Source organism: Chelatococcus asaccharovorans (genome assembly GCF_003201475.1).
GTDB classification, from domain to species: Bacteria; Pseudomonadota; Alphaproteobacteria; order Rhizobiales; family Beijerinckiaceae; genus Chelatococcus; species Chelatococcus asaccharovorans.
This window is the reverse complement of record NZ_QJJK01000010.1, coordinates 56,505-171,847: the sequence shown is the minus strand read 5'-3', so window position 1 is coordinate 171,847 and position 115,343 is coordinate 56,505. Positions and strand designations below refer to the sequence as shown.

95 protein-coding genes and 5 pseudogenes (1 of these 100 only partly in view) are annotated in these 115,343 nt (G+C 65.1%); 43 read left to right on the top strand and 57 right to left on the bottom strand.

Translation table 11 applies throughout. From position 1 onward, the window contains the following. The first annotated feature begins 238 nt into the window (after window positions 1-238). From C7450_RS23045 to cysG, 9 genes are all read left to right on the top strand, one after another. Entirely contained in the window at window positions 239-838 is a 600-nt protein-coding gene (locus C7450_RS23045; RefSeq protein ID WP_110376814.1) for an ANTAR domain-containing response regulator, read from the top strand. A 2-nt stretch (window positions 839-840) separates the two neighbouring features. Further along, window positions 841-2,079: a CmpA/NrtA family ABC transporter substrate-binding protein gene (locus tag C7450_RS23040; protein WP_110376813.1), complete on the top strand. Its 1,239-nt coding sequence runs from the start codon at window positions 841-843 to the stop codon at window positions 2,077-2,079. 343 nt (window positions 2,080-2,422) lie between these two features. Continuing rightward, window positions 2,423-3,730, top strand: a complete 1,308-nt coding sequence (locus C7450_RS23035) for a CmpA/NrtA family ABC transporter substrate-binding protein (RefSeq protein WP_110376812.1) — start codon at window positions 2,423-2,425, stop codon at window positions 3,728-3,730. Between the two features lie 49 nt (window positions 3,731-3,779). Continuing rightward, complete coding sequence (ntrB, locus tag C7450_RS23030) at window positions 3,780-4,676, top strand: nitrate ABC transporter permease (protein ID WP_110376811.1); 897 nt, start codon at window positions 3,780-3,782, stop codon at window positions 4,674-4,676. A gap of 11 nt (window positions 4,677-4,687) precedes the next feature. Then, on the top strand, window positions 4,688-5,485 hold the full coding sequence (locus tag C7450_RS23025) for an ABC transporter ATP-binding protein (RefSeq protein WP_110376810.1): 798 nt from the start codon (window positions 4,688-4,690) through the stop codon (window positions 5,483-5,485). An 8-nt stretch (window positions 5,486-5,493) separates the two neighbouring features. Continuing rightward, window positions 5,494-7,944, top strand: a complete 2,451-nt coding sequence (gene nirB / locus C7450_RS23020) for a nitrite reductase large subunit NirB (RefSeq protein ID WP_110376809.1) — start codon at window positions 5,494-5,496, stop codon at window positions 7,942-7,944. A gap of 5 nt (window positions 7,945-7,949) precedes the next feature. Beyond that, the gene (gene nirD / locus C7450_RS23015; RefSeq protein WP_110376808.1) at window positions 7,950-8,279 is read left to right on the top strand and encodes a nitrite reductase small subunit NirD; all 330 of its coding nucleotides are present in this window, start codon (window positions 7,950-7,952) and stop codon (window positions 8,277-8,279) included. Between the two features lie 6 nt (window positions 8,280-8,285). Next, window positions 8,286-10,979, top strand: a complete 2,694-nt coding sequence (locus tag C7450_RS23010; RefSeq protein ID WP_110376807.1) for a nitrate reductase — start codon at window positions 8,286-8,288, stop codon at window positions 10,977-10,979. Beyond that, window positions 10,951-12,450 (top strand): siroheme synthase CysG, encoded by a 1,500-nt coding sequence (gene cysG / locus C7450_RS23005; RefSeq protein WP_110376806.1) that lies wholly within the window; start codon window positions 10,951-10,953, stop codon window positions 12,448-12,450. Before C7450_RS23010 ends, cysG begins: the two co-directional genes overlap by 29 nt. A 77-nt stretch (window positions 12,451-12,527) precedes the next feature. Here cysG and C7450_RS23000 read toward each other — a convergent pair whose 3' ends face one another. Both C7450_RS23000 and C7450_RS22995 read right to left on the bottom strand, forming a co-directional pair. Next, entirely contained in the window at window positions 12,528-13,550 is a 1,023-nt protein-coding gene (locus tag C7450_RS23000) for an NADP-dependent oxidoreductase (protein ID WP_110376805.1), read from the bottom strand. Between the two features lie 165 nt (window positions 13,551-13,715). Then, on the bottom strand, window positions 13,716-15,305 hold the full coding sequence (locus C7450_RS22995) for an ABC transporter substrate-binding protein (protein WP_110376804.1): 1,590 nt from the start codon (window positions 15,303-15,305) through the stop codon (window positions 13,716-13,718). Between the two features lie 193 nt (window positions 15,306-15,498). On the opposite strand from C7450_RS22995, the gene C7450_RS22990 reads away from it, so the two are divergent. The 5 genes from C7450_RS22990 (at window position 15,499) to C7450_RS22970 (ending at window position 21,062) form a co-directional block, all read left to right on the top strand. Next, on the top strand, window positions 15,499-16,275 hold the full coding sequence (locus C7450_RS22990; RefSeq protein ID WP_110376803.1) for an SDR family NAD(P)-dependent oxidoreductase: 777 nt from the start codon (window positions 15,499-15,501) through the stop codon (window positions 16,273-16,275). Between the two features lie 67 nt (window positions 16,276-16,342). Next, complete coding sequence (locus C7450_RS22985) at window positions 16,343-17,284, top strand: ABC transporter permease (RefSeq protein ID WP_110376802.1); 942 nt, start codon at window positions 16,343-16,345, stop codon at window positions 17,282-17,284. Window positions 17,285-17,293: 9 nt separating this feature from the next. Next, complete coding sequence (locus C7450_RS22980) at window positions 17,294-18,172, top strand: ABC transporter permease (RefSeq protein WP_110376801.1); 879 nt, start codon at window positions 17,294-17,296, stop codon at window positions 18,170-18,172. A gap of 207 nt (window positions 18,173-18,379) precedes the next feature. After that, on the top strand, window positions 18,380-19,213 hold the full coding sequence (locus C7450_RS22975) for a GntR family transcriptional regulator (protein ID WP_110376800.1): 834 nt from the start codon (window positions 18,380-18,382) through the stop codon (window positions 19,211-19,213). Between the two features lie 283 nt (window positions 19,214-19,496). Then, entirely contained in the window at window positions 19,497-21,062 is a 1,566-nt protein-coding gene (locus C7450_RS22970) for a class I adenylate-forming enzyme family protein (protein WP_110376799.1), read from the top strand. A gap of 56 nt (window positions 21,063-21,118) precedes the next feature. On the opposite strand, the gene C7450_RS22965 is transcribed toward C7450_RS22970, so the two are convergent. From C7450_RS22965 to C7450_RS22940, 6 genes are all read right to left on the bottom strand, one after another. After that, window positions 21,119-21,865: an ABC transporter ATP-binding protein gene (locus tag C7450_RS22965; protein WP_245450066.1), complete on the bottom strand. Its 747-nt coding sequence runs from the start codon at window positions 21,863-21,865 to the stop codon at window positions 21,119-21,121. Window positions 21,866-21,873: 8 nt separating this feature from the next. Next, entirely contained in the window at window positions 21,874-22,623 is a 750-nt protein-coding gene (locus tag C7450_RS22960) for an ABC transporter ATP-binding protein (RefSeq protein ID WP_110376798.1), read from the bottom strand. A gap of 4 nt (window positions 22,624-22,627) precedes the next feature. After that, the gene (locus C7450_RS22955) at window positions 22,628-23,641 is read right to left on the bottom strand and encodes a branched-chain amino acid ABC transporter permease (RefSeq protein WP_110376797.1); all 1,014 of its coding nucleotides are present in this window, start codon (window positions 23,639-23,641) and stop codon (window positions 22,628-22,630) included. Further along, window positions 23,638-24,510 (bottom strand): branched-chain amino acid ABC transporter permease, encoded by an 873-nt coding sequence (locus tag C7450_RS22950; protein WP_110376796.1) that lies wholly within the window; start codon window positions 24,508-24,510, stop codon window positions 23,638-23,640. The genes C7450_RS22955 and C7450_RS22950 overlap by 4 nt, the downstream gene beginning before the upstream one ends. Before the next feature lie 32 nt (window positions 24,511-24,542). Beyond that, window positions 24,543-24,878: a hypothetical protein gene (locus C7450_RS22945; RefSeq protein WP_146227466.1), complete on the bottom strand. Its 336-nt coding sequence runs from the start codon at window positions 24,876-24,878 to the stop codon at window positions 24,543-24,545. A 66-nt stretch (window positions 24,879-24,944) separates the two neighbouring features. Continuing rightward, window positions 24,945-26,126, bottom strand: coding sequence for an LLM class flavin-dependent oxidoreductase (locus tag C7450_RS22940; protein WP_170147381.1), 1,182 nt, complete (start codon window positions 26,124-26,126; stop codon window positions 24,945-24,947). Window positions 26,127-26,778: 652 nt separating this feature from the next. Between C7450_RS22940 and C7450_RS22935 the strand changes: the two genes are divergently transcribed. Next, window positions 26,779-27,672: an isocitrate lyase/PEP mutase family protein gene (locus tag C7450_RS22935; RefSeq protein ID WP_110376794.1), complete on the top strand. Its 894-nt coding sequence runs from the start codon at window positions 26,779-26,781 to the stop codon at window positions 27,670-27,672. 183 nt (window positions 27,673-27,855) lie between these two features. On the opposite strand, the gene C7450_RS22930 is transcribed toward C7450_RS22935, so the two are convergent. The 5 genes from C7450_RS22930 to C7450_RS34090 form a co-directional block, all read right to left on the bottom strand. Continuing rightward, a complete protein-coding gene (locus C7450_RS22930; protein ID WP_110376793.1) occupies window positions 27,856-29,022 on the bottom strand; it encodes an ABC transporter substrate-binding protein in 1,167 nt (388 codons plus the stop codon). Between the two features lie 37 nt (window positions 29,023-29,059). Then, window positions 29,060-29,917 carry an amidohydrolase family protein gene (locus C7450_RS22925; RefSeq protein ID WP_110376792.1) on the bottom strand — a complete coding sequence of 286 codons (858 nt, stop codon included), beginning with the start codon at window positions 29,915-29,917 and terminating at the stop codon, window positions 29,060-29,062. 95 nt (window positions 29,918-30,012) lie between these two features. Beyond that, a complete protein-coding gene (locus C7450_RS22920; protein WP_170147380.1) occupies window positions 30,013-30,621 on the bottom strand; it encodes a cysteine hydrolase family protein in 609 nt (202 codons plus the stop codon). A gap of 133 nt (window positions 30,622-30,754) precedes the next feature. Beyond that, a complete protein-coding gene (locus C7450_RS22915; protein WP_110376790.1) occupies window positions 30,755-32,365 on the bottom strand; it encodes a GMC family oxidoreductase in 1,611 nt (536 codons plus the stop codon). 149 nt (window positions 32,366-32,514) lie between these two features. After that, on the bottom strand, window positions 32,515-32,652 hold the full coding sequence (locus C7450_RS34090; protein ID WP_170147379.1) for a hypothetical protein: 138 nt from the start codon (window positions 32,650-32,652) through the stop codon (window positions 32,515-32,517). 392 nt (window positions 32,653-33,044) lie between these two features. On the opposite strand from C7450_RS34090, the gene C7450_RS22905 reads away from it, so the two are divergent. Together C7450_RS22905 and C7450_RS22900 are read left to right on the top strand one after the other, a co-directional pair. Beyond that, the gene (locus tag C7450_RS22905; protein WP_110376788.1) at window positions 33,045-33,638 is read left to right on the top strand and encodes a hypothetical protein; all 594 of its coding nucleotides are present in this window, start codon (window positions 33,045-33,047) and stop codon (window positions 33,636-33,638) included. Between the two features lie 211 nt (window positions 33,639-33,849). Next, window positions 33,850-35,331 (top strand): alpha/beta hydrolase, encoded by a 1,482-nt coding sequence (locus C7450_RS22900; protein WP_110376787.1) that lies wholly within the window; start codon window positions 33,850-33,852, stop codon window positions 35,329-35,331. A 14-nt stretch (window positions 35,332-35,345) separates the two neighbouring features. Here the strand turns inward: C7450_RS22900 and C7450_RS22895 are convergent, their stop codons facing one another. Genes C7450_RS22895 through C7450_RS22860 form a run of 8 tightly spaced genes read right to left on the bottom strand, consistent with a single transcriptional unit; the run spans window position 35,346 to window position 42,737 of the window. Next, entirely contained in the window at window positions 35,346-37,151 is a 1,806-nt protein-coding gene (locus tag C7450_RS22895) for an SLC13 family permease (protein WP_110376786.1), read from the bottom strand. Between the two features lie 34 nt (window positions 37,152-37,185). Next, entirely contained in the window at window positions 37,186-38,817 is a 1,632-nt protein-coding gene (locus C7450_RS22890) for a complex I subunit 5 family protein (RefSeq protein WP_110376785.1), read from the bottom strand. After that, window positions 38,814-40,349, bottom strand: coding sequence for a complex I subunit 5 family protein (locus C7450_RS22885; RefSeq protein WP_110376784.1), 1,536 nt, complete (start codon window positions 40,347-40,349; stop codon window positions 38,814-38,816). Before C7450_RS22885 ends, C7450_RS22890 begins: the two co-directional genes overlap by 4 nt. Then, entirely contained in the window at window positions 40,346-40,696 is a 351-nt protein-coding gene (locus C7450_RS22880) for an NADH-quinone oxidoreductase subunit K (RefSeq protein ID WP_245450065.1), read from the bottom strand. The genes C7450_RS22885 and C7450_RS22880 overlap by 4 nt, the downstream gene beginning before the upstream one ends. Continuing rightward, window positions 40,693-41,655 (bottom strand): hydrogenase subunit MbhD domain-containing protein, encoded by a 963-nt coding sequence (locus C7450_RS22875; RefSeq protein ID WP_110376783.1) that lies wholly within the window; start codon window positions 41,653-41,655, stop codon window positions 40,693-40,695. Before C7450_RS22875 ends, C7450_RS22880 begins: the two co-directional genes overlap by 4 nt. After that, window positions 41,652-41,945, bottom strand: a complete 294-nt coding sequence (locus C7450_RS22870; protein WP_110376782.1) for a cation:proton antiporter — start codon at window positions 41,943-41,945, stop codon at window positions 41,652-41,654. Before C7450_RS22870 ends, C7450_RS22875 begins: the two co-directional genes overlap by 4 nt. Beyond that, the gene (locus C7450_RS22865) at window positions 41,942-42,232 is read right to left on the bottom strand and encodes a monovalent cation/H+ antiporter complex subunit F (RefSeq protein ID WP_110376781.1); all 291 of its coding nucleotides are present in this window, start codon (window positions 42,230-42,232) and stop codon (window positions 41,942-41,944) included. Before C7450_RS22865 ends, C7450_RS22870 begins: the two co-directional genes overlap by 4 nt. Continuing rightward, on the bottom strand, window positions 42,225-42,737 hold the full coding sequence (locus C7450_RS22860) for a Na+/H+ antiporter subunit E (RefSeq protein WP_110376780.1): 513 nt from the start codon (window positions 42,735-42,737) through the stop codon (window positions 42,225-42,227). Before C7450_RS22860 ends, C7450_RS22865 begins: the two co-directional genes overlap by 8 nt. A gap of 563 nt (window positions 42,738-43,300) precedes the next feature. Here C7450_RS22860 and C7450_RS22855 point away from each other — a divergent pair. Next, window positions 43,301-45,055 carry a metallophosphoesterase family protein gene (locus C7450_RS22855; RefSeq protein WP_110376779.1) on the top strand — a complete coding sequence of 585 codons (1,755 nt, stop codon included), beginning with the start codon at window positions 43,301-43,303 and terminating at the stop codon, window positions 45,053-45,055. Here the strand turns inward: C7450_RS22855 and C7450_RS22850 are convergent. From C7450_RS22850 to C7450_RS22800, 10 genes are all read right to left on the bottom strand, one after another. Further along, window positions 45,045-46,106 (bottom strand): AI-2E family transporter, encoded by a 1,062-nt coding sequence (locus tag C7450_RS22850; RefSeq protein WP_110376778.1) that lies wholly within the window; start codon window positions 46,104-46,106, stop codon window positions 45,045-45,047. The two genes, C7450_RS22855 and C7450_RS22850, sit on opposite strands and share 11 nt — an antisense overlap. Window positions 46,107-46,170: 64 nt before the next feature. After that, window positions 46,171-47,238 (bottom strand): patatin-like phospholipase family protein, encoded by a 1,068-nt coding sequence (locus tag C7450_RS22845; RefSeq protein WP_110376777.1) that lies wholly within the window; start codon window positions 47,236-47,238, stop codon window positions 46,171-46,173. 36 nt (window positions 47,239-47,274) lie between these two features. Then, window positions 47,275-49,011, bottom strand: a complete 1,737-nt coding sequence (locus C7450_RS22840; RefSeq protein WP_110376776.1) for a hypothetical protein — start codon at window positions 49,009-49,011, stop codon at window positions 47,275-47,277. 76 nt (window positions 49,012-49,087) lie between these two features. Next, complete coding sequence (locus C7450_RS22835; RefSeq protein WP_170147378.1) at window positions 49,088-50,659, bottom strand: leucyl aminopeptidase; 1,572 nt, start codon at window positions 50,657-50,659, stop codon at window positions 49,088-49,090. A 127-nt stretch (window positions 50,660-50,786) separates the two neighbouring features. Continuing rightward, window positions 50,787-51,887: an efflux RND transporter periplasmic adaptor subunit gene (locus C7450_RS22830; protein ID WP_245450064.1), complete on the bottom strand. Its 1,101-nt coding sequence runs from the start codon at window positions 51,885-51,887 to the stop codon at window positions 50,787-50,789. Window positions 51,888-51,952: 65 nt separating this feature from the next. Next, a complete protein-coding gene (locus C7450_RS22825; RefSeq protein WP_110376773.1) occupies window positions 51,953-55,042 on the bottom strand; it encodes an efflux RND transporter permease subunit in 3,090 nt (1,029 codons plus the stop codon). Beyond that, window positions 55,039-56,136, bottom strand: a complete 1,098-nt coding sequence (locus C7450_RS22820; RefSeq protein WP_110376772.1) for an efflux RND transporter periplasmic adaptor subunit — start codon at window positions 56,134-56,136, stop codon at window positions 55,039-55,041. Before C7450_RS22820 ends, C7450_RS22825 begins: the two co-directional genes overlap by 4 nt. A 364-nt stretch (window positions 56,137-56,500) precedes the next feature. Beyond that, window positions 56,501-57,700 (bottom strand): MFS transporter, encoded by a 1,200-nt coding sequence (locus tag C7450_RS22810; RefSeq protein ID WP_170147377.1) that lies wholly within the window; start codon window positions 57,698-57,700, stop codon window positions 56,501-56,503. Window positions 57,701-57,719: 19 nt separating this feature from the next. Next, window positions 57,720-58,826: a helix-turn-helix transcriptional regulator gene (locus tag C7450_RS22805; protein ID WP_170147376.1), complete on the bottom strand. Its 1,107-nt coding sequence runs from the start codon at window positions 58,824-58,826 to the stop codon at window positions 57,720-57,722. Window positions 58,827-59,011: 185 nt separating this feature from the next. After that, window positions 59,012-60,160, bottom strand: a complete 1,149-nt coding sequence (locus C7450_RS22800) for an alpha/beta hydrolase (protein ID WP_110376768.1) — start codon at window positions 60,158-60,160, stop codon at window positions 59,012-59,014. A 390-nt stretch (window positions 60,161-60,550) separates the two neighbouring features. Between C7450_RS22800 and C7450_RS22795 the strand changes: the two genes are divergently transcribed. The 4 genes from C7450_RS22795 (at window position 60,551) to C7450_RS22780 (ending at window position 65,557) form a co-directional block, all read left to right on the top strand. After that, window positions 60,551-62,101 carry an AbgT family transporter gene (locus tag C7450_RS22795; RefSeq protein WP_110376767.1) on the top strand — a complete coding sequence of 517 codons (1,551 nt, stop codon included), beginning with the start codon at window positions 60,551-60,553 and terminating at the stop codon, window positions 62,099-62,101. 45 nt (window positions 62,102-62,146) lie between these two features. After that, window positions 62,147-63,358, top strand: a complete 1,212-nt coding sequence (locus C7450_RS22790) for a M20/M25/M40 family metallo-hydrolase (RefSeq protein WP_110376766.1) — start codon at window positions 62,147-62,149, stop codon at window positions 63,356-63,358. 76 nt (window positions 63,359-63,434) lie between these two features. After that, a complete protein-coding gene (locus C7450_RS22785) occupies window positions 63,435-65,270 on the top strand; it encodes an SLC13 family permease (protein ID WP_110376765.1) in 1,836 nt (611 codons plus the stop codon). Window positions 65,271-65,302: 32 nt separating this feature from the next. Then, entirely contained in the window at window positions 65,303-65,557 is a 255-nt protein-coding gene (locus tag C7450_RS22780) for a hypothetical protein (protein WP_110376764.1), read from the top strand. Between the two features lie 115 nt (window positions 65,558-65,672). On the opposite strand, the gene C7450_RS22775 is transcribed toward C7450_RS22780, so the two are convergent. Genes C7450_RS22775 through C7450_RS22755 form a run of 5 tightly spaced genes read right to left on the bottom strand, consistent with a single transcriptional unit; the run spans window position 65,673 to window position 71,230 of the window. Further along, window positions 65,673-66,263, bottom strand: coding sequence for a dual specificity protein phosphatase family protein (locus C7450_RS22775; protein ID WP_210206510.1), 591 nt, complete (start codon window positions 66,261-66,263; stop codon window positions 65,673-65,675). 22 nt (window positions 66,264-66,285) lie between these two features. Beyond that, entirely contained in the window at window positions 66,286-67,428 is a 1,143-nt protein-coding gene (locus tag C7450_RS22770) for an MBL fold metallo-hydrolase (protein WP_110376762.1), read from the bottom strand. Beyond that, window positions 67,416-69,149 carry an ABC transporter permease gene (locus tag C7450_RS22765; protein WP_110376761.1) on the bottom strand — a complete coding sequence of 578 codons (1,734 nt, stop codon included), beginning with the start codon at window positions 69,147-69,149 and terminating at the stop codon, window positions 67,416-67,418. Before C7450_RS22765 ends, C7450_RS22770 begins: the two co-directional genes overlap by 13 nt. 4 nt (window positions 69,150-69,153) lie before the next feature. Continuing rightward, window positions 69,154-70,116, bottom strand: coding sequence for an ABC transporter substrate-binding protein (locus tag C7450_RS22760; protein WP_110376760.1), 963 nt, complete (start codon window positions 70,114-70,116; stop codon window positions 69,154-69,156). Window positions 70,117-70,153: 37 nt separating this feature from the next. After that, entirely contained in the window at window positions 70,154-71,230 is a 1,077-nt protein-coding gene (locus C7450_RS22755) for an ABC transporter ATP-binding protein (protein WP_110376759.1), read from the bottom strand. A 164-nt stretch (window positions 71,231-71,394) separates the two neighbouring features. Between C7450_RS22755 and C7450_RS22750 the strand changes: the two genes are divergently transcribed. The 10 genes from C7450_RS22750 to C7450_RS22705 all read left to right on the top strand — a co-directional run bounded on the left by C7450_RS22750 (window position 71,395) and on the right by C7450_RS22705 (window position 82,668). Next, on the top strand, window positions 71,395-72,381 hold the full coding sequence (locus tag C7450_RS22750; RefSeq protein WP_245450063.1) for a LacI family DNA-binding transcriptional regulator: 987 nt from the start codon (window positions 71,395-71,397) through the stop codon (window positions 72,379-72,381). Between the two features lie 205 nt (window positions 72,382-72,586). After that, complete coding sequence (locus C7450_RS22745) at window positions 72,587-73,585, top strand: DUF808 domain-containing protein (RefSeq protein ID WP_110376758.1); 999 nt, start codon at window positions 72,587-72,589, stop codon at window positions 73,583-73,585. Window positions 73,586-73,850: 265 nt separating this feature from the next. Further along, window positions 73,851-74,549, top strand: a complete 699-nt coding sequence (locus tag C7450_RS22740; protein ID WP_110376757.1) for a GntR family transcriptional regulator — start codon at window positions 73,851-73,853, stop codon at window positions 74,547-74,549. A gap of 9 nt (window positions 74,550-74,558) precedes the next feature. After that, window positions 74,559-75,266, top strand: a complete 708-nt coding sequence (locus C7450_RS22735; protein ID WP_110376756.1) for a type 1 glutamine amidotransferase — start codon at window positions 74,559-74,561, stop codon at window positions 75,264-75,266. Window positions 75,267-75,301: 35 nt separating this feature from the next. Then, the gene (locus C7450_RS22730; protein ID WP_110376755.1) at window positions 75,302-76,345 is read left to right on the top strand and encodes an ABC transporter substrate-binding protein; all 1,044 of its coding nucleotides are present in this window, start codon (window positions 75,302-75,304) and stop codon (window positions 76,343-76,345) included. Window positions 76,346-76,347: 2 nt separating this feature from the next. After that, window positions 76,348-77,478, top strand: a complete 1,131-nt coding sequence (locus C7450_RS22725; protein ID WP_110376754.1) for a M24 family metallopeptidase — start codon at window positions 76,348-76,350, stop codon at window positions 77,476-77,478. 45 nt (window positions 77,479-77,523) lie between these two features. Then, a complete protein-coding gene (locus tag C7450_RS22720; RefSeq protein WP_170147375.1) occupies window positions 77,524-79,182 on the top strand; it encodes an ABC transporter permease subunit in 1,659 nt (552 codons plus the stop codon). Window position 79,183: 1 nt separating this feature from the next. Continuing rightward, window positions 79,184-80,188, top strand: coding sequence for an ABC transporter ATP-binding protein (locus tag C7450_RS22715; RefSeq protein WP_110376752.1), 1,005 nt, complete (start codon window positions 79,184-79,186; stop codon window positions 80,186-80,188). A 34-nt stretch (window positions 80,189-80,222) separates the two neighbouring features. Beyond that, complete coding sequence (locus C7450_RS22710; RefSeq protein WP_110376751.1) at window positions 80,223-81,146, top strand: dihydrodipicolinate synthase family protein; 924 nt, start codon at window positions 80,223-80,225, stop codon at window positions 81,144-81,146. A 160-nt stretch (window positions 81,147-81,306) separates the two neighbouring features. After that, window positions 81,307-82,668, top strand: a complete 1,362-nt coding sequence (locus tag C7450_RS22705; RefSeq protein WP_110376750.1) for an amidase — start codon at window positions 81,307-81,309, stop codon at window positions 82,666-82,668. Window positions 82,669-82,812: 144 nt separating this feature from the next. Here C7450_RS22705 and C7450_RS22700 read toward each other — a convergent pair whose 3' ends face one another. From C7450_RS22700 to C7450_RS22660, 9 genes are all read right to left on the bottom strand, one after another. Next, window positions 82,813-84,291, bottom strand: a complete 1,479-nt coding sequence (locus C7450_RS22700; protein ID WP_110376749.1) for an aldehyde dehydrogenase family protein — start codon at window positions 84,289-84,291, stop codon at window positions 82,813-82,815. A 150-nt stretch (window positions 84,292-84,441) separates the two neighbouring features. Beyond that, window positions 84,442-86,007 (bottom strand): ABC transporter substrate-binding protein, encoded by a 1,566-nt coding sequence (locus tag C7450_RS22695; protein ID WP_170147374.1) that lies wholly within the window; start codon window positions 86,005-86,007, stop codon window positions 84,442-84,444. A 107-nt stretch (window positions 86,008-86,114) separates the two neighbouring features. Then, window positions 86,115-88,106, bottom strand: a complete 1,992-nt coding sequence (locus C7450_RS22690; RefSeq protein ID WP_110376747.1) for a hydantoinase B/oxoprolinase family protein — start codon at window positions 88,104-88,106, stop codon at window positions 86,115-86,117. An 11-nt stretch (window positions 88,107-88,117) separates the two neighbouring features. Further along, a complete protein-coding gene (locus C7450_RS22685; RefSeq protein WP_110376746.1) occupies window positions 88,118-90,163 on the bottom strand; it encodes a hydantoinase/oxoprolinase family protein in 2,046 nt (681 codons plus the stop codon). A gap of 7 nt (window positions 90,164-90,170) precedes the next feature. Further along, the gene (locus C7450_RS22680; RefSeq protein ID WP_110376745.1) at window positions 90,171-90,665 is read right to left on the bottom strand and encodes a GNAT family N-acetyltransferase; all 495 of its coding nucleotides are present in this window, start codon (window positions 90,663-90,665) and stop codon (window positions 90,171-90,173) included. A gap of 95 nt (window positions 90,666-90,760) precedes the next feature. Further along, complete coding sequence (locus tag C7450_RS22675) at window positions 90,761-91,768, bottom strand: ABC transporter ATP-binding protein (RefSeq protein WP_210206509.1); 1,008 nt, start codon at window positions 91,766-91,768, stop codon at window positions 90,761-90,763. Then, the gene (locus C7450_RS22670; RefSeq protein ID WP_110376744.1) at window positions 91,761-92,780 is read right to left on the bottom strand and encodes an ABC transporter ATP-binding protein; all 1,020 of its coding nucleotides are present in this window, start codon (window positions 92,778-92,780) and stop codon (window positions 91,761-91,763) included. Before C7450_RS22670 ends, C7450_RS22675 begins: the two co-directional genes overlap by 8 nt. Before the next feature lie 3 nt (window positions 92,781-92,783). After that, window positions 92,784-93,638, bottom strand: coding sequence for an ABC transporter permease (locus C7450_RS22665; protein WP_110376743.1), 855 nt, complete (start codon window positions 93,636-93,638; stop codon window positions 92,784-92,786). Then, window positions 93,639-94,613 carry an ABC transporter permease gene (locus C7450_RS22660; protein ID WP_110376742.1) on the bottom strand — a complete coding sequence of 325 codons (975 nt, stop codon included), beginning with the start codon at window positions 94,611-94,613 and terminating at the stop codon, window positions 93,639-93,641. Window positions 94,614-94,983: 370 nt separating this feature from the next. Here C7450_RS22660 and C7450_RS22655 point away from each other — a divergent pair, with 370 nt between their 5' ends. The 3 genes from C7450_RS22655 to argE all read left to right on the top strand — a co-directional run bounded on the left by C7450_RS22655 (window position 94,984) and on the right by argE (window position 98,172). Next, window positions 94,984-95,568: a helix-turn-helix domain-containing protein gene (locus C7450_RS22655; RefSeq protein WP_210206508.1), complete on the top strand. Its 585-nt coding sequence runs from the start codon at window positions 94,984-94,986 to the stop codon at window positions 95,566-95,568. Window positions 95,569-95,609: 41 nt separating this feature from the next. Then, entirely contained in the window at window positions 95,610-96,938 is a 1,329-nt protein-coding gene (locus C7450_RS22650) for an NAD(P)/FAD-dependent oxidoreductase (protein ID WP_110376740.1), read from the top strand. Between the two features lie 109 nt (window positions 96,939-97,047). After that, on the top strand, window positions 97,048-98,172 hold the full coding sequence (gene argE / locus C7450_RS22645) for an acetylornithine deacetylase (protein ID WP_110376932.1): 1,125 nt from the start codon (window positions 97,048-97,050) through the stop codon (window positions 98,170-98,172). 474 nt (window positions 98,173-98,646) lie between these two features. Here argE and C7450_RS22640 read toward each other — a convergent pair. The 3 pseudogenes from C7450_RS22640 to ftrA form a co-directional block, all read right to left on the bottom strand. After that, window positions 98,647-99,402: pseudogene (locus C7450_RS22640) on the bottom strand (IS5 family transposase). Window positions 99,403-99,462: 60 nt separating this feature from the next. Further along, window positions 99,463-99,769 (bottom strand): annotated as a pseudogene (locus C7450_RS22635) (3-methyl-2-oxobutanoate hydroxymethyltransferase); the annotation flags it as partial. Between the two features lie 52 nt (window positions 99,770-99,821). Further along, window positions 99,822-100,067, bottom strand: a pseudogene (gene ftrA / locus C7450_RS35195) (transcriptional regulator FtrA); the annotation flags it as partial. 132 nt (window positions 100,068-100,199) lie between these two features. Here ftrA and C7450_RS22625 point away from each other — a divergent pair. The 7 genes and pseudogenes from C7450_RS22625 (at window position 100,200) to C7450_RS34080 (ending at window position 103,593) form a co-directional block, all read left to right on the top strand. Next, window positions 100,200-100,697, top strand: coding sequence for a cysteine hydrolase family protein (locus tag C7450_RS22625; RefSeq protein ID WP_110376737.1), 498 nt, complete (start codon window positions 100,200-100,202; stop codon window positions 100,695-100,697). A gap of 26 nt (window positions 100,698-100,723) precedes the next feature. Then, window positions 100,724-100,897: pseudogene (locus C7450_RS22620) on the top strand (hydrolase); the annotation flags it as partial. 85 nt (window positions 100,898-100,982) lie between these two features. After that, window positions 100,983-102,113 carry an RHS repeat-associated core domain-containing protein gene (locus C7450_RS22615; RefSeq protein WP_170147373.1) on the top strand — a complete coding sequence of 377 codons (1,131 nt, stop codon included), beginning with the start codon at window positions 100,983-100,985 and terminating at the stop codon, window positions 102,111-102,113. Between the two features lie 9 nt (window positions 102,114-102,122). Further along, complete coding sequence (locus tag C7450_RS22610; RefSeq protein WP_146227464.1) at window positions 102,123-102,638, top strand: hypothetical protein; 516 nt, start codon at window positions 102,123-102,125, stop codon at window positions 102,636-102,638. Window position 102,639: 1 nt separating this feature from the next. Then, window positions 102,640-103,287 carry a DUF4214 domain-containing protein gene (locus C7450_RS22605; RefSeq protein ID WP_110376734.1) on the top strand — a complete coding sequence of 216 codons (648 nt, stop codon included), beginning with the start codon at window positions 102,640-102,642 and terminating at the stop codon, window positions 103,285-103,287. Further along, window positions 103,248-103,412 (top strand): annotated as a pseudogene (locus C7450_RS22600) (IS110 family transposase); the annotation flags it as partial. The gene C7450_RS22605 and the pseudogene C7450_RS22600, both read left to right, overlap by 40 nt. 28 nt (window positions 103,413-103,440) lie before the next feature. Further along, window positions 103,441-103,593, top strand: a complete 153-nt coding sequence (locus C7450_RS34080; RefSeq protein WP_170147372.1) for a hypothetical protein — start codon at window positions 103,441-103,443, stop codon at window positions 103,591-103,593. Window positions 103,594-103,775: 182 nt separating this feature from the next. On the opposite strand, the gene C7450_RS22595 is transcribed toward C7450_RS34080, so the two are convergent. The 6 genes from C7450_RS22595 to C7450_RS22570 all read right to left on the bottom strand — a co-directional run bounded on the left by C7450_RS22595 (window position 103,776) and on the right by C7450_RS22570 (window position 111,695). Beyond that, a complete protein-coding gene (locus tag C7450_RS22595; protein ID WP_110376733.1) occupies window positions 103,776-105,083 on the bottom strand; it encodes a TRAP transporter large permease in 1,308 nt (435 codons plus the stop codon). Beyond that, window positions 105,080-105,637 carry a TRAP transporter small permease gene (locus C7450_RS22590; protein WP_110376732.1) on the bottom strand — a complete coding sequence of 186 codons (558 nt, stop codon included), beginning with the start codon at window positions 105,635-105,637 and terminating at the stop codon, window positions 105,080-105,082. The genes C7450_RS22595 and C7450_RS22590 overlap by 4 nt, the downstream gene beginning before the upstream one ends. Beyond that, window positions 105,634-107,286: a hydantoinase B/oxoprolinase family protein gene (locus tag C7450_RS22585; RefSeq protein ID WP_110376731.1), complete on the bottom strand. Its 1,653-nt coding sequence runs from the start codon at window positions 107,284-107,286 to the stop codon at window positions 105,634-105,636. The genes C7450_RS22590 and C7450_RS22585 overlap by 4 nt, the downstream gene beginning before the upstream one ends. A 3-nt stretch (window positions 107,287-107,289) precedes the next feature. Continuing rightward, window positions 107,290-109,377, bottom strand: a complete 2,088-nt coding sequence (locus C7450_RS22580) for a hydantoinase/oxoprolinase family protein (RefSeq protein WP_110376730.1) — start codon at window positions 109,375-109,377, stop codon at window positions 107,290-107,292. Beyond that, window positions 109,374-110,435 carry a threonine aldolase family protein gene (locus tag C7450_RS22575; RefSeq protein ID WP_110376729.1) on the bottom strand — a complete coding sequence of 354 codons (1,062 nt, stop codon included), beginning with the start codon at window positions 110,433-110,435 and terminating at the stop codon, window positions 109,374-109,376. Before C7450_RS22575 ends, C7450_RS22580 begins: the two co-directional genes overlap by 4 nt. 141 nt (window positions 110,436-110,576) lie before the next feature. Then, the gene (locus tag C7450_RS22570) at window positions 110,577-111,695 is read right to left on the bottom strand and encodes a TRAP transporter substrate-binding protein (protein WP_110376728.1); all 1,119 of its coding nucleotides are present in this window, start codon (window positions 111,693-111,695) and stop codon (window positions 110,577-110,579) included. 124 nt (window positions 111,696-111,819) lie between these two features. Here C7450_RS22570 and C7450_RS22565 point away from each other — a divergent pair, with 124 nt between their 5' ends. Then, a complete protein-coding gene (locus C7450_RS22565; RefSeq protein WP_110376727.1) occupies window positions 111,820-112,371 on the top strand; it encodes a winged helix DNA-binding protein in 552 nt (183 codons plus the stop codon). A 682-nt stretch (window positions 112,372-113,053) separates the two neighbouring features. Here C7450_RS22565 and C7450_RS22560 read toward each other — a convergent pair. From C7450_RS22560 to C7450_RS22550, 3 genes are all read right to left on the bottom strand, one after another. Further along, on the bottom strand, window positions 113,054-114,004 hold the full coding sequence (locus C7450_RS22560; RefSeq protein ID WP_110376726.1) for a LysR substrate-binding domain-containing protein: 951 nt from the start codon (window positions 114,002-114,004) through the stop codon (window positions 113,054-113,056). Window positions 114,005-114,112: 108 nt separating this feature from the next. After that, on the bottom strand, window positions 114,113-115,096 hold the full coding sequence (locus C7450_RS22555; protein ID WP_110376725.1) for a Bug family tripartite tricarboxylate transporter substrate binding protein: 984 nt from the start codon (window positions 115,094-115,096) through the stop codon (window positions 114,113-114,115). Further along, a protein-coding gene (locus C7450_RS22550) for a glutamate cyclase domain-containing protein (RefSeq protein WP_110376724.1) crosses the window boundary here: on the bottom strand, window positions 115,093-115,343 show its 3' end. It continues 793 nt past the right edge of the window; 251 of the gene's 1,044 nt are visible here — the last part of the coding sequence; its start codon lies off the right edge, out of view; the stop codon is at window positions 115,093-115,095. The genes C7450_RS22555 and C7450_RS22550 overlap by 4 nt, the downstream gene beginning before the upstream one ends.

Below are 115,343 nucleotides of genomic sequence, written 5' to 3'. Positions count from 1 at the left end.
ACGGGCCCGGGATCCATGAACACGCGGCCCGAGAAAAGACGCATCGGACTGTGCCTCTCTGGTAGACCATGGTGTTAATCGGTTCCGGGCTCGGGCCTTGCGGCCCTTGGCCGGGAATGACACCGTCGCAAAATGACATCCGTCGGACAGGCGATCCAAGCCGGATGAAAGGCGGGGACGTGATGTGGCTCCCGCATTTGCCGCATTGCACAATTATTTCGCTTGCGCAATATGAGGCATGGCAACCCCGTCCCTTTCAGTCCTTGTCATCGATGAGAATCGTATTCGCGCCGCGATCATCGAGGCGGGGCTGCGGGAGGCTGGCCATAGCCATGTGACGCTCGTGCACGACGTCACGGGCATTGCGATGCGCATTGCCGAGATCGTGCCGGACGTCATCGTCATCGATCTGGAAAATCCCAATCGCGACATGCTGGAAAACATGTTCCAGCTGTCCCGCGCGGTGAAGCGCCCGATTGCCATGTTCGTCGATCGCTCGGACAAGGCCTCGATCGAGGCAGCGGTCGAGGCTGGCGTTTCCGCCTATGTCGTCGACGGCCTCAAGCAGGAACGCGTCAAGCCCATTCTCGATATGGCGATCAGCCGTTTCAATGCCTTCTCCCGGATGGCCCGCGAGCTCGAGGAGGCGCGCAGCGAGCTCGAAGGGCGCAAAGTGATCGATCGGGCGAAGGGCATTCTCATGAAGTTGCGGGGGCTCTCCGAAGAGGAGGCCTATACGCTCCTGCGCAAGACGGCGATGAACCAGAACCGCAAGCTGGCCGACGTGGCGCAGGGCCTCGTCACAGCGGCCGACCTGCTCGGGCCGGAGGGCCGTTAGGAATGGCAGACCACGAGATCAATGCCGGCTTCATGCCACTGTTCGACAGCGCGGTGCTGATCGCCGCCCGCGAGATCGGCTTTGCCGCTCGGGAGGGCATCGAACTCAAGCTGTCCCGCGAGACCTCATGGGCAAACATCCGCGACCGCATCGCGATCGGCCATTTCGACGTGGCGCATATGCTTGGCCCCATGCCGCTCGCCTGCAATCTCGGCCTCACCCCGCTCGCCTCCGACACGATCGTGCCCTTCTCGCTGGGGCTCGGCGGCAATTGCGTGACCGTGTCGAACACCGTCTGGGAGGGAATGGCGGCCCATGGCGCCAGGCCCGACCTCGATCCGCTGCGGAACGGGGCCGCCCTTCGCGAGCTGATCCGCGCGCGCGCCGCCATCGAAGCGACGCCCCTGCGTTTTGCCGTCACTCACCCGCATTCGGGGCACAATTATGAGCTGCGCTACTGGCTCGCGGGCTGCGGTATCGATCCCTCGCGGGAAGTCGAGATTGTCATTGTCCCACCGCCCTTCATGGCCGATGCGCTGGCGGCGGGGCGCATCGATGGCTACTGTGTCGGTGAGCCGTGGAACAGCGTCTCGGTCGTCGCCGGGAAGGGGCACATCGCCACGGTGAAGGCGGCCATCTGGCGTGCCAGCCCCGAGAAGGTGCTCGGCGTGCGCAAGTCGTGGGCCCGGGATCATCCGGACGCCCTGTCAGCCCTGTTGCGCGCGCTCCATCATGCGGCGCGCTGGTGCCAGGATCCCAGCAATCACCATGAACTGACCGCGCTGATGGTGCAGCCGGGCTTCCTCGGCCAGCCCGCCGAGATCCAGATGCGCGCGCTGACCGGCTTGCTCGACGTCGGCGGCGGCGTGCTGCGGCAGGTCGACGATTTCTTCCTGCCCTTCGACAAGGCCGCGAACTTCCCCTGGAAGAGCCACGCGCTCTGGTTCTACACCCAGATGGTGCGCTGGGGCGAGATCCGGCACACGCCGACGAATGCCGCGATCGCGCGTGACTGCTACCGTCCCGACCTCTACCGCGCGGCGCTGAAGCCCTTGGGCGTCGCCCTGCCTGGCGCCAATGCCAAGGTGGAGGGCGCCTTGACCTCCGCAACCCCCGTCGGCTCGAGCGGCGCGGGCCTCGTGCTTGGCCCGGACGGCTTCTTCGACGGGCGCATTTTCGATCCGGACCAGATCGACACCTATATCGCGGCCCAGGCCGGCGGCCTATCCCCGCTGCCGTGATCGGGCGCTCGCCTGCACCGAAGCTGTGCAGCCGATCCGAGCAGGTGACTAGCTTTTGGTCGGTTCCGCTCTGATAGATCCGCGCGCCGACGGCGCCTCCACCCCTGGATTCCTTGAAATCTTTCCAATTCGAGTTGTTGGCACGGTTCCTGCTTTATTGATTGCGGGCCAGTAGGCCACCCCATTCGACGTCCAACGCCGGGCGTCCTCCAAGGCAAAGCCGCCGATCAGGACAACGCGATTCCATCATGGGAAGCGCGTTTGGACCTGGCCGGCGGCTTTTCTTTTTTTTCGCACCTTGCACCCTGCATTGCCTCCGAGACAGCACGACCAGGAGATCGAAATGACAGCAAGCCGGACCCTGAAGAGCACTTTCGCGCCGAACCGCCGCCGGTTTCTGAAGGACGTCGCCGCGACGACCGCCCTGTTGGCCGCTGGGCGCCAGTTGCTGCCCCAGGGTGCCTATGCCGCTGCTTCCGGCCCTGAGGTGTCCGGGGCCAAACTCGGCTTCATCGCATTGACCGACGCCGGACCGCTGTTCGTGGCAAAGGAGAAGGGGTTTTTCGCCAAGCACGGCATGCCGGATGTTGAAGTGCTCAAGCAGTCGTCGTGGGGAACGACACGTGACAACCTCGTGCTCGGCGCGGCGGGAAACGGCATAGACGGTGCCCATATCCTGACGCCCATGCCTTACTTGATCACATCCGGCGCTGTCACACAGAACAACCAGCCGACGCCCCTCTCCATCCTCGCGCGCCTCAATGTCGCCGGCCAATGCATCTCGGTGGGCCAGGAATATGCCGGTCTGAAGCTCGGCGTGGACGCCACGCCGTTCAAGGCAGCCCTGGCGGCCAAGAAGGGCACGGGCAAAGAAGTGAAGGCCGCCAACACTTTCCCGGGCGGCACCCATGACTTGTGGATCCGCTATTGGCTCGCGGCAGGCGGTATCGACCCGAATAGCGACATCCAGACGATCACCGTGCCTCCGGCCCAGATGGTGGCCAATATGAAGGTCGGCACGATGGATTGCTTTTGTGTCTGCGAGCCGTGGAACCACCAGCTGGTGAACCAGGGGATCGGTTACACCGCCCTCACGACCGGCGAACTCTGGGACAAGCATCCGGAGAAGTCATTCACGCTGCGCACGGATTTCGTCGAGAAATATCCGAAAGCCACCAAGGCGCTGCTCATGGCGATCATGGAAGCCCAGATGTGGTGCGAAGACATGGCGAATAAGGAAGAACTCGCGCAAATCTGCGCAAAGCGGAACTGGATCAACGCGCCGTTCAAGGACGTGGTCGATCGCATGAAAGGCAACTTCGACTACGGCAACGGCAAGGTCGTCGAGAACAGTCCCTTCATCATGCACTACTGGGCGGATAACGCCTCGTATCCCTTCCGCAGCCATGACCTGTGGTTCCTGACCGAGGACATCCGCTGGGGATATCTGCCGAAGAATACCGATACGAAAGCGCTCTTGGACCGGGTGAATCGCGAGGACCTGTGGCGCGAGACCGCCAAGGAACTGGGGGTGTCCGCCATTCCGGACTCAACATCGCGGGGCGTCGAGACATTCTTCGACGGCAAAGTATTCGATCCAGCCAATCCGTCCGCTTATCTCGAAAGCCTCGCCATCAAGCGCATGGTCTGACGCGTCGCAGCGACGCCCGCTCCGCGAACCAGCCTGGAAGGAACCCGCAATGACAGCCACGGCGGCAAAGACGCTCCCCGCTGCAGCCCCGTCGCCCCGCCCGGGCGCGACGATCCATACGCTTCCGCTACCCCGGAAGAACCTCGCCCAAACCATCCAGCGCCAAATCGGCAAGGTCGCGGCACATCTTCTGCCGCCGCTCATGACACTGGCGGTGATCGTTCTTGTGTGGGAGTTGCTCTGCTCCCGCCCGACATCTTCGCTACCGCCTCCCTCGCAGGTGCTCACCGACACCTGGAACCTGATCGTGAACCCGTTCTACGACAATGGCGGCAACGACAAGGGCATGGGCTGGCAGCTCTATGCGAGCCTGAAGCGCGTGGCTCTCGGTTACGCGCTTGCCTCTTTCGCAGGCATCGCGCTCGGCGTCCTTATCGGGCAATCGAGCCTCGCCATGCGCGGACTGGACCCGATCTTCCAGGTGCTACGCACCGTGCCACCCCTGGCATGGCTGCCGCTGTCCCTCGCCGCATTCCGCGACGGGGAGCCGTCAGCCATCTTCGTCATTTTCATCACCGCCATATGGCCAATAATCATCAACACGGCCGTGGGTATTCGTAACATTCCAGCCGATTACGTCAACGTAGCCCGCGTGTTGCGGCTCAATGGAATAGAGTATTTCCGCAAGATCATGCTTCCGGCCGCCGCGCCTTACATCTTTACGGGGCTGCGGATCGGTATTGGTCTGTCCTGGCTTGCTATTGTGGCAGCCGAAATGCTGATCGGCGGTGTCGGCATCGGCTTCTTTATCTGGGATGCCTGGAACTCCTCGCTCATCAGCGACATCATTCTCGCCCTGATTTATGTCGGTCTGGTCGGCTTCGTGCTCGACCGGATCGTCGCCTTCATCGGCAACCGCGTCACGCGCGGCACCAGCGCAGCCTGAGGAGCACGATCATGGCCCATCATTATCTCTCCATCGAGGGGATCGGAAAGATCTATCAGCGCGACCGTTCGAAGACCGAAGTCCTTCGCGATGTCACGCTCGGCGTCGAGAAGGGCGAGTACATCTCGATCATCGGTCATTCGGGCTGCGGAAAGTCGACGCTGCTCAACATCGTCGCCGGCCTGACGCCGTCCAGCGTGGGCGCGGTTCTCCTGGACGGAAAGGTGGTGGATGACCCGGGACCGGATCGGGCCGTCGTTTTCCAGAACCATTCCCTGCTTCCCTGGCTCACCGTCTACGAGAACGTCGCACTTGCGGTCGACAAGCTGTTCAGCCGCAGCAAGTCCCGTGAAGAGCGACGGGAATGGACGATGCGCAATCTCGAACTGGTGCAGATGACGCATGCGGCGGACAAGCGTCCAGGCGAAATCTCCGGCGGCATGAAGCAGCGCGTCGGCATCGCCCGCGCGCTCGCCATGGAGCCGAAGCTCCTGCTGCTCGACGAGCCGTTCGGCGCGCTGGATGCCCTGACACGCGCGCATCTGCAGGACCAGATCATGCAGATCCACCAGACGCTCGGCAATACGGTGATCATGATCACCCACGATGTGGACGAAGCCGTCCTCCTCTCCGATCGCATCGTGATGATGACCAACGGTCCCGCTGCCACCATCGGCGACGTGCTGGAGGTTCCGCTTGAGCGCCCGCGCAGCCGCATCGCGCTCGCTTCCGACCGAACCTACCTCAAATGCCGCGAGGCGGTGCTCAAGTTTCTCTACGAGCGTCACCGCTTCGTGGAAGCCGCGTGAGGGCCGCCATGACCGAGAAACTCGTCATCATCGGCAACGGCATGGCGCCGGGGCGCATGCTGGAACATCTCTTCGAGCAGGCGCCCGGCCGCTATGCGGTCACCATCTTCAACGCCGAACCGCGCGTGAACTACGACCGCATCATGCTGTCGCCCGTGCTGTCGGGAGAGAAGAGCTACGAAGAGATCGTCATCCACGGCGATCGCTGGTACGTCGACAACGCCGTCACCCTCTACAAGGGCCACAGGATCATCGCCATCGACCCGGTGGCGAAAACCGTGACCTCCGACCACGGCGTGACGGAGGGCTATGACCGACTGGTGATTGCCACCGGGTCCGTCCCCTTCATCATCCCGGTTCCCGGCAACAACCTGCCGGGGGTCCTCACCTACCGCGATCTCGACGACGTCCATGCGATGCTGCTCGCCGCGCAGTCGCGGGCGAAGGCGGTCGTCATCGGCGGGGGCCTGCTGGGGCTCGAAGCCGCGGCCGGCCTCAACGCGCGCGGCATGGACGTCACCGTGCTGCACGTCATGCCGACCCTGATGGAGCGGCAGCTGGATCCGGCAGCCGGCTACCTCCTGCAGAAGGCGGTCGAGGAGCGCGGCATCAAGGTGATCACCAAGGCCAATACGCAGGCGATCATCGGTGATCCCCGCGTCGAGGGGGTGGCGTTGGCCGACGGCTCGGTCGTCCCCGCGAGCCTTGTGGTCATGGCCGTCGGCATCAGGCCGAATGCCGCCCTCGCCAGGGATGCCGGCCTTGCCGTCAACCGCGGCATCGTCGTCGACGACGCCATGCGCACGTCCGATCCGGACATTCTCGCGATCGGCGAATGCGCCGAGGTGGGTGGGCAGGTCTACGGGCTCGTCGCGCCCCTCTATGAGATGGCGCGGGTCGCCGCGTCCCGGCTGGCCGGCGACGACACCGCCGCCTTCGTCCATGCGGATACCCCCACCAAGCTCAAGGTCACGGGTATCGACCTGTTCTCGCTGGGCGATTTCGCCGATGGCGACGACCGCCAGGAGATCGTGCTGCGCGACGCATCCGCCGGGGTCTACAAGCGCCTCGTCCTGAAGGACAACCGGATCATCGGCACGGTGCTCTACGGCGAGACGGCCGATGGGGCCTGGTTCAACGACCTGAAGAAGAAGCAGACGGACATCTCCGAAATGCGCGACACGCTCATCTTCGGACAGGCCTACCAGGGAGGGGCCCCCCTGGACCCTATGGCGGCCGTTGCAGCCTTGCCGGATGATGCGGAGATCTGCGGCTGCAACGGCGTGTGCAAGGGCAAGATCACGGGCGCGATCGCAGGCAAGGGGTTGACCTCGCTCGACGACGTCCGCGCCCATACCAAGGCGTCGGCCTCCTGCGGCTCGTGCACGGGGCTCGTCGAGCAGTTGATGGTGCTGACGCTCGGCGACAGCTACAACCCCGCCGCCGTTCAGCCGATGTGTTCCTGCACGAGCCTCGGGCACGACGACGTGCGCCGGCTCATCAAGGCCAAGGGTCTGAAGACCATCCCGGCGGTCATGCAGGAGCTGGAATGGAAGACCTCCTGCGGCTGCGCCAAATGCCGGCCGGCGCTCAACTACTATCTCGTCTGTGATTGGCCGGATGAATATGCCGACGACTACCAGTCGCGTTTCGTCAACGAGCGCGTCCACGCCAATATCCAGAAGGACGGCACCTATTCTGTGGTGCCCCGCATGTGGGGCGGCATGACCTCGGCCCGAGAACTGCGCGCCATCGCCGATGTCGTCGACAAATTCGCCATCCCGGCCGTCAAAGTCACCGGCGGCCAGCGCATCGACATGCTCGGCATCCGGAAGGAGGATCTCCCGGCCGTCTGGGCGGACCTCGGCGCGGCCGGCTTCGTCTCGGGCCACGCCTATGCCAAGGGCCTGAGGACAGTGAAGACCTGCGTCGGCTCCGACTGGTGCCGCTTCGGCACCCAGGATTCGACCGGGCTCGGCATCCGCATCGAGAAATTCATGTGGGGCTCGTGGACACCGGCCAAGGTGAAGATGGCGGTCTCCGGCTGCCCGCGCAACTGCGCGGAGGCAACCTGCAAGGACGTCGGCGTGATCTGCGTCGATTCCGGTTTCGAGATCCATTTCGCCGGTGCCGCGGGCCTCGACATCAAGGGCACGGAGGTCCTCGGCCTCGTCAGAACCGAGGACGAGGCGCTCGAGGTGATCGTCGCGCTCACCCAGATGTATCGCGAGCAGGCGCGCTATCACGAGCGCATCTACAAATGGGCAAAGCGCGTCGGCATCGCCGAGATCAAACGCCAGACCCTCGACGATCGGGAGAGGCGCAGGGGCTATTTCGACCGCTTCGTCTTTTCGCAGCGTTTCGCGCAGGTCGATCCCTGGTCCGAGCGGGTTTCCGGCAAGGACAAGCATGAGTTCAAGCCGATGGCGACCGTCGGATACGCGGCAGCAGCGGAGTAAACGCCATGACATGGTTCGCTATCGGTTCGATGAAGGACATCCCGCGCCGCGGCGCCCGCTGCGTTCAGACCCCGCAGGGCAGGATCGCCGTCTTCCGGACGGCGGATGATCAGATTTTCGCCATCGAGGACCAATGTCCGCACAAGGGCGGCCCCCTGAGCCAGGGACTAGTCCATGGCGCCGCCGTCACCTGCCCGCTGCACAACTGGGTCATCTCGCTCGAGACCGGCAAGGCGCTCGGCGCCGATGAAGGCGCGGTAAGGACCATTCCTGTGAACGTCGAGGGCGAGCGTCTATTCATCGCGCTCGATGCGATCGCGGACAAGGCGGCATAACCGGCCATGGCGATCGCGGACGCGAGCCCGGTGAAAACGACCTGCCCCTATTGCGGGGTGGGATGCGGCGTTCTGGCGAAGGCCGATGCGGGCGGCGTCGTGGAGGTCCGGGGTGATCCCGACCATCCCGCCAATTTCGGCCGCCTCTGCTCGAAAGGCTCTGCCCTCGCGGAGACCACGGGGCTCGACGGGCGGTTGCTCTATCCCGAAATCGACGGCCGGCGGGCGCCGTGGGATGAGGCGCTGGATCTCGTCGCCGGGCGGTTCAGCGAGACGGTCCGGATCCATGGGCCGGATTCGGTTGCTCTCTACGTGTCCGGCCAGCTCCTCACCGAGGACTATTACGTCGCCAACAAGCTGATGAAGGGCTTTATCGGTTCGGCCAATATCGACACGAATTCGCGGCTCTGCATGGCGTCATCGGTCGCCGGGCACCGCCGCGCCTTCGGGGCGGATACGGTTCCCGGCACCTACGCGGATCTCGAACAGGCCGATCTTATCGTCCTGGTCGGGAGCAATCTCGCCTGGTGCCATCCCGTCCTCTACCAGCGCATCGCCGCTGCCAGGGAGAAGCGGCCGGACATGCGGGTCGTGGTGATCGATCCGCGCCGCACCATGACTGCCGATAGCGCCGATCTGCATCTGCCTGTCCGCGCGGACGGCGATGTCGCGCTCTTCGCCGGGCTCCTCGCCTATCTCGCCGATCAGGGAGCGTTGGATGCGGCCTATATCGAGCGCCACACGACGGGGTTCGACGCCGCGCTCGCGGCCGCACGCGCGTTCGGCCGGATGGAGATCGCCAACCGCACGGGGATACGACCGGCCGACCTCGACCGCTTCTACCGGCTGTTCGCCCAAACCCCGAAGGTGGTGACGGTCTATAGCCAGGGCGTCAACCAGTCGGCCGCGGGCACCGACAAGGTCAATGCCATCATCAACTGTCACCTCGCGACAGGGCGCATCGGCAAGCCCGGCGCCGGGCCGTTCTCGGTGACGGGCCAGCCCAATGCAATGGGCGGCCGCGAGGTCGGCGGCATGGCCAATATGCTGGCCGCCCATATGGAGCTCGGCAATCCCCTGCATCGCGAGCGGGTGCAACGCTTCTGGAAGGCCCCGGCGATTGCGGACAAGCCGGGGCTGAAGGCGGTCGACCTGTTCCGGGCGGTGGCCGACGGGCGCGTCAAGGCGCTGTGGATCATGGCCACCAATCCGGTCGATTCCATGCCCGATGCCGATCAGGTGCGCGCCGCCCTCGCGGACTGTCCCTTCGTCGTCGTCTCGGATGTCCTGGCGGCGACCGACACGGGACATTACGCGGATGTCAGGCTGCCGGCCGCTGCCTGGGGCGAAAAAGACGGCACGGTGACGAATTCGGAGCGGCGCATCTCGCGCCAGCGCCCCTTCCTGCCCTTGCCGGGGGAAGCAAGGCCGGATTGGTGGATCGTCGCCGAGGTCGCCAGGAGAATGGGCTTCCGATCCGCCTTTTCCTATGCCGGCCCGGCTGCGATCTTCGCCGAACACGCGGCTTTGTCCGCCTACGACAATAACGGCGCGCGCGATTTCGACATCGGCGCCCATGCCGCTATCGGTACGGCAGAATACGATGCGCTGACGCCGTTCCAGTGGCCGGCGCCAGCGGCGCGGGAGACGAAAACGGCGCAGCAGGCGAAGGCGCCCGGCGACATCCGCTTCTTCGCCGGGGGCGGCTTCTTCACGCCGGATCGCAAGGCCCGCTTCATCGCCATCGCCGCTCAAGCCGAGACGTGGCCGCAGGACGCGTCCGCGCTCATCCTCAATACCGGACGCGTACGCGACCACTGGCACACGATGACGCGGACGGGCAAAAGCCCGCGGCTCTCGCAGCACCTCGCCGAGCCATTCGTCGAGATCCATCCCCACGATGCCGCTCGGCATGGCATCGGCGATGCGGACATCGTGCGGGTCGCGACGCCGCGTGGCGCTATCCTTGTCCGGGCGCTCGTGACCCGGCGGCAGGCGCCCGGATCGATCTTCGTGCCGATCCACTGGACAGACCAGTTCGCCTCCAACGCGCGCGTCGGCGTTCTCGTCGCGCCCGCGACCGATCCGCATTCGGGGCAGCCGGCGCTGAAGCATTCCAGGGCCACCGTCACCCGCTTTCCGGCGCAGTGGTACGGATTTGCCGTCCTGCGCCACAAGCCGGACGGGATCCCGGCGGATTACTGGAGCCTCGCCCGGTGCGAGGCCGGCTGGCGCGTCGAACTCGCCTTCGCCGGCGACAGGGATTGGGCCGGTCTCGCGCGGGGGCTGTTCGCGGCCTCGCCGGAGGCCGAGACGCTCGTCTACCACGATGAGGCCTTGGGCCGGCATCGCTTCGCCTGCTTCGAAGGGCGCCGTCTCGCGGCGGCACTCTATCTGGCACGCGACGCTGTCGCTGTCTCCCGCAGTTGGGCGGTCGAGCAACTCGCCGCCGATTGTCCCGACCAGCCCACACGCTTCTCCGTCATCGCCGGGCGTCCGGTGGCCGGTGCCTCCGACCGCGGCGCGACGGTCTGCTCCTGTTTCGGTGTCGGCGTCAATCAGATCGCCGCGGCCGTCGGGGCGGGCTGCACGACCGTCGCGGCGGTCGGCGAAAGGCTGCAGGCGGGCACCAATTGCGGCTCCTGCCGCGCCGAAATCAGGGGGATTATCGATGCACATCGTCTCCAGGCAGCCGAGTGAACGCACCCCCGTCGCGCGGGCGCCCGCGCGCATGGCGCCGCTCGCGGTCCTGCCGATCTTTCTCGCGCTCAGGGGCAAGCGGGCGATCGTTGCCGGTGGCACGGAGGCGGCCGCATGGAAGGCGGAGCTTCTGGCCGCTGCCGGGGCTTGCGTCCATGTCTATGCGCGGCACGGGGATCTGGCCCGGGTCTTCGTCGAGCGCTTGGAGGACCCTGACTGCCACAGCTACGTCCATCACGACCGGCCCTGGGGCGCCGACATCTTCGCGGATGGCGCCATCGCCGTCATCGACGCGGCGAGCGACGCCGAGGCGGAGGCGTTCTCGCGAGCGGCGCGGGCGGCCGGCGTACCGGTCAATGTCATCGATCGGCCAGCCTTCTGTCAGTTCAGCTTCGGCACGATCGTCAACCGCTCGCCTGTCGTCGTGGGCATCTCCACCGATGGCGCAGCCCCGGTCCTCGGCCAGGCACTGCGGCGGAAGATCGAGACCCTGCTGCCCGCATCGCTCGCCGATTGGGCGGCCCTGGCGCAGGCCATGCGGGCAACCATCGCGGAGAGGCTGCGGCCGGGCCGAGGACGGCGCGATTTCTGGGAGCGCTTCAGCGACCGAGCCTTCGGTCCGGCTCCACGCGCGGAGGACGCCCAGGACCTTGTCGCCGCGATCGACCAGATCGCCGCGAATGCGGATATCGGCCGTGGGCGCGTCACGCTCGTCGGCGCGGGTCCCGGCGATCCCGAACTGCTGACGCTGAAGGCCGTTCGCGCGCTGCAGGGCGCGGATGTCATCCTGTTCGACGATCTCGTCTCAGACGAGGTGCTCGAGCTTGCGCGGCGGGAGGCCAAGCGCATCCTGGTGGGCAAGCGCGGCGGTCGCGAGAGCTGCCGCCAGGATGACATCAACGACCTGATGGTGCGGCTCGCCGGCGCGGGCAGACGGGTCGTGCGCCTGAAATCCGGCGATCCCACCCTCTTCGGCCGCGCCGGTGAGGAAATTGCACAGCTGCAGGCGGCAGGCATACCGGTGGACATCGTCCCCGGCATCACCGCGGGCATCGCCATGGCTGCGGCGCTTGGCATTTCGCTGACGCACCGCGACCATGCCAAATCCGTGCGATTCGTGACCGGGCACTCCCGCCGCGGCGGCCTGCCGGAGGACGTCGACTGGCGGGCCATCGCCGATCCCTCGGCAACGACGATCTTTTACATGAGCGGCCGGACGGCGGGCGCGATCGCAGACCGCCTCGTCGCGCATGGCCTGTCCGCCGACACGCCCGCCGCCGTCGCATCCGCACTCAGTCGCCCCGAACAGACGCTCGTCTCCACGCGCCTGAAGGACCTGGCGGCTGTGGTCGCCTCGATCGGTCTCTCGCAACCTGTGGCGATCGGCATCGGCCAGGCTTTCGGCGCGACGGGCGCCTTGACGCGCAATCAGGAACAACCTTCACAGACTGCGGCAGTGCGGCGCGCGTGATTGCAGCGCCGGCGATCCCTTGCGCTCTCGCTCGAACATGCTCGTGCTTGCAATGCCGGGCGCGGCTGGCCCGCCTGTCAGGGGGCGACCCGGATGATCAGCTTGCCGAAATTCCGCCCCTCGAGCAGCCCGATGAAGGCTTCTGGCGCGTTGGCGAGACCTTCGACGATATCCTCCTTGTAGCGCAGCTGTCCGGATCCAACCCATGCGCCGGCCTCGCGCAGGAACTGCGCCTCATGGGCGGCGGCGAATTCGGTCTGGATAAAGCCGCGGATCAAGAGGCTCCTGCTCAGGATCTCGCGCATGAGCACGGGAAGCCGGTCCGGGCCGCTCCCGCTCGGTGACGTGGCGTTGTAGCCGGCGATGAGACCGCACACCGGCACGCGCGCATGTTTGTTGAGCAGCGGAAAGACGGCCTCCCAGACCGCGCCGCCGACATTCTCGAAATAGACGTCGATGCCGTTGGGGCAGGCCGCGGCCAGTTGCGCGGGGAAGTCGACGGCGTGATGATCGATGGCCGCATCGAAGCCGAGGGCGTCGCGAACATAGGCGCATTTCTCCGGCCCGCCGGCGATGCCGACGGCGCGTGCGCCCTTGATTCGCGCGATCTGTCCGACGGCTGAACCGACTGCGCCGCTTGCCGCCGCCACGACGACGGTCTCTCCCGGTTTGGGCTCGCCGATCAGCAGCAGGCCGGACCAGGCGGTAAAGCCCGGCATCCCGAGCACTCCGAGCGCCGTGCTGACAGGCGCAACCGCCGGGTCCAGCTTGCGCAGCCCCGCGCCTTTGGACAGCGCATAGCTCTGCCAACCCGAATAGGAGAGCACGATATCGCCCTCCACGAAGTCCGGATGACGCGATGTCTCCACGCGCGCCACCGTGCCGCCCGGCATGACGTCGCCGATCGCCGCCGGGGCTGCGTAGGATTTGGCCGTGCTCATCCGGCCGCGCATGTAAGGATCGAGCGAAAGATAAAGAATCTTGAGCAACACGTCTCCGTCCCGAGGCTCGGGCACGGGGATATCTTCGATCCTGAAATCGCTCGGCTTCGGCGCGCCTTCCGGCCGGGCGGCGAGCAGAATGCGTGTGTTGACCGCCATAGGGGCCTCCTCCAGGTCCTTGATGGCTCATCATCGCACGGATCGGGACAATTGCCTCACCCCCACCGTCATTCCGGGGCCTCGCACCAGCGAGGAGCCCGGGTTCGGGCCTGTCGGCCCGCCCCGGGATGACAGTGGTTCGTTCGTAAAATCAGCCGCGCACATCTAGCCGCGCTTGACGTTCCAGAAGGCCGGCAGGCCGTTGAGCATGCCGGTCAGATCGGCGCGATGGGCGGTGGCAAAGAAATACTGCCCCAGCGGTGCATAGGGCACGTCTTCGAAGGCTTGCAACTGCATATCGGCGGCGATTTTTTTGCGCGTGGCTTCGTCGGAAGCCGCGAGCCAGGCATCGCGCAGCGCCTCGATCTTCGGGGCGGTTGGCCAGCCCGGTCCGGTCGGCTTGCCATTGCCGCGAATGAAGGCGTGGCCGGCCGGCGTCGACTGGTCCATACCGCTCCAGAATGTGCTGAAGATGTTCCAGCCACCCTGTTCAACCGGATCTTCCTTGAAGCGGCGCTGGACCAGCGCCCCCCATCCCATGGCCTGATAGTCGACATTGAAGCCGATCTTCGTCAGCATGTCGGCTGTCATGTCGGCCAGCGCTTTCAGATTGGGAATATCCGCCGGGGCGAGCACGACGACCTTCTCGCCGTTATAGCCGGCTGCCTTCACGGCCGCCTTGCTCTTCTCGAGATCGCGCGGCCCGGTCAGCGCCGCCATGCCCGCATCGCTCGCATAGGGCGTGCCGGGGCAGAAATAGCCGACGCCATCATGCCACAGGGTCTTGTCGTCGCCGACGATGGCCGTCATGAAGTCGCGCTGGTCGATGGCGCCGAGAACCGCACGCCGGAGTGCCGCATTGTTGAACGGCGCGATGAGATGGTTGAAGCGCAGCGTGCCGATCTGCCCCGTCGGGTCGGCGACGCGCACATTGACGCTCTTGTCGCCGCGCAGTGCCGGCAGGAGATCGGCGTCGGGCGTCCACCACCAGTCGATCTCGCCCGACTTCAGGGCGGAGAACGCGGTCGAAGGGTCGGGAATGATCGTCCATTCGACGCGGTCGAAATGGACGACCTTGGGACCGGATGTCCATTGCGCCGTGCCGTTCGGGCGCGGCACATAACCGTCGAAGCGCTCGTAGACGAGACGCGCGCCCGCCACCCGTTCATTGGCGACGAACTTGAACGGCCCGCTGCCGACCATTTCCGTGATCTGGGTGAAGGCGTCCGTCTTCGCCAGCCGCTCGGGCATCATGGGGCATATGCGCGGGTATGACTTGCCGAGCGCATCCGGCAGGAGGGGGAACGGACGTTTCAGGCTAAAGACGATCGTCTTGTCGTCGGCGGCGGACAGCTCGTTGGTGGCAGCCATCAGCGCGCCGCCGAAGGAATCCCGTTTCGCCCAGCGCTGGATGCTCGCGACGCAATCGCGAGCGAGCACGGGCGACCCGTCGTGAAAGACGAGCCCGGGGCGCAGTGTCAGTTTCCAGGTGAGGCCGTCGTTCTCCGTGACGACGCCGTCGACCATCTGCGGCACGGCGCGATAACTGTCGTCCTGTGCAAACAAGGTATCAAAGACCATCAGCGAATGGTCCCGCGCGGGGTAGGTTGGCGTCCAGACGGGATCGAGACCTGCGACGTCCGTCTGCGGCACGAATTTGAGCACGCGCTGCCGCTCCGCCGCGATGACGGCTGGTGCCGCGATGGCCGCTACGCCGAGCGCAGCACTCCCCTTCAAGAATTCCCGTCTACGCATCGCCCCACTCCTCTGGTTTTCGTTTTTCATGGTTATTCCGGCGCGCGGCCGGCGCCGCACGCGGCGCTTAGCGACGGCCCCTGTTCGCACTTTGGCGTTGTCGCTCGGATGACCCGCTGCTAATGTTATATTTACAATACAAACAAACACTAACCGCAAGAGCCATTTAAGGCCGAGTTCGAGGGGGTTTTTCTTGCAATCGGATGAGACGGATCATTTTCGCCTGTCCGGCGACATCGCCCTTGTTACCGGCGCCTCGCGCGGTATCGGGCAAGCCATCGCCTTTGCTCTGGCGAAGGCGGGCGCGCATGTCGTTCTCAACGCGCGCGACCCCGGACAGCTCGAGGCAAGCCGGTCGGAGCTGGCCGCGCAGGGCCTTTCCGTTTCTGCGATTGCATTCGACGTGACCGATCCCAGCGCGGTCGCAGCCGCTGTCGCCGAGATCGTCGAGCGCCATGGCGGCCTCGACATCGCTGTCGGCAATGCCGGGCAATCGTTGCGCAAGCCAGTCGGCCAGTTCGACAGGGCCGAGATCAGCCGCCTGATGGACGTCAACCTCGGCGCGGCGCTCGTTCTGGCGCAGGCGGTTGCGCCCGTGATGGAGGCGCGCGGCGGCGGGCGCATCCTGCTCACAGGGTCCATGCTCGGCCAGATCGCGCGGCCGAACAATGCGCTCTATTCCGCGACGAAGGCCGGTCTTGCCGGCCTCGCCCGGGCCCTGGCCGTCGATCTCGGCCCGCGCGGCATTCGCTGCAATGTGGTTGCGCCGGGCGCCGTGCGGACAGCGATGACGGAAACGGCGGCGCTCGATCCGGCCGTCGATGCCTTCGTGAAGCAGCGGACGCCGCTCGGCCGCTGGGCGACGCCGCAGGATGTCGCGGCTGCCGCGCTCTTCCTGGTGTCACCGGCGAGCGCTTTCGTCACCGGGCAAGTGTTGTTCGTCGACGGCGGGATGTCGGCCCAGGCCTGATCATGGAGGCCTGATCATGGAGCGGGTTGCATAGCCCGGGTGCGCGAATGCCAGGATCGTATGCGCAATGGTGAACTACTGTATTCGCCGGATCTTATCGACCATTCCGGTCATGCTGTTCGTCGCGTTCTTCGTTTTCAGCCTGCTCTATCTGGCGCCGGGTGATCCGGCGCTCATCATTGCCGGGGATCACGCCAGCGCGGACGATGTCGCCCGCATTCGCCAAGCGCTGGGGCTGGACCAGCCTTTTCTCATCCGCTTCTGGGATTGGCTCGTGCGGGTCGCGCAGGGGGATCTGGGCCATTCCATTTTCACCAGCCTGCCGGTCGCGCATATGATCGGCCAGCGGGTTGGTCCAACCTTGTCGCTGATGGTTCTCACCATCGCTTTTTCCGTCACCATCGCCGTTCCTGTCGGCGTTCTCGCCGCCTGGCGGCGCGGCTCATGGGTCGATCACGTCGTCACGGCAGGCGCCGTTCTCAGCTTCTCGGTTCCGGTCTTCGTTGTCGGCTATCTGCTCGCCTATGTCTTCGCGGTCGAGCTCGGATGGTTGCCCGTTCAAGGTTATACGCCGCTCGACGCAGGCCTCCTCCCGTTTCTCGGCAATCTGATCTTGCCGGTCCTGGCCCTGTCGGGCGTCTATATTGCGCTTATCGCGCGTATAGCGCGCGCCGCGATGATCGAGGTCCTGACACAGGACTATGTACGCACCGCCCGTGCCAAAGGCCTCGGCCATCGGGCCGTCCTGTTCGTGCACGCCTTGAAGAATGCCGCCGTGCCGATCATCACCGTCATCGGGATCGGGGTGGCGCTGCTGATCGGCGGCACCGTCGTGACCGAGAGCGTATTCGCCATTCCGGGCCTTGGACGTCTCACGGTTGATGCGATCCTGAGGCGAGACTACCCGGTTATTCAGGGTATCGTATTGGTTTTCAGCATCACCTATGTACTGATCAACCTTGCGGTTGATGTTCTTTACACCGTCTTTGATCCCCGCATCCGGTATTAGGGGGGCGCCATGACTGTTGAAGGAGCGGCTATGCGCCCGGAAACTGCATCCGACGGCTGGGTTAAGACATTGCGGCGTCTGGCAAGCCACCGCGCGCTGCTCGTGGGAACCGTGATTCTCGCCATCCTTGTGATCGTCGCGATTGCAGCGCCGCTGCTTGGAACGGTCGATCCCGCGGCCCTGTCGCCCGCGCGTCGCAACCGCGCGCCGTCGGCGCTTTATTGGTTCGGCACCGACCAACTTGGTCGCGACATCTACTCGCGCGTCCTTTACGGTACGCGCGTCTCCCTGATCGTCGGGCTGGCCGTCGCCATGCTCTCGGCCGTCGCCGGAATCGTCGTCGGGATCATCGCGGGCTACGTCCGTTGGACCGACGGCCTTATCATGCGCATGATGGACGGGTTGATGTCGATCCCGCCCATCCTGCTCGCGATCGCCCTGATGACGCTCACCCGCGGATCACTGGGCAACGTCATCCTGGCCATCACCATATCCGAGATCCCGCGCGTCGCCCGGGTGGTGCGCGGGGCCCTCTTGAGCCTGCGCGAGCAGCCCTTCGTTCTAGCCGCCGTGGCCACCGGCGTCAGCGTGCCACGGATCATGCTGCGCCATATTCTTCCAAACATCATGGCGCCGGTTATCATCCAGGCCACCTATATTTGCGGCGCGGCCATGTTGACCGAGGCCATTCTCTCCTTCATCGGGGCCGGCTTGCCGCCCACCATCCCGTCCTGGGGCAACATCATGGCCGAAGGCCGCGCCTTGTGGCAGGTGAAGCCCTATATGATCGCCTTTCCCGCGATGTTCCTGTCGATCGCCATCCTTGCTGTGAACCTTGTCGGCGATGGGCTCCGCGACGCACTCGATCCGCGGCTGCTGGAAAGGTGACGAATGCCGGCCCACCGCTGACCCGGGGGGAATTGTTTCCGCGCGCTTTCAGCGGGGAGCTTGCACCGGATGTTTCCAGCGTGGCGCCGTAGGCCTTTTGGCTAGTTGAAATCCGGCCGCAGTCGCTACTATTGGGCATCGTTATGTGATTCTGCTGTTGATTGATTCAATGTTCACGGCGAATAGTCTGGGCAAAAGGGGAATGAGATGACGCGGGTTAGCGCCAAGGAAGGAAGCCGCGTCAACGCGAATCTCAAGGCCCCGCTCTATCATCAGATCTTTCTCATCCTGCGAGACGGGATTCTCGGCGGGACCTTCAAGGTTGGGGATGTTCTGCCTGCCGAGCACGAAGTCGCGAGCCTCTATGGCGTGTCCCGCATCACGGCGCGGCGGGCGTTGACGGAGCTCGCGCTCGCGGGGTTCGTGTCGCGGGCGCGCGGGCGCGGCACCATCGTTCAGTATCGACCGCCGACCCCGCCGCTGCGGGCCTCGGTTGCGGCCTGGCTCGAAGGAGCGGCTGTGATGGGCCAGACCACGACCGTCAAGGTGATGGAGTTCGGCTATGGGCCCGCGACCCAGATGGAGGCCGAGGCGCTCGAGCTGCCGGTGGGCACGGAGGTCCAGCAGTCCCAGCGCGTCCGCTATTTCGGCGACTTTGCGATATCGCTCCTTGTCACGGTCATTCCCGCGCGGATCGGCCGGACCTTCGATCGCGCAAGCCTCGCGCGGACGCCGATGCTGTCCCTGATCAAGCGCTCCGGCGTCAAGATCGGCCATGCGCGGCAGAGCATCACGGCGACCCTTGCCGATCAGAACATGGCCACGCGGCTTTCGACCGAAATCGGTGCGCCGCTCTTGAAGGTGCAGCGCGTGGTTTGCGACCAGGCCGACGAGCCGATCGAATATCTGACGGCCTATTATCGTCCTGACCGCTATCAGCTTGAAATGGTGCTGAGCCCGTCGCAGACGGTGGAGACAATGAGCAGCACGCTAAGCGAACTCACCATGCAGACGGCTGAAGCCAGGAAAGGCAAGCCGTAGCCCGTATTTTGCTGCCGAGATCATTGTGTCGGGGCAAAGCTATCCAGAATTGGCCCGGAATGCGCGTGTCATCCTGCACGTCTTCCCCGGGTATGGGGCTGGCACGATTACGCCGCGCCCTGTGCGAGGGCCGAGGGCGGCGTAGTTGGCGCTTTACCCGTCCGACGAGGACTTGTATGTCTTATTGATAATACAAACGAAACTGTGCGCTCCGCAACGCGACCCTGCGCCAGTAAGCCGTCGGGTGCGAGTGTCGCTCGCGTAGTAGAATACAGAGTGGAACATGATGCATTCGACCGGTCCGTCCAGTGATGTTCGTAGCGGCTCCGCAAGGGGCATGATCGTCGCCGACGGCATCCGGGCGGCGGCCGGCCGGACACCAGCGAAGACGGCGATCATTGCCGGTGAGCGGCGCCTGACCTTTGCGGGTCTCATCGAGCGGATCGATCGGCTTGCCATTCTCGCTCACGACGGGCTCGGACTTTGGCATGGCGACCGTGCCGCGATCCTTGCGCCGAACTGCCTGGAATATATGGAGATCATCGCCGGATTGTCGTCGGCCGGCGTTGCCACGGCGGCGATCGGCCCTGCGGCCTCCGAGCCGGAAATCCGCTTCATCTGCGAGGATTCCGGGGCGCGCGTGCTCTTCGTCGATCCGGCGCTTGAAGAGAAGGCGCGCGCCGCGATACCCGCCAGCGTTGAAAAGGTCATTCCGCTCGGGCCGCTCTATGAGGATCTGTTGGCCAGATCGTCGACGCGGCTCTGCCCGGTGGACGTCAGTGAGACCGATATCTTCAGTATTCCCTATACATCCGGCGCGACGGGACGCCCCAAGGGCGTCTTGCTCTCGCATCGCAGCCGCGTATTGTCCGCCTTCTGCCTGGCCGCCGAGCATGGCAGTTATACGCCGGACGATCGTGCCGTTGCGACAACCCCGATGTTTCATGGCGCCGGTCTTCTCATGGCGCTGGCACCGGTATTCTTCGGCGGAACGGTGGAAATTCTTGCCAAGTTCAATATCGAGGTTCTACTGGCGACAATTACCCGTTTGCAGGCGACGTCGGTCTATATGGTTCCGACGCATCTTGCCGCCTTGCGCAATCTCGGCAGCAAGGCGAGCCAGTTCGATACGCGTTCGCTGCGCACCGTCGCATCCGGCACCGCGCCGCTGTCCCAGACCCTGAAACAGGAAGCGATCGCCTATTTCGGCGAAGGAAAGCTCTATGAGCGCTACGGCTCGACCGAGGCGGGCGTGACATCATGCCTGCGTCCGCAGGATCAGTTGCGCAAGATCGCCTGCGTCGGGTTGCCCCTTCCCCTGACGCGCCTCAAGGTGATGACGGCGGATGGGCGGCAGGCCGGCCCCGGCGAGGTCGGTGAGCTGGCGATTGCCTCGCCCTATATGTTTTCAGGCTACCTCAATCTTCCCGAGCAGACGGCCGAGGCCTTCCGCGACGGCTGGTTCATCAGCGGCGATCTCGCGCGGATCGACGAGGAAGGCTACCTGTATCTGGTTGATCGCAAGAACGACATGATCATCTCGGGCGGCGAGAACATTTATCCGCGCGAAATCGAGGAGATCCTGCTCGCGCATCCCGGCGTAGCCGAATGCGCCGTGACGAGCGTGCCCGATGCCTATTGGGGCGAAGCCGTTGCAGCCTTCGTCGGCCTGCGGCCTGGCGCTGCCGTGACGCCTGACGAGCTGGCCGAGCTCTGCCGGGCGCGGCTCTCGCGTTACAAGGTGCCGAAGGCGTTCATCTTCGTCGAGACATTGCCCCGCAACAGCATGGGCAAAGTGCTGCGCCGGGAGCTGAAAAATCTCCTGCCGCAGGCGCCGGCGGGATCGTAGACGCGCGAGCGGTTCGCCCGCTCCTGAATGACGCGGTGGTTCCGTTTGAAAATGCGCTACGCGGCGGTGGGACGCATGCCCATGTAGAGCTGCGCAACCCGCTCGTCGTCCAAGAGCGCCTGCGCGCGATCCTCAAGACGAACCTTGCCGAGTTCAAGGACATAGCCGCGGTCGGCCGCAGCAAGCGCCTTGCGAACATTCTGCTCGACCATGAGAACAGCTTTGCCGAGCTTGGCGAGGTCGCGCAATACCGTGAAGACCTGATCGACGATACGCGGCGCGAGCCCGATCGACGGCTCATCGAGCATCAAGACCTTGGGATCCATCATGAGGGTGCGCGCGAGCTCGAGCTGCCGCTGCTGGCCGCCGGACAAGCTCGAGGCCTGAAGGCCACGCAGCTCGGCCAGCGCCGGGAACATCGCTTCCATTTCCTCATGCCGGCGCTTCAGGACAGCGCGGTCCTTGATCAGGTAGCCGCCCATCCTGATATTCTCGGCAACGGTCAGTCGCGGGAATATGCTCCGGCCTTGGGGGATATAGGCCAGGCCCTCCAGCAGCAGCTTTTGGGCGGGAAGGTCGGTGACATCCTTGCCATCGAGTTGCACGGTGCCCTGCCGCAGCTGGATCAGGTTGACGATGCCCTTGAGCAATGTCGATTTACCGGCGCCGTTCTGGCCGATGACGCAGACGATCTCGCCGGCGCCCACGTTGATGTCGACGCCGTTGACGATCATGCGGCCGCCACCGTAGCCGGCTTTGAGGTCGCGGATGGCGAGGATGGGCTTCGATGTCTGTTCGCTCATCTGTGATATCAGCTCAAATAGGCTTCGATGACCTGGGGGCTGGCCTGAATAGCGGCCGGCGGGCCATCCTCCAGGACCCTGCCCTGGTGCAGGACAACGATACGCTCGGCGACCGACATGATGAATTCCATGTTATGTTCGATCACGACGAGCAGGAGGCCCATCTTCGGTGCCTGATCGAGCAGGAAGTCGTGCAGTATATTCAGCAATGTCGGGTTGACGCCGGAGGCCGGCTCGTCGAGCAGCAGGACCTTGGGGGCGCCCATCAGCGTCGAGGCGATCTCGACAAGACGCTTCTGGCCGAAGGAGAGGTCGCTCGCCGGCCTGTTGGAGAAGCGTTCGAGACCGACCATCGCCAAGAGCTCGCGGGCCTTGTCCACCGTGTTGCGGTTATGCGCGCGTCCGCGGAATATGCCGGCCATCTCGCTGCGCAGGGTCTTGTCCTGGGCAGAGAAGAGCATGTTCTCCAGGCAGGTCGCCTCGGGCAGCACGCGGCATTCCTGAAAGCTGCGGGCGAAGCCCAGCCGGGAGAGACGGAACGGCGGCAGGCCGTCGACACGCTCGCCCATGAAGCGCACCTCCCCGCTGTCGGCATTCTGGCGCCCGCAGATGATGTCGAACAAGGTCGTCTTGCCGGCTCCATTCGGCCCGATCAAGGCGACGATCCCCGGCTTGTCGACGCTGAAGCCCGCGCCGTCCAGGGCGACCACGCCGCCAAAACGCTTGGCGATGGCTGAAACCTCAAGGATTGGCGCCATCGGTCTATCCCTCGCTCTTCACGGCGTGGGGGCTTGCGCCCGGTTGCTCATCCGCAACGCGATCCCGCTTCATCTTCGACAAGAGGCTGTCGGCAAGGCCGATGAGGCCACGATTGGCAAAGAGGGCGATGAAAACGAGCACGAAGCCGAAGATGATCAGGCGGAATTCTGCCGCGACACGCAGGAATTCCGGCAGGGCGATGAAGATGAACCCGCCGAGGATAGGGCCGGCGAGATAGCCGGGGCCGCCGACGAGCACGATGGCGACGATATTCATGCTGGCATGCAGATCGAACATGGTCGGGGCCGCGACACGCAGGAAGGTGACGCTGAGCGCGCCGCCCACGCCTGCAATGGCGGAGGCGATGACGAAGGCGGCCAGCTTATGCGCGAAGACGTCGACCCCGCGCGACGCCGCCATGGTCTCATCCTGGCGGATGGCGCTGAGTGAGAAGCCGAATGGCGACCGCGCGATGAGCCACTGAACGAGCAAGGTTCCGAGCGTGGTCAGGAGCGCGAGCCAGTAGAAACCGCGGGGCGTTCTGAATTCGATGGTAAAGTCACCGATCGTCAAAGGACGTGGGCGCGGAACACCGGGCAGGCCTTGCGCTCCACCGGTAATCCCGTCGAGGTTGTTGAAGAACGTATAGACGATCATCCCGACGCCAAGCGTCACGATGACGAAGAAGTGGCTGCGCAGCCTGAGGCAGGGGATGCCGACGAGGAAACCCGCGAAGCCGGCGACAATCGCGGCGGCGAGCATCGCCTCCGGCAAGGCCCAGCCCGCACCTTTCATGAGGAGCGCGGCGGTGTAACCGCCAATTCCCGTGAAGGCCATGTGCCCGAGCGACAACAGGCCGGCCTGGCCGTAGAGCAGGTTGAGACCAATCGCCGGAATGACGGTGCACAGGGTCAGCGTGAGGGTGTTCACGACATAGGGCTGGTCCGGGAGAAGAACCGGCACGCAGGCCGCACCGATGACGGCGGCCAGAAGCGCGAGACCTTTCAACGACGTCATGGCTCGCCGCGCTCCCGCTTGCCGAACAGGCCATAGGGCCGGAACAGGAGAATGCCGATGAGGGCGGCGAAGACCACCGCATCACGGTAGTCCGTCGGAAGGACCAGCGTCGCCTGCGCCTCCAGTATGCCGATGACGAAGCCGCCGATGATCGCCCCCGGCACGCTGCCCATGCCGCCCAGCACGATGGCCGTGAGGCCCTTCAGGAGGGGCAGATCACCCATGGCCGGCGAGATGAGGAAGAGCGGGCCGAGCAATGCGCCCGCGAGGGCTGCGAGCGCGGTCGCCAGCGCGAATGTCATCAGAAAGATGCTGTCGGGGTTGATGCCCACCACCCGCGCGGCTTCCAGGTTCTGGCTCGTCGCACGCAAGGCTGTGCCAAGACGTGTATGGCGCAGGAACAGGTCGAGGGCGACGACGGCGACCAAAGTCACGCCGATGATCACGAAATGCTGGGCGGTGAAGGAGAGCGGTCCGAGCCTTATCTTGCTTTCGACCGTCTCGACACGCATGTGGAGGGCAAGCGGTCCGAAGAAATAGATGATGCCGTTCTGCACGATCATGATGAGCCCCATGGAGGCCACGATCTGCATGCTCAGGCTGCCGCGCAGATGCTGGAAGATGCCTTTCTCCAGCAGGCAGCCCACCAGCGCCAGCACCAGCATGGATCCAAGGATCGCGACGAAGTAATTCCCCGTCAGTTGCGCAAAGATGACCTGGCAGACATAGGCGCCCGCCATGAAAAGGACGCCATGGGAGAAATTGAGGACATGCATGACGCCGTAGATCAGCACCATTCCCAGCGCGAACAGGGCGTAGATGGCCCCCATCATCAGTCCGTTCATGCCCTGTTCGGCAAAGGCCAGCATGCCCCTTTACTCCAATCCTCGAAACGACGCCGTCAACTGCCGCAGGCCGCAGCAAGTGCTGTCGGCATGCTGATCGTGCGGGTCCCGTCCTTGCCCCAACGGGTTATATAGAAGAGCGGTGATGCCTGGTTGTTCTTGTCGAGTTTCAGCTCACCGGCAACGCCCTTGTCGTCGATCGTCGTCAAGGCGTTGCGAATAGCCTCCCCGGCACAGCAACCGCGCGCAACGGGCCGGCGAAGGGGAACGGCCACGCCCCGCTGCAGCGACATAAACTTGCCGTCACGTCCGTGGGTGCAGCAGCGCGAGACGTCGACACCCGTATAGGTCACCATCGGGCCAAGTCCGAAACCAGATGCGCCGCCTGTCATGCCTGCCGCTCGCCTGTTCAAATCGAGCATTGCGTCGTCTCTATTCAGCCGGGCGGCAGCGTGCATTCAGTCCTTGGCGGCACGCTTCGCCTGCTGCTCAGCCTCGTGCTTCTCGAACATCTTGCGCTGGGCAACGGCCGACCGCGAGCCATATTCCATGCCGTGCTCGATCGACCATTTCAGCGACTCGTCACGATTACGGTTGGCGCCGCTGAAATGCGGGATGACATAGCGCGCCACAAGTTCCCAGGATTTCTTCGTCGCCTCGAAGTCCGCCCAGTTGTGGGCAACTTGCAGGAAAGCGCCGAAATCGCCCTGCTTCTCATAGAGCTGCTCGATCTTCGCAATCAGATCATCCGGCGTGCCGATAACGCCACCGTGGTCCTTGACGACCGCCTCCACCAGACCTTCGAATGTTTCGCCGCGCGTCTTGCGTTTGATCGTCGGATTGATGGCTTCGCGATAGTCGAGCCAGTGGCGCAGACCGAATTTGACATTCTCGAGTGCCTGTTCGCGCGTCTCGGCAATATGTGTGAGACCGGCGAGGCGCAGGCGCGCACGATCCATGACATGCCCATGCTCGGCGGCGACCTCGTTGGCGATACGCCAGTTCGTGCCGAGCACATCGAAACCGGTCGGGCTTGTCGCCGCCACGCAGAGCATGCCGAGGCCATACTTGCCCGCGTTACGTCCGCCGGATGGCGTCAACGTACTGGCCACGCACACTTCGAGGCGCGGATTGGTATAGGGCAAGAGATGGACGCGCGCGTCGACCAGGTTATACCACTCGGTCTTCTCCGTGACCGTTTCACCATCGAGCAGCCGCAAGACGACATCCAGCGCCTCGGACATGCGATCCCGCAATGTTTCCGGCTCGATGCCCATCATCATGGCGTCGGCGGTCAGAAGCCCCGGCCCGACACCCATCATGATGCGGCCACGTGTCTGGTGATCGAGCTGAATGATCCTGTTGGCCACCGTCAGCGGTGAGTGATAGGGCAGGGATATGACGCCCGTGCCGAGCCGGATGCGTCTTGTGCGCTCGGCGACGGCAGCAATGAAAAGCTCCGGGCTTGCGATGATTTCCGCGCCCGAGGAATGGTGCTCGCCGATCCAGGCTTCTTCATAGCCCAGCCGATCGAGATGTTCCACAAGCTCCATGTCACGCTGAATGGCGAGCGTTGGATTTTCCTTGTTCGGATGAATAGGCGGGAGAAACATGCCATGCCGAAGCGGTATAGAAGCCATTGAAGTCCATCCACTCTGAATGTGCCGTTTGCGCTGACTTATAATCATCCGAGACCGCGAGCCGGCAAACCCCGTCGACTGCGTGTGTCATCGCCATTCTTATGGTTATAAACGTATAACAATGCGCCTTCGAGTGGCAAGGCGATAACGCGGCGCGAGGAAGGAATCAGAGCTGGTATGATAGCGGGGATTCGGCGCCGCGCATAATCGTTCGTTTAGCCCCGAAAGCCTGGTAGTCGGCCTCACCGGGGACCGCGCCGGCGCCGCGCGGCGCCCGAAACCGCGGTCTCCTATGCGCCGCGGGACGGCCCGGTGTGCTTGACAGGTGGGGTATTTGTATTAATGATATGACAAGTTGCGCCGGTAGGATGTCGTCAAGCTGAATCAGCCCGCCGGGGATCATCTGACCTGCGGGTCGCGGCTGTAAGTCCGATGGTATAGTACGTCTTATCGTGGATACCGTCATGAACTGAAGTAAGTGCGACGCGGTCAAAAGGGGCGGAAGCAGGTTGTTGCCTTGTCGGTGTGCACGGCCTCTGGCCGGGAAAGCTGCGTGCGGGGAAATCCTTTCGCGAGGAAAGCCTCTTGGCTTGGCTGTCGTGAATGAGTATTGCGTACGCACCCGGGTATCAGGCAGGAGATCTGTAGAGTTATGAACTTGCGAAACCGTCTCTTGACTGATGCTCCGCTCGTCGCGCCTGGTATATTCGATGCATTGACAGCGTCGCTGGCCGCGGCAGCCGGCTTCGAAGCCTTGTATGTCTCCGGCGCAGCGATCGCCTACACGCGCCTTGGCCGTTCGGATATCGGTCTTGTCTCGATGGCGGAAGTTGCGGACGTCATCACGCAGATCCGCGACCGCGTCAAAACCCCACTCATCGTCGATGCCGACACCGGCTATGGCAATGCGCTCAACGTCCTCCGCACCGTCAGGTTGTTCGAGCGCGCCGGCGCCACGGCGATCCAGATCGAGGATCAGTCGTTTCCGAAGCGTTGTGGCCATCTGCGTGACAAGAGCCTGGTTTCCGCCGGTGAAATGGCCGGCAAGATCAAGGCGGCTGTGGATGCGCGCGCAAGCGAGGAGACCTTGATCATCGCGCGCACAGACGCCATCGCAGTCGAGGGGTTCGAGGCGGCGCTGGAGCGTGCCCGTCTTTATGTTGAGGTGGGCGCCGATATCCTCTTCGTGGAGGCGCCGCGTTCACGCGAGCAGATGGCCGCCATCGGCCGAGAATTCGGGAGCATGCGCCCCCTCATCGCCAATATGGTCGAGGGCGGCGATACACCGCTCAGCAGTGCCGAGGAACTCGGCGAAATCGGCTTCAAGATCGTCATCTTCGGCGGGGGCATTGTTCGCGCTCTGGCGCGAACGGCGCAGGAATACTATCAGTCGCTTGCTACGCACGGTACCAATGCGCCCTTCAGCGACCGGATGTTCGACTTCACCACGTTGAACGATGTCATCGGCACTCCGGAGTTGCTGGCGCTCGGCAAGAGCTACGATTCCATTCAGCCAGCGCGCCGGACTGAAGAGGCTGGCGCCTGATTGCTACGAGGGGCGATCTGCAAGGGGAGGGGGCCGCTTGCGCCGGCGGCTCCAGACCGTTGATATAGCACGGCGATCGGCTGAGCGCCTCACATTCATCCGCCGAACGCGCGGCATGGATGGCTCACCCCTGGCAATCACCGGCGCGCGGCCGGCCGGCGTGAAGCATTGTTGAGCGGGGGATCAGCCGCTTCCGCAAGCGGCCGCGAGCTCGGCCGGAAGCACGACCTTGCGGGTGCCGTCAGCGCACCATTGCGTGACATAGACCGGCGGGTTCGCCTGTCCCTTGCCATCGAATTTCACCTCGCCGATGACGCCGTTATAGGTCAGCTTGGTGAGCGCATCGCGAATCTTCGCACCATCCGTCGTTGTCCCGGCTGCCTTCATCGCTTCGACCGCGACAAAGATCGCATCGTAGGATTGTGCGGCGAAGCCGTGCGTTTCCTCGCCGTACTTGGTCTTGTAGGCGGCGCTGAACGTCTTGATGCGATCGAGCGGACTATTCGGGGGGAAGGCGTTATACTGCACCATGCCGTCGAGATATTTGGCGTTGAGCCGCTGCAGGAAGCGATCGGAGCCCATGGCCAATGTCCCGATGAGCTGGATGTCGACCCCGGCATCGCGGAGCTGGCGGATGGCCAGCGAGCCCGGCTCCTCATCCATCAGAAGCACGACGGCCTTCGCGCCGGAATTGCGGATATTGGTGACGTGGCTGGAGAAGTCCACCTCGCCCACATTGAAATAACCGACATAGCCGATCTTGGTGCTGTCAGGCAGAAGGCTTTTCATGGCCTCGATGCCGCCACGCCCCGTATCGTTGTTCCAGGCGAGAAAGGCGAGCGGTGTGAGCTTGGCCTCCGCGATGTACTTCGCCAGACCCTGGTTAAGCTGGGTGTCCCGGGCGTTGATCCGGAAGAAATAGGGATTGCCCTGTTCCGTGAGGTTGCCGGCCGTGGGCACCGTGATGATCAAGGGCACCTTGAAGTCCTCGGCGACGGGAGCTTCGGCGGCGGCGACCGGGCTGCAGAGTTCCCCGAGCACGATCGGCACCTTGTCGACGGTTGCCAGGCGCTCCATTGCAGAAGAGCCTTCCGCGACATTGCAGCGGGTGTCGTAGGTCTTCAAAGCCAATTCGTAGGTCTTGCCGCCTACGGTGAAGCCGCCCGCCTTGTTGATCTGCTCGACGGCCAGATTGAAGCCGTTCTGCTGGAATTTGCCGGCTGGTGCGAGCGGTCCTGTCTGCGCAGTCACCACGCCGAGGGTTACGGTGCCGTCCGCGGCCAGCGCCGCGCCCGTCAGCATCGCCGTGATCGTGACGGAAGCCGCCAAGGCCTTCGTGCTGTTTCTCATGGAGCCACCTCTGGTTTTTTGCTCGCCGAACGTGTCGTTATGGGGTGAGACCGTAAACCCTCAAGGCATTGTCCCGCAAAAGGAGCCTCTGGGCGTCCTCGCGCAGGCCGAGCGCCTCGATCTCATCGAGCGTGCGCTTGAAGGCGAGCACCGGATAGTCCGTGCCGAACATGACCTTATCACGGCCATAAGTGTTGATGTAGTGGATGAAGCTTGCCGGCCAGTATTTCGGGCTGTGGGCATCCGAGGCGATGTAGACGTTCGGGTGTTTCCACGCCATCGCGATCATCTCGTCCGTCCACGGAATCCCGATATGGATGCCGATGAGCTTCAGTTCGGGAAAATCGCAGGCGATATCGTCGAGAAGGATAGGCCGCGCGACGCTTCGCAGCGGACGCTTGTCATAGTAGATCAACGACTGCCCGACCTGCATCTGGATGGGAATGCCGAGCTCGCAACACTTGGCGTAGAACGGGTAATACTTGCGATGATTTGGCTCGAGCTCAAACCAGTGTGGATAGGTGTGGGCCCCGATGAAGCCAAGCTCACGCACCGCCCATTCGAGGCGCCGCACGCCTGCCATGCCTTCGGTCGGGTCGACGCCGGCCAGGCCATGGAAGCGCGTCGGATGGGCTGCGACGGCCTCGGCGATCCATTCATAGGGCATGTGCCATGCGCCGGGCGTGCCCTCTTGCCCCAGCTTGCAGGCGATCAGGAAGGCCCGCTCGATGCCGGCCTCATCCATCTGCGCAAGCATCTGTGCGTGCGTGACCGACGCAACATCGTCTGCCGCACGGCCGATCTTCTTGGTGTGGAAGGTCCTGGTCCATGCCGGGCGCGCCGCGACGATCTGCGGGGTCAGCGGATTGACAACGACATCGATGACGCCTTGCACCAGAACGGCCCCTCTTTTTGTTTTCGCTGATTATATTGGTATATGTTTAGAACATTTAGCAAGCCTGAATTCGGAGGGCTCGACCTCCCTGGCGGTCAGGCGTCGGGAAGCGGCGGCGTCGTGAATGTCTCGGCGATCGGCACGACGCGCGCGAAGCCGAAGGCCATCACGGCGAGGGACGCTTCGTGCCGTGCGGCGTCAAAATCGGCACAGGCTTCGCGCGGCAGAATGACCTCATAGTCGCGTTGCGCCAGGTCGCGCACGGTGGTCTCGACGCACATGGACGTCGTGACGCCGCCAACGATGACACGCTCGATCCCCCGGGCCCGCAGGATGACCTCGAGTGAGGTGCCGTAGAGCGAGGAATGTCGTGCCTTGTCGATGATGATGTCGTCAGCGGCCACATCGACGAGCGCCGTCAATTCGACATCGGCGGTGCCGGCCCTGAGCCCGCCCATGCGGCAGAGATTGGGACGCATGCGGCGCACCAGGCCTGCGTCGGAATAATCGGCACGGAACATCATCCGCGTCCAGGCGACGGGAATGCCGCGCTCCCGCGCCTCGACGGCCAGGCGGTTGCATTCGCGGGCGGCCGCTTGAAGCGTGGTGATATCCCAGCCGAGCCCGGCGATCGAACCGCCGGCATCACAGAATGCGTTCTGGAGATCGACGAGCAGCAGGAGTGAATTGATACGCGCGACCATGGAACTCCCTCGCTGCACAGCGGTCGCCATTCCGGGCAAGGCCGATCGGAACGCTGATCCCGACGCATAGTATACCGACCGTATTGCTATAGGACTAGGACATTCAAGCAAGCCGCAGAACAGGCGGCAATTGTCAGTGATTGTCCTCGCGGATCATCGTGGCGGCCTTCTCGGCGATCATCAGGGTCGGTGAATTCGTATTGCCGCTCGTGATGAAGGGCATCACCGAGGCATCGGCCACACGCAACCCGGCCACGCCGCGCAGCCGCAACCGTTCATCGACCACCGCCGTCGCATCATCGTCCGTTCCCATCCGGGCCGTTCCGACGGGGTGGAAGATCGTGGTTCCGATCTGCCGCGCGGCTTCGAGCAGGTCGTCATCGGTCCTCGCCGCGGCGCCGGGGCGATACTCCTCGGGGCGGTAACGCTGCAGGGCGGGCATCGCCACGATGCGGCGGACAATATTCAGCGAGTCGATGGCGACGCGCGCGTCCTCCGGCGTCGTGAGGGCGTTCAGGCGGATCGCCGGCTGGGCCGCGGGATCGGGAGAGGCGAGCCGCACGCTCCCCCGGCTCGTCGGCCGCAGGTTGCAGACGCTGGCGGTGAAGGCCGGAAAGGCGTGGGGCATCTCGCCGAACTTGTCGAGCGACAGCGGCTGGACGTGGAACTGGATGTTGGGCGTCGCCTGATCAGGGGACGATCGCGTGAAGGCGCCGAGCTGCGACGGCGCCATCGTCAGGGCACCGCGCCGAAGCAAGGCGTATTCGAGCGCCATCGCTCCTTTGCGCAGAAGGGAGCCGTAGTCCTCGTTCAACGTGCGGATCCCTGAGACCCGGTAGATCGGTCGGAGCTGAAGATGGTCCTGCAGGTTTTCCCCGACGCCCGGCGCGTCGTGGATCACGGGGATGCCGAGGGCGCTGAGGTGGCCGGCATCACCGATCCCGGACAGTTGCAGGATCTGGGGCGTACCGACCGCGCCGGCGCAGAGAATGACCTCGGCGCGGGCGCGCACGCGCTTCAGTTCGCCCCTCTGGACGAAGTCGACGCCCGTCACCCGGCCATTCTCGACCACGAGTTTCGCAACATGGGCCTGGGTTTCCAGCCTCAGCCCGGGGCGATTCAACACGGGCTTCAGGAATCCCCGCGCGGCGGACCAGCGGCGGCCCTGTTTCTGGTTGACATGGAAATAGGCGATACCCTCGTTGTTTCCGGTGTTGAAGTCGTTGGTCCGGGGGATGCCGGCCTCGACCGCCGCCTCCAGGAAGGCATCAAGCAAAGCCCAGCGCACGCGTGGCGCCTCGACCCGCCATTCTCCTCCGACGGCGTGATGCTCGCCCGCGCCGAGGAAGTGATCGAGATGGCGGCGGAACAGCGGCTGGACGTCATCCCAGCCCCAGCCCGTGAGGCCGAGGTCACGCCACCGGTCGTAGTCCTGACGCTGGCCGCGCATGTAGATCATGGCATTGATGGCCGAACAGCCGCCGATCACCTTGCCGCGGGGGTAGTTGAGGACGCGGCCGTCAAGGCCCGGCTCCGGTTCCGTCGTGAACATCCAGTCAGCACGGGGATTGCCGATGGCGTAGAGGTAGCCGACCGGCACGTGAAACCAGATCCAGTTGTCGCGCCCGCCCGCTTCCAGAAGACAGACGCTGCGTTGGGGATCAGCAGACAGCCTGTTGGCCATGAGGCATCCGGCGGTGCCGGCGCCAACGACGACGTAGTCGAATGTCCCCGCGTCGATCATCGCGTCCCCCCGTTTTCTCGTTCTTGTGCACGCAAGCGCCTATGACCGCCGCATGCGTGTCGGTCTTCTACATTGGACAGGTTATTGATGGAATGGAGGCCGTCGCCAGCCGGGCGCCTGCCCGCCGGCTGGACGCCCAGGGCGAGTATCTAGAGAAATTCGTAGGCGGCGAGGAGCGCCAGACCGATGAGAACGGCCAGCGTGACCTTGGACAGGAGGATCTTGCCGGCGATGCCCATCCATGTCCGCTCGGGATATTCGTAGTCGTCATTGGGAATGTGGCGCACTGCGATCTCCACTTTCGTCCGACTGAAGCACAGAACGCCACGGGGGAAAAGCACGACGCGCGCGAGCGATGCGCCATTTGCGACCACAGCAGCGGCGGGTGCCGCGCGCGATTGCGAGGTGGTTCCCTTTCGCGAATCGTTGTGCCTGCCACGGTGAAATATTGGGATTGCACGCCTAGAAGTGGGACAGCGAGCGCATGTCACCGGCGGAAGGACGGGATAGAACAGTCCGTCGCATGGGGCGGTTGCATCTGCGGTGCAGATGGTCTTCCCGATGCATGTTCACGACGCCCTTTGCCTTCGGTCTCTTGGATGAGCCCCCGTCCAGCCTCGACAGTCGTCCAGGGTCGCGTGAACGCGGTGAAGAGCTCTCACAGAGCAAGAGGGTCACAATGTCCATGTCGCGTCGCGTTGCCTTGGCAACGCTTTTCTCGGGTGCCGTCCTGGCACCCACAATGAGCTTCATCGGCCCGGCGATGGCGCAGGTCGTCAGCGTCCGTGGTCTCGGTCCCGTCACCGTCGAAACCGCACGCGTGCGGGTGGTCTCCGTCGATCCCCAGACCCGCAATGTCGTCGTGGAGCGTAGCGGTCGTCAGTGGCGCATCACTGTGCCCGACGCCTTCGGCAGCCTCACCGCACTGCGCCGCCGTGATCGGCTCGACATCAACCGCGTGGAGAGCGCGGTCGTTGCCGTGACGCGCGCGGCACCCGGCGTGAAGCCGGATATCATGCTGACCGAGACCGTCAACGATGGCACCTTCGACAATCTGCCCGCCCGCTGGGTGATACGCCGGGTCACGGTGACGGCCGAATTCAGGCGCATTGATCGTGGGATGGTCGACTATGTCGGTCCCGAAGGCCCCCGGTCCATCCGCGTCGTCGATCCGGCGGTCATCAGTTCGCTGAGCGCGCTGCGTCGCGGTGACATGATCAATCTGGTCTTCACCGAGGCGACGCAGATCGTCCTGACGCCGCGTCGCCTCTGACGCGTTCCGCACGCTCGCGACGAATGAGCACTCCATCCGCCGGGCGGTTGCCGCCCGGCGCGCCTTTCGTGCGTCGGGGGCGCATCGCCATGGGCCGTTCCGGTTGTGAGATGCCGGCGGCTTCTTGTCCGGCACCGCGTGATCGCATAGCAGTCTGCCGTGGGTTGGGAACCGCGGCATCGGCGCGGCAAGCCGCTAAAAGGTCCTTGCAATGTTCGGTTTCGTCAGCAAGACCGTGAAGCGGGGGGCCGCGGTCCTCGCCATCATCGCCGTTCTTCTCATCGGCCTCCGCATCTACGATATCGGGCGGGGCCCGCCGCTCGAGCCCTGGCACACCTATGTGCCCGACGAGCTCTCGCGCGCAGAACTCGATGGGGCGAGCCTCGAAGACTATCTGACCGCCGAGAACCGAATATTCGCGGACGTCCGGACGGAGGTGACACAAAAGCTGGAGGCGGAGGACCGCGTTCCGGTCAATCGCTATTTTGAAGGCAGCCCGATCCACCCCGGGCATTTCAAGCAGGACTGGAATCGCTCCTTCATCCTCGAGCCTCAGGGCAAGCCGGTCGGCGTTGCGGTCTTTCTCCACGGCCTGACGGACGCGCCCTATAGCCTGCTCCATCTCGCGCGCCATTATCGCGACCGCGGCTTTCTGGCGATTGCGATCCGGCTCCCGGGCCACGGCACCGTTCCTGCCGGCTTGACCGAGGTGGACTGGGAGGACTGGCTTGCCGCGACGCGCCTTGCCGTGCGGGAGGCGAGGAAGCGTGTCTCGGCGCCCGCGCCGCTGCATCTGGTCGGCTACTCGAATGGCGGCGCGCTGGCGACGATGTATGCGCTCGAGGCGTTGGAGAACGGGACGCTCGCGCGGCCGGACCGGATCATCCTGATGTCCCCGATGATCGGCGTCACGGCCTTTGCACGCTTCGCCGGGCTTGCGGGCCTGCCGGCGATCCTGCCCGCTTTCGCCAAGGCGGCTTGGCTCAGCGTGCTCCCGGAATTCAATCCCTTCAAATACAACTCCTTCCCGGTGAACGCGGCGCGGCAGTCATACCTCCTGTCCAGCACGTTGCAGCAGAAGATTCAGCAGTTCGCGCGGGACGGCCGGCTCAAGGATCTCGCGCCGATCATCACGTTCCAGTCGGTCATGGACTCAACCGTCAGCACGCAGGCGATCATCGCCGCGCTCTATGCGTACCTGCCGGCGAATGGCAGCGAACTCGTGCTGTTCGATCTCAACCGCGCCACCAGGCTTGGGCCACTCGTGAGTGCGGCGTCCGACACGCTCATCAGCCGGATTGTGCCGCCGCCGCCGCGGGCCTACCGCGTGGCGATCATCACGAATGCGAGCCCGGATTCGGGCGACGTCGTCGAGCGCGTGACCGCGGCCGGCGGCAGCACCGAGACCGTGCGGGAGCTCGGCCTCACCTATCCCCCCGATGTGTTTTCGCTCTCCCATGTGGCGCTACCGTTTCCGATCACCGATTCGCTCTATGGGCTCAAGCCTGATCGGAGTGAGGATTTCGGCTTGGCGCTTGGTGCCATTGCCGCGCGGGGCGAGCGCGGAACTCTGGTCATGGATCTCGATACGCTGCTGCGGATGTCGTCGAACCCGTTCTTTCCCTATCTGGTGGACCGGGTCGACGAAACGCTGGCAGATGTGCAGCGCCCGGCGGCATCCGCGCCGCGATAGGGCACAGACCTGCCTCAGAAGCGCCAGACGAGAGGCACGTAGAACACGGCCATCACGAAAAACCAGAGCATCAGCGGCGTGCCGAGCTTCCAGTAACTGGTGAAGCTGTAGCCGCCGGGGCCCATCACCATCATGTTGGTGGCGGTGGCGATCGGTGTCAGGAACGAGGCCGCGCCGGCGATGCACAGGCTCATCAGGATCGGCCGCGGGGACACGCCCATGCCGTTCGCCGAGGCCATGGCGATCGGAATGACGAGCATGGTCGTCGCCGTGTTGCTCATGATCTGGCCAAGGCCTGCGGTGAGGACGAAGAGCCCGGCGAGAAAGACGGTCGGCCCCGCATCACCGGTGAGGCCGACGAGATGGTCAGCTACAAGCTGGGCCGCACCGGATTGCACCATGGCGACCGAGAGCGGCATCATCGCGCCGACGAGGATCACCGTGGTCCAGTTGATCGCGCGATAGGCTTCCTCCACCGTCAGGATGCCGGTGAGGATCAACAGGCAGGCAGCAGTGAGGCCGGCGACGGCCGGCGGCACGATGCCCGTGGCGAGCAGGATCACGAGGCCCGCCAGCACCGTGACTGCGACGCCGGCGCCTGCGCCCATCGGCACGGCCTGGCGCCTGACAAGATCCGGTGAATTGACGACCAGCACGTCGGGATCCTCGAGGTTGAGGTCGAGCGCCTCCCAGCTTCCCTCGAGCAGCAGGGTATCCCCGGCCTGCATGGTGTCGCCCGGTTCAAGATCGACCCCCGCCCGCTGCACCGCGAGCACCACGAGGTCGCCGCTGTCCGTGATCATCCCCGGAAACATGATGCGTCCGATGAGGGCCGATCGCGGCGGTATGACGACCTCGGCGAGGCCGGAGCGGCGATTGAACAGGCCGCTGTCCGGTTCCGTCCCGCTTTCGCGCAAGGCGAGGTGTTTTTCGGCGGCCAGATTGGCAACCGCCTCTGCCTCGCCCTTGACGAGCAGGTAGTCGCCCGTGGCGATCGTTGGCGTGCGCAGCGGTAAGCCGGATGCGCCGGCCTGCGCCGCCATCAGCGCAAGGCGCGGATTGTCGGCGATATCGAGATCGGCGGGGGATCGTCCCGCATAGGGTGAGGTCGCGCGCACGCGCAGTCTGAAAACGCCGTCGCTCAATCCATAGTGCTCGACGAGCGTCTGGGCGTGCCGGCTGAAGTCGGCAGGCAGCCGTGCGCTCGTCTTCTCAGGCAGCAGGCGCCGCCCGAGAATGAGGATGATCGCCATGGTGCCGGCGAGCAGGGGAAGCCCGACGAGTGCGAATTCGGCGAAGGCGAAGCCTTTGAGGCCCGCGTCCTCCAACGCCTCCGAGACCAGGATGTTCTTCGGCGCGCCGGTCAGCAGCAGGTTCGAGCCGGCATGCGCTGCGAAGGCGAGCGGCATCAGGAGTTGTGAGGGTGACTGGCGCAGGCGGATCGCCGCCATCACGACGACCGGGATGAGGGCTGCAACCGCGCCGCCTCCGCTGATCAGGGCACTGAGACATCCGACAGCCGTCATGATGATGATCAGCAGGCGCGCACGCCGGTTCTCGCCGGCCTTGGCGATGAGCAACTGGCCCGCCCAGGCCGTGACGCCGGTCTTCTCCAAGGCCGCGCTGACGATGAACAGGCTGGCGATGAACATGACCGCGCGATCGCCAAATCCCGCCAGCGCCTGCTCGAGCGTGACGACGCCCGCGGCCCAGAGCGCCAGCGCCGCGCCGAGCGCGACGACGATCACCGGGAGCCTGTTCCAGGCGAACAGGGCAATGGTGATGGCGGTGATGAGCGCTGTGCTCTCGATCGCACTCAAATGTGAGGCCACTCCATGATACGTTTGCGCTCTGTCAGTTCTGCAGCATCAGCGTTGCGCCGAAAAGGACAACGAGCCCGATCAGCCACAGTCCGGCGGTCGACCAGCGGCGCAGATGATCATCGGCCAGCGTGATGCCTGTGACCACGCGGCGAATGGCCGGCTCGCCGGCTTCCGCCAGGACGACGATGTCGCCTTCCGGGATCGATCCGGAGAGCCACGGCAGCCGCCGGACGATCAGCATCGCGACCCCGCCGAGCAGCATGGGCCAGGTGACCTTCCACAGGGCCTCGGGCGTGAGCAGGCTCGTCAGGGGTTCGCCGGTCAACCCGGGGTAGAGTGACCAGGGAATGACGAGCGAGGCAAGCGCCGCGACGAGCCAGGGACCGATCTGCCCGAGGGGCGCGCGCGACCCGGGATCGCGCTTCATGTCACCGGCCACGGTGATGAGGAAGTGGAGCATCAGCAACGTGCTGCCAGCGCCCGCCAGCGCCATGGCGAGGCTGAGAAATCCGTATCCGAGCATCGGCTTGGTCGCGAGCTTGGCGAGCGCGCCGCTGGTCAGCGGCATGCCGCCGAGGCTGAGCGCCAGGATGGCCGTGAGCAGGAAGACCGGACGCAGTCGCGGCCCGCCCGTTGCAGCGAGAATCCCGACCGCGAGAAAGAGCGCGCCTTTCACCAGGGTATGGTGAACGGCGTAATAGGCGACGAGGTTGGTCGATCCCGCCTCGGCCGTCGCGAGGCCGACGCCGAGGAGCACGGCGATGAGGCCCATCTGGCTGACAGTGGAATAGGCCAGGATGGTCTTGGCGCGGGTCTGCGTGATCCCTACGGCGACGCCATAATAGGCCGTGATGAGGCCGAGCGTCATCAGAACCGGTCCCCAGAACGGCAGGCCCGCGTCGAACGGCAGGAAGCGGATGAGCCCGATCACGCCTGCCTTCACCACCACGCCGCTGAGGACGGCGGAGGCTGGCATCGGCGCCGCCGGATGCGCAAGCGGCAGCCAGACGTGCAGGGGCACGAGGCCCATCTTGAGGGCGAAGCCGAGGACGAGAAGGGCGACGATGCCGTTGCGCATCGGTGACGCCGGCAGCGTCGCGACCACGTCCCGGATCAGCGGATTGGCATCCGGATGGCTGGCGGCGAGCATCACGAAGGCCAGCAGGAGAAAGGCCTCTCCGAGAAGCGCCAACACGACATAGACGCGGCTTGCCCTGTGGGCGCGTTCCGTCTGCTCATGCACGATCAGGCCGAAGGCCGCGAGGCTCGCCAGCGTGAAGAGCAGGTAGAAATTGGCGACGTCGCCCACGATGAACAGGCCAAGGCTTCCGGCGAGCGTCAGCAGCCACCAGACGGCGAAGCGCGGGGCCGACGGCTCGTGCCCCATATAGGACGCGGTGTAGGCGCCGGCTGCGCTCCAGAGGAGCGCCGCGCCGCCGAGCAGGACCGCCCCCGGCCGGTCGAGCACGAGCGATAGCCGGAACGGCGGCGGAAAGAACACGACGGTTCCATCCGGCGCGAAGACGGCCGCGAGCAGCGCCGGAAGAGGCGCAATCACGATGAGAAACGGAACTTTTGCGCGAAAATTCCGGGACAGGCAGAAGAGCGCCATGGCGAGCGGCAGCAGGATCGAAGCCGGCAGCAACAGGCCCTGGATGCTCATGGCGCCACCACTGTAACATGCGCGGCGCGGCCGATCTGCAGGAAGCCGAAGGGCTGGAGCGGCACGAAGCCAAGCAGGACCGCGGCGATGGCGAGCGCCAGGGCGACGATCTCAAGGCGGCGGGGGATCGCCTTGCGCAGATGGAGCGGGGCCGCGGGCGTTGCGAGCGCGCGGTCGACCACGCGGAAGACATAGCCGGCGGCGAGCAGGCCGCCGATCAGGATCGTCGCCGCGAGCCAGGGGTGGCCGTTCACCACGGCGGCCGTCAGCAGCAGGCATTTCGCGACGAAGCCGCCGCTCGGCGGTATGCCCATCAGCGAAAGCCCCGCGAGACCGAAGGCTGCCGCGCTCATCGGCAGCACCCGGCCGAAGCCGCCGAGTTCGGCGATGCGGTCATGGCCAAGGGCTTCGGCAATGACGCCGGCGGCGAGAAACATCGACGCCTTGGCGAGCGCATGCGAGACGAGCTGGAGCGCGCCGCCCGTCCAGGCGATCGTCCCCCAGACGGGCAGATCCTCGGTTCCGGCCGCGAGCGGAAAGACGATGAAGAGATAGCCGATCTGCGCGACGGTGGAATAGGCGATCATCAGCTTCAGGCGCGCCTGCGTCAGCGCCATCACGCTGCAGAACAGGATCGACGCCCCGCCGAGGATGGCGAGACACTGCCCTGCCAAGCGCGCGGCCTCAGGGGGCGCAACGTCGAGCACGAGACGCAGGATCAGGAAGACCGGCGCCTTGATGACCAGCGCCGAGAGAACGGCGCTTGCGGCGGCAGGCGCGCCGGCATGGGCGGGCGGCAGCCAGAGATGCAGCGGAAACAGGGCCGCCTTGGCGAGAAGCCCCACGATCATCAGGGCGAGCGCGACGGAGACGACCGGGCCGCTCGCCTGCATGCCGGACAGCATCTGCAGGTCGAGCGTCCCGAAACGGCCATAGAGCAAGGCGGTGCCGAGGAGATAGAGCAGCGATCCGAGAAGCGCGAACATCAGGTAGCGCAGCGCCGCAGCGACGGTTTCCGCGCGGCCGTCGAGGCAGACGAGGGGAACCGCGGCGAAAGTCAGGAGCTCCAGGGCGACATAGAGATTGAACAGGTCCTCGCCGAGAAAGACCACGTTCAGCGCGCTCCAGATCGCCATGAGCAGGATCCAGAACGTCGTGGGGGCCCTGCCGTCGCGCATTGCGGGATCGAGCCCATGCTGCGCCCTGGCGAAGAGGCCGGCCGCCGTGATGACGACGGCTGTCATCACGAGCATCACGGCCGACAGCCCGTCGGCCCGCAGCGTGAGGCCAAGAGGAGGCGACCAACCGCCGATGGCGTAGACCAGGCCGGTCCCGCTTCGGAACAGTTCGACCGCGATGGTCACGGCGACGGCCAGCCCGACGGCCAGGGTGCCGAGGGCGACACGCGCCGTGTGGCGAGGGCCGAGGGCGAGCATCGCCAGCACCGCGCAGACCGGCAGCATGACAGCGAGAACCAGCAGATAGCCGTTCGTCGCGGTGAAATGTCCCTCTGCCGTCGCAAGCGAAGTCATGGCTCGCCCCGCGATTGCGATGCGGAGGGCGCCTCGCTGTCGAAATCGCGTCTGCCGGTCAGGTCGAACAGCCGTCGCAGCAGGGCAACGGCGAGCGCCGTGGCGGAGAAGGCGACGACGATACCCGTGATGACCAGCGCCTGGGGGACCGGGTCGCCTGCAAAGCCGGCCGCCGCGCCACGCCGGGCGATGACGCCGAAGACAAGAAATATGCCCGCGCCGATGAGGTTGAAACCGACCACCCGGCGCAGCAGGCTCGGATGGGTGATGACCATGAACAGGCCGATGCCGACGAGCGCCGCGCCGCCGAGGCCGAACAGGGTGGTGGGGGTCAAGGCGGCGGTCACGGCTCAGGCGCCTTCTGCGCGGGGCCGGCGACGAGCATCGCCAATGTCGCCGCGATGGACAGGGTGAGAGCGGCCTCGATGCCGAGGATCAGGGGCTTCGCGATAGGCTCCGGATAGGAGAGGAAGCCATCCGCGATGAAGAAGCCGAGAAAGCCCACGGCGAGGAACAGCGCGGGGCCGCCGACCAGAAGCAGGCGAAGCACGCGATGGGCCGTGTCCGGTGGCTGCCGCAGGCCGGCAAGCATGACGATCAGCCACATCGCGGCGAGCACGGTGCCCGCCTGGAAGGTGCCGCCCGGCGCGTCGGCGCCGACCCAGAACATGTAGACCGCGATCACCACGCCGATGGGCGGCAGCACGCGTGCGAGATAGACGAGAGGTTCGGGCGCGACGGCTGGCGCGAGGCTCGGTGCGCCGCCCCAGGTGCGGTCGGGCGCAAGCGACCAGACGCCGACCAGCGCGAGGAGAAGAACCACCTTCTCCAGTAGCGTATCCAGTGCGCGATAGGCGAGCAGCACCGCTGTTACGGGATTGCCGAGGCCGGTCGTGTCAAGCGCCGCCGCTGCGACGGGCGCGAGCGTCGGAGCGGGCGTCGGAAGGGCGAGAACGGCGAGCGCGAGCCCCGCGGTCACAGCCGCTGAGGCGAGCGCCGCGGCGATCGTGCCGACGTTGCCCAGGCGCCGACGCCCGTCATGTGGACGGTCCTGTGCGCTGTCCTGCGCGAGAGGCTTGCGCAGGTGGGCCTCTGCGCTCAAGAGCAGCACGCCGGTGACACCGCCGCCAATCGCCACCTCGGTCAAGGCGACGTCGAGTGCCGAGAGCCGAACCCACGCGAGCCCGAGCAGCAACCCGAAGGCGATGAAGGCGACGATCGCGTTCCGGTCTTCGCGCGTCATGGCGATGTGCCCCGCCAGCGCAATCAGCCAGGCGACAAGGGCAAGGTCGAACAGCAGCGTCATGGGCCGGATTTGCGGCGGTTGAGGCTGCCGGCGATCAGCTGGCTCGCCGTCGCGGCGGAGAGCTGCGCCAGCAGCCAGATCAAGATCAGCTTCAGCCCGTCCGTGAGGCTGGCGGCTTGCGGCAGGAGCCCGAGCACGATCAAGGCGAGCCCGAGATTATCCGCCTTGCTGAGGGCATGGAGACGGCTCAGCGTATCGGGAAAGCGCAGGAGGCCGATCGTGCCGGCCAGAAACAGCAGCGCGCCGGCGGTGACCGCCAGGAGCGTGAAGACATGGGCGAGGATGGTCATGTCTTCTCCTTCGTTGGCTGCGGGTCTTCGTCTGGCGTGTCCTCCTCGCCCCGGGTGAAGGCCGCGCAGGAAAAGGCCGCGAACAGCATCAGCAGCAGGGCGGCATCGCTTGTTGCCGCGACACCCGATGCAGCCCCCAGCAGCAACAGGGCGGCGACACCACCCGTGCCCAGCAACTGAACCGCCATCATGCGTTCGACGGCAATCCGCGAGCGCAGCACCCGGAACAGGCCGAACGCCGTGGCCGCAAGAATGGCGAGCGCCGCTGCGGTGAAGACATCAGCCATGTTGCCCGCCGTCGGTCAGGGTGCGGCAGAATGCGGCCTCATCGGCGGCGAGCTGCTGTGCGACCGGCTCGCGTCGATCAAGGCAATGGATGAGAAGCGTGCCGTCGGGTTCCGACGCGACCGGCAGCTTGCCGGGCTGAAGGCTCATGATGGCTGTGGCGGTCGCGCGGATCATGCCGGCGGGAAGCGCCGTCCGGAAGGTCACGAAGCCCGGCGCCACGGCCGGAGGGGTTGTCACCGCGCGCCACGCCACATCGATCCCGGCCACGACAGACTGCATCAGGAAGCGCATGAGGAAGCGCATGATGCCGGGGATGGACAGCCTTGCCCCCGCCGGCCATAGCGCTGCGCTGGTCCAGGTCGCGGCCACTGCCGCGACGAGACCAACGGCGAGGTCTTTCGGTGCAGGCCCGATCAGGATCATCCACAGAAGCAGAAATCCGGCGCTGCGCAGAATGAGACCGGATCGTGAGGTTCGCGCGTCAGGCGTCGTCGTCGTCATCATGGGGGGACATGCCCGAGACCATCCGGCGAACGGGTCACTGCAGCCTCCGATCGTGGAAAGGCGATAATCAAGCGGTCATTTGGCGATCGCGACACGCATGGGCTCCATAGCAAAAGCCGCGTTATCACGCTTCCGGGACTTCGCAAAAGCTGCTTTCCTTCAACCGCGAAACAGGTCTCTATTGTCAACGACACGAGTTCGGCGGATATGCAGCCTCCACGCCGAGGCGATATCATTCAGTGTGGAGAAATCGCCTAGCCAAGACGCATATCAATGCTTCATTCCATTGCGGATAACAATCCGTAAAACTCTGACTAACTCGTTGATATTAAAATAGCATTCACCCCGTTTCCGGTCATCGGCTTCCCGTCCCACGGCTGTGCCCAGCGTCCCATTCTCGGCGCCGGTCAGCCAAGCGCAAGCTAAAGCATGTGCAAAGCGCGGGGATCGAGGCTATGCCCGCTGGAGAGCGGATCGTTCAGTTGTCGCCGCGGGTGTGGACGGCGCGGGGGAGTTTTTGACGGATGCTGATGAAGATGCGCCGCGCGGCGGGTACCTGACCCATGCGACCGATCATTGAGCCGCGCGCCGGCGATGCCGAGGATGATGTCTGCAGCACCAAGAAGCGGTCGCTGCTTGCCGTCGCGGGAAGTCTGCTTGGGGAAATCAACATCCCCAAACTGGCGTTGGCCTGGGTCATCCTGGCGCTGATCCCCGGCGTCCTGCTGGGTCTCGTGCCGCTTATCGCCACGGCGTGGTTCGCCTCCGTGTCGGGCCGCGTCTATGCGATTGCGGGCATCGGGTCGTTGATGCTTCTGGCTCTGTTTGCGGCGATCGGGTGGTATGCCTTTCGCCCGCTCTTTCGCATCGCCGAGCGGAACTTTTGGTCCTTGAATTCTCTTGTGGTGCAGCCGGGTTACGCCTTATGTCGCGAGGGGTTGCGCCATCTGGCCGAGCGTTTCCTGACGACTGGCGCGGGCGAGACCAAACGCGCCTATCTCCGGGCGACAACCGCCATCGGGGCGGGGCTTCTTGCCTGCGGCATTGCCTCCGCAATCGCCTTGACCGCGTGGCCGCATACCCGCTGGTCCGGTGGCATGGCCGATCTCGCCGATCCCCTGCGATTGATCGTTCCCGCCCTCGCGAACACGATCTCCGTCATGGCGGGCTATCTGGCGGTGGCTTCGTTGGCCTGGGGGCTGGCCGACGGCCTGATGGATCAGCCGCGGGATCTGGCGCAGTTCGATGACGCGCCGGCGACCGCGCGCAGATGGCGGGTCGCGCATCTCTCGGACATCCACGTCGTCGGCGAGCGCTATGGCTTCCGGATCGAGAGTGGCCGCGCCGGCCCGCGGGGCAATGAGCGCCTTCATCAGGTGTTCGCAAGGCTGGATGCCATCCATGCGCGCGAGCCGCTGGATCTCCTGCTGATCACGGGCGATATGACCGATGCGGGGCGCTCGGCCGAATGGGCGGAGTTCCTCGACGTGGTGGCAGCTTATCCCGCGCTGGCGGAACGCTGCTATATCCTGCCCGGAAACCACGACGTGAATATCGTCGATCGTGCCAACCCGGCGCGGCTCGAACTGCCGACCAGCCCGGGCAAGCGCTTGCGGGAGATGCGGGCGCTGTCGGCCATGGCCGGCATGCAGGGGGACCGCGTGCATGTCGTGGATTGGGAAGGGAAGCGCATCGGTCCCAGCCTGACACAGGCGCTGGAGCCTCACCGCAAGACCATCGCGGCCTTCGCCGATGCCGGCAGCCTGCGCCTGTCGCTCGGGCTTGGGGACATCTGGGACAGGGCTTTCCCGATGGTCCTGCCGCCGACGGAGGAGGAGGGTCTCGGGCTCGTCCTTCTCAACTCCAACGCGGAGACGCATTTCTCCTTCACCAATGCGCTGGGCCTGGTGGGTGAGGAGGACATGCGGGCCATGCTCGCGGTCATCGCGCAATTTCCAAAGGCATGCTGGATCGTCGCGCTGCATCACCATCCGGTGGAATATCCGCAGCCCGCCAAGGCGTTTTCCGAGCGGATAGGCACGGCGCTGATCAACGGCAGCCTGTTCCTGCGCAAGCTCAAGCCGCACGGCCACAGGATCGTTGCGATGCACGGTCACCGTCACATCGACTGGATCGGGCGGTGCGGCCCGTTGAAGATCATCTCCGCGCCATCGCCCGTCATGGAGGCGACGGACAGCGAGCCGACGCATTTCTATATCCACACGCTCGCGGCGGCCGATGGCGGGCTTGCCCTGCTCGCGCCGCAGCGGATCGATATGGAGCCGAGCCCGGCCGACGCGGCCGGGCTCACGTCCTGATGGCTGAGCTTTCGACGGCCGGACGCTTGTCCTTTTCAGGCGAACCGAGCAGTTCTGCGAGCCAGAGGCTCGCGGGGTGCTGCGCGCAGAACGTCAGCAGGGCGATGGTGATCGGCACGCCGATGAAGGCGCCGAAGATGCCCCAGAGATAGCTCCAGAAGAAGACCGAGAACAGCACGACCGCCGGGGAGACCGACAGGGCATTGCCCGCGACGCGCGGTTCGATATAGCTGCCGACGACGAACTGGATGAGATTGAGGCAGGCAAAGACCGCGAAGACGGCCTGCCAGGATTCGAAATGCGCCATTGCGAACAGGGTCGGGAACACGGTCGCCACAAGGGGGCCGAGGAAGGGGATATAGTTCAGCGAGAAGGCGATGAAGCCCCACTCCTCGGCAAGCTGGAGACCGACGACCTTGGCGAAGGCAAAGACGAGCAGGCCGGTGATCACGCTCATGGCCGTCCTCACCAGCATGTAGCGGCGAATCTTGCTGGCGGTCTGCGTGCTGCCGACAAGAAGAACGTTGCTGACCTCACGGTTGCGCATGCTCCGCAGCTTCTGTCCGAAATCATCGACTTCCAGGAGGCCGAGGATGACGTAGACGAGCACGACCAGCCAGAAACTCATCGTCGTATTGAGCCGGCCGGTGATGGTCTGGGCGGTGCGCAGGATCCAGCTGACGTTGAAATTCTCGGACCACGCCCCCGCGACCGCCACGCCGTGCCCTTCCAGCCACAGGGTGATCTGGTCGTAGAAGGCCTGAAAGCGCGCCGCGTCGCTGACGATCCAGCGTCCCACGCGGCCGAAGGCCCAGACGATCATCGAGCCGAAGGCGAAGAACACCACCACCATGACGATGACGCTGATGGCAAGAGCCAGCAGCTTCGGTAGAAAGCCCTGCAACGCCTTCTGCAGGGGCCAGACGAGGGCGATGATGAAGAGCGCGAAGGCAACCGGGGCGAAGACCGAGCTGGCGATGGACAGCGCGGCGACGGCCAGGATGATTGCGATCAGCACGAGGGCGCTCTGATGGATCTTGCCGGTGGTCATCGAAATTCCTGGTGGGGGGCTGGTCTGAAGGGGGACAGCATCGAGATGCTCATGGCTGGCTATATCAGACCCCTTCGGTCAATTCGTCGAGGTCGAGTGTCGAAACTTTGCCTATAGCGTCCCGGTGCTGCCGATAGAAGGCCTCCGCGGCCCGTCTCCCCTCGTCGTGGAGCATGGTCAGGAATTCCCACTCGGCATTGAGCTTCGAGGAATAGCCCAACTCGGCCATGGCGTCGCTGGTGATGCGGTGAATGCGCATGCCGGCCCAGCGCGCGCCCTCGCCACTCTCGGGGTTGGCCTTCTGCCGCAGGAGCGCCATCATCCGCAGCTCTTTCAGCAAGACCGCGTTGAAGGAGACCTCGTTGAGGCGGTTCAGGATGTCACGCGCCGTGCGCGGCGTGCCGGGACGTTCAACGGGATTGATCTGGACGAGAATGGTGTCCAGCGCGTCGCTCTCCTTGATCAGCGGCGTCATCGTCGGGTTGCCGGAATAACCGCCGTCCCAGTAGCTTTCGCCATCGATTTCGACCGCCTGAAACAGGGTCGGCAGACAGGCGGAAGCGAGCAGGACCTCAGGCGTGATCTCGGTGTTGCGAAACACGCGCCCGCGGCCTGTGCGCACGTTGGTCGCGGTGATGAAGAGCTTGATCGGGCTCTTCGCAAGTCCATCGAAATCGATGACGTCGGACAGGATATCGGTCAGCGGGTTGTTGCCGGCAGGATTGAGGCTGTAGGGCGAAACCACCCGCGACATCATGTCCATCGCAACGAACAGCGGCGAGTTGTCGAGCGTCCAGCGTCCCAGGAGGATATCGAGGGGGCTGCGCTGGAAGGGGCTGAAACGCGCCGCTTCCGACACCTTCTGCCAGAACAGGTGCAGGGCATCTCGCGCGCCCTGGCGTCCGCCGGTGATATAGCCGGACGCCAGGACCGCTGCATTCATGGCGCCCGCCGAGGTTCCCGAAATCGCGTTGATCTCCAGCCAGTCCTCTTCGAGGATCCGGTCGAGCACGCCCCAGGTGAAGGCACCGTGGGCGCCGCCACCCTGGAGCGCGAGATCGATGGTCAGGGGCGCGGGCTTGCCCGCGTTGCCGGGCTGGTCCGCTTCAGCCGATCGGGGAGCATGGGTCACGTCGTTCCATCCTGGTTGCAAGGTGAAGCCCTCTCGTCATGGCGACTTCACCAATCCTGAAAAGCCGGCGACTGCCAGCAGGCTGAGCGCCCAGCCGATGATCGACTGGAAGTAGAAGTAGTTGATGGCGACAAGGCCGCCCGGTACCAGCGGATTGGGACGCCAGAATGCCTTCTGGCCCATGTCGAGGACGGGGAGCAGTGTATCGAGCGAATACATCGACGGATTGAAATCCGGGTAGCTCGACGCTTCCCAACGCTGGCGGAAGCAGCCGAGCTGGCTTTGCCCCGGCTCCGCCAGTCCCTGCGTTTGCTGTGTCGCCAGCAGCGAGCGCTGCTCGGTGCGTGGAACGCCGCATAGGGTCCATTCGGGAGACCGCAGGACGACGGCGCTGTTGGGCATGATCGCGCCGCGATGCTCGGCATAGGTGAACACGGCGACACCGAGAGCCCAGAAAAGGAGAAGCCAGACGAAGGCCAGCAGCGGCTGCCGGCCATAGGCAAGCGTGATGCCGAGAATGCCGTCGGTGGCGCCAAGCAGGGCGCGCAAGGCGCGGTTGTGCGCGCGTTGCCGCCGTGCGCGCCGCTGCAGGCGCTCCTTGACGACGAGCACGGCGCGGGCATCCTCGCCATGACCCATTTCGCGGAAGACGCTCGCCAGCTGCTCATAGGGCTGCGGCCAGAAATCCTCGCCCCAGCGTTCGGGCGCCTGCCGCGCGAGCCAGTCGAGCCGGCTTTTGGCATCGACGGGCCCGTCGATGAAGGCGCCGTAGCGGCAACGATTGAGTAGAAGATTGCCGCTCTCGGGCCAGGACGGCACATCGTCGTGGATGGTGCCGATCGAGGCCCCGGTCAACGCCAGAACACCGAATATGCCCGCCTCGCGGCGCAGAAAGAACGCCCCTTTGACCGTGGCCCGGCTCAATTCCAGCCCCATGCCGTCCGGATTGCGGAGGCTCGCACCGGAGCAATCGACGTCGCCGTCGATCGCCGACGCCGTCAGGCGCATTTCGCCCTCGATGCGGGCGCTGCGCAGGACCACGCTGCCGTTGGTCTCGATCGCGCTGGCATCGATTGCGCTCCCTTCGGCAGAGGCGATGCTGGCGCCGGCACAGTCGAAATCGGCAGAGAGCAGCGCGCTCGAGAGATTGACCCCGCCACGGATGGTCGCGCCGCGCAGGAGCACGTTTCGGACCTCGAGGCTCGATGCGAGCAACGCATAGCCGCCGGGGGAGCGCAGGGTCGCGCCGTCGCATTCGAGGTTTCCGCCGAAACGCGACTGCGCGACGTTGACGGCGCCGTTGATCTCGGCGCCGCGCAGGTAGATGCCCCCGCGCGCCTCGAGCCGCTCGGCCTGAAGGCCCGGGAGCCGGGAGCCGTCGAGGAAAAGGCGGTTGATGATCGCAGCCCGCAGGATGGGCGCCAATTCGAAATGGCAGTCGTTCAGCCCGATATCGCGGAAGACGCGGCAGGCTTCGAGATCGAGGACGTCGGTGATCCAGGCGCCGCTGATTCGGACACCTTTCTCATGCGGCCGGCATCCCGGTTCGCCGCCGAGCATGAGGAAACGCAGGAAGGGCGCGCGAATGACGCGCGTCGGATCGGCGTGCTCCGGACGTGAACCGTCGCCCAGCCGGTCGAAATCGCCGCTGAGAAGTCGGGCGACCACCTCCGCTTCCGCCGGCAGCAGCGGCTGAAAATCGCGCAAATGCATCGTTGCGTTGGCCCATTGGGCCTGTTCCGCTTCGTCGCCGAGGCTCCATTCGGTTGTCATGGAAACGCGGCATCGGATGAGCCCGACGCGGCGACCGTCAGCCGCACGTCTGGCGGGGCGACATCTGTCATAGGGCTCATCGATGTGGCTCCATCGTTGCAAGCGAAGGCGCGGAATGACCCGATGCTGCCGCATCGGCAGCGCGGCTGATCAGAAACTCTGCGAGCAACGGGACAGGCCGGCCGGTCGAAGCCTTCGACCCGTCAGAGATCGAGGCCCTACGGGAGATGTCGATATGCGCCCACGGATAGGCTTTGGCAAAACGTGCAAGGAAACAAGCCGCGGTTGTCCCATCCCCGGTGCGGCCGCCGAGATTGCCGGTGCCACTGACGCGGCTGTCGGGTTGGCCACATTCGTCGTTCCAAAGGGGCAGCTGCCAGGTCCGGTCCCCGGACATCCCCGCGCACCGCATGAGCTCGGCCGCCAACGCGTCGTTGTTGGAGAACAAGCCGCTGGCATGTGGGCCGAGGGCTGCGGCACAGTCGTCAGTCAGCGCTGCAACATCGACGACGCAGGCCGGCAGAAAGCGTTCGGCATAGGTCAGAAGATCGCAGAGGAGGAGGCAGTCTTCCTCCTCCCGCGAGCGGATCTCGATCATCTGGCCGGACAAGCACCGCACGCAGTAACCGGACCTGCTGTCTGGGCCGTCGATCGTCGTCTCGGCCGCGGCGACCAGCCCGATCACGTTGATGGGCAGGCTGAGCCGCGCGACCGTGCGCATGGCGCCGAGCACACCGCCGAGGCCGCTCACGTTGGCGTGCATCGCGTCGGCGCCGGCTTCCCCCGGCACGGGCGGGGTGCTGGCTCTATCGAAGGTGATGCCCTCGCCGATGAGCACGATCGGCCTGCCACGCCCTCTGCGCGCATTGGATTGCATCACGATGAGCCTGCAGGAATTGGCGGCTGCCTTCCCGACCTCAAGAAGTGTCCCCATCCCGAGCGCCGCGATGTCCTGTCGCTCGAGCACCTCGACCTCTAGCCCGAAGGCTTTACCCATCTCCGTGGCTGTCTTGGCGAGAAAAGCCGGCGTGCAGATATCGCCCGGCAGATTGCCGAGATCCCTGGCCAGGCTGACGCCTTCCGCAACGGCAATACCCTGGCGCAGAGCGCCGATGAGTTCAGCCGTGAGGGTCTGCGGAACGAGCAGCATGATGCTGTGCTTGGCCCGGTGACGCCCTCTTCGGCCTTCTCGGACATCTGGTCGCCTGAAGCTGTCGCCGCCATCGGCCAGGAGCTGCGCGGCGTGCTGGATCCGCCAGTTCAACGAGCGCTCAGGGACCGGATGCTCCGGGAGGGTCACCACGGCATCCGAAACCACGCTGTCCGCGATAAAGCGCGCCGTTGCCGCGAGCGCCAGCCTGTAAGAGCGTTCTGAAAAGTCAGCAAAAGGACCAAGGCCGACCAGCAAGATGCGGTTGGCGGCAGAGCCCGGAAGGTGATCGAGCAGCAGCATCGCTGCGGGCGTCACGCCGAGCGCGCCGCGTGCCAGGACCTGCGACAGCCTCCCGCCGGTTCGCGCGTCGAGTCGAAGCGCGGTGCCGGTCAGTGGGCCCTCAGGGAATACGCCGAGAACGAGCAATCCCGTCTTCAGCCGTTCCGCATCGCCGACCGCGGGGGTGATTTCCAGGGAGTGTTTCCACGTGGGCATCATCGCATCGCTTGGCTCAGAAGGGGCGAACCCTTCGGGTCCGCTTGGCTCAGAAGGGGCGAACCCTTCGGGATGGCCGGCGCCCGAACAGCGGCCTCCGCCTGCCGCGGAGCAATCGGTCCGCAGCTCAGGAAGGAGGTATGGCGGGACGGCTGGCCGGTCGGGCCGCGGCGGAGCGCGCAGGGTCCGGCGTCACCGGCAGCGGGCGCACGCGCTGGCCGGGGTGGAGTGCCTGAATGCCCCCGGAGACGATGATCTCCCCCGGTTCAAGTCCCTGTGAAACGATGACGTCATCCGGATCGAAGCGCAGGATATCGACGTTGCGCAAGGAGACCGTCGACGAGGCGGGATCGACGATCCAGACCGCGGGCGACTGGCCTTGCTGCGTCAGGGCACTGGCCGGGATGGTGATGATAGCCGCCGTCGAGACTTCGAGCGTTCCAACCACGGTGGCGCCGAGCTGCATGGCCGCCGGTGGATCGATCAGGCCGACCTTGACCGTGAAGGTTCGCGTCACGGGATCGGCCTGTGGCGACACCTCGCGGATGCGGCCGAGCGCGGTCACGGTCGGGGCATCCGCCAGCGCGACGCGGATCGTACTGTCGCCGACCTGGGTTTCCAACAAGCGGGCGGGCACGTTGAAGACCGCATCCCGGCCGTCCTCGCGCGCCAGCTGGATCACGACCTGGCCGGGCTGCACGACCTCGCCGGGCTCGATGGTGCGCGCCGTCACGATCCCTGCGATGCCGGCCCGCAACTCGGTGAAACCCAGCCGGTCCTGCGCCAGCTCGAGTTGCGCCTCGGCATTCTCGAGCTGGGCCTGGGCGGTCTCCTCAGCCTTCAGGGCCTGATCGAAGCGTGGCCGGGTCGTGAACCCCTGGGCCATGAGGCGCTCCTGGCGCTCGAACATGTTGCGCGCGGTGTTGACCTCGCCCCGGGCCGCCTGTAGCGCGGCCTTCGCCGCGGTGAGTTCATTGCGTTCCAGGGTCGGATCCAGGCGGGCGACGACCTGGCCGGCGGCAACCCGATCGCCAACATTGACCTGCCGCTCGATCACGCGGCCGCCGATGCGGAACGCGAGCCCCACATTCTTCTCGGCCTGGATCTCACCGCTGAGCTTGATATCGCTGGACAGCTTGCCGGCTTCCACCGTGACGACGCGGACCGGCCGCCCTTCGGAAGGAGCCACCGCCTCATCCTGGCAGGCGGCAAGCGTCAGGATGAGCATGGCTGCCATCGTGAGGCGCAGGCCCGGGGCTCGGGGGAAGCGGAGCTGCCTTCTTGAATGTGGGATCATTGCGCAGATACTCCCGCGGTGGCCGTCGTCGGCGCCTCGGTCCCCGTTCGCGCGGATGCGCCGCGGTTGAAGACGGTGACATAGAGCACCGGCAAGAGGATGAGCGTGAGCACCGTCGCGACCAATAGCCCGCCCATGATGGCGAAAGCCATCGGGCCCCAGAATACGGTCGGAGCGATGGGGATCATGCCGAGCACCGTCGAGATCGCGGTCAGCATGATCGGCCGGAACCGCGTGCTGCTGGCGTCGAGGGCCGCATCGACAATGGTCTTGCCGGTCGCGCGTTCGGCCTCGATCTGGCCCACCAGAATCACCGCATTCTTTGTGATGATGCCGATCAGGGCGAGAATGCCGAGGAGCGCGACGAAGCCCAGCGGTTTACCCGCGATCAAGAGCGCTCCGACGACGCCGATGAGACCGAGCGGCGCGATGGTGAGCACGATCCCCAGCAGCCGGAAGCTCCTGAGCTGAGCCATCAGGACCGTCAGCATGATCAGCAGCATCACGGGAACGACCGCGATGACGGAGGCCTGCGACTTGGCGCTTTCCTCGACGGTTCCGCCAACGGCGATGCTGTAGTCGGGCGGCAGCGTCTTGTTCAAGGCATCGATGGACGGCTGCAGGGCGGAGACCACGGTTTCCGGCAGGATGCCGGGCGCGACGTCCGCAGCGACGGTGAGATTGGGCACGCGGTCGCGTCGCCAGATCAGCGGGGCATCCAGCCCGTAATCGAAGGCGACGAATTGCGACAGGGGTGCCGACCGGCCACCGGGCAGGGCCACCTGCATGGTCCTCAGCGTCTCCAGCGAAACGCGGTCGGCGTCCTGGGCCCGCACCACGACGTCGACGAGGTAGATGTCGTCGCGCACCTGCGTCACGACCGTGCCCGATACAACGGCGTTGAGGGCCGTCGCCAGCGCCTGGGAACTGAGGCCGAGGCGACGCGCCTCGTCCTGATCGACCCGCAGGCGCAATTCGCGCGCGGGCTCGATCCAGTCGAAATTGACCTGCCTGGCATTGGGATCCGCGGCGACGGCCTGCGCGACCTTCATCGCGATCGACCGCACTTCGGAGAGGTCCGGCCCGCTCACCCGATACTGCACCGGCCATCCGACCGGCGGCCCGAGTTCAAGCGGGTAGACGCGTGACACGACGTTGGGAAAGTCGTTGGCCAGCATCTTCTCAAGCTTGGCCTGCAGCCTTTCACGGGCGGGCACGTCCTTGGCGACGATCACGGCCTGGCTGAAGAAGTCGTTGGGGAGCTGGGCGTTCAAAGGCAGATAGAAGCGGATGGCGCCACGTCCCACATAGGTGCTCCAGCGCTCGATATCCGGATCGCCCTTCAAGGCCGCGTCGAACCGGCTCACGAGCGCTTCGCTGGCATAGATCGATGCATTCTGCGGAAGGGTCAGGTCGACGAGCAGTTCAGGCCGGTCCGAGGCCGGAAAGAACTGTCGCGGCACCAGCGGCAGCGCCAGCACCGACAGGGCGAACAGTCCAAGCGTCACGGCGATCGTTATCCAGCGCAGTTTGATCGCGCCGGACAACATCTGCCGGAAGGTCCGCTCCACCCGTCCGGGGGGCGCTTTCGCTGCATCGGCCTTCGGGGCCTTCAGCATGGCGACGCCGAGCACCGGCGCAAAGATGATCGCGACGAACCAGGACACCACCAGCGCGATGCTGACGACCGCGAACAGCGTGAAGGTATATTCGCCGGCGGAACTCGCCGCGAAGCCGATCGGCACGAATCCGGCGATCGTCACAAGAGTTCCCGCCAGCATCGCCATCGCGTATTTCTTGAAGGCGTAGGTCGCGGCCTTGGTCTTCTCGTCACCGGCCGCGAGGCGGGTCACCATCGCGTCGGTGGTCGTCATGGCGTCGTCGACGAGAAGGGCGAGCGCGATGATGAGCGCCCCGAGCGAGATGCGCTGCATGTCGATGCCGGCCACCAGCATCACGGCGAAGACGACGGCGAGGGTCAGCGGGATCGACAGCGCGACGACGAGGCCGGGGCGAACGCCGAGGCTGATGAAGCTCACCGCCATGATGATGGCGATCGACTGCCACAGCGAGGTCATGAAATCATCGATGGCGTGATCGACCGTCACCGCCTGGTCGGCAACGAGCCGGGGCTCGATGCCGAGCGGCAGGTTGGCGGTGATGTCAGCCATGGCCGTCTTGATGTTCCGGCCCAGAGCCAGGATGTCGCCACCGTCGCGCATCGCGATACCGAGACCGATCGCCTCCTGTCCGTTGACGCGGAACATCGGTTGCGGCGGATCGGCATGGCCGCGCCGTATCGTGGCGATGTCGGCGAGACGGACCATGCGGTCGCCCACCGGGAAATTGACATTGAGCAGGTCGGCTTCCGACTGGAAGGCGCCGGAGACGCGCAGCGAGAGCTTCTCGTCCGCTGTCTGGATGACGCCGGCGGGGCGGACGATGTTCTGGCTCTGCAGCGCCGCCAGCAGCGTACTGCGATCGATGCCGAGATTGGCGAGCTCCCTGACCGAGAATTCGACGAAGATGCGCTCGTCCTGCGCACCGATGATCTCGATCTTCGACACGTCCGGGACGAGCAGCAGGCGCGACCGGATCGCCTCCACGTGGTCGCGCAGTTCGCGGCCGGTGAAGCCGTCCGCGGTGAAGCCGTAGATGATGCCGAAGGTATCGCCGAAGCGGTCGTTGAAGAACGGCCCGACCGTGCCCGCGGGCAGGGTATGGCGCATGTCGGCGACCAGGTTGCGAACGCGGTACCAGGTGTCCTGGACGTCGCGGGCCGGCACCGATTCCTTCAATTCCACGAAGATCGTCGTCACGCCCGGCGTCGTATAGCTGCGCACGGTATCGAGGCCCGGCGTCTCCTCGAGCTGGCGTTCGAGACGCTCGGTGACCTGCGTCAGCGTGTCTTCCATCGTCGCGCCCGGCCAGGCGGCGGATACGACCATCGACTTGATGACGAACGACGGGTCCTCGTTGCGGCCGAGCTTCATGAAGGCCAGCACGCCGGCGGCCACGGCGATGATCATGAGATAGATCACGACCGAACGGCTCTTGAGCGCCCATTCCGAAAGGTTGAAAGTCATCGTGTTTCCGCCCCGGTCAGCCGGACCTGCTGGCCGTCCTGCAAAAGATTTGCGCCGGCCGTGACGACGATGTCGCCAAGCGCCAGACCCTTCCCGATCAAAGCCGTGGCCGGGTCGGTGCTCAGCACGTCGAGGCTACGCATGGAAACGGTCAGCTTCTGAGGGTCGACCACCCAGACGCCTAAGTCTTGCCCCCGGTGGACCAGGGCGGTCGATGGAATGGCGAGAACCGAGGCCTCGCTCCCGCGCAGCATGCCCGAGACCGTCGTTCCGAGCCGGAAGGCGGGAGGCGGATCGGACAGGCCGACCCAGACCCGGAAGGTTCGCGTGACGGGGTCGGCTTGCGGCGCGACCTCGCGCACGCGGCCGACGGCCGTCACGGTCCGGTCGCTGGAGAGCGCAACCTGCATGGGCATATTGGGAGAAAGGGTGCGCACGACATCGGCCGGCACCTCGAAGACCGCATCGCGGCCGTCCCGTCTGGCGAGTTGCACGATCATGCGTCCCGGCGTCACGACCTCGCCCGGCTCGGCCCCGACCTCGGTCACCACACCCGGCGCGTCGGCCGTCAGGACCGTAAAACCGACCACATCTTCCGCGGACTGGAGGCGCGCCATCGCCGAATCGACCTGGGCCTGTGCGGCGGTTCGTGCCTGTTCCGCGATCTCGAAATCCGCGCGGGTGGTCACATTGCGCGCGAGCAGATGGCTCTGGCGCTGATACTGGTTCTCCGCTTTGCGCATGAGACCCTGGGCGGCGGCGAGGGCGGCCCGGGCCGAGCGCAACGCATTGAGCTCATTCTCCGGATCGAGGCGGGCGACGACGTCGCCCGCGGTCACGGTCGCGCCAACGCCGACATTGCGTTCCGCCATGCGTCCGCCGATGCGGAACGACAGGGCGGCGCTGTCCTTGGCCTCGATATGACCGGTGAAGATCATGTCGGCGGCCTCGGGTGGCTTTTCGACGGTGATGGTGCGCACCTTTCGAACCGCCGGGGGCGCCTCGGCTTCCTCGCGCTGGCACGCTGCCGTCCCAAGGGTGATGGCGACGAGAATCATGGCCGGAAGGAAACGCTCTTTGCCGCGCGCACTCATGCCAGAGACCCACGCCGTGTGGTGCTGGCGCGCCGCAACATCCTTGCGCCGACATATCGATGCATAAGGAATAGCTTTCCCTGCAAGCCGTGCGGTCCCATCATGTCGTTCCCCGAGAGCCACAAGAAAAAGACCGTCGGATCTTTGAGCAAGTCCGTCTGGTGCGGATCGGCTCCGTTCGAAAACAGACGAGCCGATTCATCGACTTGGATGGGAAGGAACGATTCCATCCACGCCGGATTTGCGCGAGGTGCAGGTCAAGGTTCATCACGCCGAACGTCCCAGGTGGCTGGAGGACGCTAGCAATAGTCCCGTAGAGGGGGATGAGCTCAGAATCCCAAATCTTCGCTGCCTATCCCAATCTTCAGACCGGCGGCGCGGCCTCACCCCCCATGGCGAGCGGCAGCGGCGCCCTCTTCCTGAGGCTGAGGACGACCGGAAGGAATAGGAGAAAGCCTGCGGCCGAGATGGCCGCCATCAGGTCATAGATCTGCTCGCCCCACGACCCGTAGAGGTAGCCGGCGAGGCTCGTGAGACCCGCCATGAGGCCGGCCCATGAGGCCGCCAGCCAAGTTTGAGCCTGCGCCAGCATTCGCGGAGGCGCAAGCCTGGCGACCAGAAAGACGCTGCTGAGATGGGTCGCGCCGAAGGTCAGGCCATGCAGCATCTGCAGGAGGAAGATAAAGGCGAGGTCAAGGTTCGCTGCCATTCCCAGCCAGCGCAGCGTCGCCGCCGCCGCACCGGCGGCAAGCAGGACCGCCGCGCCCGTCGAGCTGCGGGCTGCATAGCCCACCAGGCCGAAGAACGTGATCTCGGATAGAACGCCGGCCGCCCAGAGCCCGCCCATGGCGCCGCCGGAAAAGCCGAGGCTTTGCCAGTGCATCGTGCTGAAACCATAGATCGCGGCATGGCTTGCCTGGACAAGCGCCGCGCCGGCTATGGTCAGTGCCAGCAGAAGAGGCTGTCCGGGTTGTCCATCGGCTCCAACAACAGTTGTCGCCACCGCCTTGGGCAGACGCATCGCCGCAACCGCCATGGCGGCCAGCGCCGTCACCACGGCCGAGATGAACAGCATCTGGACGATGGTGGATACGGGAAGCCAGTCGAGCATCAAGCCGGCGGTGAGATTGGCCAGGGCAAAGCCTGCCGACCCCCACAGGCGGATGCGCCCATAGCGCAATATGGCGGATCGATGCTCCTTGAGGTTGCGCAGGGCCACCGTGTCCGTCAATGCGATCAGCGGCCCCTGGGCAAGGGCGATCGCGATTACCGTAAGGAGGATGGGCAGGAAACCCCTGGCAAAGGCCAGGACGCCCGTTCCCAGAGCGACGGCGACAGAGCAGACGACGAGCGCGGTTGATATCCGTTGGCTCCGGTCAGCGAGCGCGCCGACGAGAGGGTTGGCGACGACGCGGGTGAGCAACGGGGCGGCGAGGATAATCCCGATCGCCTCGCTGTCCAGCGATTGAGCCTTGAGCCAAAGCGGAAAGAACGGCAGGTTGATGCCGAGTTCGAAAAACAGGGCCGCGTAGAGAAACGAGAGGCGCCCGGTCGCCCGCATCATGTCGAAGGTCGCACGTCGGTCAGCTCTCCCATCTCGGCATTCGACCGATTGATGAGGGGGGGTGCTGATCCCCTGTTCCGACACCCGCGGGCGAGGAGGTGTCATCGTCAGTGGCCTTGTCGCCGGCCAAGACGTCAAAGGGCGCAGCGCCGTGGCGGGCGATGCTGCGCTCGCGCACTTCGCTGGGGCTGTAGCCAAATTCGCGCCGGAAGGCCCTGCTGAAGGTGGAATGATCGGTGAAGCCCACCTCATTGCCGATAATGTGGATTGGCAAGGCATCGCGTGGGGCAGCAAGGCGGCGGTGCGCTTCCTGCAGTCGCTCGCGGTTGATGAAATGGGCGACGCCGCCAGTCTGTTCGAAAAGCCGATAGAGTTTTGATCGGGACATGGCCATCAGCCGGGCCAGTTGATCGGGGTTGAACTCCGGCGACGCCATGTTCTGGCGAACGGCGATACGGATCCGGCCAATGAGCAGGTCGCTCAGCGACATCCTCTCGGCATCGCCATGCGGCCTGCGTGACGTGATGCAGGCGGCCACGAGGGAGCGCGTCGCCACAGCGAGCCCCTGGGCATGCTCCGCCGAAATATGGGGCAAGTGCTGGGCGAGGCTTTCCATATGGCCAGCAAGTATGGCGCCCAGTTCCGGGTTGATCTCCAGGCCGTGCGCCCTCTCGAAATCTTCGCGTTCGTCCCGGCAGAAGTCTCTCGGCAGGAAGAGCGTCAATACTTCCGTATCCCGTGCCTTTCCCTCGAAGGGCATGGCAAGTGAGCGGAAGCTGAGGTGGGCCGGGGACCTGAAATCGGGATAGGCGCTGCCGCGCCCACGCTCATGGGCCAGTACGACGCACCAATGATCCAGGAAGGACTTCGGCCGATGCAGCCAATGGCGTTCGGGCGCGTTGGTGTAGAATGTCCTGGTCAGGACGATGTCGCCGAAGGTCCAGGATGAGAAGTCGGCTTCGAACGGTCCGGACGACTCGGATGTCGGCAGAAGATCGATCGTGTCGGAGAGCATGGAGCGCCACGCACCGAACTGATCCTGAACCGGAAGTTCGCCGGTTGAGAAATGCCGAACGAAGACGCCTCCGGCGGCGGCGCCCGAACTGGGGTGAGAGAAAGTCGCCACGCCATCTTCCTTCCACCTGCGCTGCACCATTCTGGATGCATGTGCGAACGGTAATAGCCGAATCCAACGATGACAAGCAAATGTGCCGCCACTGAAATCTAGGCAGGTGCCCGATAGGGTTGTAACCTGTATTCGCGTTGTGACGTGTGGGCGGAGTTCTCAATTCTGTGACAGTTTCTCCCAACCTAACGTTGGGTGGCTGTGTCAAAGATCCGTATAGGCGCGGTGATAAGGAGGCTGGCCGCGGAGCCGACTGCGTCCGCAGTCATCAAGGGGGACGACAGATCGGAATCGGTGATGACCTGCCCCTGCAGCAACCTGTCCCCGATCAGGCGGACCGCCTCTGGGCTCGCGGCGTAGAGGTCGTGGTTGATCCGGTCGCCGGCATTGATGGCGCTGAGATCGATGACGGTAATTCCCGAGAGGCCTGCCAGCTGCTGCTGGTAATCTTCGCGTGACGGGTCGATGCCGCCCAGGCGTGTCGCGCCGCGGGAGATGAAACGCGAGAGCTGCAAGGCCCTGTCATGTTGTGCGACAAACAGCGTCACCTGTGGACGGTGGGGTCCCATGTCCTCGATCTGTCGGCGAAACACGCCGATGTCGAGATCGGGCGAGGCCAGGATGAGATTCTTGATCTTGCGCGGGACACCGCCGCGCTCGAGAGCCAGTTGACGGACCGCCTCCACCGCAGGCCAGCTTCCCATGGAATGGGCGAGAATGACGATCTCGCCGACCGACGGGCTGCTGGCGGCGACCTTAAGCAGATAGGCGAGATCAGAGCGCGAATAGGACGCATTGTCGAAGTCGCGGCTGTAGTCGAGCAGACGGCCGCGCGACGGCCATGAAAACAGCACCGGAGCCGCATCGGCGTCAGCGTCGTAGGTCAATTGGGCGAACCGGAAGACCGCGCGATCGAAGGGTGTGTTGAAGCCATGCACGAAGACGAATACCCGCCGCTTCCGGCCGCTCGTCGTCTTGAACCAGCCGGCCAGATGAGACTTGGCGATGGGCGTTGCGGAGAGAACGGCGAAATCCGTCTCGGGATTGCCCGGGACCGTTCGCGGCAGCTGGATGGTGCCGACCTGACGATCCCGGGGTATCGAGACGACGATATTTGCGAATGACACCGTGTCGCCGCGGTCTCCGCTGAAGAGCACGCCGGGATCCAGGGAGGGGGCCCGGGTCGTTGCCGCCAGCATATCGACCCGCTCCGTGCCCGGAACGGGCTTGACCGGCTGCAGCATGCCGCGCGGCACCGAGGTGCAGGCATTCAAGCCGAGCGCAAGCGCAAGCCAGAGGATCCTCCCGCGCCATGGAGACAACGCGGCCGGCATTACGCGCTGGCTCCGCGGCTGACACGCCAAACGATCACCGAAGCGGTTGCAGGGGGACCGGACCGACAGGCGCGTGCTGGGTGATGTTCTGTGCCGGGCATCGGTCTCACGTCGGCATTCTCGGGCTGTCAGTATCGGATCACAGAACCTGCGGAGGCCGAACGAACATAGAGAACCGCCTGGTTCGCAGCAAGCTGGGGAGCGTCCGGTCGATGCCGAGGACGACGGCGCCAACTTTGGGACAGGAAGCCCAAGAATTGGGATTCTGTGCGGATGCCCAATCTGCACTGCGAACTAAGTTTCCCAGGGTTGGCGATGTGGGCGTGAGCCCGATGGCGTGCCTGCGTTCTGCCCTGCCGGGGCGAAAACATTGACGCGGGGAGGGGCAAGATGACGATCGAGAGTGCCGCACCAAAGACGGCGATGCAGAGATTTCTCGATGCGGTCGAGAAGGTGGGGAACATGGTTCCTCATCCCGTTGTGATCTTTCTCATCCTCATCGGCATCGTCATGGTGCTCTCGGCCGTGCTCAGCCTGTTCGGCGCGGCGATTACCTTCGAGCGCATCAATCCCGAAACGCACAAGGTCGAGATGGCCTCCACGGCCATACGCAGCCTGCTCAATATCGAAGGGATCCGCTTCATCTATGTGTCGCTGATCCCGAATTTCATGAGCTTCACCGCGGTGGGGCTCATGATCGTCGCGATGATCGGCGCCGGTGTCGCGGAGGAATCCGGCCTTGTCACCGCCCTGATCCGGAAGCTCGTCATCGTTTCACCCCGCTGGGCGTTGACCTACATCCTGTCCTTCGTGGGCATTCTCGCGAGCATCGCGGCGGACGCCGGTTATCTCGTCTTGATCCCGCTCGCCGGCATCGCCTATCTGGCCGTCGGGCGGCACCCATTGGCCGGCCTTGCCCTTGGCTTTGCGGCCGTCGCCGGGGCGTTCACGGTCAATATGCTGATCAAGCCGCTCGATGCGGTGCTCGTCGAATTCACCAATGACGCAGCCCATCTCGTCGATCCCAGCCGCTCGATCGGCCTTGCATCGAATCTGTGGTTCTCCATCGCTTCGGTGCTGTTCCTGACGGTGGTCATCGCCTTCATTACCGACCGCGTGATCGCACCGCGTCTCGGCACCTATGATCCGAAGCTGGCCGCGGAGGGGACGACGACCGAACAGGGGTCCGAACTGGCTGCCCACGAGTCGCGCGGGCTGCGTTTCGCCGGCTTTGGGCTGCTGGCGCTGATCGCCGTCTTCTGCCTGCTGACGCTGCCGTCCGGGGCCCCGCTGCGCAATCCCGACAGCGGCGAACTGATCGGCAATTCGCCCTTCATGAACGGCCTGATCGCCTTGATCATGCTGATGTTCCTGGTGACGGGCTGGGCCTATGGCATCGGCGCGGGCACCCTGAAAACCCTGCCGGAAGTGATCGCGGCGATCGAGAAATCGATCAAGAGCCTCGGCGGCACGATCTTCCTGTTCTTTGTCCTGAGCCAGTTCGTCGCCTATTTCACTTATACGAATATCGGCACGGTGATGGCGCTCAGCCTGTCGAGCGCCCTGCAGGCGGCCAATATCGGCGCATTGCCGCTGCTGCTCGGCTTTATCGTGGTCGTCGCGATCATCGATCTGCTGCTCACCGGCGCCATCGCGAAATGGGCGATTTTTGCGCCGGTTTTCGTGCCCTTGCTGATGAAGCTCGGGGTCGAGCCCGAGGCCGTACTTGCGGCCTATCGTGTCGGTGACTCGCCGATGAACGCGATCACGCCGCTCAATGCCTATTTCGCGCTCGTTGTCGGCTTCGTCCAGAAATACGACCGGAATGCCGGCGTCGGCACGGTCGTGTCCCTCATGCTCCCCTATGTCGTCTGGATGTTCGTGTTGTGGACCGCGCTCTTCGCGCTCTGGAAGATGCTCGGCTTGCCCTGGGGGCTGTGACGGGCGGTCGCGCGCAACGGAACACGGCAATTTTCACCTGATTGGATGGACATCATGAAGAGCCCCGCCATTCCCCTCGACGTCGAAGCCGCGGTCGATCATCTGATGCGCTTTCTTGCGGTTGAAGGCGTAACCGGGCAGGAGGCCAATATCGCCGCAGCCGTCAGCGACGCCTTGAAGAAGGCCGGCGTGCCGGCGGAGGCCATCCGCTTTGACGACGTCAACACGCGCATCCCGCTCCCGACCGAGACCGGCAACCTCATCGTCGATCTGCCCGGTACGCGGCCAGGGCCGCGCCTGTTGTTCTCGACGCATCTCGACACGGTACCCCTCTGCGCCGGGGCCAAGCCCCGCCGCGAGGGGGATCGCATCGTCTCCGACGGCACCACCGCGCTGGGTGGCGACGCGCGAACCGGCGTGGCCCTGCTTGTCGTGCTGGCCGAGACACTCATCAAGAACAAGCTCCCCCATCCGCCGATCACGCTGCTCTTCACGGTCCGCGAGGAAAGCGGCCTGCATGGCGCGCGTGAGCTCAATCCGGCCGATCTCGGCGGCGCGGTCATGTGCGTCAACGTCGATGGCCAGCTTGCCTCGGAGCTGATCGTCGGGGCCGTCGGCCAGGAGAACTGGGAGGTCGAAATCAAGGGGCGGGCGTCGCATGCCGGCGTCGCGCCCGACAAGGGCATCTCAGCGACCCTCGTCGGCGCGCTCGCCCTGGCCGAGGTCAAGGCGGAGGGCTGGTTCGGCAAGGTCGTCAAGGACGATGGCCGCGGCACCAGCAATATCGGCATCTTCGGCGGCAAGGACGGCAAGGCGGCCGGCGACGCGACCAATGTCGTGACGGACTATGCCTTCCTCAAGGGCGAGGCGCGCAGCCCCGAGCTGAGCTTCGCCTCCAAGATCGTCGACGCCTACGAGGCGGCTTTCGCCAAGGCCAAGGCCGCAGTGACGGATCACGCGGGCGACACCGCGGACGTGGCCTTCCGCCGCGCGGTTTCCTATCCGCCCTTCGAACTCGGCCAGGATACAGCGGTGGTGAAGCGTGCAGCGAAAGCGCTCGCGCTTCTCGGCATCGAACCGACCTATCTGTTCTCCAACGGGGGCCTCGACGCCAACTGGCTGGATAAGCACGGGGTTCCGACGATCACCATCGGGGCCGGCCAGGCCGAGATCCACACGATCAAGGAATATGTCAATCTCAGTGAGTATGAGAAGGGTTGCCGCCTCGGTGTCCTGATGGCGACCCTGGACGAGTGATCACTGGCCTGAACGTTCGCATTCCTCATGCTGGCCGGCTCCGGCGGGCAAGAACCGGTCGAACAGGGAGCTGAGATTGAGCCCGATAGCCTATACCGGCACCATCATCGCCGTCGCGGTCGTCCTGTTCGTCTCGAACAGGATCCCGGTTGTCCTCGTCGCGATGATGACCGCGCTTGCGCTTTGGGCAACCGGCGTCCTGACCTTGCCCCAGGCGCTCGGCGGGCTCGGCGATCCGGCGGTGATCTTCATTGCCTCGCTGTTCGTCGTGAGCTCCGGGCTCGAGGTCACCGGCGTCACCGCCTGGGCCGGGCAACTGTTGATCAAGGGCGCGGGCGAAGAGAGCCGGACGCGGCTTCTCCTGTTCACCATGGGGCTTGTCGCCGTGCTCACGGCCCTGATCAGCGTCAACGGCGCGGTTGCGGCCCTGCTGCCGGTGGTCGTCGTGATCGCGGTTCGGCTGAAGCGCAATTCCTCGCAGCTGCTCATGCCGCTGGTCTTTGCCGCGCATGCCGGCTCGATGCTGGCGCTGACCGGCACGCCCGTGAACGTGCTCGTCTCCGAGGCCGGCAGCGACGCGGGTGTCGGCGGTTTCAGCTTCTTCGAATTCGCGCTCGCCGGCATCCCCCTGCTGGCGGGGACCATGGCGATCATCATCCTGTTCGGGCAGCGCCTCCTGCCCGAGCGCAACGGCGCAACCATGCCCGCCGATTTCAGCCGCCATGCCAAGACCCTGGTCGAACAATATGGCTTGGCGAGCGGTATCTATCAGATGCGGGTCCGCGCCTCCTCGCCCTTTATCGGAATGAAGCCGGCAGAGGTCGCGCTTTCGGACTATCCGGGATTGCAGCTGGTCGCCATCCAGGACGGCGAAACCGCAGGACCGCTTCGCCGGCCGGTCGTTGCAGAGGGCGACCACCTCCTGGTGCGCGGCGAAGCTGAAGCTGCCGCGCTGCTGGCGGGGGACATGCATCTCGCCTTCCGCGAAACGGGCAAGGCCGGACAGGGCGAGGAGACGCTGTTCAATCAGCGTTCCGGCCTTGCAGAGGTGGTGATCCCGCCGCGCTCCGGCCTGATCGGCCAGACCGTGTTCCCGGGTATGGTGACGGAGAGCGGCGACCTGATCGTTCTTGCGGTCCAGCGTGCCGGGGCGGAACTCGCGGCCGCCAAGACGGCGGGAGAGGCTGGCGGCATCGCGTTGCAGGCCGGCGATACCATGCTTCTTCAGGGCACCTGGAAGGCCCTCGATATTCATCTCGACGATCCCGACGTGCTGGTCGTCAGCTCGCCCGAGCTGGTCCGCCGCCAGGCGGTGCCGATGGGGCCGGGTGCAAAACAGGCGGTCATCATTCTGTTTGCCATGGTTCTCCTGCTCGCGACGGGCATCGTCCCCCCCGCGGTGGCCGGATTGCTGGCGGCGGGGGCGATCATCCTGTCGGGGATCATGAATGTCGAGCAGTCCTACCGGGCGATCAGCTGGACCACCGTCATTCTCGTCGGTGCCATGATGCCCCTGTCCACCGCCATGGTGGAAACCGGTGCGGCAAAGCTGATGGCGGAACGTCTCGTCTATATGGTGGGGGATGCCGGACCGATCGCGCTGCTCGCCGGCCTGTTCGTGCTCACCGCTATCATGGGCCAGCTCATCAGCAACACGGCGACGGCCCTGATCGTCATTCCGATCGGCGTCGCCGCGGCGACCAGCATGGGCATTTCCCCGAAACCGGTACTCATGAGCACGGCGGTGGCGGCGGCCGGAGCCTTCCTGACGCCGATCGCCACCCCGACGAACCTGATGGTGATGGGCCCGGGCGGCTATGCCTTTGGCGATTACTGGAAGCTCGGCCTGCCTCTGCTGATCTGGTTCTTTGTCGTGGCGGTGTTCCTGGTGCCGCTCATCTGGCGCTTCTGACAGGCCCCCGAGCACGGGGCAGGGAGGTCGAATTGGTTTTCATGCGCGGAACGATGATCGCCGGCGGGCTTCTGCTCGCAGCGATCTGGTCGGGTGGTGCCGGGGCTGCGCCTGTCGCACCTGCGAATGTCGTCATGCCGGCGACTGGCCTGGCGCTCGCCCAATGGGGCCCCCCGCCGAACCGGCATGTCCGGCCGCGCCCGCCGCGTTGCTGGTGGGAGAACCGCCGCGTGAGAGACCATCGCGGCCGCTGGGTTGTCCGCCGCGTGCAGGTCTGCATGCGCTGAGCAGGGGGCTTTCCTCACGTTACGGAGACAGCCCTGCCGCCGCAGACGGCCCGCGTGGTTAGGCTCCCATAGGGCGGACCACAACGCAGTGATCCAGTCTATTGGGATGTGCCGCCTATCGCTGCATCAGGAGCGGGAGATTGCCGACGCGTGCGAGCACGTCCTGCGCAAGGGCCAGCATGGCCGGCTGGGGCTGGGTGGTGTCGAGCCCCCTGGCCCTGCGAACATGTTCGAGCGCGTCGTCGAACGTCCTGAACCGCTCCGGGTGGGCCATGTGCAGGTAGAGGGCGACCACGGTCACCGACCGGCTGCGGCCACCGCGGCAATGGACCAGCACATTGCCCCGGCGATGTGCGGGATAGTGAGGTTTGCCCGGGCTGAGCTGGCCCAGCACGCCGTCGAGCGCCAGCACGGCGGCGAGCAGATGCTGCGGCCGGTTTCCTGGCCCGTCGATCAGGCCGATATGGGTGCGACGGATCGAAGTTCCATCGCCAAGCATGAGCGGCTCCAACTCGATATTGACGGCGAGATTCATCGTCGCCGTGATATCGTTCTGCTGTAGCAGCTCCGGATCGTCGGCCGCGACGCGATTGCCGATAAAGAGCGTTGACCCGTAAGGCTCTATGGATCCGAGAATCGGAAAAAGAACCGGGATCCGGTCTTCCTGTTCTTCCGTGAGCGAATGGGCAGCGGTGGCCATGGTCATCCGTATATTCCGTCTCTGATTGTCATGGCGCGATACTCGCCGTGGGCTCGGTGATTGTCGGGCTCAACGGGTGTGACAGGTGCGATCCGAACTCGAAACTGCGGTCGAGCCGGATGCGGTTGCCGAGTCTCTCGCGCAGAAGGGCCATGCCGTCCCTTTTGGCGAAGGCAGGGACGATATGCCGGGCTCCGCTCGTCCTTGCAAGGTCAAGAATGTCACGCAGCCGCGGATGAACGTTCCAGGGCAGCCATTGCGCCTGCCCTGTGGCCAGGAGATGGGCGGCGGGTGTACCCTGCGGCACGTGGCCCGAAAAAATGAAGCGGAACCGGGCATCGCGGCGCCGCACGAGGTCGGCGGAGAGGCCTGCTTCGCCATTCGCTTCCGCCGCGACGATGACCTCCGTCGGTTGCCAATCCTGGCCCGGCCCCGGCCTTGCAAGAAGCGCTTCGCGTTCGTGGCGCGGCAGCGTTGCGATGGCGTCGTGATGGCCGGCCAGCAGCCCCTCGATCTCCATGCGGATCTGCGGACAGGCCCGTGGTGCAAGCCCGCGCGCCAGAAGGGTGAGCACCATCTCCGGGCCGCGCCCTGCGGAAGGGACGGGCAGGACCGCGCCGCCCGCGCAGGCCGAGACAATCCTGTCGATCTGACAGGCAAGCGTGGAATCCCGGTCGCCATACGAGGCGTCGGTCACGACGCATAGCGCGGGCGGAGGCTGGTCGAAGGGCAACAGGGCCGATTCCACGCTCCAGTCGCCCGTGTAGAGGAACCCGCCTTCCGCCGGAAAATGAAACCAGATCCCGCCGGGCGCATGGCCGCTCCGCCCCAGCCGGACGCGGACGCCTTCGATGTCAGCGTCTCCGATCTCCGGCAGGATCCGGAGGCGGTCTGTATGGGCGATTGCTGGCGGGAGCTGTCGGATCGTCGCTGCCGACGCATAGATGGGAGGGTTGCCGAGCCGGGCCGCAAGCCGCAGGCCGCCGGCATGGTCGGTATGCGCATGCGATACGCAAATCGCATCGACCGCGCCAAGCGCGCTCACGTCCGGCAGCACACCCGGCGCAGGTCCCTCGCCGAGGTCCAGCAGGATGCGGCGTCCTTCGATCTCGAGCAGGAAGGCGGCGGGAAGCTTGTCACCCACCCCGCTGACTACGGTCAATCTTGCCATGGCAGCGCCCCTTTGGGCAGGCGCCCAGCCAGGAGGGAGGCCGCGAGCATGAGCAGCAGCACGATGACAATCATCAGGCAGCCGACGGCAGCGGCAAGGGTCGAGGAGCCGCCTTCCTCGAGAAAGACGATCATCGGGCCGATCGTCCGGGCGCCCGATGAGACGAGGAGGATGGAGACCTGGATCTCGTTGAGCGCGCTCATAAAGACGATCACGCCGGCGGCGACCGCGGCGGGTGCCACGAGCGGCAGGATGACGTCGCGCATGCGCTGGAGGAATCCGGCTCCCGCGGCCTGTGCCGCTTCTTCCAGCGAGCGGTGAATTTGCGCAAAGCCACCGAGAATCGGCCGCAGGGCCAGGGCGAGAAAATGCGCGAGATAGGCGGCGAGGATGATCCAGACGGTCCCATAGATGCTGAAGCCCAGGAGAGGCAACGGCTTCAGGAAGAAGAGGATCATCGAGACACCGAGGATGATGCCTGGAAGAGCATAAGAGATCTCGGTCGCGATCGCGAGAAGCCGGGGCAGAGGCCCTTTCTGCCATGTCAGGAAATAGGCCAGGAACACCGACACGGCCACCAGGATGACTGTTGCACCGGTCGTCAGGGACAAGCTGGTCAGGAAGGCGTCGCGAATTGCGCCGTGGTGGAAGAGGGCGTTCTGATAATTGACCAGGGTGAGATTGGCGACATTCAACGACTGGCCGAAGCCCCTGACGAGCGAGGTCGCGACGAGCGCCGACAGGGGCAGGATGAGGGTCGCGACGAGGAACAACCATGCGGCGGCTTCGACCCACGGCCGATAGCGGCCGAGGTCGACCGCGACAGGATGTCCGCCACCCTCCACGCGTATGTCAGCGCGGCGCCCGAACAGGCTGTTGACGCCGAGGCCGACGACCGTGATGACGGACAGGAAGAGGGCGAGCGCGGCCATGTCGGCCAGCGCGGATGGTCCATAGCTGTTGAGCTGCTGATAGATCAGCGTGATGAGGGTCGGGAAGCGGGCCGGAATGCCCAGCATGGCCTGAATTCCGAAATTGCCGATCGCCGAGACGAAGGCGAGGGCCGCGCCTGCAACGATGCCTGAGCGTGCCAACGGCAGGACGACCGTCGCGAACAGGGTCCAGTTCCCCGCACCGGCAGCGCGTGCGGCCTCCGCCAGATTGGGAGGGAGCCTGCGCAGGGCCGCCCGCACCGTCAGGAAGACCAGCGGCGCGTTGTAGAGGCCGAGCAGGATGATGATGCCGCTCGCCGAAAACAGCGGGTGGCGGGCGCCCGGAGGCAGCGCCAGTCCGAGCAGCCCGAGAACGGGGCTCGTTGGTGAAAAGGCCTGCACCCAGGCAAGCGCTGTCACCTGGGGCGGAATCATCAGCGGCAAGACGAAGCCGAACACCCACACGGTCTTGCAGCGCATGTCGGTGTGGACCGTCAGGATCGCCGCCATGGTCCCGATAACGACGGCCACCGCCGTCGACGCGACCGCGACATGGAGCGAATTGACCGTCGCCACGAAGGTCCGCGTCTTCAGAAGGAGATCGGCCAAGCGCCCGAAATCCACCGCACCATCGGGAGCAACGGCCGTGAGCACGAGACGGGCCAGCGGCGCGAAGGACAAGAGGGCGACAAAAAGACAGAGGGCAGCCAGCACCAGCCCTTGCGACCGGAAGGGGAGCGTCGGCCAACGCCGGCGCTCCCGCGGCATCGATACGGCGAGATCCGCCATCCGATCAGCCGCCGAAGATCGATGTGAACGTCTCACGCACTTGGCGGTCCGTGCCCACGGCCTTGTCCGCATCCATGGGCAGGAGTTTGATATCCGAGAGTTTGGGGAAGCCGGCGGGCGGCGTCACGGATGGGTCGATCGGCATGTTGCCCTGCTGGGCGACGAGGGCCTGTCCGTCCTTCGACAGCAGAAAATCGACGAATGTCTTCGCGGCTTCCGGATGTTTCGTCGTGGAGAGGATAGCCACCGGCTCGGTGATGAAGGAAACGCCATCCTTCGGGAAGATCAGGTCGACCGGCGAGCCGCTCGCCTTGGCGCGGATGACGTCGGCATCGGCGATGATCCCGTATTTCGCAAGACCGCTGGCGACGGCCTTCAACGCGGGACCATTGCCGCCTTCAGGGGTGACGCCAATCTTGGCAAGGCCCTTGTAGAAGTCCCAGCCGATGCCTGGCACGTCGACGACGCTGTGGAGATGGTTGAGCGCGGCTCCCGAATAAAGGGGACTCGGCACCGCAATCTGCCCGCGATTGTCCTCCGTCAGCAGTTCGCCCCACGTCGCGACCGGTTTGGCGCTGGCGGTGTTATAGGCAATGCCGGTCGCGACGATCTTGGTCCCGAAGAACATCTTGTCCTTGTCATAGGTACCCGCGTCGTAGCCCCCGACTTTCGCATCCGGATAGGCCATCAGGCGGCCTTCCTTCTTGAGGAGGCCAAGGTTGATCGTGTCGGCCACGAGCAGGACATCGGGCTTCACGGCCCCGGCCTGGATCTCGGCGCGCAGCACGTTCATGAGCTGGCTTGTCCCGTTGCGGGTCCATTCCACCTTGATGTCGGGATGTTTCGCCTGGAAGGCGTCCACCGTCTGCTGTGCGATTTCCGGCGATTGGGACGTGTAGAGCGTCAGTGTCTCGGCGTTGGCGGTGCCGGCCATCACGACGAGAGCAAGGGCAGGGATCAGGCGCATTGTGGGTCTCGATTCAGATAGGGGAGGGACAAGGTGTTCAAGCGGCGGCCGGGATGACCCAGCCGTCATCGATACGCACCGCGATGGCGGCGCCCGGTGAGAGCGGTTCGCTGTCCGGCGCGTGCAAGGTCAGCGAGACCTGCGGCATGGCATCGGCATGGAAATCGATCTGGTTATGGCTGCCACGATAGATCACACGCTCGACAGTGGCGGCGAAACCTGCCCGCTCATTGCGGACCAGCTTGAGCCCCGCCGGATGGACGCAGACCCTGGCTTGCGATGTGCGCTGCTGGTCGGTGCTGGCCCGAACCTCGTGGTACGTGCCGAAAATCTCCACCATGGCGTGGCCAGGCCGCAAACTCGGATCGACATCATCGGCGGGAAGGATCAGACCGTTGCCGATGAAGCGCGCCACCATCTCGTTGCGCGGCTCGCGATAGAGCTCGCGCGGGGGGGCGAACTGGACGATCCGGCCGGCGTCCATGACAGCGATCCGATCGGCGAGCGCCATGGCTTCCGCCTGATCGTGGGTGATGTAGATCATGCTCGCGCCGGTACGGCGATGGAACGCGACGAACTCGTTTTCCATGGAGGCGCGCAGATGGACGTCGAGATTGGCGAGCGGTTCGTCGAGCAGCATGACGGTCGGGTTGGCGGCAAGGCAGCGGGCGAGCGCGACGCGCTGGCGCTGGCCACCGGAAAGATCCGATGGGGCACGTTCGCCGAGACCCTCCATGCCGACGACGGCCAGCGCTTCAAGACTGCGGCGCGTCCACTCGGCCTTGCCGACGCCGGCAATCTTCAGCGCATAGCCGACATTCTCCATCACGCTCATATGCGGCCAGAGCGCATAGTTCTGGAAGACGATGCCGATGTTGCGCTTCTCCGGCGGGACGTTGAACCGGCTTGACGATACGGGAACGTCGCCGAGGCGGATCAGGCCGGAGTCGAGCTTCTCAAAGCCGGCTATCAGCCGCAGCAAGGTGGTTTTGCCGCATCCCGACGGGCCGAGAACGGCAACGAAGTCGCCAGCTTTGACGGCCAGGCAGACGTCGTCGAGGACCTTCCTGGTCGTGTAGCTCTTCGTAATATTTTCAAGCAGGATATCGGCCATGTTCTCTTTTAACTATCTGTAATAATTATAGAATATTTCCGCATGGAGGAAGTATTGCCTTGCATTTGCACACGAGTGCAAGGTAGTCTGGCTATGCTTCAGTTTTGTGACGGCAGCGCCGCTTGTGGCGCGTGGCGGGTGGTCATGGATGTGGGGACCAGACGATGACGGGACGCTTTGTGACCTCGGCCGACGTTGCCAGGCTTGCGGGCGTGTCACGCTCGGCGGTCTCGCGCACCTTCACGCCCGGTGGCTCCGTATCGGAGGCCGTGCGCGAAAAGGTTCAGGCCGCGGCGCGTGAGCTGGGCTATCGGGTCAACAGGCTGGCGCAGGGGCTGCATACCGCGCAGTCGAATCTGATCGGCATCTTGGGGGCCAATCTCTCCGAGCCGTTCATCGCGGCGCAGCTCGATGCCTTGAGCGCCATGCTGATCCGGCGGGGCCTGCATACCCTTCTGCTCAACGCGGAAGCGGGTGATATGACGACCCTGATGAGCCTTGTGCTCGAATACCGTGTACGGGCCATCATCGTTCTGTCGGGCGCGCCGCCCGCCGACATCATCGCGGAATGTCTCAGGAACAATCAGCGGATGATCCTGATCAATCGCGGCGACTGCGGCGGGAGCGTTGATACGGTCGAGACCGACGACGTCTTGGGCGGGACGCTTGCGGCCGAGCATCTTCTGGGGATCGGACGCCGCAAGATGGGGGTTGTGCGAAGCCGCGCGAATACGCCGAGCCAGCGCCGGCGGGCCGGGGCTTTCCTCGATCGCGTCAAAAAGGCCGGCCTGCCCGCTTTCGAATGGGTCGATGGCGATGACAACTACGGCGCCGGGTGCGCGGCCGCCCGCGCCCTCCTTCCGCAAGGGGGCATCGATGGCGTCTTCTGTGTGACGGACCGCGCTGCATTGGGATGTCTCAATACGGCGCGCTTTGAACTGGGGCTGTCGGTTCCTCGCGACGTGGCGATCATCGGCTTCGACAACATCGCCGAAGCCGCTTGGGCTTCGCATGGGTTGACGACGATCAGCCAGCCCGTATCTGCCTTCGTTGATGCCATTGGCGATATTCTCGACAACCCGCGCGCCGGGGATGCGCCAGCCGTCAGGTCCCTCGTTCCTGTCGAGATTGTTCGACGAATGACCGCATAGGCGGCATGATCCGGCTCCTTCCTCATGAAGTGGGGGCTGATCGCCGTCCGCATCACAGCAGTGAACCGATCATCGTCGGCCACGATCCTGTCGTGGTGCGGCGCCGCCTTGCCGACGGCATGGTATTGTCACGCCTTTACGATGGTATTACGTCCGGCTCCCGGGCCGGCGCCGCGCTGGCCGGCCCGAATTGCGGAGGACCTCCATGAGTGTCGGCCTGATGGCCCTTCTCGACGATATCGCCGCGCTGGCCAAGGTCGCCGCAGCCTCGCTCGACGATGTCGCCGGCATGACCGCAAAGGCGGGAACGAAGGCCGCCGGCGTCGTGATCGACGATGCGGCCGTGACCCCCCGCTATGTGACGGGTTTCTCGGCTGCGCGCGAATTGCCGATCATCGGCAAGATCGCGCTGGGCTCGCTGCGGAACAAGCTTGTGTTCCTGCTGCCGGCCGCCCTGGCGCTCAGTCTGCTGGCGCCGCAGGCGATCATGCCTCTCCTCATGCTCGGTGGGCTCTATCTCTGCTATGAGGGCGCTGAGAAGATCTACGGGCTCCTCTTCCCCCATGCGGCCCACGCGCATGAGGCCGAAGTGGAGCCGATCAGCATCGATGCGCAATCCTTCGAGGACGGGAAGGTCGCCGGCGCGATCAGGACCGACTTCATCCTCTCGGCCGAGATCATGACCATCACCCTGGGCACAGTCCCCGATGCGGGCCTTCCAACCCAGGCTTTGGTGCTGGGCGTGGTCGGCATCGCCATCACTGTGGCGGTCTATGGAGCCGTGGCCCTGATCGTAAAGGCCGACGACGTCGGTCTGATGCTCGCCCGCGTATCCGCGTCGTCGCCGATCGGCGTTCTGTCCCGCCTGATCGGCCGGGTGCTCGTCCGGGGCATGCCCTATTTCCTGAAGCTCCTCGGCATCCTCGGCACGGCAGCGATGGTCTGGGTCGGTGGCGGCATCATCCTGCACGGCTTTGCGGGATACGGCTACGGCTGGCTGAGCCATCTCCTGCACGATGCGGGCGCCGCCGCCGCGCATATCCTGCCCGCCGCGGGGGCCGTCGTGTCCTGGCTGGTCGAGGCGGCCGGCGCCGGCATCGTCGGCGTTGCGATCGGGGCGGCCACCATCCCCGTGGCCAGCTATTGCGTCGCGCCTCTCTGGCGATGGATCAGGACACGGTTACGCCGGACCAGTCCTGCATAACGATCCAGGAAAAAGCGGCCGCTGATGCGGCTGTCGAGGCGGTGGCAGCATCCCGCATCGCCGGATGCCTGATCGGTCTGGCCAAGGGCCACGCGCCGATGTCTTCGATCCCGTCCACCCGCTTATGGCGGCGCGCGGCGCCGTTCCACCGGAGCTTGCATACCGCGCGATGGCCCAAGAATCCGGCAAGTGTGCGCCTGGCAATTAGGCAAGGCGCACAAAAGGTCGGCTTGACGGTGCACAAGTGGTATACCAAAGTTATGCCATGACAGACGCAGATGACGAGATCGAGGATCAACCCTCGAACGCCGAGCAGAATATGTCGGCAATCGCCTTCGAAAAGATCCGCGGCATGATCGTGGCCGGCGAGATCGGCGGCGGTTCCGTGGTGCAGGAACGACGCCTCGCGGCCGCCCTTGGCCTGTCACGCACGCCGGTACGCGAGGCCCTTGGCCGGCTTTCGGGCGAAGGCTATGTCCGGCGCGAAGGGCGGGTGCTGACGGTCAACCCGATCCTCGTCGAAGACGTGATGGAAATCCTCACGGTCCGCAGGGCGGTGGAGAGCGAGGCGGCCGAGATCGCCGCCGGCCGCTTCGATCCGGTAAAGCTCTGTGCCATCCGCGCGGCGGTCAACGGCATGATATCCCCGGCCGAGGTGACATCGGAGCGCCATTGGTCCGTCGATGACCTTGTTCATCTCTCGATCGCGGAGGCGGCGGGCAATCGTCTGATCGTGCGCCTCGTCACCGACCTGCGTCAGCGCACCCGGATGTTCGGTTTGACGCGCATCCCGCGGCGCTTCGAACCGGGCAAGCTTGAGCATCTCGCCATCCTCGATGCCATCGAGGCGGGTGATGGCGCGGCGGCCAAGGCGGCGATGCGTCTTCACATCGACAATGCGCGCAAGGGAATTCTGAATTCGCTCGCCGGTGAGGGCGGGCGCGACTGGCATAGCAACGGTTAGGACGCAAGAATGGCAGGCCGTTTTCTTTATTTGCAGAACGGAACAAGTAATACCACCGTATCGCGCTTGCCGGACTTGTTCCGCGATACAGGCCTTTCCGTCGAGATGATGTGGGCTTACAACGGCGAATTTCCTGATGATGTCAGGAATTATGATGGAATATTCATTTCGGGAAGTCCTCACGGGGCCTATGAGGATATTCCGTTCATTCACCGCGAGCATCACCTGATCCGGGAGGCTGCGGCGGAAGGCGTCCCGATGCTCGGGATATGCTTCGGCAGCCAGATTCTCGCCTCGGCCCTGTGCGGCCGTGACCAGGTCTTTCGCCGGGCGACCTGTGAGGTCGGCAACAAATGGCTCGACACGACCGTGGCCATCCGCACCGACCCCATCGCCTCCGAGATCGGCGAACGCGTCTACATGTTCGTCTGGCACAATGACGAGGTTCGTGCGGGGCATCCGGACATGACCATTCTTGCGTCGAGCGACGCATGTCCCAATCAGATCTGGCGCTATCAGAACAAGCCGATCTGGGGCATCCAGGGCCATCCGGAAGTCACCCGCGCCGAGGCGGTTGGCTGGTTCGAGGCGAGCCGCCCGCGACTTGAAAAGGACGGCGCGGACATCGCCGAACTCCAGGCGACAGCGGACGAGGCTCTGCCTGCCAAGACGATGCTGTCACGCTTCGCGCGCCTGTGTGCGGGCGGGAGCAAATAGCGGTTCAGTCCAACTCAAAACAAAGGGGAACTGGCATGATGCGTAAGGGAATCCTCGCTGCGGCGCTGATGGCGGCGCTCATTCCGGCCGCCGCTAAGGCCGCGGACGAGATGGTCTTTTCGAGCTGGGGCGGGTCCTATCAGGAGGCCATCCGCAAGGCTTGGCTCGAGCCCTTCGCGAAGGCGACGGGCGCCAAGATCGAAGAGGACACCAATCCCGAGGTCGCGAAGATCAAGGCGATGGTGGACACCAATTCGGTTGCCTGGGACGTGGTGACCGCCGGCGGCGGCGGCCTGATGCGCGGCGTCGCGCTCGGACTGTTCGAGCCGATTTCCGCGGAGATGGTGGACCAGAGCGACGTCTTGGACGGCGCGCGCAACGCATATGGCGTGCCGTCCGAAATATTCTCCACGCTGGTTGGCTATTCGACGAAGGCCTTTCCGGCGAGCGGCCCGCAGCCGAAGACCTTTGCCGACTTCTGGGATGTCCAGAAGTTTCCCGGCAAGCGCACGCTGCCCGACAAGCCGGAAACCGTTCTCGAGGCCGCCCTGCTCGCTGACGGCGTTGCGCCCGGCGATGTCTATGCGACGCTCTCCACCGAAGCCGGCATGAAGCGTGCGCTGGACAAGATCCGCAGCCTGAAGCCGAACGTCGCCGTCTGGTGGTCGAGCGGCGCACAGCCCGTCCAGGCGCTGGGCTCCGGCGATGTCGTCATGGCGCTTGGCTGGAACGGCCGCTTCCAGTCTGGCATGGACTCCAATCTGCCAATAGCCATGTCCTGGGATCAGCAGATTCCGCAGGTCGGTTACTTCATGATCCCCAAGGGTGCGCCGAACAAGGCGACGGCCGTGAAGTTCCTGAACTTCATTGTGAAGCCTGAAAACAGTGCAAAGCTCAGCGAATACGTCTCCTACGGCCCGGCGACGAAGGGCGCTTGGCAATTCATCGACAAGGCGCGCGCCGAGAAGCTGCCCTCGACGCCCGAGCGCCTGAAGAACGCGCTGTTCCTCGATATCAAGTGGTGGGCTGCGAACGGTGCCAAGGCCACCGAAGCTTACACGGCAATGATCAAGGGCTAGTCATGGTGACGCAGAATTACTGGTTCCCGCGCGAAGACTATCTCGCGCGGGTCGAGAAGGTGCGCGCGCAGCTCGCGGCCCAAGGACTGGACGCGCTTGTGGCGTTCATGCCGGAAACCGTCACATATCTGACCGGCTTCTTCACGCGCGGCTACACGTCCTTCCAGTTCGCGATCATCCCGGTCACGGGCGATCCCGTGCTTTTCTGCCGCGATGTCGAGGAATACTATCTGGACGCCACCTGCGTCTTTCCCGGCCGGGTGATGTGGACGGATTCGGACGACCGCAACAAGGTCGCCGCCGCGGCGATCACGCGCGCGCTCGGCCCGAAGGCCCGCATCGGCGTCGAGATGCAGGCCTGGCCTCTGAACGCCGCGCGTTTTGCCGGCCTGCAGGCGGCCCTGCCGGAGGCGACCTGGACCGACGTGTCCCAGCTTGTCACCGTCATGCGCTTCATCAAGTCGCCGGCGGAGATCGCCTATCAGCGCCGGGCGGCCAAGGCTGCCGAGGCCGGAATGGCGGCGGGCATCGCTGCAGCCAAGGAAGGCGCGACCGAGCGCGAGATGGCGGCCGACATCTGCGCCGCCATGATCCGCGCGGGCAGCGATCTGCCGGGCCCGGGCGTCCTGTCGTCGGGGGAGCGCGCCTTCCATCTCCACGGCGGCTATTCCGACAGGGTGTTGGCGCGCGGCGATATCGTGCAGCTCGAGACGACCCCGAATGTGCGTCACTATCATGCGCGTTTCATGCGCCCCATGAAGGTGAGCGTGGCGACCGACGCGGATCATCGTATCGTCGAGACGCTGATCAAGATACAGGACGAGGCCATCGCCGCGGTCGGCCCTGGTGTGAAGGCCACGGTTCCGGACCGCATCTACCGCGAGGGCGTGCTTGGCGCGGGTCTGCGCGAGACCTATACCAACAAGACCTTCTATTCCGTCGGCCTGCTCCTGCAGCCGAGCGGCGGCGAACCGCTGGAGGCCGAGCCCACCTCGGCCTGGTCGTTCGAGCCCGGCATGACCTTCCACACCTATGTTCTGGCGAAGGGCTTCGGCATGTCGGAGACGATCGCCATTACCGAAACGGGCATCGAGCGACTGACGAATTTTCCGCGGCAGCTTTTCGTGAGTTGAGGGATGGCGGCCGCGCATATTCAGAATGGAGCGGGATACGGCCGGATGCTCGGCCGACCTGCGGCAGGCTTGCCCGGTTGGCTCGGAATACTCCCCTACGGGCTGGTTCTGCTTGCCGTCTTCGCGGTGCCCGTCCTGTTTCTGCTGCGGCTTGCCTTTGGCGACGCCGGCTTTTCGCTCGCCCATTTCATCCGCATCGCCGAGGTCCCGATCTACCGGTCGGTTCTCCTCACGACGCTGTCGATCTCGGGCATGACGACGGTGCTCGCCGTCGTCATGAGCTATCCGCTCGCGTATCTGATGGCGACGGTGAGCCCGCGCGTCCGGTCGATCCTTGTCGTCGTCGTGTTGCTGCCGTTCTGGACGAGCGCGCTCGTCAGGACGACGGCCTGGATCATTCTTCTCCAGGGCAATGGGGTGCTGAACCGCATCCTCATGGGGACGGGCCTGACGTCGGAGCCCATCACCTTCGTCTATAATCTCTCCGGCGTGCTGATCGGCATGACGCATGTGCTGATGCCCTTCGTCGTGCTGCCGCTCTATGCCGCCTTCCGCGGCCTCGACCTCGCCACCGTCCAGGCCGCCGAGGGACTGGGCGCCGGCCCCTGGACGGTTTTCCGGCGGATTGTCCTTCCCTTGACGGCGCCCGGCGCCATGGCGGGCGCCATGATCGTGTTCATGAACGCGATCGGCTACTATATCACGCCGGCTTTGATGGGCGGTCCGGCGCAGACGATGATCGCGCAGATGATCGCCGACAATATAACGCGCGAGCTCAACTGGGGATTTGCCGCGGCGCTGTCCACCGTTCTCCTCGCGGCAACATTGCTGATCTTCGTCATCTTTCAGCGCATCTTCGGCCTCGAGCGGCTCATGGCTGGCGGGGGCGGCACGCGGGGCGGGGAGGCGTTCCGGCTGACCTCGCGGGGGCGCACCTCCGGCGGCATCCTGACGGCGGCCTGCGGCCTCCTCGTCGCGCTGTTCCTGATCGCGCCCATTCTCATCGTCTTTCCGATGAGTCTCGGCTCCTCGCCGTTCCTGTCGTTTCCCCCGACGGACTACAGCCTGCGCTGGTACGCGAATTTCTTCGCCACATCGAAATGGCTCGATGCCTTCCTCAGGTCGTTGCAGGTTGCGGGCCTATCCGTCACGGCATCCGTCGTTCTCGGTACGCTCGCCGCCATCGGCCTCAGCAGAACGGGCCGCCGCTGGCGCCCCCTCCTCGAGACCGTCTTCGTTCTGCCGATGATCGTCCCGGTCATCATCCTCGCCGTCGGCCTATACTATCTCTTCGCACCGCTTGGACTGGTCGGGACCATCTGGGGTCTTGCGATCGGCCACACGGTGCTGGCCACACCCTTCGTCTTCATCACGGTGAGGGCCGCGCTGAAGGCGTTCGATACCAATCTGGAATTGGCGGCGCGCGGGCTCGGCGCGGGGTGGGTGACCATGTTCCGGCGGGTGATGCTGCCGGCCATTCTGCCGGGGATCCTGGCGGGAGCGATCTTTGCCTTCATCACCTCCTTCGATGACGTCGTTCTCGCGCTCTTCCTCACCAATATCCGCACGCGGACCCTGCCGAAGCTGATGTACGAAGGTGTCGCGCATGAGATCGATCCCACCATCATCGCCGCGGCGGGCCTCATCATCCTCGTGACCATCGCCGTCCTGGCGATCAATCTTCTCCTCTCGCGGAGGCGCTGACATGTCGATCCGACATTTGGGAAAGCCGGTTCGCATAGAGGGGGTGCGCAAGGCCTACGGGGCCGCCGTCGCGCTCGACGGCATCTCGCTGGATATTGCGCCCGGTGAATTCTGCACCCTGCTCGGGGCCTCGGGCTCGGGCAAGACGACGCTGCTCAAGGCCCTTGCGGGCTTCGAGACCTGCGATGCGGGCAGCATTCTCGTGGATGGCCGCGATATCGGGCCGGTGCCGGTGTCGCGGCGCAATATCGGCATGGTGTTCCAGAATTATGCCCTCTTCCCGCATATGACGGTCGCGCGGAACGTCGCCTTCGGGCTGGAAATGCGCGGGCTCTCCCGCGCCGAGATCGGCAGGCGCGTCGACGGCGCGCTCGCGCTCGTCAGCCTGGAGGGTTATGCGGGGCGCTTCCCGCGCGAACTCTCCGGCGGCCAGCAACAGCGCGTGGCGCTCGCCCGCGCGCTGGTGATCGAGCCGGATATCCTGCTCATGGACGAACCGCTCGGCGCGCTGGACAAGAACCTGCGCCAGGCCATCCAGCAGCAGTTGCGCGACCTGCATCAGGCGATCGGGGCGACGATCGTCTATGTGACGCATGATCAGGAGGAGGCCCTGTTCCTCTCCGATCGGATCGCCCTGATGGACAGGGGCCGGATCATTCAGGCCGGGGCGCCCGAAGATCTCTATTTCAAGCCCGCCAACAGGTTCGTCGCAGGTTTCCTCGGCGAGTGCAATTTCATTCCGGCCGGCGACGGTCGGCCGGGCGAGGTGGCGGTTCGGCCGGAGCGAACCCTGTTGGGTCATGCCGCTGCAGCCGCGGAGGTGCGCCTCGGCGGCCAGATCCGCTCCGTCGTCTTTACCGGCACGGGTTACCGCGTGATCGTCGATGTGGCCGGACGGGTTGTCACGGCGCTGACGGATAGCGATGACAAGGTCGCCCGCCTGCCGCCCGGCAGCGACGTCATCGTGGGCTTTGAACGCCGCCACGCGATGACATTCGCCGCCTGAGCCATTCAAGAACAGAAGAAGTGTGAGGAATTCGATGCTGCTCGATGAAACGGCCGCAGGTGTTTATGTCATTGCCGTGACACCTTTCCGCGATGACGGTGCCCTCGACTTGAGCAGTCTGGACAGCATGGTCGATTTCTACCTGGAGAAGGGTGCTGACGGCCTGACTATCCTGGGCATGATGGGCGAGGCGCCCAAGCTGACGGGCGCCGAGTCCGTCGCGGTCGCGCGCCAGGTGCTGCGCCGCGTCGACGGACGGGTTCCCGTTGTCGTCGGCGTGTCCGCGCCCGGTTTTGCATCCATGGTCGAACTGGCGCAGGCGGTGATGGACCTCGGCGCGGCCGGCGTCATGGTGGCTCCGCCCTCGACCTTGCGCACCGACGACCAGATCGTCCAGTACTACCGCACGGCCGGCGACATGCTGGGGGCGACGCCCTTCGTGCTGCAGGATTTTCCACTCAGCACCCAGGTCCAGATCTCGCCCGCTGTTCTCGACAGGATCATCGCGGCGGTGCCGACTTGCGTCATGATCAAGCATGAGGACTGGCCGGGACTGGCCAAGATCGAGGCCCTGCGCCAGACGAGCGCGAAAGGCGGGCGCCGGGTATCCATCCTGACCGGCAATGGCGGCCTGTTCCTGCCTGAGGAACTGCAGCGCGGCGCCGATGGCGCGATGACGGGCTTTGCCTATCCCGAGATGATGGTCGGTATCTCAACGCGGCATGCGGCCGGCGATAGCGAGGGTGCGCAGGACCTGTTCGATGCCTATCTGCCGCTGGCCCGCTATGAGCAGCAGCCGGGCCTTGGACTGGCCGTGCGCAAATATATCCTCGCCAAACGCGGCGCCATCGCCAGCGCGAGCCTGCGTCGTCCGGGGCCGAAGCTCGGGGCGGCTGATATCCGTGAGATCGAGCGGCTCATCGCACGCCAGACACGGCGGCTGGACAGCCTCCGGTAGGCCGCCCGATACCGCAGGGCGGCGCGACGGAGCCCTTCACCGGTTTCGCAGGGGCTTCCGGCCTGCGCAGGGGCGCCTTCCCTCGCCTCTTTAAAGCGGAAGGCGGTTGCATGGTTCTGGAAATCCTCTACTCAGATCCGGTCTGAGAGTGGGCCGAGCCATGAAACCTGCACCGTCCCTTGCGCAACTATGCCGCGACCTCGCAGAAGGCCGCACCAGCAGCGAGACGCTCGTCGAGGATTGTCTGGCGCGGATCGCCGATCCCGCTGGGGAAGGCGCACGCGCCTTCATCAAGATTGTGCCGGACCAGGTCCGCGCGGTCGCCAAAGCCATGGATCTTCTGCGTGGAGTCCATGCGGCGCCATCGCCTTTCGCCGGCATTCCCATCGCGGTGAAGGATCTGTTCGACATCGCCGGCGAGGTGACGACAGCCGGATCGCGCGTCCTGGCAGACGCGCCGCCCGCCACCCGTGATGCGCCGGCGATCGCGCGGTTGCGGCGCGCCGGCTTTGTCGTCATCGGTCGCACGAACATGACCGAATTTGCCTATTCCGGCCTTGGTCTCAACCCGCATTACGGCACGCCTCTATCGGTCTGGCGCCGCACGGAGGGCCATGCGCCCGGCGGCTCCTCTTCGGGCGCGGCCATTTCCGTGGCCGACGGCATGGCTCATGGCGCTATCGGGAGCGACACCGGCGGCTCCTGCCGCATCCCGGCGGCCTTCAATGGTCTTGCCGGCTTCAAGCCGACCGCGCGCCGCGTGCCGCTGGAGGGCGCCCTGCCGCTGTCGCCCGCGCTCGATTCCGTCGGTCCGATCGCGCGCACCGTGGGCTGCTGCGCCGCGCTCGACGCCATCATGGCCGATGAACCGCTCGACGTGCTGCAGCCGGCGTCGCTGACGGGGTTGCGTGTCCTCGTGCCGACGACGGTCGCGCTCGATGACCTCGATGCGGAGGTCGCGACGGCGTTCGCCTCCGCGCTCCGGCGCCTCTCCGCGGCCGGGGCGCAGGTGGTCGAGGCGCCGTTCCCGGAATTCGCCGAAGTCGCCGGCATCAACGCCAAAGGCGGCTTTACCGCCGCGGACAGCTATGCCTGGCATGCGGCTCTCCTGGAGAAGAGCGAGGCCGGTTACGACCCGCGCGTCGCCGTCCGTATCCGTCGCGGCGCGAGCCAGACGGCAGCCGATTACATCAATTTGATTGCGGCGCGCCATTCGCTGGTTGAACGGGCCGCGCGTCGCCTTGCGACCGTCGATGCCGTCGTGATGCCGAGTGTGGCGATGGTGCCGCCGCGTATCGCCGATCTGGCCGATGATGAGGCCTATTCCCGCGCCAACCTCCGCAGCCTGCGCAACGCGACGCTGATCAATATGGTCGATGGCTGCGCCATCTCCGTGCCCATCCGTGAGGGCGGCACCGACGCACCCGTCGGCCTGATGATTGCAGGCCCCGCCGGCGCCGATCACCGGATCCTGGCGATTGCCGCCGCGGCGGAGGCCGTGGTGTCGGCGGCGCCTGCCTGATCAGCGACCGCAATGGACATGTCGAGCAATTTTACCATTGTCTAACTCACGCTGCTGATCCTGTCCGCCAGCCGCGTCATGATATAGGCTGTCAAGCGCCGTCCCCGGCGAATTCTTCATCGAGAATCTCGCCGGGTGAAGAGCTCAAGCACCAAAATCAATCAAGACGGTCTTGTGGCGCAGGTTCTGCTCGACGGCCTGCCGGCCGAGATCCTTGCCTATCCCGGAGCTCTTGAAGCCGCCTGTCGGCAGGATGAAATCGAGCGTGCGGCTGTAGCGGTTGATCCAGACCGTGCCGGCCTTGATGGCGCGCATGGCGCGCATGGCCCGGCCGAGATCGCGGGTGTAGACGCCGGCCGCCAGCCCATATTCAGGGTGGTCGGCGAGGGCGAAGCCTTCCTCTTCGGTCTCGAAGCTCTGGATCGTCAGAACCGGGCCGAAGACCTCTTCGCGCACGGCCGCCGTCTCGCCATCGACCTGCGTCAGCAACGTCGGCCGGTAGAACGCTCCGCGCAGCCCCTCCACGCGCCCGCCGCCGAAGACGCAAGCGGCACCCTGTTTCAAGCTGGCACCGACGATCCGTTCGATGCGTTGCGCCTGCTGTTCCGAGATGATGGGCGCGAAGGAGGTGCTCTCAAGCCAGGTCGGTCCCGGCGCGATGTCGGAGAGGAGCTCCTGCAGCAGCGTAGCCAGGTGCTCCGCCACGGTCCGCTGGACAATCAACCGCGAGCCCGCGACGCAAGCCTGCCCGGCATTTGCGAGCAGCGAGCCGGCAATGCAGGCGGCCGCCTTTTCGAGGTCCGCGTCGGCGAACACGAGCTGGGGGCTCTTTCCGCCGAGTTCGAGGGTCACCGGTTTGGGGCCGCTGTCCGCGGCCGCCTTCATCACGGCGATGCCGGTCCGCGTCGAGCCGGTGAAGGAGAGCTTGGCAATGCCGGGATGGCGGCAGAGCGCCTCACCGACGATGCCGGTGCCGTGGATGACGTTGAGGATGCCGGACGGGATGCCGGCCTCCACGGCGAGCTGCGCCAGCATCACGGTCGAGAACGGTGTCAGTTCGGAGGGCTTCAGTACCATCGCGTTGCCGGCGGCGAGCGCGGGCCCGACCTTCCACGAGGCCATGCTGAGCGGCACGTTCCAGGGCGTGATCGCGCCGACGACACCATAGGGCTCGGATAGGATCAGGCCGAGATTGTCGGTGCGCGTCGCCGCGACATCGCCGCCGAGCTTGTCGGCCCATTCGGCAAAAAAGCGGATGCCCTCAGCGACGCTCGCGACATCGCCGCTGATGGCCTGTGCGATCGGTCTGGTCGAGCCCAGAGCCTCGAGCTGGCCGAGTTCCGTGCCGCGTTCCTCGATCAGGTCGGCCCAGCGCCGCATTGCGCGCGCCCGTTCGCGCGGCGGCCGGCTCGCCCAGCCGCTCGCCGCGACGCTCCGGGAGGCGGTCTCTACCGCCTCCTCGACGAGATCGGCATCGGCGACCGGGACTTCGGCATAGTCGACCAGATCGGACGGCCGCGCGACCGGAAGGCGTTCACCGGTTCCCTCGACGACGCGCCCACCAATGAAATGGCCACGCGCAAAATGGAGGCTGTCGGGGTCGAAGCTGCCTGAAGGCGACATGGCGCTGTCTCGTCGTCGATCGGGATCGAGGGATTGCGGTGACATCGGGGAGCGCGAGAGGCCGGCTGCGGCCTCTCGCTTGGGCAATCCCCGATTTCGCAGGGCTTGCCGGTTCGCATCCGGACGGGGTCCGCCGCGGATGCGGGAGCCTCAGCGGACGGCGAGCGCGTTGGTCAGCTCTTCCAGGTTGGTGGTGTAGGTCAACGGCTTGCGGGTCGCGACCACGACGCTCTGGTCATGCAGGGGGAGTGCGGCGAAATCCTTCATCGTCAGTTCCATCGCCTTGGCTTCGAGCGCCCTGCGCTTGGTATCGTCGGTGGTGACGGTGAAGGTCCCGATCAGGGCGTCGAGATCGGGATTGCTATAGCCGCCATAATTCCAGCTGCCGGTCTTCTTCTCGGCGTTGTAGGTCTGGAAGGCGTGGACCAGCACGTCGGTCTCGCCGCTGGCGGCCGCGCTCCAGCTTGACAGGAAGATGCTCGCGCCGCTCGCGGTGCGCGGGTTGACCATCTTGAAGTAGGCCGAGCTCGGCTGGGTCACGACATTGGCGCGCAGGCCGATGCGCGAGAACATCTGGCCGAGCGCCTGGCAGATCTTGGCGTCGTTGACATAGCGGTCATTGGGGCAATGGACCGTGACTTTGAAGCCGTCGGGATAGCCCGCTTCGGCGAGGAGGGTCTTGGCCTTGTTCGGATCGTAGGCGGGGACGCCGAGCGTCGCCGAATAGCCGCCGAGCCCCTTGGCGACGAGCTGCCCGGTCGGGAAGGACAGTCCGTTCATGACGCGGTCGCGAATGGTCTCGCGGTTGATCGCCAGCGAGAGCGCCTCGCGGACGCGCCGGTCCTTCAGCGGGTTGGTCTTGAGCGGGGCACCGTTGTTGTCGGTGATGAACGGCGAGACCTCGTGGCCCTGGTCGAGATTGACGTAGACGTTCCGCATGGACGGGCCGGTATGGACCGCGAAATTGGCATCGGCCCGGATGCGTTCGACGAATTCCGGCGGCACGCCGTCGATCATGTCGACATCGCCGGCGAGCAACGCCGCCGTGCGGGCAGACGGATCAGGCAGGAAGCGGAAGCGGACGCTGTCCCATTTAGGCTTCTCGCCCCAGAAATTCGGATTGCGCTCGAGCACGAGCTCGCGACCGCTGGCGAAGCCGGCGAACTTGTACGGGCCGATCGAGACCGAGCCCTTGGCGCTGGTGAAGTCGGCCTGGGTCGCGGTTGTGGCGATCTCGGACGGGATGATCGGGACCTGCGACATGGCGAAGGCCAGGGTCGGAGAGGGCGCGGCGGTTGTCATCTTCACGGTCAGCTTGTCGACCGCCTCGATCGCGGTGACGCCGTTGAAGAGGCCGGCATAGGAGCCCACCGCGTTCGGATAGTCCCGCGCGCGCTTGTAGGACGCCACGACGTCCTCCGCGTCGAAGGTCGAGCCATCGGAGAAGGTGAGGTTCGGCCGCAGATGGAAGGTCCAGCTCGAATCCGTGGTCTCCCAGCGCTCGGCCAGGTAGGGCAGTACGCGTGCCTCGTCGTCGAGCGTCGTCAGGAAGCCGAGATAGTGGCGGTAGTACTGGACGTTATTGCCAGACCAGAAATAGTGCGGATCCATCACCGCCTCGATGCGCATGCCGATCTTCAGCTCCTCGGCCTGCGATGTCGCCGTAACGGCTAGTAAGGCGCCGAGCGCCGCGATGGTGGTCTTGATCATCTTCATGCGTTGAACCCCTCTCTCGTTAAACGCGGCTTTGATGCGCCGCTGTCTGGCTGGTCTGCTGTGTCGCTGCGGGGCCATGGCGGCCAATCCCACAGCGTCGTGGGCTCTCAGGTCTTGGCGTGGCTCTCTCCGAGGGCCGGGAACTCGGCGCGGATATCGGCGAAGATCGCCATCATCTGCTCTCGGACCGGCCTGCCGGCATGCGACCCGTTCTCGACCGCGGCGAAGACGCGGTGCTTCAGGAAATGGCGCCAGACCACCGGGCTGTCCGCCAGGAATTCCGTCAGCGTCGCATAACGCTCGCGCGTCCAGAGTTGCTCGAAGGCCGACCGGGCCGGGCCGTATTCGAAATGCCGGTCCGGTGTAGCCGGCATCCCGGCGCGCAGCCTCGCCGTTTCGGCGGCATCGATGTCGCCATCCCTGATCGCGACGCCATAGTCCTGCCGGGCCCGCTCCAGGCTCACGAAGCCGCAGCGCCAGTCGCGCAGCACGGCCTGCGGGTCACGCTCACGCGGCAGGCCGTAACCGCCTGCGCCCGGCCCGACGACCCGCACGACGTCACCGGGGCCGCATTTGATCACGTCCCGGTTGCCGTGCTCGACGGCGGCGGGCGTGCCCGGATTGGTCGTGAAGGTGGAAGTCGCGCCGGAGCGTCCCCCGAGTGCACCGGCCGAGGCAAAGACCGAGCGATTGCGGTTGCGCGCGGTGACGACCGTGTTCGGCGCCGAGACCCGGAATTCCATCACTGTCGCGAGACCGCCGCGATAGCGTCCCGGCCCGGCCGTGTCGGGCTGCAGCCCGTAGCGCTTGAACAGGATCGGGACTTCGACCTCGTTGATCTCGATCGGCGTGTTCTTGAGGAAGGCGGAGAGGCCGCCCGAACCGTCGGGGCCGTCATGCTTGGGCGTGCCGCCGCCGCCGCCGCCGACCGGACCGATCGAGGCGACAACGACCCGGTTCTTCTCGTCGACGGTCCGGATGTTCATGATCGCGTTGCCGCCTGGAGAGTTGGCGGGCATGCGCTCGGGAACGGCCAGCGAGAAGCAGCCGAGCGTGGCGATCTGCGAGACGGCGCAGGTCAGCGAGCGCATGCCGACCGCGGCGGGCGCCTCGCAGTTCATCACGGTGCCGCTCGGCATGACCGCCCGCGTCGGGCGCAGCGTTCCGGCGTTGAGCAGCAGTCCCGGATCGAGCGTCGACAGTGCATAGGTTACGCCCACGAGCGCGAGCGGGTGGCGCTGGCGCCCGCCCGTCGGCATGTTGAGCGACGAGGTCAGCTGCGGGTCGGAGCCGGTATAGTCGAGCTCGAGCTCGCTGCCCTTGACCCGCATGGTGATGGCGATCCGGCAGGGAAAGCCGTCGTCGCCGTCCTCGTCGGCATAGTCGGCGTAGAAATACTCGCCGTCGGGAATGCTCTCGATAATCCGCCGCGCCTGCGCCTCCGCATAGTCGAGGATGCCCTCGATGCCGGCGCAGAAATCCTCGACGCCGAAGCGCGCGACAATCTCGTGGATCTTGCGCTCGCCGATGTTCACGGAGGCGAGCTGCGCATTGAAGTCGCCCCAGTTCTGCTCCGGCGCGCGTACGTTCAGCCGCATGATGCGGGCGACATTCTCGTCCATCCTGCCGCCGCTGACGATCTTCAGCGGCGGGATGCGGATGCCTTCCTGGACGATCTCTGTCAGCGTGCGCGACAGAGATGCCGGAACGGCGCCGCCCACATCGGTGTTGTGGATGTGGCCGACGACGAAGCAGATGATCCTGCCCTCGTGGAAGACCGGCTTCCAGATATGGATGTCGGGCGAATGCGTTGCGACGTTGCCCGCGTAGCTGTCATTGGTGATCGAGATGTCGCCTTCGCGATAATCCTCGATCAGGTCGAGCACCGGCTTGTAGTCGATGCCGCTGTACCAGGGGGCGCCGAAGCTGCGCGGCGACGCGAAGGCGAGGCCGCTCGGCGTCACGATCTGGCAGGAGAAGTCCTCGGTCTCCTTGACGAAGGTCGAGTGCGCCGTGCGCATCAGCGTGAACGCCATCGCGTCCGCCGCGGCGGCGCAGTAGTTGGCGAGGATCTGGAGGTTGCGTCCGTCGATGGCCATGGTCGCGTCGCTCAGTTCGAGGCTGGGGTGATGACGAGGTTGCCGAAGCTGTCGACGTCGACACGCATACCCGGCGGCACGCAGGTGGTGGTGTCATCCTGCGCGATGATGGCGGGCCCCGGGATCGCCTGTCCAGCCAGGAAGTCCTCGCGGCGGTAGAGCGGCACCTTCATGTCACTGCCGTCGAGATGGCAGGACACCTCGCCCCGCGGCGCCGGGCTGCCCGTTCCGGCTGCGATTGGCAGCAGGCGCGGCTTGGCGGTCGGCGAGGCAATGACGAGGCGAAGATTGATCATCTGCACCGGCGCGCGCCGGTCGGCATGGCCGAAGACGCGCTCGTGCTGGGCATCGAAGGCCGCGCGGATCGCCGTGAGATCGCCTTGGCGGACCCACTCGCTCTCCAGCGGAACCTCGATCTCGAAGCTCTGCCCCTGATAGCGCATGTCGCCGGAGAAGCTGAGGCGATGCGGCAGGCCCGCGCCGTGCTCGCGGTCGAGCCAGGCTCTGGCCTCGCGGGAGAGGGTCTCGGCGGCATCGAGCAGTTCCACCGTCAGCTCCGGCGACAGGACCCGGTACAGCATGCGGATGAAGTCGTTCTTCAGATCGGCGACGAGGCCGCCGAGGGCGGAGAGGACGCCCGGAGTAGGCGGTACCACGACGCCCTTCATGTTCAGTTCCCGGGCGAGGAAGCAGGCCATCATCGGCCCGGCCCCGCCGAAGGCGAGGAAGTGGAACTCGCGCGGGTCGATGCCGAAGCGCGAGACCAGCCCGGACACGTCGGCGTACATCAAGGAGATCGCGATCTGGATGATGGTCTCAGCCGCGTCCTCGACCGAAACGCCGAGCTTGCCGGCGAGCTCCCCGATCGCCCGGCGCGAAGCCTCCACATCCACCTTGACCGCGTTGTAGCCGAGATCGCCATGGCCGATCATGCCGCAGACGACGAAGGCATCGGTCACCGTCGGGCGGGTGCCTCCGCGCTGGTAGCAGACCGGGCCGGGCAGGGACCCCGCGCTTTCAGGCCCGACGCGCAGCACGCCGAGATCGTCGATCCAGGCGATCGAGCCGCCGCCCTGACCGACCGACGTCACCGAGACGGACGGGATGAAGATCTGGAAGTCGCCGATGATCTCGCCGGTGCCGTATTCGGCCCGCCCGTTCCTGATCACCGCGACGTCGGCCGAGGTGCCGCCGATATCGAGGCTGAGCAGCTTGGGGAAGCCGCAGGTCTCGGCGATGAAACCGGCGCCGATCACGCCGGAGGCGGTGCCCGACAGGATCATCTGCACGCATTCCGCCTTGGCCTGGTCGACCGCCATCACCCCGCCATTCGATTTGGTGATGCGCGGCGGCACGCCGACGCCCATCTCGGTCAGCGCGGCCTCGAAGGATTCCAGGTAGTTGATCACCTTCGGCTGGACATAGGCGTTGATCGTCGCGGTGATCGTGCGCTCGTATTCGCGGATGATCGGCCAGATCTCGGCCGAGCAGGAGGTCAGCAGGTTCGGCGCGAGTTCGACCACGATCTCGCGCACGCGCGCCTCGTTCGTGCCGTTGCGGTAGCTGTGCAGCAGGGCGACGACGATGCCCTGCGCCCCGGCGGCCAGAGCGCCCTCGACGGCGGCAGCGACGCTCGCGCGGTCGACCTCCTGCAGGATCCTGCCGTCACGGTCCGTCCGTTCCGCGATCGGGAAGACCATGTCGCGCGAGATCAGCGGCGCCGGCCTGCGGCAGAACAGATCGTGGATATGCGGGATCTTGAGGCGCGCCAGCTCGAGCACGTCCTGGAAGTTCTCGGTCGTGAAAAGGGCAAGCTTGACGCCCTTGCGCTGGATCACCGCATTGATGCCGACCGTGGTGCCGTGCGTGAAGTAGCCGACCTCCTCGGGCGTGATGCCGTGGCGCTCCTTCAGCGCGGCAAGGCCGGTCCTGATCTCGCTGCCCGGCTGGTCGGGGCGCGAGAGCACCTTCAAGGTGCGGATCGAGTGATCGCGTTCGTCCAGAACGGCGAAATCGGTAAACGATCCGCCGATATCCACTCCGATGCGATAGGCCATCTGCGCGCTACTCTCTGTTCTCGATCGTGGTGTCGGCGGCCTCGCTCGCGCGGGGCATGGGCTTGACGACTTCCATCATCCGCTCGGGATGGGCGAGCGGCCTCCAGCCGGCGCGTTCGTAGACCGCGTGGGCATCGACGGTGGTGAGCATCCAGCGCGTGACGCCGGCGAGGTCGGGATGCGTCTGGATGGCCTGCGCCAGCCAAGAGCCGAGCCCCTGGCCGCGATGGGCGCCATCGATGAAGACATCCATCAGATAGGCCAGGCGCGTGCAGTCGGTCACGAGCCGCGCAAAGCCCACCTGCTCACCGGCACAGTAGAGGCCGAGCGACATGGCGCCTTCGATCGAGCGCGCGACGCAATCCCGGGGGACGCCGCGCGCCCAGTAGGATTCCTCCGCCAGGAATCGATGGACGCGGTCGAGGTCCAGCCGGCCACGGTCGGTGCTCAGCGTATAGGGGCCGCGATGCCATTCGACCGGGCGCGTTTCATTGGGCAGCATGATCGTCCGCCCTCACGCCGGTTCGGGCATGCGCCGGACGGCGCTCCGGAAGCGCGCGGCGTGCTGTGTTGGAATGGCGACCGGCATGGCAGGGCTCACATGTCGAGATGGCAGGCGGAGAGATGACCGGGCGATACTTCGCGCGCCTCCGGCCGCTCTGAACGGCAGCGGTCGGTGGCGAGCGGGCAACGCGGGTGGAAATGGCAGCCCCTGGGCGGGTCGATCGGCGAGGGGATCTCGCCCTCGACGGGCCGGAAGCTGAGCTTCTTGGCCTCGAGCCGCGGCGCGCTCGCGATCAGCGCGCGGGTGTAGGGATGGGCGGGGCGTGAGAACAGCTCGCTGGTTGCGGCGATTTCGACGATCCTGCCGAGGTACATGATCGCGACGCGATGGCTGAGCCGTTCGACGACCGGCAGGTCGTGGCTGATGAACAGATAGCTGCAGCCGGTCTGCTCCTGGATGTCGGCGAAGAGATTGAGGACCTGGGCCTGGATCGAGACGTCGAGCGCCGAGATCGGCTCGTCGCAGACGATCAGCTCCGGCTCCAGCGCCAAGGCCCGTGCGATGCCGACGCGTTGCGCCTGGCCGCCCGACATCTCGCTCGGCCGCCGCTCGGCGAAGTCCGGCGGCAGTCCGACCTGGCGCATCAGCTCGCCGACGCGGGCCGCGATGTCGTGATCGGCCTTATGCACGATCAGTGGTTCGGCGATGATGTCCCGAACGCGCTGACGCGGATTGAGTGAGCCCGACGGGTTCTGGAAGACGATCTGGGCGCCGAGGTCGACGGCGTGCGGACCCTCGTGCCGCGTTGCCTGCCGGGCGAAGCGGATCTGCCCCTCGCTCGGACGGTACAGGCCGACGATCAGCCGGCCGAGCGTGGACTTGCCCGATCCGGATTCGCCGACGAGGCCGAGGATTTCGCCGTGCCCGATCTCCAGCGAGACATCGTCGAGTGCCCGCACCCTGCGCCTGGGGCCAAGGCCCAGGAAGCCGCGGCGGCCGAGATCGAAGCTCATGCCGACCTTGTCGATCGTCAACAGGGCGGTTCGCTCGGGCCCCTTCTGCTCAGGCAAGATCTGTTCAGACCGAATCTGCTCAGCCATGGGCCGCCTCCGCGAGTTGCTGCGCGAACCGACCGGCGACGATGCAGGCGGCGCGATGACCCGGCGCGACCTCGTCGAAGGCGGGCCGCGCCTCGCAGGCCGGCTTGACGAAGCCGCAGCGCGGCGCGAAGCGGCAGCCCGGAATGCTGTGGGCATTGCCAATCGAGCCGGGGATCTGCGGCAGCTTTCGCATGTCGCGATTGCGATGCGGCACGGAGGCCAGCAGCCCGGCCGTATAGGGATGGGCCGGGCGCTCGATGACGTCCGCGATCGTTCCTTGTTCAACGATGCGGCCGGCATACATCACGGCGGCGCGGTCTGCGAGGCCGGCAACGATCGAGAGATCATGGGTAATCCAGATCACAGCCGTGCCGGTCTCGGCCACCAGCTTCTGGACCTCGTAGAGGATCTGCGCCTGGATGGTGACGTCGAGGCCGGTCGTCGGCTCGTCGGCGATGATCACCTCGGGTCGGTTCAGCAAGGCGATGGCGATCGAGACGCGCTGACGCATGCCCCCGGAGAGCTCGTGCGGATAGGATCGCATGCGCTCTTCGGGCGAGGGAATGCCGACGCGGGCGAGGACGTCGCGCGCTTCCATCCTGGCCTGGCGGCGCCCGATCGGGCGATGGGCCAGCGCGGCATCGACCATCTGTGCGCCGATCGTCAGCATCGGGTGCAGGGAGGACATCGGATCCTGGAAGACCATGGCGATGCGGTGGCCGCGGACCTGCCGTAGCCCCTCCTCGCCGATCTGGCGCAGGTCCACCCCGTTCAGCATGATGCGACCGCCGGTGATCGCGCCGGGCCGGTCGATGAGCCCCATGATGGAATAGCCCGTCACGGACTTGCCCGAGCCGCTTTCGCCGACGATCCCGAGGATCTCGCCGCGCCGCACCTGCAGGCTGACCGCATCGACGGCACGCAGGGTGCCGTGCGACGTCGCGAATTCGGTCGTCAGGTCCTCGACCGACAGCACGGCGTCTTCCGGTGAATGGGAGGTTTTCTGCTGCATCGCTCAGCCCCAGGGATTGTTCATCTGGCGCATGCGCTCGCCGATGAGGTTCACGCTGAGCAGCAACAGCAGCAGGACGAGGCCGGGATAGACGCTGAGCCAGTATTGCTGTGCGAGCATGTAGGAGTAGCCGTTCGAGATCAGCAGGCCGAGCGAGGGCTCGGTGATCGGCAGCCCGACGCCAAGGAAGGAGAGCGTCGCCTCCAGCGAGATCGCGCTGGCGATCTCGACCACGATCACCACCGCCAGCGGCGCCACCGAATTCGGCAGGAGATGGCGGAACATGATCCGGCTGCTGGAGAATTTCAGTGTACGGGCGGCATCGATGTATTCCTTCGTGCGCTCCACCATCGCGGCGCTGCGCAGGGTCCGGGCGAAATAGGCCCATTGCGACAGGGTGATGGCGATGATCACCTTGTCGAGGCCGGTGCCGAGCAGCGCGACCAGCACCAGCGCCGTCAGGATACTGGGGAAGGCCAGTTGCAGGTCGACGAGACGCATCAGGATCGCGTCGACCTTACCGCCGAAATAGGAGGCGAACAGGGCCGCGACGACACCGATGACGAGCGCGATGGAGGTGGCGACGAGCGCGACCGTCAGGCTGACGCGCAGCCCGTAGAGAACTGCCGAGAGCAGGTCTCTCCCCTGGTCGTCCGTGCCGAGCCAGTGGATATAGCCGTCGACGCTCGCAGTGCCGGGCGGCAGACGTGACGACAGGATATCGATGCTGGCGAGGTCATAGGGGTTCTGATTGGCGAGCTGCGGGGCGAAGATCGCCGCCAGAGCCAGGAGGACCAGGGCGACGAGACCGAGCGCCGCTGTCGGCAGTGCGAGAAATCGCTTCAAATAGGCGAGCATTCACTTGCCTCCCTGGAGCGAGATGCGCGGATCGAGCAGGGCGCAGATGACGTCGACGGTGAGGTTGATGACGATGAAGATCGTGACCGTGAACATGAGATAGGCGATGATGACCGGCCGGTCGGAGGACCGGATGCTGTCGATGATGAGGCGCCCGCTGCCGGGCCAGGCGAAGATCGTTTCGGTGACCACCGCGAAGGCGAGCAGCACCCCGAAGACGATGCCGATGACCGTGATGACCGGGACGACGATGTTCCGCAGCACATAGACGAACAGGATGCGTCGTACGGTCAGGCCCTTGGCGCGGGCGAAACGGATGAAGGTCGCGTGGAGCGTTTCCTGAACGCCCGAGGCGGTGAGGCGGATGAACAGGGCCATCGGGAAGGCGGAGAGGTTGAGCGCCGGCAGGAGGACATGCCGCAGGCCGTCCAGCGTCGCCAGACTCGTGGGGACGCCGAAAATGAACCCGATCTCGCCACGCCCGCCGGTCGGGAGGACGCGCGCCTGGATGGAGAAGACGATGATCAGCGCCAGCGCCGTCCAGAACGAGGGCAGGCTGAGCACCACCATCGAGATCGCGCTCGCGCCGCGGCCGACGAGCGATTGCGGCCTGTAGCCGGCATAGAGGCCGAGCGGCAGGCCGACGGCCGCCGCGATCGTCATGGCGACGAGCGTCAGTTCCAGCGTAGCCGGAAAACGTTCGAGGATCAGCCCGAGCGCCGGCTGGCTCGTCACATAGGACTGTCCGAGATCGCCCCGCAGAAGGTTGCCGACGAAACGGAAGTATTGCTCGTGAAGCGGAAGGTCGAGGCCGAGCTCTCGCGTTACGCGCTCAATGACGTCAGCCGGTGAGTTCGGATTTATCAGCGCCGTGATCGGGTTGCCAAGCGCATAGATCGCGACGAAGGCGACGATCGACATCAGCCAGATCAGAAATAGTCCCTGCAGGATACGCTTCAGGACATAACTGGCCATCGACGATGCTTCTCCGGGCGTTGGGCAGCGCGAGTTGCGCTTCGAGCGAGCGGCTCACATTGCCTCTCCGCCGCCGCTCGGTCGTATGGGTTGAATTTCATTATATTGATCGGTTGTCAAGGGAATGATCGTGAGCACTCTGCCCGGCCGATGGCGGCCTGGGCGCTGTGATCGGCAAAAAAACCACTTGAATCTTTATATGGAAGCAGATTATGCCCATATTCCCGTCAGGTCATCGTCTCCCGCTCCGGGAAAAGCGGTGGCCGATTGCGCTCTGGCCCGTCAGTGCCTTGGGTGATTAATTCAATAAGATGGAATTTTGAGCGCGATGCCTGAAAAGAAGGCGCAAGACATCAAGGTGGGCGAGGCCATGCTGCCCGTCGAAGGCGACACGCGGCAGATCGGCGAGCGGCTGCGCATCCTGCGTGCCGAGCGCGACTTGACCATCCTCGAGCTGGCGGCCAAGGCCGGCGTCTCCGCCGGCATCATCAGCCAGATCGAGCGTGGAAACTCCAATCCGTCGATGAAGACGCTGCAGCGCCTGCGCGCCGCGCTCGGGGTCAATCTCTGGGAATTCCTGGAGCGGTCGGGCGGGGCGGCGACGACGCAGGACGCGCCCTTCGTGCGCCGCGCCGCGCAGCGCCCGCGCATCGTGGTCGGCGAAACCCGGCTGGTGAAGGAACTGCTTTCGCCGCGCCACGACGAGAATCTGCGTTTCATGTTCGTGACGCTGCCGCCGGGCGGGATCAGCGAGGACGTGCTGATCGGCACCGGCCAGAAAGGCGGCTACGTCATGTCCGGCAGGGTCGAGCTGACGGTCGGGGAGCGCACCGCGCTGCTCGAGGAGGGCGACAGCTTCCAGTTCCGCAGCAACACGCCCCACCACATCGCCAATCGCTCGGACCAGGAAGCCAAGCTGCTCTGGATCATGAGCGTGCTGGACACGCATCTCTAGTACGCCTGCCGCATCCCTATCCACCGCAAGGAAATCCGCCGATGTCTCCTCCGGTCGCCCGCATCCGCAATGACGAAACGTTGCCTCGAGCGGCCGATGTCGTGGTGATCGGCGGCGGCATTGCCGGCGTCACCGCCGCCTATCAGCTCGCAAGGAAGGGGCATTCGGTCGCTCTGGTCGAAAAGGGCTATGTGGCGGGCGAGCAGTCGAGCCGGAACTGGGGCTGGTGCCGCCAGCAGAACCGCGACCTGCGCGAGCTGCCTCTGGCGCAGCGTTCGGTCGAGATGTGGGCAGGGCTCAACGAGGAACTCGGTGCCGAGACCGGCTTTCGGCGGACGGGCCTCACCTATTTGACCACGAAGCAGTCCGATCTCGATGCGTGGTCGCGCTGGTGCGACCGTGCGCAGGAGATGCAGATGCACAGCCGCATCCTCTCCGCCGCCGAGGCAAAGGCGATGTCGCCGGGCTCGACCGAAGACTGGATCGGGGGCGTGCATTCGCCAACCGATGGCAAGGCGGAGCCCGCACTTGCCGTACCGGCGATCGCGGAGGGCGCCCGCAAGCTGGGCGTCTCCATCCATCAGGATTGCGCGGCGCGCGGGCTCGAGACCTCCGCCGGCCGCGTCTCTGCGGTCGTCACTGAGAAGGGCACGATCCGGGCCGGGGCGGTTCTGGTGGCCGGCGGCGTCTGGACCTCGATGTTCTGCCGTCATCACGGCATCGACATGCCGCTCGCCGGCGTGCGCTCCACCTCCTTTTACACGGCGCCGGCACCGGAGATTACGCAGGGCGGCATCTCGACGCCGGACATCACCTTCCGGCGCCGGCTCGACGGCGGCTATACGATCGGTATCAGCGGGCGCGGCCTGCTGGAACTCACGCCGCAAGGGCTGATGTATGCCAGGCCGTTCTGGCGCACCTTCAAGAAGCGCCACAGGCTGCTGACGATCCGCGCCGGAAAGTCCTTCTTCGAGGGACCGGAGGCCTTCCTGCGCTGGAGCAATGACAGCGTCTCGCCCTTCGAGCGCATGCGCACCTATGATCCGCCCGCGCAGGAGAAGCTGATCGGCTTCGCGCTGAAGCGGATCGCCGAGATCTATCCCCAGCTCGCGGGCGTGAAGATCGTACAGAAATATGGTGGGCTCATCGATTTCACCGCCGATTGGGTGCCCGTGATCTCGGCGATCGACAAGTTGCCCGGCCTCTACGTCTCGGCGGGCTTCAGCGGCCACGGCTTCGGCAGCGGCCCGGCCGCGGGACGGCTGGCGGCCGATCTGATCGCCGGGGATGCTCCGATCGTCGATCCTCATCCCTACCGCTACAGCCGGCTTGTCGACGGGACGGATCTGGGCGAGCCGGGACTGATGTGAACCATCTGCGCGCCTGCGGGCGGCGACGGTGCGAGAGCCGTTGCCCCATCGGAGATGCATGTAAAGCGGAGATGGATGGCAAGCGAAGATGAATGGGATGACATCCGGGATGAACGCAGAGGAAATCCTGGCTTGCCTCGTGGCCTTTCCATCCGTGGTCGGCCAACCCAATGGCGCCATCGTGGACTGGATCAGGACCTATGCCGAGGGCTGCGGCGCCTCCGTGACAGTGCTGCCGGGACCGGAGGGAGACCGCGCCAATCTCTTCGCCACGATCGGACCGGCCGAGGTACCGGGCCTCATTCTCTCGGGCCATATGGACGTGGTGCCGGCCGGCGAGCCCTGTTGGAGCTCCGATCCCTTTGTTCTGCGGCGCGAGGGCAAGCGGCTCCGTGGCCGAGGCGCGAGCGATATGAAGGGCTTCCTTGCCTGCGCGCTGGCGGCCCTGCCGGCATTGGCGGCCAAGCCCCTCGCGCGCCCCGTTCATTTCGCCTTCTCCTATGACGAGGAAGCGGGTTGCCAGGGGGTGCCGCACCTCATCGCCGCCTTGCCCGGCCTCTGCGCGCGCCCCGAGGGCTGTATCGTCGGCGAGCCGAGCGGCCTGGTCGCCGTCCGCGGCCACAAGGGCAAGGCCGCCGCGCGCATCGCGGTGCGCGGCCGGGCAGGGCACTCGTCGCGGCCGGACCTTGGCCTCAATGCGATCCATGCCGCCTCCGCCGTGCTCGCCGCTGCGGTGCAGCGCGCCGAGGCCCTGGCGCGCGGGCCTTTCGATACGCGCTTCGAGCCGCCCTATTCCTCGCTTCAGGTCGGCCGGATTGGCGGCGGCGAGGCGCTGAACATCATACCGGAGAGCTGTGTGCTCGAGGTCGAGGCCCGGGCGATCGCGGGCGTCGACCCCGAATCCCTGCTCCTTCCGCTGCGCGAGGCGCCCGCCGCCCTGGTAGCGCTCGGCTTCCGGACCGACTGGACACCCTTGAGCGCCTATCCGGCGCTCGCCTTGTCAGCCGAGGCACCACTGGCTTGTCTCATGCGGGAACTCACCGGGCACGAGCCGGTCGCCGCAGTGAGCTACGGGACGGAGGCGGGCCTTTACCAGGCCGCCGGCATCGACGCGATCATCTGCGGCCCCGGCGACATCGCCCGCGCTCACAAGGCGGATGAGTATATCGAAACGGACGAGCTCGCGGCCTGTCTCAGGCTGATCGAGGCCCTCGGCGAGCGCATGGCCGCCTGAGCCGACCGCAGCGGCGCGATCCGCGACGGCCTGGCATGGCGCTTTGGAGCATGATCCGACCGGAATGAAACGAGGATCGATAAGATTATGCTTGAAATAAAAGAGGTTAGAGCGCCGATCTGATGCAATCGGATCGAAATGCGCTTTAGGTCCGTCCGCACCGCAGCAGCTGTCGGCACGCCTGCGCATCGCAGCGTTCATCCCACCCCATCACAGGTGTGGTTGCGGAATGTGTGCGCATTATTTCGTAGATTGGCCCCGTCGTCCCGCCACGAGAGATTGCCTATCCGGAGCGCATGCCAAGCCGATCGACTGTCTCAGCAGGCGGCTTCGGCTGTTCGATGTATAGTGGCAGGCCATTGGTCGTATATTGAGCTGCGCCGATAATAATTACTTTTCGCGTAAGTAGTCTTATGGAACTTAAGAACAAAGGCGTTGGCCGCGGCGGCACCCAGGTCGGCGTAGGGTCGAGACTCAACGCAGCCAATAGGCGACGAGAGCGGCGAGGCAAAGCGAAGCCAGATAGTTCCTGGCGAGCTTGTCGTAGCGTGTTGCGATGCGCCTGAAGTCCTTGAGCCGACAGAACATACGTTCGATGGCATTGCGGTCGCGATAACGTTTGCGGCCGAAGGGATGGAAGAATCTGCGGTCGTCCTTGTTCGGGATGACCGGTCGCATGCCCCTCCCGACGAGGTCTTCGCGGACCGCATCGCTGTCATAGGCCTTATCGGCCGGAAGCTCGTTCGCCGGTGGAGCGGCGTCGAGCGTGATGGGTAACATCCTGATTTCTGCGGCCTGTCCGGGCGTCAGTGCGAGGACGAGAGGCCTGCCTCTATCGTCGCTTAGGGCATGGATCTTAGTCGTTCAACCACCGCGGGAGCGACCAATCGCCTGACATTGCTCCCCCTTTTCAGCGCCCGCCGCCGAGCGATGCGCCTTGATGTGGGTGCTGTCGGCGAGAAGCTGCCGGTGCGTGCGCCCGTCTCCGGTCAGAGCTGCGTAGATGCTCTGCCAGATGCCTTTCCGGGACCAGCGATTGAAGCGGTTATAAACCGTCGTGTAGGGCCCGTATTCAGCCGGGCAGTCGCACCAGCGGCTGCCGCATCGAAGCACATGCACGATCCCGCTCAGAATGCGCCGGTCGTCGACCCGCGGTGGGCTGCCATAATGCGGCAACAGCGGCTCAATCCTCGACCACTGCTCGTCATTCAACCAGAACAACCGGCTCATCGGACTTACCTATCCAATGAGCCGTTTGAATCACAATCAATCCGTTGAGTTTAGACCCTAGCGCTTGACGAATTTGGGCGTGAACTCGCCGTAGAGGCCGAGAATGTCCTCGCTCACCAGGATCTGCCCCTGGGCTGCCGGCGAGGCGCCGGTACCGATCACCGGCGTGCCGAGATCGGTGGCAATGGCGCGCGCCAGCGGCTCGACGGTGCCTTCCAGAACCACCGCGAAGGCCCCCGCCGCCACGATCGCCTCGACGTCCCGGCGGATGGCCTCGGCCATCGCTTCATCGCGCCCCGACATGCCCGAGCACCGAAATGCCGCGCGCGACGAGGAAGGCTACCGTCTCGGCCATCTCGACGCCGCCCATCGAGCAAACCGGCCTCCGCAAGGCCGAAGGCGCCGAGGCAAAGACCGACGACGATCGCCCCGCGCCGCTGCGCAGCCCGGAGCTCGGTCACGATGCATGCGGAGACCGGTTCGTCCACGTTCCGCCATCCGGGAAGAATGAGGATATCGGCCTCGCGTGCAGCCTCGAGCGGATGGGATGCTTCGATCGTCAAGCCGCCGCTGGCCGCGAACCGAGGGAAGCTTGAGCACACGTAGATCTGGTGCTCGCCCGCGATGAAGGGTTCTCCGAACACCGCGAGCGGCGTGGAGAGCATGAACGGGCTGATTCCTTCATAGGCGAGAACGGCAAGGCGCGTTGGCCCGATCTATACGAACAACGTCCATCGGGCCACTGACAACAGGGTGTTCCAGCCCGTAGAGGTGGGGACAACCCAAGGAGCTTCCCGATGACACGCACCTTTCTCGTGATCGACATCCAGAACGATTATTTCCCCGGCGGCGCGTTGCCGCTCTGGCAGGCCGAGGAGACCGAAGCGCGGATCATGGCCGTCATCGGCTGGGCGCGCGCCAGCGGCGACAAGATCGTCCTCGTGCGCCATGTGTCCAAGGCGGCGACCGGCCTGTTTGCCGCCAACAGTCCCGGCGTTGCCATTCGCCCGGCCATCCTCGACGCGGCCGGGGACGCTCCGATCGTGACCAAGGCCTATGCGGACGCGTTTCAGGATACCGATCTGGCCGACCATCTCGCCGGGACCCGCGACCTGCTGGTCTTTGGAATGATGACGCAGAACTGCGTCGTCTTCACAGCCCTGTCAGGCATGGCCAATGGATTTCATGTGCAGGTCATCGGTGACCTTTGCACCGCGCCCATCGAGGTCGTCCATCGGATCGCGCTGAATGCCCTGGGCTCGAAGCTTCGTGTATCGAACGCTGAAGAGGTCTGAAACTGACAGCCGCTTCTCGAGCGCTGGCCTCAGGCGGCACGACTGCCGACGCGCACAATTACGCCATGGACCGCATGATCCAGGTCGGCGTCGTCACCGTGACCTGGCAGCAGGTGCTGCCGGAGTGGCAGCGCGACTGGGCTCGCCGCGACACCTATGACGGCGTCATCTCCGTGGTGAAGGAGCATTCGGGCGACTACTTCTCCGTTCCGGAGAGCGACATCGTCCATCTGCGCGCGGTCCTTACCGTGCTCGGCGGCAAGGTCGTGCATGGCGAGGGTGACCATGGTCACCGGCATTACCACCGCGATGACCTACGGGCCGGATGGCTCACGCCTGAAGAAGGTCGCCAATACCGGGCCCAACCGCACGCCGCAGACGACGCTCTATCTCGGGCCGGAGATCGAGCGGGGACCGGACGGCGTCTGGCAGAAGTACCCCTATCCCGACGTCAACAAGCGCGGCACCGCCGCGACCTTCCTGCACCGCGACCACCTCGCCACGGTGCGCTCGGTCACCGACGCCGCCGGCGCCGAGGTTCTCCACCGCTACTACCGGCCCTATGGCCAGATCCCGATCACCACCTCGACCTTCAAGGAGGCCAAGGCCTTCATCGGCGAGCGCCAGGACACCGAGACCGGGCTCCTCTATCTCAACGCCCGCTTCTACGATCCGGCGCTGGGGCACTTCATCTCGCCGGATTGGTATCTCCCCACCGATCCCGGCGTCGGCACCAACCGCTACGCCTATGCCTTCAACGATCCGATCAATAAGTCTGATCCGAATGGGCATGTCGATGACGCGGGGGTTTATGAGTTCAACAACGACCCCGCGAACCAGCCTGGCGGCGGTGAGAACTACGCGGGTGAAGATGCCGCGGGTCCGGATGATCTGACGACACAGGGGTTGCCTCTCATCGGACCGGCCATCGTGCTGGGTTATCGAGGCTGCGTTGCTAGTGCAGGCTGCAGTGCATTCATGCTTGGGGTGGGCACATGGGCGCTTCAAGGTATTCTGAACAACAAGCCATCGGACCCCAATGCGAGCGCACCCACCAATCAGCCAACGACAAGCGGAACCAGCAGTGCGGCTCCAGGGGCTCCGGATCCTGAGGAGCCTGAACAACCAGAAAAGAGAGCTGAAACCAAAGTAAATTCCGGTCACTCCCGAGCACCTGAGACATCTGATCCCAATTCTATCTATGAACAAATTGATCAACAGACTGGACAGGTCAATAGCAGGACATTTTATGATGGTAATGGTCGATCATTCGCTAGACAGGACTTCACACACGAGCACGCCGGCATGAAACCTCACGAGCACCAACGAACCTTTGACGCAAGCGGGCGGCCAATCACGGAGGAGAAAACGGGTTACCCTAGTCCTGGATATAATAGGTCACCAACCAAGCCTTAGGATGTCGAAATGAGCTCTTTCGTCTTTGGTGTCATACGCTCCAATTTATTTGCGACGTCCAATGAGGTGTGGCGCGAACTTTGTAAGCGATTAATTGAAATTGGAATGGATAATAACACATTCTTCCAGTTCGGCTGGGGTATATCGCAGCCGGATGTTCGGAGAATGATTGAAGAAGAAGCTGGAAGCATCGATATGACGCATATGATGCCGTTTCTTCTCCTGGCCAACCCCTTTGACGACACGTCAGACACGTTGTTCCAGGGAACTCCTTTGATCGAAGCGATTGATGATTCATCAAAATTTCGTCCGGTGATAGCGCGGATTTGTAACTCGCTGGGCAGGGCGTCGTCGATGACGGGTGGGGAACTATTGCTCTTCCTATCTTATGGATACTCAATAAGGAGTGATTTCTCCCGTAGAGAAAGCGATCTTGGATCCTTAGGCAATAGCCTATTCACCTTGCTTGATGGTAAGTACACTTTACCAAGTGCGATATTTGTTGTGAAATTTGGGGATATATGACATGCCCGCCCAACAATTCACCGCACAGATGTACAATGCCTTCCTTGGGCGGGCGCCGGAGCCCAACGGCTATGCCTGGTGGGTCTCGCTTTATCCCGGCATGACCGAGACCGCCTTCATCAATGCCTGGGCGGCGACGGCGGAAGCCAAGGCCCTCAATCCCTGGCTCGACAGCCCGACGCTGACCAATGCCCATATCTTCATCGCCTCGCTCTACGTCCACCTCTATGACCGCATCCCCGATGCGGCCGGCCAGACTTATTGGGCCAATGAGCTGCAGGCCAACGGCATTGCGCCGGTCCTGCTGACGCTGCTGGGTGTCGGGGGCACGGACGGCACTGTCCTCGCCAACCGCACCGAGGTCGGCGTCTATTTCGCCGAGAAGTTTCTGGCCGCCGGTGCTGCGCCTGCCTTCGCCTGGCAGCAGTCGATCCTGAACAGCGTCGATCTGGGCCTTGGCCGCGCCAAGACCTACAATATCACTGGCCTGCCGAGTTCCATGATCTATGACCTCGCGAGCGAAATGCTGGCGGCCTCCAACCCGACCGGCACTATCGTCGGCTTCGTCCACAACGGCGCCAAGCTCGGCCTCGTGCCGCTCTATCTCACCGCGACCGGCACAACGCCGATCTCAGACGCAAGGCGCTGACCGCAATCACCGCCAAGATGGCCCGCGTCGTGCACGCCGTCATCAAAAGCGGTGACGATTACCGGCCCTTTGTCGAGGGGCCGGTGCCAGGTGGGAGAACCCCTCTCAGCAGTGCCGTGAGGGCGCAGCCTGCGCAACGCGACGCTGATCAACATGGTCGATGGTTGCGCCATATCCGTGCCCATCCGTGACGGTGGCACCGACGCACCCGTCGGCCTGGTGATTGCAGGGCCCGCGGGCGCCGATCGCCGGATCCTGGCGATTGCCGCCGCGGCGGAGGCCGTGGTGTCCTCGGTGCCTGCCTGATCAGCGGCTGTTGCGGACATCGCGCCCGGCCCTGAAGTATCCGGTGTTTGTAAGGAAACCTGAAACAGACCGGCATGCCCTAGAGCAAATCCGGCTTAGATGGAATCGTTTGATGCCATCTAAGCCGGTGAATTTGCTCGTCATTTTTTGAGCGGAGCAAGTCCGCAAAAGACGGACTTGCCCTAGCGTCCCCGCATCTGGTCGGGCAGCCACAGGGCGAGCTCGGGCAGCATGTAGAGCAGGAAGCACAGGGCGCTCAGCATGATGGCGTAGGGCAGCGTCGCCTTCATGATGAGCCCGAGCTTGGCGTCGCGCGCGACCGACTGGACCGCGATGAGGTTGAGGCCGATGGGTGGCGAAAGCTGCGCCAATTCCGCCTGGATGACGAGGAAGACGCCGAACCAGATGTCGTCGAATCCCATGGCCTTCAGCGTCGGATAGAGCACCGGCACCGTGAGCAGCATCATCGAGACGCCTTCGAGCATGGCGCCCAGGACGAGGTAGAGCACGAACAGGAAGGTGAAGAAGACGAAGGGCGAAAGGCCCATATCGACGAGCGCCCTGGAGACGCCCATGCCGATGCCAGCATGCGTGACGGCGAAGCCGAGGATCTGCCCGTTGATGATGATGAGCGACAGCACGCAGGTGATCGAGATGCTGTTCACGCAGGCGCTGCGGAGCGCGGGGAGACTGAGGCGGCGATACATGCCGGCGATCACGAAGGCGAGCAGGCAACCGAAACCGGCCGCCTCGGTCGGCGTCATGATCCCCCCGTACATCCCGCCGATGATCGCGAGGATCAGCACGGAGATGGGGGCGCAATCGAAGAGCGCACGACCTATGTCGCGCAGGGTGGCGGGTGCGCCGGGCGGTGGCACCCAGCCCGGGTTTGCCCGCGCCTTGATCGCGACATAGATCATGAACATTACCACGGCGATGAGACCGGGCACGATGGTCGCCACGAACAGCTCGACCGCCGATGCCTGCACGACCGAGGCATAGATCAGGAGGAAGATGCTCGGCGGGATAAGGTTTCCCAGGGCGCCACCGCCCGTCAGCGTGCCGAAGGTGAGGTGGTCGTTGTAGCCGCGTTTGCGCATCTGTGGGATGGCGACGGTGCCGATCGTCAGCGTAGTGGCCGTCGACGATCCGCTGATCGCCGAAAACAGCGCGCTTCCCAGGATGTTGGACTGCGCCAGGCCGCCGGGCACGCGGCCCATCAAGACGCTGAGGCCGGAATAGAACCGTTCCGCCGCGCCGCTTTTCAGCAGCACCTCGCCCATCAGGACAAACAACGGCACGGCGACCAGCGTGAAGGAGTTGGTCGAATTCCACACCACGTCGCCGAGGCTCGGCCACAGCGTCGTGCCATGGAGGAGCGTGAGCCCGATAATGCCCGTCAGGCCCATGGCGAGCGCCATCGGCACGCCGATGCAGATCATAACTGTGAGAAAGGCGACGTAGATGAGGAGGCTTAAGTCCCAGCTCATAGCACGTCCCCCTCGCCCCAGGTCGCGGTGTCGTCCTCCTGCCGGCGCGGCGGCAGGCCCGACAGACGCCGGAGGATGTCCTCGAGATAGGCGAGCACCAGCATCAGGAAGCCGATCGGCATGATCGCCTGCGGCAGGTAGAGCGGGGTCTGCGAGGGTTGGATCGATTTCGTGCCGAACTGCCAGGAGAGGTCGAAGGTCTGCCAGCACGACCACAGCAGGATCAGGCTGGTGACGAGGCCGAGGACGCCGGCGACCACGCCCATCGCGGTGCGAAGACGCGGCAGCCTGTCGATGATGAGCGTCATGGTGAGGTAGCTGTCGGAGCGCAGCAGGTGCACCGCACCGAGCAGCACGAGCCAACTATAGGCATAGCCGCCATATTCATCGGCGATCAGCGTGGAGAAGCCGAGGAAGTAACGCCCTGCGACCTCGATATTGGTCAGCACCAGCAGGGCCAGCAGCACGACGATCGCCAGGGCGATGGCCATGCGCTCAAGCGGCTGGAGCACCGCGCTGAGGGCGAGCGCGAGTTTTCGCGGGGCGTCGTTCACCGGGCGCCCTCCCCGAGTGCGGCGGGGTTGAGGCCATAGTCGCGCAACGCGCCTTCCCGGGTCACTCTGCCCTCCGCGATGTCGTGCAGCAAGGCGCGCGGCGCCCGCTCGGCCGGATCGCCATAGCCGCCGCCACCCGCCTCGTGGGTGACGAGGGTCTGGCCGGGCTCCAGCAGATAGCGGCCCTTCGGATGGACGGCGGTGCCGTCGATCTCGATGCGCCGGGCGCGCCCGGGCTTGCCTCCAAGTACGCCCTCCGGCGGGAATTCGGTGCGGCCCGCGAGGCAGGAGATGGTCAAGGCCTCGCCGCCGTCGTTGACAAGTTCAATGCGTTGGCCGAGACCGCCGCGGAAGCGGCCCGCGCCGCCGCTGTCGGGGGCGAGCGCCTTGGAGACGACCAGCGTGCCCGAGATCTCCTCCCACACCTCGACCGGCGTCCCGGTCATGTTCGACGGGCTCGGCGTGGTATCGGCACCGTCGATCCCCGCCAGGGCGCCGAACCCGCCGGAGGCGAAGAAAATGCTCGACACGCCCTCCCCTTCGCGGTTTTTCCCTTGAACATTGATGACGTTCAGCATGCCGCTGTCGGCCTGGACCTGATCCGGCAGTGCCGCGGCGAGCGCGCCGAACAGCAGCGGCTGCACGAAATGCCCGATGACGTGCCGTCCGCCGGTCGGGCTCGGCGGGAGGGCGTTGAGCAGGCAGCCGGCAGGGGCGGAGACGTGAATGGCGAGGGTCGATCCGGCATTGTTGGGGATGCGCGGCGTCGTCAGGCACTTGATCGCATGGAAGGTCATCGCCCTGGTGTAGCAAAGCGGAACGTTGATTGCCGCTTTGATCGCGGGTGATGTCCCGGAAAAGTCGGCGAAAACCTCGTCGCCCCTGATCGTCACCTCGGCTGCGAGCCGCAGAGGTTCTTCGGTTCCCTCGACCATGATCGCGTGCTGCCAGGTGCCGTCGGGCAGGCGGGCGATCTGGGTGCGCAGGCTGCGGTCGGAAAAGTCGATGATGGCGTCGGACAGGGGCTGGATGTCCTCGATCCCGTATTCGTCCATCAGCTCGTTGATGCGCCGGCCGCCGACCGTGGTGCTGGCGACATTGGCCATGATGTCGCCGAGCGTCTGCTCCGGTACCCTGACATTGCATGCGATGATGGCGCGCAGCACCGGATCGACGACGCCGTCGCGCACGAAGAGAACGGGCGGCAGCCGCAGCCCTTCCTCGTAGATCTCACGGCCGACGGCGGAATAGCCGACGCCGCCGATATCGGGCAGATGCGAGATGCTCATGACGTAGCCGATCAGCCGTGTTTGGCGGAATATCGGCTGCATGACGTTGATGTCGAACATATGCCCCGTGCCGATCCACGGGTCATTGGTCATGATCACGTCCCCCGGCCGCAAGATCTCGGGCGGGAAGACTTGCAACAGATGCGCCAGCGTCGCCTGCGCGGTGCCGGTGAAGGACGGCACGCTGTAGGTGCCCTGCGTCAGCGCGCGGCCCTTGGCATCGAAGATGACGCAGGACAGATCGTAGCTTTCGCGCACGTTGGTGGAAAAGGACGAGCGCACGAGGGCCGTCACCACCTCGTCGGCGATGGAGACCAGCCTGTCCCAGAAGATGCCGAGGGTGATCGGGTCATAGGTCATCGCTCAGACTCCGATGTCGATGATGAGATTGAGGTGCGGATCGACGCTCAGCCGGTCGCCGGTCGCCAGAACGCAGGTCGATTCCCGCTCCTCGATCAGGGCCGGGCCGTCGATCTTTGTGCCAGGCGCGAGGGCATAGCGGTCATAGACCGCGTAGGGCACCATGGCTTCGGCGTCGGCCGACCAGGCTTGCCGATGTCCCTTCAGGGCCGATGCCGAAGCACCTTCAACCGACAGCCGATAGTGCGTGCCGTTGCCGGGGGCGGGACCGATCGCCTCGACCTTCCAGTTGACGATTTCAGCAGGCTGGTCGGGAAAGGCCAGGCCGAAGGTGCGGGCGTAGACGGCCGCGAAGGCCTGTTCCAATGGCACGGGGATGCAGGCATCGAGGCCATCAATCTCGACCTCCACTTCGTAGCCCTGTCCGCGATAGCGCATGTCGAGACGCATGACGTGGCCGATCAAGCCGGATGGCGCGCCGGCAGCGACCAGGACTGCGGTCGTATCCTCCATCATCGCCGCCAGTTCGGCGCGCAGGATCTGCACACCCGCCTCATCCAGGGCCAGGCGGCGGGCGCGCACGACCTCATAGGCCAGGGGGCTCGACAACAGGCCGAAGGCCGACATGACACCGGAGCCGTTGGGGCAGACCAGCCTGCTCACGCCGAGCTTCCGGGCCACCCGCGCCCCGTGCAGCGGGCCGGACCCGCCGAAGGCGACCATGACCGACTTGCGCAGATCCACGCCTTGCTCCGCGGCGTGGGTGCGGAAGGCGCGGGCCACGCTCTCGCTGGCTACCTCACGTACGCCGAAGGCCGTCCGCATGACCTCGACGCCCATCTGCGCGGCGATGTCCTTCTCCATGGCGATGCGGGCGGCCTCGGGATCGAGCCTCATGCTGCCGCCCAGGAACGATCCGGCATCGAGATAACCCAGCAGCAGGTTGGCGTCGGTGAGCGTTGGGCGCGCGCCGCCGCGCTTGTAGCAGGCCGGGCCGGGTTCTGCGCCCGCGCTGACCGGGCCGACGGCGATCAAGCCGCGGTCGTCCACCTGCGCGATGCTGCCGCCGCCGACGCCGATCTCGATCATGTCGAGCACGGGAATCTTGACGGTGAGCCCGCTGCCCTGGCGGAACTCATGGATCCGGGCGACCTCGAGGTCGTAGCGCTTCAGCGGCCGTCCGCCGCGCACGAAGCAGCCCTTGGCCGTGGTGCCGCCCATGTCGAAGGACAATACGCTGTCGAGCCCGAGCTCCGACCCATGGCGCGCCGACATCAGCGCGCCGGCGGCCGGACCGGATTCCAGGAGGCGAACGGGATAGCGCCGCGCCATCGCCGGCGTCAGCGTGCCTCCGCTGGAACTCATGACCAGCAGCTTGCCGGCGAAGCCCGCCTGCCGCAGGCCGCCTTCCAGCCGGTTTAGATAGCGGTCGACCACCGGCTGGACGTAAGCATTGAGCGTCGTCGTCGTCCAACGGCCCAATTCGCGCACGAAGGGAAAGATATCCGACGAGGTGGAGACGGAGAGATCCGGGAACCGTGTGGCGACGAAGTCCGCCGCCGCCGCTTCGTGCCGCGCGTCGACATGGGAATGCAGGAAACAGATCGCGACGGACCGGATGCCATGCGTGTCGACAAGGCGCTGCACGGCGTCCTCGACTGCGCTCAGGTCGAGAGCCTCCACTTCCGAGCCGTCATAGCGGAGCCGTCCCGGCACCTCGATGCGCAGCGCGCGCGGCACGACGGGTTTCGGAAAGGCGATCGTCAGGTCGAACAGGTCGTAGCGCCGCTCGGCGCCGATATCGAGCAGGTCGCGAAATCCTTTCGTGACGAGCATGGCGGTGGACACGCCGCGCCGTTCGATCACCGCATTGGTGACCAGCGTGGTGCCGTGGACGATGGTGCCGACGTCGGCCGGCGACAGGCCGGCCTCGGCCGTGATCGCACCGGTTCCTTCGATGACCGCCCGCGATGGATCGTCCGGCGTCGTCAGCCTCTTGTGGGTCCGGGCGATCCGGTCGCCGTCGTCGAACAGTGTGAAATCGGTGAAGGTGCCACCAATATCCACGCCGATGCGGAAATGCTCACTCACTGTGTTGTCTCTGTGTCTCGGAAGGAATTAAGGATGGAGCGGATGATCGCCGCGGCGCGGCGGATGCCGGCTTCGGTCAAGCCCCGATGGGTGACGAGACGCAGCACCTGCGGCTCCAGGCACAAGGCCATGACGCCGGTGTCGGCGAGCCGCCGGCGCAGCACCTCCGCGGCCCCCTCCCCGGCAAGGCGGATCATCACGATATTGGTGGCCGGCTCGGCGATGGCGGCGTCTTCGCCGATCTCCCGCCAGAGGAGATGGGCGAGCGCGTGGTCCCGGGCGATCTCCGGCCAGCTGTCCAACGCCGCGAGCGCCGGCGCGCACAATGTTGCGCTCGGCCGCATGCCGCCCCCCAGCCGCTGGCGTATTGTGACGGCCTGCCGGATCAGGTCGCGGCTGCCTGCGAGCATCGCGCCTACGGGTGCGCCGAGCCCCTTGTTCAGGCTGATCGACACCGTGTCGAAGCCCGCGGCGATCGCGTCCGGACGCACGCCGAGAGCAATGGCCGCGTTGAAGAGACGCGCGCCGTCGAGGTGGGAGCGGACCCCACGGTGGCGGGCCATCTCGGCAATGGCTCGCGTCTGGTCCGCCGGCAGCGGCAGGCCGCCCTGCCGGTTGTGGGTGTTCTCCAGCCAGACCAGGGCTGGACCAGCCCGTGATCCATCGTCCTGCGCAAGCGCCCGGGCCCATTGCTCCGGATCCGTCATCACGCCGCGGAGTACGACCACGTCCAAGCCCGCGAGCGACGATGCGCCACCTTCTTCGGAGGTCAGGACGTGACAGTCTTCCGGTACCAGCAGCAGGCCCCCCTGTCGCCCGGCGAGCATCGCCGCGCAGAGATTGGCCATCGTGCAGGTCGGGAAGAAGAGCGCGTCCTCCTTGCCGAGGAGCGCTGCGGCCTTCCGCTCGAGGGCGCTTTCGTGGTCGTCGCCGCGCAGTTCGAACTCCGGCGCGGCGGCCAGCGCGGCCTGCATCGCTGCAACGACCGCGGGTGACGGCGGCGACAGCAAGTCGCTTCGCAGATCGACGATCGCGGCGTGAGGTCCGGTATCTGGCATGGAAGGATCTTCAGATGGCGCCGCGCGTTCAGCGGCGGCGCAAGCCCGCGGGACGCCTTACGGCGGCCCGATCTAGCGGTTCGGAGGGTTCCTTGACGGAGCGCCTGTCACACCCTGGACGCCGGGTGCCTCGCGACGCGGTCAGTTGGTGCCGATGCAGCCGGCGCGCGCCAGCCCCAGGAGCTTCTTACCCGTTTCGCCGTGCTTGTTGGCCCATTCGTTCCACATCGGCAGCATCGTCGCGCGAACGTGGGCATAGTCTTCGCCGGAGGGATCAACCAGCTTGACGCCGTTTGCAGAAAGGTTGGATCGTGCCTCGCCCTCCCCCTTTGCGGCCATCTCCATATATTTTGGTTCCCATTCGTCAACCTTGCGCAGTAATATCGTGCGCAGGTCTTCAGGCAACTTGGCCAGCTCCGCCTTGTTGATCATTGTGACCTGGTGACCCATGGCGAAATTGGCCATAAGACCTGTATTAACGATCTCGTAGGCGCGCCATTCATTGGCCGAGAGCGCCGAGGTAATGGCACCGTCGATGACTTTGCGCTCAAGCGCTGGGATGACTTCCGCCGAGGAAATCGACACCGGAGATCCGCCGAGGAGCTGGACCATATTCACCTGCTCGGGATTCCACGTGCGTACCTTGAGGCCCTTGATTTCCGTAGACTTGGTGATCGGGCGATTGAACCAGAAATTCTGTGCCGGCATCGTCCAGTTCATCGCGACGTCGACCTTGAAGCGATCGCCGATGACCTGATCGACGACCGGGCCGATGCCGACGATCGCCTTTTTGAACGCGTCGAAGGACGTACAAAGGAATGGTAGCGACAGCACGTTCAGCTCGGGGACGTCGCCGGACGCGAAGCCCACCGCCATGTCTCCCATCTGGACCTGGTTGGTCGCAACCGCGCGCAGGACATCGGGCGCCTTGTAGGGCAACTCGCCCGCGGCGAAGACATTGATCTTCAGGCGGCCGTTCGTTGCCGTGCCGACGTCCTCGGCGAACTGGCGGGTCAGTTTCACTGCGTTGTCATTGACCGGGAAATAGCTGAAGTAACGCCACTCCACTTTGTCCTGGGCGAAAGCGGTCGCGCCTGCACCGACGAACGAGCATACGGTGCACAGCAGGCTGAAAGCCAATCTTTTCATGTCGTTTTCCCCTCGTTGTGAGAAAAGCTTAGCTATGGGCCCCCCGTGGGGCAAACCCACAGATTGCTCGATAATTTGCTCATCGATCTGGTGCTTGACGTGATGCGACATGCGCGGACAGGGCCCTTTACAGCCGTTCCGACTCTGGCAACCTTGGGCGGAGAACGTAAGCGCCGGTTATGGCGGGATAGCGTGACGTCGCCTTGCGTCGGGTCAGTGGCCGAAGGGAAGATCGATGGGTGACGGGAGCGAGCCGGATCGCGGCAGCGACAACATCAGCAGCACCGAGCTCAGTGAATTTGAGTTCACGATGATCACCTTCTTCTACGGCTTCTCCCGCTGGGTGGAGATGTGCATGAACTCGGCCGATGTGCGCGGGCTGAAGGCATTGGACATTCTGGTCATGCATGCCACGCATTCGCGGGCGCGTGGCTTCTCGCCGAACGAAATCGCGGCGACGCTGAACATCGACGACATGCATCTCGTGGCCTATTCGATCAAAAAGCTTCTCGCCGCCGGCCTGGTCATGCCCGTGCGCGAGGGTCGCCATCAGGGCTATGTGCCGACCGAGGCCGGCGAAGCCGCCTGCCGGGGTTATCTGAAGATCCGCGAGGAGTATCTGCTCGCAAGCCTGCGCCATCTCCGCGAGGACCGCGCCGAGATCAGTCATGCGGCGCGGATATTGCGACTTTTGACGGGGCTCTACGATCAGGCCGGGCGCTTTGCCGTCGGTGATGCCGCGAGCCGACGCCAGATCCCGCCGCCGCCGGTGCGCACCAAGCGCTGATGTGCCAGCGAGACAGGCGGCCGGCGGTCCCAGGCGCAGCGCAAGGGCGGAACCAATCTGCCCCTTCTCCGTTGAATCGCGTTGTATGCGTGTGGGGCCGCGCCAGTGGTTGGTCCTTGATAAATGGAATGCGCGTTCTTGGCAGCTTTGCACAATCGGATCGAAGAATTTTCCTGTTATTGCCGAGATACCCCGGTTAGTCTGCTCTACGACGAACGACCTTCAAGGAGAAAGGGATTGCTATGAGCAAGCACTTGATTTTCGCGATTGCTTGCGGATTGGCCCTTTCCGCATGCGCACCTCAGCGGCCAAGCCCGGTCGTAGATGCGTCTTCGGCGAAGCAGATCACACGCAACGGCGCCACCCTGACGCTGCCGGATGGGACGACTGTCACGCCGGACGCAAGTGGAGGCTTTGCGCTTCCCAATGGCGCTTACGTCAGCCGCGATGCGGGCGGCGGATTGCTGTTGCCGAACGGGGTGCGCTGCGTACCGAATGCTACAGGTTATGCTTGCCCCTGAACGCTGGTGGAGCAACATTGACATGTGCCTCCGGCCTGACGTGAGGCTCATAATTAACGAGTAAATCCAACGGCTTAGAGAGAATTGCCTGATGCCATCCAAGTCGCGGAATTTGCGCGTCACGTTTTGACCGGAGTCAAAACGCGACAGATGGACTGGCTCTAAGCGAGTCTGCGTGTGGCGGTGATGAGTTTCTCAGTATCGGCGATCTCTTCCTCGAATGCCCTCAGGAATACAGCCACGAAATCACGAAGAGCCAGGGATTTTTCCGTCCGGCGCGGGTAGACGATTGACAGGCTGTACTGGATGGTCGGGGCGAATCTGCGGACGATCACTCTGCTCTTGTCTGCCAAGGCTGCCGCCAGTGGATCGACGATCCCGAGGCCGAGGCCGCTGTTGACGTAGGACGCCACGGTCGAGGAAAAGAGGCTTTCGACGCGCACGCGAGGATGGGAATTCGCCAGTTGCAGCAACGCGTTGAGCTCAAGGCGCATGAGCGAGCTCTGGCCGAGCGCGATGAAATCCTGCCCGTCCAGGTCAGCCGGCCCAATGACGTGCTTTGCGGCCAGCGGATGCTGGCGCGGAACGAGGCAGACGGCCTCCGAGGCCGGCACGTCCTCATGAATGAGGTCGTTGCGTCCCGGCGGGATGGCCACGAAGCCGATATCGACGCTGCCATTGACCACGAGATCGATGATATCCAGCGATTGCCCGCTGTGGATCGAGAGCGCCATGCCCGGATAATCGCGCAGGAAACGCTCCACGGTTTTCGGGATGCAGGCGGTGGACAGCGCCAGGATGGAGGCGATGCGGAGTTGTCCCCCATTGAACTCCCGGATCGCGTCGGCCGCTTCCCGGATGCGCTCGGTGCTGACGAAATGGCGCTCCACCTCCCGGTAGAGTTCCTTTCCCTCGCGCGTCGGGATGATCTGCGTGCCCTCGCGCAGGAACAGCGTCAGCTTCAGCTCCGCCTCGAGATCGCGGATCAGCCGGGTGACCGCCGGCTGGGAAATGGACAACAAGCGCCCTCCCCCGGTCATGCTGCCCGTCAGCATCACCGCGCGGAAGGCCTCCAGTTGACGAACATTCAGCGGTCGCGGAATAAAATGCATTCCTTACTATGGGCGAAGATGCGGCGTGGCCGCAACGGCCCGTGTGACGTGTTGGATACCCCATCGGAATGGGGCATCCGTTACGGGCTTATCTGCTAGTCCGTTCGGTCACTTCGCGACGTCGATCTTCAGCTTGGAAACGAGGTCGGTATAGAGTTTCACCTCGGATTCCAGCATCTTGCGCGCGGCCTCAGGCGTATCGGCCACCGCCTCCGCACCCATTGTGGCGAGACGGGCCTTCACATCGGGCTTGTTGAGAACGGCCACGATCTCCTTGTTCAGCCGCTCGACCACGGGCGCCGGCGTGCCCTTCGGCGCAAGCACCATGCCCCAGGAATTGGCGGCGAAGCCCGGGATGCCGGCTTCCGCGACGGTCGGCACATCGGGATATTGCGGAGCGCGCGCCGGCCCGCCGGCCGCCAGCAGCTTCAACTGGCCGCTCTTGATATGGCCATTGACCGCCGGCAGCGTATCGAAGCCCATGTGAACGACGCCGCTCATCAGGTCAGGCATGGAATCGCCGCTCCCCTTGTAGGGAACATGGATCATGTCGATGCCTGCGGCATCGGCAAACCAGGCACCGAACAGATGCGAATTGCTGCCGGGCCCCGCGGACTTATAGGCGAGTTCACCGGGATGCGCCTTGGCATAGTCGATGAACTCCTGGACCGTGTTGGCCTTTAGCGCCGGTGTCGTGACCATCACCATCTGCGTGATCGCCGTTGTGGTGATCGGCGTGAAATCCTTGACCGGATCATAGGGCAGCGGCTTGATGAGGGCCGGAGACAGGGCATGCGAGGCCACGACCACGCCGATCGTGTAGCCGTCGGGTGCCGATTTCGCCAGCGCGTCGATGCCGATGACGCCGTTGGCGCCGGCGCGGTTCTCGACGGTGACCGGCTGGCCGATCGCCGACGCCAGATGATCGCTGATGAGCCGCGCGGTGATGTCCCCCTGCCCGCCCGGCGCATAGGGCACGATGATGCGGATGGCCCGGGACGGATAATTGTCTTCAGCGAGCGACGCAGAGCCCATCAGGGCGAGAAGGCCCACCGAAGCCGCGCAAACGCGTAGAAACCTGTTCCTGTTCATTGAACCTGCTCCTTCATCTTGCCATGCGACAGGCCGCGGTCCGGCGCGGCAATATTCAGCCTCAGCATGTCGCGCAGAAGCTGGATGATCGACATCGAACTCTCGCCGACGGTGCCGTCGACGATGAAGCGCGACGTGCAGTAGCGCATCTCCCAGCCGCCAGCGTCGAGGCAGGCCTCCAGGATCTTGCGTTCCATCTCCGGGGTCTGGATGAGGTCCTGGTCCTTCAGGAGGAACGCGACCATGG

Excerpts from the sequence above, each read along its gene's own strand:
- C7450_RS22945 (WP_146227466.1), bottom strand. The coding sequence starts at position 24,878 with ATGACAGGCGGCGCATCTGGTTTCGGACTTGGCCCGATGGTGACCTAT.
- C7450_RS22985 (WP_110376802.1), top strand. The coding sequence starts at position 16,343 with ATGGTGAACTACTGTATTCGCCGGATCTTATCGACCATTCCGGTCATG.
- C7450_RS22840 (WP_110376776.1), bottom strand. The coding sequence starts at position 49,011 with ATGACAACCGAATGGAGCCTCGGCGACGAAGCGGAACAGGCCCAATGG.
- C7450_RS22730 (WP_110376755.1), top strand. The coding sequence starts at position 75,302 with ATGATGCGTAAGGGAATCCTCGCTGCGGCGCTGATGGCGGCGCTCATT.
- C7450_RS22800 (WP_110376768.1), bottom strand. The coding sequence starts at position 60,160 with ATGCCGGCCGCGTTGTCTCCATGGCGCGGGAGGATCCTCTGGCTTGCG.
- ntrB (WP_110376811.1), top strand. The coding sequence starts at position 3,780 with ATGACAGCCACGGCGGCAAAGACGCTCCCCGCTGCAGCCCCGTCGCCC.
- C7450_RS22570 (WP_110376728.1), bottom strand. The coding sequence starts at position 111,695 with ATGTCGCATCACGTCAAGCACCAGATCGATGAGCAAATTATCGAGCAA.
- C7450_RS22900 (WP_110376787.1), top strand. The coding sequence starts at position 33,850 with ATGTTCGGTTTCGTCAGCAAGACCGTGAAGCGGGGGGCCGCGGTCCTC.
- C7450_RS22615 (WP_170147373.1), top strand. The coding sequence starts at position 100,983 with ATGGTCACCGGCATTACCACCGCGATGACCTACGGGCCGGATGGCTCA.
- nirD (WP_110376808.1), top strand. The coding sequence starts at position 7,950 with ATGACATGGTTCGCTATCGGTTCGATGAAGGACATCCCGCGCCGCGGC.
- C7450_RS22870 (WP_110376782.1), bottom strand. The coding sequence starts at position 41,945 with ATGACCATCCTCGCCCATGTCTTCACGCTCCTGGCGGTCACCGCCGGC.
- C7450_RS22695 (WP_170147374.1), bottom strand. The coding sequence starts at position 86,007 with ATGAAGATGATCAAGACCACCATCGCGGCGCTCGGCGCCTTACTAGCC.
- C7450_RS22625 (WP_110376737.1), top strand. The coding sequence starts at position 100,200 with ATGACACGCACCTTTCTCGTGATCGACATCCAGAACGATTATTTCCCC.
- C7450_RS23035 (WP_110376812.1), top strand. The coding sequence starts at position 2,423 with ATGACAGCAAGCCGGACCCTGAAGAGCACTTTCGCGCCGAACCGCCGC.
- C7450_RS22665 (WP_110376743.1), bottom strand. The coding sequence starts at position 93,638 with ATGCTCGCCTATTTGAAGCGATTTCTCGCACTGCCGACAGCGGCGCTC.
- C7450_RS22555 (WP_110376725.1), bottom strand. The coding sequence starts at position 115,096 with ATGAACAGGAACAGGTTTCTACGCGTTTGCGCGGCTTCGGTGGGCCTT.
- C7450_RS22680 (WP_110376745.1), bottom strand. The coding sequence starts at position 90,665 with ATGCTGCCCAATGAAACGCGCCCGGTCGAATGGCATCGCGGCCCCTAT.
- argE (WP_110376932.1), top strand. The coding sequence starts at position 97,048 with ATGAACGCAGAGGAAATCCTGGCTTGCCTCGTGGCCTTTCCATCCGTG.
- C7450_RS22790 (WP_110376766.1), top strand. The coding sequence starts at position 62,147 with ATGGACATCATGAAGAGCCCCGCCATTCCCCTCGACGTCGAAGCCGCG.
- C7450_RS22655 (WP_210206508.1), top strand. The coding sequence starts at position 94,984 with ATGCTGCCCGTCGAAGGCGACACGCGGCAGATCGGCGAGCGGCTGCGC.
- C7450_RS22585 (WP_110376731.1), bottom strand. The coding sequence starts at position 107,286 with ATGACCTATGACCCGATCACCCTCGGCATCTTCTGGGACAGGCTGGTC.
- C7450_RS22685 (WP_110376746.1), bottom strand. The coding sequence starts at position 90,163 with ATGGCCTATCGCATCGGAGTGGATATCGGCGGATCGTTTACCGATTTC.
- C7450_RS22950 (WP_110376796.1), bottom strand. The coding sequence starts at position 24,510 with ATGCTGGCCTTTGCCGAACAGGGCATGAACGGACTGATGATGGGGGCC.
- nirB (WP_110376809.1), top strand. The coding sequence starts at position 5,494 with ATGACCGAGAAACTCGTCATCATCGGCAACGGCATGGCGCCGGGGCGC.
- C7450_RS23025 (WP_110376810.1), top strand. The coding sequence starts at position 4,688 with ATGGCCCATCATTATCTCTCCATCGAGGGGATCGGAAAGATCTATCAG.
- C7450_RS22710 (WP_110376751.1), top strand. The coding sequence starts at position 80,223 with ATGCTGCTCGATGAAACGGCCGCAGGTGTTTATGTCATTGCCGTGACA.
- C7450_RS22915 (WP_110376790.1), bottom strand. The coding sequence starts at position 32,365 with ATGATCGACGCGGGGACATTCGACTACGTCGTCGTTGGCGCCGGCACC.
- C7450_RS22705 (WP_110376750.1), top strand. The coding sequence starts at position 81,307 with ATGAAACCTGCACCGTCCCTTGCGCAACTATGCCGCGACCTCGCAGAA.
- C7450_RS22890 (WP_110376785.1), bottom strand. The coding sequence starts at position 38,817 with ATGAGCATCCAGGGCCTGTTGCTGCCGGCTTCGATCCTGCTGCCGCTC.
- C7450_RS22675 (WP_210206509.1), bottom strand. The coding sequence starts at position 91,768 with ATGGCTGAGCAGATTCGGTCTGAACAGATCTTGCCTGAGCAGAAGGGG.
- C7450_RS22810 (WP_170147377.1), bottom strand. The coding sequence starts at position 57,700 with ATGATGCGGGCGACCGGGCGCCTCTCGTTTCTCTACGCGGCCCTGTTT.
- C7450_RS34080 (WP_170147372.1), top strand. The coding sequence starts at position 103,441 with ATGGTCGATGGTTGCGCCATATCCGTGCCCATCCGTGACGGTGGCACC.
- C7450_RS22755 (WP_110376759.1), bottom strand. The coding sequence starts at position 71,230 with ATGGCCGATATCCTGCTTGAAAATATTACGAAGAGCTACACGACCAGG.
- C7450_RS22670 (WP_110376744.1), bottom strand. The coding sequence starts at position 92,780 with ATGCAGCAGAAAACCTCCCATTCACCGGAAGACGCCGTGCTGTCGGTC.
- C7450_RS22690 (WP_110376747.1), bottom strand. The coding sequence starts at position 88,106 with ATGGCCATCGACGGACGCAACCTCCAGATCCTCGCCAACTACTGCGCC.
- C7450_RS22610 (WP_146227464.1), top strand. The coding sequence starts at position 102,123 with ATGAGCTCTTTCGTCTTTGGTGTCATACGCTCCAATTTATTTGCGACG.
- C7450_RS22720 (WP_170147375.1), top strand. The coding sequence starts at position 77,524 with ATGCTCGGCCGACCTGCGGCAGGCTTGCCCGGTTGGCTCGGAATACTC.
- C7450_RS22715 (WP_110376752.1), top strand. The coding sequence starts at position 79,184 with ATGTCGATCCGACATTTGGGAAAGCCGGTTCGCATAGAGGGGGTGCGC.
- C7450_RS22855 (WP_110376779.1), top strand. The coding sequence starts at position 43,301 with ATGCGACCGATCATTGAGCCGCGCGCCGGCGATGCCGAGGATGATGTC.
- C7450_RS22565 (WP_110376727.1), top strand. The coding sequence starts at position 111,820 with ATGGGTGACGGGAGCGAGCCGGATCGCGGCAGCGACAACATCAGCAGC.
- C7450_RS22905 (WP_110376788.1), top strand. The coding sequence starts at position 33,045 with ATGTCCATGTCGCGTCGCGTTGCCTTGGCAACGCTTTTCTCGGGTGCC.
- C7450_RS22930 (WP_110376793.1), bottom strand. The coding sequence starts at position 29,022 with ATGAGAAACAGCACGAAGGCCTTGGCGGCTTCCGTCACGATCACGGCG.
- C7450_RS22865 (WP_110376781.1), bottom strand. The coding sequence starts at position 42,232 with ATGGCTGATGTCTTCACCGCAGCGGCGCTCGCCATTCTTGCGGCCACG.
- C7450_RS22885 (WP_110376784.1), bottom strand. The coding sequence starts at position 40,349 with ATGACTTCGCTTGCGACGGCAGAGGGACATTTCACCGCGACGAACGGC.
- C7450_RS22955 (WP_110376797.1), bottom strand. The coding sequence starts at position 23,641 with ATGACGTCGTTGAAAGGTCTCGCGCTTCTGGCCGCCGTCATCGGTGCG.
- C7450_RS22700 (WP_110376749.1), bottom strand. The coding sequence starts at position 84,291 with ATGTCGCCTTCAGGCAGCTTCGACCCCGACAGCCTCCATTTTGCGCGT.
- C7450_RS22750 (WP_245450063.1), top strand. The coding sequence starts at position 71,395 with ATGACGGGACGCTTTGTGACCTCGGCCGACGTTGCCAGGCTTGCGGGC.
- C7450_RS22795 (WP_110376767.1), top strand. The coding sequence starts at position 60,551 with ATGACGATCGAGAGTGCCGCACCAAAGACGGCGATGCAGAGATTTCTC.
- C7450_RS22830 (WP_245450064.1), bottom strand. The coding sequence starts at position 51,887 with ATGCTCATCCTGACGCTTGCCGCCTGCCAGGATGAGGCGGTGGCTCCT.
- cysG (WP_110376806.1), top strand. The coding sequence starts at position 10,951 with ATGCACATCGTCTCCAGGCAGCCGAGTGAACGCACCCCCGTCGCGCGG.
- C7450_RS22770 (WP_110376762.1), bottom strand. The coding sequence starts at position 67,428 with ATGGCAAGATTGACCGTAGTCAGCGGGGTGGGTGACAAGCTTCCCGCC.
- C7450_RS22760 (WP_110376760.1), bottom strand. The coding sequence starts at position 70,116 with ATGCGCCTGATCCCTGCCCTTGCTCTCGTCGTGATGGCCGGCACCGCC.
- C7450_RS22935 (WP_110376794.1), top strand. The coding sequence starts at position 26,779 with ATGAACTTGCGAAACCGTCTCTTGACTGATGCTCCGCTCGTCGCGCCT.
- C7450_RS22965 (WP_245450066.1), bottom strand. The coding sequence starts at position 21,865 with ATGAGCGAACAGACATCGAAGCCCATCCTCGCCATCCGCGACCTCAAA.
- C7450_RS22560 (WP_110376726.1), bottom strand. The coding sequence starts at position 114,004 with ATGCATTTTATTCCGCGACCGCTGAATGTTCGTCAACTGGAGGCCTTC.
- C7450_RS22575 (WP_110376729.1), bottom strand. The coding sequence starts at position 110,435 with ATGCCAGATACCGGACCTCACGCCGCGATCGTCGATCTGCGAAGCGAC.
- C7450_RS23010 (WP_110376807.1), top strand. The coding sequence starts at position 8,286 with ATGGCGATCGCGGACGCGAGCCCGGTGAAAACGACCTGCCCCTATTGC.
- C7450_RS22605 (WP_110376734.1), top strand. The coding sequence starts at position 102,640 with ATGCCCGCCCAACAATTCACCGCACAGATGTACAATGCCTTCCTTGGG.
- C7450_RS22860 (WP_110376780.1), bottom strand. The coding sequence starts at position 42,737 with ATGATGACGACGACGACGCCTGACGCGCGAACCTCACGATCCGGTCTC.
- C7450_RS22995 (WP_110376804.1), bottom strand. The coding sequence starts at position 15,305 with ATGCGTAGACGGGAATTCTTGAAGGGGAGTGCTGCGCTCGGCGTAGCG.
- C7450_RS22740 (WP_110376757.1), top strand. The coding sequence starts at position 73,851 with ATGACAGACGCAGATGACGAGATCGAGGATCAACCCTCGAACGCCGAG.
- C7450_RS22595 (WP_110376733.1), bottom strand. The coding sequence starts at position 105,083 with ATGAGCTGGGACTTAAGCCTCCTCATCTACGTCGCCTTTCTCACAGTT.
- C7450_RS22940 (WP_170147381.1), bottom strand. The coding sequence starts at position 26,126 with ATGGCTTCTATACCGCTTCGGCATGGCATGTTTCTCCCGCCTATTCAT.
- C7450_RS23040 (WP_110376813.1), top strand. The coding sequence starts at position 841 with ATGGCAGACCACGAGATCAATGCCGGCTTCATGCCACTGTTCGACAGC.
- C7450_RS22960 (WP_110376798.1), bottom strand. The coding sequence starts at position 22,623 with ATGGCGCCAATCCTTGAGGTTTCAGCCATCGCCAAGCGTTTTGGCGGC.
- C7450_RS22735 (WP_110376756.1), top strand. The coding sequence starts at position 74,559 with ATGGCAGGCCGTTTTCTTTATTTGCAGAACGGAACAAGTAATACCACC.
- C7450_RS22970 (WP_110376799.1), top strand. The coding sequence starts at position 19,497 with ATGATGCATTCGACCGGTCCGTCCAGTGATGTTCGTAGCGGCTCCGCA.
- C7450_RS22975 (WP_110376800.1), top strand. The coding sequence starts at position 18,380 with ATGACGCGGGTTAGCGCCAAGGAAGGAAGCCGCGTCAACGCGAATCTC.
- C7450_RS22660 (WP_110376742.1), bottom strand. The coding sequence starts at position 94,613 with ATGGCCAGTTATGTCCTGAAGCGTATCCTGCAGGGACTATTTCTGATC.
- C7450_RS22650 (WP_110376740.1), top strand. The coding sequence starts at position 95,610 with ATGTCTCCTCCGGTCGCCCGCATCCGCAATGACGAAACGTTGCCTCGA.
- C7450_RS22775 (WP_210206510.1), bottom strand. The coding sequence starts at position 66,263 with ATGACCATGGCCACCGCTGCCCATTCGCTCACGGAAGAACAGGAAGAC.
- C7450_RS23045 (WP_110376814.1), top strand. The coding sequence starts at position 239 with ATGGCAACCCCGTCCCTTTCAGTCCTTGTCATCGATGAGAATCGTATT.
- C7450_RS22980 (WP_110376801.1), top strand. The coding sequence starts at position 17,294 with ATGACTGTTGAAGGAGCGGCTATGCGCCCGGAAACTGCATCCGACGGC.
- C7450_RS22835 (WP_170147378.1), bottom strand. The coding sequence starts at position 50,659 with ATGCCCACGTGGAAACACTCCCTGGAAATCACCCCCGCGGTCGGCGAT.
- C7450_RS23000 (WP_110376805.1), bottom strand. The coding sequence starts at position 13,550 with ATGGCGGTCAACACACGCATTCTGCTCGCCGCCCGGCCGGAAGGCGCG.
- C7450_RS22825 (WP_110376773.1), bottom strand. The coding sequence starts at position 55,042 with ATGACTTTCAACCTTTCGGAATGGGCGCTCAAGAGCCGTTCGGTCGTG.
- C7450_RS22820 (WP_110376772.1), bottom strand. The coding sequence starts at position 56,136 with ATGAGTGCGCGCGGCAAAGAGCGTTTCCTTCCGGCCATGATTCTCGTC.
- C7450_RS22920 (WP_170147380.1), bottom strand. The coding sequence starts at position 30,621 with ATGGTCGCGCGTATCAATTCACTCCTGCTGCTCGTCGATCTCCAGAAC.
- C7450_RS22745 (WP_110376758.1), top strand. The coding sequence starts at position 72,587 with ATGAGTGTCGGCCTGATGGCCCTTCTCGACGATATCGCCGCGCTGGCC.
- C7450_RS22765 (WP_110376761.1), bottom strand. The coding sequence starts at position 69,149 with ATGGCGGATCTCGCCGTATCGATGCCGCGGGAGCGCCGGCGTTGGCCG.
- C7450_RS22850 (WP_110376778.1), bottom strand. The coding sequence starts at position 46,106 with ATGACCACCGGCAAGATCCATCAGAGCGCCCTCGTGCTGATCGCAATC.
- C7450_RS22725 (WP_110376754.1), top strand. The coding sequence starts at position 76,348 with ATGGTGACGCAGAATTACTGGTTCCCGCGCGAAGACTATCTCGCGCGG.
- C7450_RS22875 (WP_110376783.1), bottom strand. The coding sequence starts at position 41,655 with ATGACGCTGCTGTTCGACCTTGCCCTTGTCGCCTGGCTGATTGCGCTG.